The organism is Bradyrhizobium sp. UFLA06-06, from assembly GCF_054820065.1.
In genome coordinates this window covers 1-113626 of the sequence record NZ_JADFUD010000020.1, presented here as the reverse complement: position 1 = coordinate 113626, position 113626 = coordinate 1, and the positions used below count along the sequence as shown (strand labels likewise).

At 64.0% G+C, this 113626-nt stretch carries 111 protein-coding genes, 2 tRNA genes and 3 pseudogenes (1 of these 116 cut by a window edge); 37 read left to right on the top strand and 79 right to left on the bottom strand.

Features of this window, described 5'->3' with window-relative positions; genetic code table 11:
- Both IF803_RS19045 and IF803_RS19040 read right to left on the bottom strand, forming a co-directional pair.
- On the bottom strand, window positions 1-97 hold the 5' portion of the coding sequence (locus IF803_RS19045; protein ID WP_461193088.1) for an alpha/beta hydrolase. Its footprint begins 845 nt before the window's first position; only the first 97 of its 942 coding nucleotides appear in the window; it begins with the start codon at window positions 95-97; its stop codon lies beyond the left edge, outside the window.
- 389 nt (window positions 98-486) lie between these two features.
- Window positions 487-1410 carry a division plane positioning ATPase MipZ gene (locus tag IF803_RS19040; RefSeq protein WP_016842850.1) on the bottom strand — a complete coding sequence of 308 codons (924 nt, stop codon included), beginning with the start codon at window positions 1408-1410 and terminating at the stop codon, window positions 487-489.
- A gap of 293 nt (window positions 1411-1703) precedes the next feature.
- Here IF803_RS19040 and panC point away from each other — a divergent pair, with 293 nt between their 5' ends.
- Both panC and IF803_RS19030 read left to right on the top strand, forming a co-directional pair.
- Window positions 1704-2555, top strand: a complete 852-nt coding sequence (gene panC / locus IF803_RS19035; RefSeq protein ID WP_461193087.1) for a pantoate--beta-alanine ligase — start codon at window positions 1704-1706, stop codon at window positions 2553-2555.
- Window positions 2556-2676: 121 nt separating this feature from the next.
- A complete protein-coding gene (locus IF803_RS19030; RefSeq protein WP_461193086.1) occupies window positions 2677-3429 on the top strand; it encodes a hypothetical protein in 753 nt (250 codons plus the stop codon).
- Window positions 3430-3448: 19 nt separating this feature from the next.
- Here the strand turns inward: IF803_RS19030 and IF803_RS19025 are convergent, their stop codons facing one another.
- The 5 genes from IF803_RS19025 to IF803_RS19005 all read right to left on the bottom strand — a co-directional run bounded on the left by IF803_RS19025 (window position 3449) and on the right by IF803_RS19005 (window position 6788).
- Window positions 3449-3889 (bottom strand): DUF1489 family protein, encoded by a 441-nt coding sequence (locus IF803_RS19025; protein ID WP_028336418.1) that lies wholly within the window; start codon window positions 3887-3889, stop codon window positions 3449-3451.
- A gap of 138 nt (window positions 3890-4027) precedes the next feature.
- Window positions 4028-4972 carry a hypothetical protein gene (locus IF803_RS19020; RefSeq protein ID WP_411782979.1) on the bottom strand — a complete coding sequence of 315 codons (945 nt, stop codon included), beginning with the start codon at window positions 4970-4972 and terminating at the stop codon, window positions 4028-4030.
- Window positions 4973-5125: 153 nt separating this feature from the next.
- Window positions 5126-5329, bottom strand: coding sequence for a hypothetical protein (locus tag IF803_RS19015; RefSeq protein ID WP_018272021.1), 204 nt, complete (start codon window positions 5327-5329; stop codon window positions 5126-5128).
- A 217-nt stretch (window positions 5330-5546) separates the two neighbouring features.
- Window positions 5547-5915: a YidB family protein gene (locus tag IF803_RS19010; protein WP_028343362.1), complete on the bottom strand. Its 369-nt coding sequence runs from the start codon at window positions 5913-5915 to the stop codon at window positions 5547-5549.
- Between the two features lie 219 nt (window positions 5916-6134).
- Window positions 6135-6788, bottom strand: a complete 654-nt coding sequence (locus tag IF803_RS19005) for a glutathione S-transferase family protein (protein ID WP_028343363.1) — start codon at window positions 6786-6788, stop codon at window positions 6135-6137.
- A gap of 119 nt (window positions 6789-6907) precedes the next feature.
- Between IF803_RS19005 and IF803_RS19000 the strand changes: the two genes are divergently transcribed.
- Window positions 6908-7585, top strand: coding sequence for a DUF599 domain-containing protein (locus IF803_RS19000; protein ID WP_304495688.1), 678 nt, complete (start codon window positions 6908-6910; stop codon window positions 7583-7585).
- A gap of 12 nt (window positions 7586-7597) precedes the next feature.
- Here the strand turns inward: IF803_RS19000 and IF803_RS18995 are convergent, their stop codons facing one another.
- From IF803_RS18995 to psrA, 14 genes are all read right to left on the bottom strand, one after another.
- On the bottom strand, window positions 7598-8506 hold the full coding sequence (locus IF803_RS18995) for a hypothetical protein (protein ID WP_028343365.1): 909 nt from the start codon (window positions 8504-8506) through the stop codon (window positions 7598-7600).
- 188 nt (window positions 8507-8694) lie between these two features.
- Window positions 8695-9480 carry an aldo/keto reductase gene (locus tag IF803_RS18990; RefSeq protein WP_461193085.1) on the bottom strand — a complete coding sequence of 262 codons (786 nt, stop codon included), beginning with the start codon at window positions 9478-9480 and terminating at the stop codon, window positions 8695-8697.
- A 72-nt stretch (window positions 9481-9552) separates the two neighbouring features.
- Complete coding sequence (locus IF803_RS18985) at window positions 9553-10884, bottom strand: cytochrome-c peroxidase (protein ID WP_461193084.1); 1332 nt, start codon at window positions 10882-10884, stop codon at window positions 9553-9555.
- 274 nt (window positions 10885-11158) lie between these two features.
- Window positions 11159-12805 (bottom strand): phospholipase C, encoded by a 1647-nt coding sequence (locus tag IF803_RS18980; RefSeq protein WP_461193103.1) that lies wholly within the window; start codon window positions 12803-12805, stop codon window positions 11159-11161.
- 471 nt (window positions 12806-13276) lie between these two features.
- Window positions 13277-14161 carry an alpha/beta fold hydrolase gene (locus IF803_RS18975; RefSeq protein WP_461193083.1) on the bottom strand — a complete coding sequence of 295 codons (885 nt, stop codon included), beginning with the start codon at window positions 14159-14161 and terminating at the stop codon, window positions 13277-13279.
- Between the two features lie 45 nt (window positions 14162-14206).
- Window positions 14207-15619, bottom strand: coding sequence for a dihydropyrimidinase (gene hydA / locus IF803_RS18970; RefSeq protein WP_196238218.1), 1413 nt, complete (start codon window positions 15617-15619; stop codon window positions 14207-14209).
- Window positions 15619-16383 (bottom strand): aspartate/glutamate racemase family protein, encoded by a 765-nt coding sequence (locus tag IF803_RS18965; protein WP_461193082.1) that lies wholly within the window; start codon window positions 16381-16383, stop codon window positions 15619-15621. The genes hydA and IF803_RS18965 overlap by 1 nt, the downstream gene beginning before the upstream one ends.
- The gene (locus tag IF803_RS18960; protein WP_051448071.1) at window positions 16380-17138 is read right to left on the bottom strand and encodes a GntR family transcriptional regulator; all 759 of its coding nucleotides are present in this window, start codon (window positions 17136-17138) and stop codon (window positions 16380-16382) included. Before IF803_RS18960 ends, IF803_RS18965 begins: the two co-directional genes overlap by 4 nt.
- A 63-nt stretch (window positions 17139-17201) precedes the next feature.
- A complete protein-coding gene (locus tag IF803_RS18955) occupies window positions 17202-17978 on the bottom strand; it encodes a maleate cis-trans isomerase family protein (protein ID WP_461193081.1) in 777 nt (258 codons plus the stop codon).
- 53 nt (window positions 17979-18031) lie between these two features.
- Complete coding sequence (locus IF803_RS18950; RefSeq protein WP_461193080.1) at window positions 18032-19336, bottom strand: MFS transporter; 1305 nt, start codon at window positions 19334-19336, stop codon at window positions 18032-18034.
- Between the two features lie 375 nt (window positions 19337-19711).
- A complete protein-coding gene (locus tag IF803_RS18945) occupies window positions 19712-21028 on the bottom strand; it encodes an MFS transporter (protein ID WP_080686905.1) in 1317 nt (438 codons plus the stop codon).
- Window positions 21029-21112: 84 nt separating this feature from the next.
- Window positions 21113-22561 (bottom strand): phosphonoacetaldehyde dehydrogenase, encoded by a 1449-nt coding sequence (gene phnY, locus IF803_RS18940; protein ID WP_461193079.1) that lies wholly within the window; start codon window positions 22559-22561, stop codon window positions 21113-21115.
- Window positions 22562-22587: 26 nt separating this feature from the next.
- The gene (phnA, locus tag IF803_RS18935; RefSeq protein ID WP_461193102.1) at window positions 22588-23835 is read right to left on the bottom strand and encodes a phosphonoacetate hydrolase; all 1248 of its coding nucleotides are present in this window, start codon (window positions 23833-23835) and stop codon (window positions 22588-22590) included.
- 25 nt (window positions 23836-23860) lie between these two features.
- Window positions 23861-24991, bottom strand: a complete 1131-nt coding sequence (gene psrA, locus IF803_RS18930) for an iron-containing alcohol dehydrogenase PsrA (RefSeq protein WP_461193078.1) — start codon at window positions 24989-24991, stop codon at window positions 23861-23863.
- Window positions 24992-25071: 80 nt separating this feature from the next.
- Here psrA and IF803_RS18925 point away from each other — a divergent pair, with 80 nt between their 5' ends.
- Window positions 25072-25980 carry a LysR substrate-binding domain-containing protein gene (locus IF803_RS18925; protein ID WP_461193101.1) on the top strand — a complete coding sequence of 303 codons (909 nt, stop codon included), beginning with the start codon at window positions 25072-25074 and terminating at the stop codon, window positions 25978-25980.
- 21 nt (window positions 25981-26001) lie between these two features.
- On the opposite strand, the gene IF803_RS18920 is transcribed toward IF803_RS18925, so the two are convergent.
- The 4 genes and pseudogenes from IF803_RS18920 to IF803_RS18905 form a co-directional block, all read right to left on the bottom strand.
- Complete coding sequence (locus IF803_RS18920) at window positions 26002-27174, bottom strand: MFS transporter (protein WP_461193077.1); 1173 nt, start codon at window positions 27172-27174, stop codon at window positions 26002-26004.
- Window positions 27174-27407 (bottom strand): annotated as a pseudogene (locus IF803_RS18915) (FAD-dependent oxidoreductase); the annotation flags it as partial. The gene IF803_RS18920 and the pseudogene IF803_RS18915, both read right to left, overlap by 1 nt.
- On the bottom strand, window positions 27346-27663 hold the full coding sequence (locus tag IF803_RS18910; protein ID WP_461193100.1) for an ArsR/SmtB family transcription factor: 318 nt from the start codon (window positions 27661-27663) through the stop codon (window positions 27346-27348). The pseudogene IF803_RS18915 and the gene IF803_RS18910, both read right to left, overlap by 62 nt.
- Before the next feature lie 7 nt (window positions 27664-27670).
- Window positions 27671-27952, bottom strand: coding sequence for a hypothetical protein (locus tag IF803_RS18905; RefSeq protein ID WP_304500458.1), 282 nt, complete (start codon window positions 27950-27952; stop codon window positions 27671-27673).
- On the opposite strand from IF803_RS18905, the gene IF803_RS18900 reads away from it, so the two are divergent.
- The 4 genes from IF803_RS18900 to arsC are packed head-to-tail and all read left to right on the top strand — an operon-like array spanning window position 27851 to window position 30143.
- Window positions 27851-28159: an ArsR/SmtB family transcription factor gene (locus tag IF803_RS18900; RefSeq protein WP_304500324.1), complete on the top strand. Its 309-nt coding sequence runs from the start codon at window positions 27851-27853 to the stop codon at window positions 28157-28159. The two genes, IF803_RS18905 and IF803_RS18900, sit on opposite strands and share 102 nt — an antisense overlap.
- The gene (locus tag IF803_RS18895; RefSeq protein WP_461193076.1) at window positions 28152-28679 is read left to right on the top strand and encodes an arsenate reductase ArsC; all 528 of its coding nucleotides are present in this window, start codon (window positions 28152-28154) and stop codon (window positions 28677-28679) included. Before IF803_RS18900 ends, IF803_RS18895 begins: the two co-directional genes overlap by 8 nt.
- Window positions 28680-28683: 4 nt before the next feature.
- Window positions 28684-29745 carry an ACR3 family arsenite efflux transporter gene (arsB, locus tag IF803_RS18890; RefSeq protein ID WP_461193075.1) on the top strand — a complete coding sequence of 354 codons (1062 nt, stop codon included), beginning with the start codon at window positions 28684-28686 and terminating at the stop codon, window positions 29743-29745.
- Window positions 29742-30143 (top strand): arsenate reductase (glutaredoxin), encoded by a 402-nt coding sequence (gene arsC, locus IF803_RS18885; protein ID WP_411782993.1) that lies wholly within the window; start codon window positions 29742-29744, stop codon window positions 30141-30143. The genes arsB and arsC overlap by 4 nt, the downstream gene beginning before the upstream one ends.
- 734 nt (window positions 30144-30877) lie before the next feature.
- Here the strand turns inward: arsC and IF803_RS18880 are convergent.
- Both IF803_RS18880 and mgtE read right to left on the bottom strand, forming a co-directional pair.
- Window positions 30878-31198, bottom strand: a complete 321-nt coding sequence (locus tag IF803_RS18880) for a helix-turn-helix domain-containing protein (protein ID WP_028343385.1) — start codon at window positions 31196-31198, stop codon at window positions 30878-30880.
- A 126-nt stretch (window positions 31199-31324) separates the two neighbouring features.
- Entirely contained in the window at window positions 31325-32746 is a 1422-nt protein-coding gene (mgtE, locus tag IF803_RS18875) for a magnesium transporter (RefSeq protein ID WP_461193074.1), read from the bottom strand.
- Window positions 32747-32830: 84 nt separating this feature from the next.
- Here mgtE and IF803_RS18870 point away from each other — a divergent pair, with 84 nt between their 5' ends.
- Together IF803_RS18870 and IF803_RS18865 are read left to right on the top strand one after the other, a co-directional pair.
- Window positions 32831-33646 (top strand): polysaccharide deacetylase family protein, encoded by an 816-nt coding sequence (locus IF803_RS18870; protein ID WP_304495706.1) that lies wholly within the window; start codon window positions 32831-32833, stop codon window positions 33644-33646.
- 96 nt (window positions 33647-33742) lie between these two features.
- Window positions 33743-35113, top strand: coding sequence for a polysaccharide deacetylase family protein (locus IF803_RS18865; RefSeq protein ID WP_461193073.1), 1371 nt, complete (start codon window positions 33743-33745; stop codon window positions 35111-35113).
- A gap of 6 nt (window positions 35114-35119) precedes the next feature.
- On the opposite strand, the gene IF803_RS18860 is transcribed toward IF803_RS18865, so the two are convergent.
- From IF803_RS18860 to IF803_RS18830, 7 genes are all read right to left on the bottom strand, one after another.
- Window positions 35120-36238 carry an IS630 family transposase gene (locus tag IF803_RS18860; protein ID WP_461193072.1) on the bottom strand — a complete coding sequence of 373 codons (1119 nt, stop codon included), beginning with the start codon at window positions 36236-36238 and terminating at the stop codon, window positions 35120-35122.
- A 124-nt stretch (window positions 36239-36362) separates the two neighbouring features.
- Window positions 36363-36581 carry a hypothetical protein gene (locus tag IF803_RS18855; RefSeq protein WP_461193071.1) on the bottom strand — a complete coding sequence of 73 codons (219 nt, stop codon included), beginning with the start codon at window positions 36579-36581 and terminating at the stop codon, window positions 36363-36365.
- Between the two features lie 182 nt (window positions 36582-36763).
- Entirely contained in the window at window positions 36764-38692 is a 1929-nt protein-coding gene (locus IF803_RS18850; protein WP_028339171.1) for a hypothetical protein, read from the bottom strand.
- 170 nt (window positions 38693-38862) lie between these two features.
- Complete coding sequence (locus IF803_RS18845) at window positions 38863-39798, bottom strand: lysylphosphatidylglycerol synthase domain-containing protein (RefSeq protein WP_028339172.1); 936 nt, start codon at window positions 39796-39798, stop codon at window positions 38863-38865.
- Window positions 39799-39901: 103 nt separating this feature from the next.
- The gene (locus tag IF803_RS18840; RefSeq protein ID WP_461193070.1) at window positions 39902-41101 is read right to left on the bottom strand and encodes a hypothetical protein; all 1200 of its coding nucleotides are present in this window, start codon (window positions 41099-41101) and stop codon (window positions 39902-39904) included.
- Between the two features lie 69 nt (window positions 41102-41170).
- Window positions 41171-42148 carry a polysaccharide deacetylase family protein gene (locus IF803_RS18835; RefSeq protein ID WP_461193069.1) on the bottom strand — a complete coding sequence of 326 codons (978 nt, stop codon included), beginning with the start codon at window positions 42146-42148 and terminating at the stop codon, window positions 41171-41173.
- Between the two features lie 29 nt (window positions 42149-42177).
- Complete coding sequence (locus IF803_RS18830) at window positions 42178-42975, bottom strand: class I SAM-dependent methyltransferase (RefSeq protein WP_051447737.1); 798 nt, start codon at window positions 42973-42975, stop codon at window positions 42178-42180.
- 335 nt (window positions 42976-43310) lie between these two features.
- Between IF803_RS18830 and IF803_RS18825 the strand changes: the two genes are divergently transcribed.
- The 3 genes from IF803_RS18825 to IF803_RS18815 are packed head-to-tail and all read left to right on the top strand — an operon-like array spanning window position 43311 to window position 47340.
- The gene (locus IF803_RS18825; protein ID WP_028339176.1) at window positions 43311-44261 is read left to right on the top strand and encodes a glycosyltransferase family 2 protein; all 951 of its coding nucleotides are present in this window, start codon (window positions 43311-43313) and stop codon (window positions 44259-44261) included.
- Window positions 44262-44285: 24 nt separating this feature from the next.
- Complete coding sequence (locus IF803_RS18820) at window positions 44286-46316, top strand: hypothetical protein (RefSeq protein ID WP_461193068.1); 2031 nt, start codon at window positions 44286-44288, stop codon at window positions 46314-46316.
- Window positions 46300-47340, top strand: a complete 1041-nt coding sequence (locus tag IF803_RS18815) for a DUF354 domain-containing protein (RefSeq protein ID WP_461193067.1) — start codon at window positions 46300-46302, stop codon at window positions 47338-47340. Before IF803_RS18820 ends, IF803_RS18815 begins: the two co-directional genes overlap by 17 nt.
- Window positions 47341-48210: 870 nt before the next feature.
- On the opposite strand, the pseudogene IF803_RS18810 reads toward IF803_RS18815, so the two are convergent.
- The 4 genes and pseudogenes from IF803_RS18810 to IF803_RS18795 form a co-directional block, all read right to left on the bottom strand.
- Window positions 48211-49043: pseudogene (locus tag IF803_RS18810) on the bottom strand (DUF5996 family protein).
- A 177-nt stretch (window positions 49044-49220) separates the two neighbouring features.
- Window positions 49221-49430 (bottom strand): hypothetical protein, encoded by a 210-nt coding sequence (locus IF803_RS18805; RefSeq protein WP_028339178.1) that lies wholly within the window; start codon window positions 49428-49430, stop codon window positions 49221-49223.
- Between the two features lie 303 nt (window positions 49431-49733).
- Window positions 49734-49925 carry a hypothetical protein gene (locus IF803_RS18800; protein WP_304495714.1) on the bottom strand — a complete coding sequence of 64 codons (192 nt, stop codon included), beginning with the start codon at window positions 49923-49925 and terminating at the stop codon, window positions 49734-49736.
- 134 nt (window positions 49926-50059) lie between these two features.
- Window positions 50060-50956 (bottom strand): bestrophin family protein, encoded by an 897-nt coding sequence (locus IF803_RS18795; RefSeq protein ID WP_461193066.1) that lies wholly within the window; start codon window positions 50954-50956, stop codon window positions 50060-50062.
- A gap of 355 nt (window positions 50957-51311) precedes the next feature.
- Here IF803_RS18795 and IF803_RS18790 point away from each other — a divergent pair, with 355 nt between their 5' ends.
- From IF803_RS18790 to IF803_RS18775, 4 genes are read left to right on the top strand one after another with little or no spacing between them, the layout of a single operon-like run.
- Entirely contained in the window at window positions 51312-53576 is a 2265-nt protein-coding gene (locus IF803_RS18790) for an FdhF/YdeP family oxidoreductase (RefSeq protein WP_461193065.1), read from the top strand.
- Between the two features lie 53 nt (window positions 53577-53629).
- Entirely contained in the window at window positions 53630-55042 is a 1413-nt protein-coding gene (locus IF803_RS18785) for a cytochrome ubiquinol oxidase subunit I (RefSeq protein WP_461193064.1), read from the top strand.
- A 5-nt stretch (window positions 55043-55047) separates the two neighbouring features.
- Window positions 55048-56052: a cytochrome d ubiquinol oxidase subunit II gene (cydB, locus tag IF803_RS18780; protein WP_461193063.1), complete on the top strand. Its 1005-nt coding sequence runs from the start codon at window positions 55048-55050 to the stop codon at window positions 56050-56052.
- Complete coding sequence (locus IF803_RS18775) at window positions 56052-56168, top strand: DUF2474 domain-containing protein (RefSeq protein WP_461193062.1); 117 nt, start codon at window positions 56052-56054, stop codon at window positions 56166-56168. The genes cydB and IF803_RS18775 overlap by 1 nt, the downstream gene beginning before the upstream one ends.
- Before the next feature lie 37 nt (window positions 56169-56205).
- Here the strand turns inward: IF803_RS18775 and IF803_RS18770 are convergent, their stop codons facing one another.
- From IF803_RS18770 to IF803_RS18660, 23 genes are all read right to left on the bottom strand, one after another.
- A complete protein-coding gene (locus IF803_RS18770) occupies window positions 56206-57027 on the bottom strand; it encodes a family 1 encapsulin nanocompartment shell protein (RefSeq protein WP_461193061.1) in 822 nt (273 codons plus the stop codon).
- The gene (locus IF803_RS18765; RefSeq protein WP_461193099.1) at window positions 57024-58079 is read right to left on the bottom strand and encodes a Dyp-type peroxidase; all 1056 of its coding nucleotides are present in this window, start codon (window positions 58077-58079) and stop codon (window positions 57024-57026) included. The genes IF803_RS18770 and IF803_RS18765 overlap by 4 nt, the downstream gene beginning before the upstream one ends.
- A gap of 32 nt (window positions 58080-58111) precedes the next feature.
- Window positions 58112-58306 (bottom strand): hypothetical protein, encoded by a 195-nt coding sequence (locus IF803_RS18760; RefSeq protein WP_028339186.1) that lies wholly within the window; start codon window positions 58304-58306, stop codon window positions 58112-58114.
- Window positions 58307-58409: 103 nt separating this feature from the next.
- On the bottom strand, window positions 58410-58664 hold the full coding sequence (locus IF803_RS18755) for a DUF2171 domain-containing protein (protein ID WP_304500325.1): 255 nt from the start codon (window positions 58662-58664) through the stop codon (window positions 58410-58412).
- Window positions 58665-58723: 59 nt separating this feature from the next.
- A complete protein-coding gene (locus tag IF803_RS18750; RefSeq protein WP_028339188.1) occupies window positions 58724-58951 on the bottom strand; it encodes a DUF2171 domain-containing protein in 228 nt (75 codons plus the stop codon).
- Between the two features lie 99 nt (window positions 58952-59050).
- Window positions 59051-61663: an ATP-dependent chaperone ClpB gene (gene clpB, locus IF803_RS18745; protein ID WP_461193060.1), complete on the bottom strand. Its 2613-nt coding sequence runs from the start codon at window positions 61661-61663 to the stop codon at window positions 59051-59053.
- A gap of 50 nt (window positions 61664-61713) precedes the next feature.
- Window positions 61714-62127 carry a thioesterase family protein gene (locus tag IF803_RS18740; RefSeq protein WP_028339190.1) on the bottom strand — a complete coding sequence of 138 codons (414 nt, stop codon included), beginning with the start codon at window positions 62125-62127 and terminating at the stop codon, window positions 61714-61716.
- Window positions 62128-62130: 3 nt separating this feature from the next.
- Window positions 62131-62727, bottom strand: a complete 597-nt coding sequence (locus IF803_RS18735) for a superoxide dismutase (RefSeq protein WP_028339191.1) — start codon at window positions 62725-62727, stop codon at window positions 62131-62133.
- 338 nt (window positions 62728-63065) lie between these two features.
- Window positions 63066-63458 carry a hypothetical protein gene (locus IF803_RS18730; RefSeq protein WP_028339192.1) on the bottom strand — a complete coding sequence of 131 codons (393 nt, stop codon included), beginning with the start codon at window positions 63456-63458 and terminating at the stop codon, window positions 63066-63068.
- A 92-nt stretch (window positions 63459-63550) separates the two neighbouring features.
- The gene (locus IF803_RS18725; RefSeq protein ID WP_035631049.1) at window positions 63551-63745 is read right to left on the bottom strand and encodes a hypothetical protein; all 195 of its coding nucleotides are present in this window, start codon (window positions 63743-63745) and stop codon (window positions 63551-63553) included.
- A 317-nt stretch (window positions 63746-64062) separates the two neighbouring features.
- Window positions 64063-66066: a sensor histidine kinase gene (locus IF803_RS18720; RefSeq protein ID WP_461193059.1), complete on the bottom strand. Its 2004-nt coding sequence runs from the start codon at window positions 66064-66066 to the stop codon at window positions 64063-64065.
- Window positions 66067-66077: 11 nt separating this feature from the next.
- Window positions 66078-67466 carry a sigma-54-dependent transcriptional regulator gene (locus IF803_RS18715; RefSeq protein WP_461193098.1) on the bottom strand — a complete coding sequence of 463 codons (1389 nt, stop codon included), beginning with the start codon at window positions 67464-67466 and terminating at the stop codon, window positions 66078-66080.
- A gap of 137 nt (window positions 67467-67603) precedes the next feature.
- Window positions 67604-67885, bottom strand: coding sequence for a chaperone modulator CbpM (locus IF803_RS18710; protein ID WP_461193058.1), 282 nt, complete (start codon window positions 67883-67885; stop codon window positions 67604-67606).
- Entirely contained in the window at window positions 67882-68790 is a 909-nt protein-coding gene (locus tag IF803_RS18705) for a DnaJ C-terminal domain-containing protein (protein ID WP_461193057.1), read from the bottom strand. Before IF803_RS18705 ends, IF803_RS18710 begins: the two co-directional genes overlap by 4 nt.
- Before the next feature lie 89 nt (window positions 68791-68879).
- The gene (locus IF803_RS18700) at window positions 68880-69056 is read right to left on the bottom strand and encodes a hypothetical protein (RefSeq protein ID WP_461193056.1); all 177 of its coding nucleotides are present in this window, start codon (window positions 69054-69056) and stop codon (window positions 68880-68882) included.
- A gap of 90 nt (window positions 69057-69146) precedes the next feature.
- Window positions 69147-69599: a DUF992 domain-containing protein gene (locus IF803_RS18695; RefSeq protein ID WP_461193055.1), complete on the bottom strand. Its 453-nt coding sequence runs from the start codon at window positions 69597-69599 to the stop codon at window positions 69147-69149.
- 191 nt (window positions 69600-69790) lie between these two features.
- A complete protein-coding gene (dnaK, locus tag IF803_RS18690; protein ID WP_461193054.1) occupies window positions 69791-71686 on the bottom strand; it encodes a molecular chaperone DnaK in 1896 nt (631 codons plus the stop codon).
- 196 nt (window positions 71687-71882) lie between these two features.
- Window positions 71883-72479 carry an Hsp20/alpha crystallin family protein gene (locus IF803_RS18685; RefSeq protein WP_461193053.1) on the bottom strand — a complete coding sequence of 199 codons (597 nt, stop codon included), beginning with the start codon at window positions 72477-72479 and terminating at the stop codon, window positions 71883-71885.
- A 173-nt stretch (window positions 72480-72652) separates the two neighbouring features.
- Window positions 72653-73192: a nucleotide exchange factor GrpE gene (grpE, locus tag IF803_RS18680; protein ID WP_461193052.1), complete on the bottom strand. Its 540-nt coding sequence runs from the start codon at window positions 73190-73192 to the stop codon at window positions 72653-72655.
- Window positions 73193-73328: 136 nt separating this feature from the next.
- Window positions 73329-73892 carry an HdeD family acid-resistance protein gene (locus IF803_RS18675; protein WP_080686651.1) on the bottom strand — a complete coding sequence of 188 codons (564 nt, stop codon included), beginning with the start codon at window positions 73890-73892 and terminating at the stop codon, window positions 73329-73331.
- A 355-nt stretch (window positions 73893-74247) separates the two neighbouring features.
- Window positions 74248-74412, bottom strand: a complete 165-nt coding sequence (locus IF803_RS18670; protein WP_461193051.1) for a hypothetical protein — start codon at window positions 74410-74412, stop codon at window positions 74248-74250.
- 319 nt (window positions 74413-74731) lie between these two features.
- Window positions 74732-74816 (bottom strand) — tRNA-Leu (locus tag IF803_RS18665).
- A gap of 91 nt (window positions 74817-74907) precedes the next feature.
- Complete coding sequence (locus IF803_RS18660) at window positions 74908-75153, bottom strand: FliM/FliN family flagellar motor switch protein (protein WP_021080574.1); 246 nt, start codon at window positions 75151-75153, stop codon at window positions 74908-74910.
- A 60-nt stretch (window positions 75154-75213) separates the two neighbouring features.
- Here IF803_RS18660 and lipB point away from each other — a divergent pair, with 60 nt between their 5' ends.
- Window positions 75214-75942, top strand: a complete 729-nt coding sequence (lipB, locus tag IF803_RS18655; protein WP_461193050.1) for a lipoyl(octanoyl) transferase LipB — start codon at window positions 75214-75216, stop codon at window positions 75940-75942.
- Window positions 75943-75945: 3 nt separating this feature from the next.
- Here lipB and IF803_RS18650 read toward each other — a convergent pair whose 3' ends face one another.
- Entirely contained in the window at window positions 75946-76371 is a 426-nt protein-coding gene (locus IF803_RS18650; protein WP_461193049.1) for a tautomerase family protein, read from the bottom strand.
- 115 nt (window positions 76372-76486) lie between these two features.
- On the opposite strand from IF803_RS18650, the gene IF803_RS18645 reads away from it, so the two are divergent.
- Window positions 76487-77338 (top strand): LysR family transcriptional regulator, encoded by an 852-nt coding sequence (locus IF803_RS18645; RefSeq protein WP_461193048.1) that lies wholly within the window; start codon window positions 76487-76489, stop codon window positions 77336-77338.
- Between the two features lie 370 nt (window positions 77339-77708).
- On the opposite strand, the pseudogene IF803_RS18640 reads toward IF803_RS18645, so the two are convergent.
- From IF803_RS18640 to IF803_RS18630, 3 genes and pseudogenes are all read right to left on the bottom strand, one after another.
- A pseudogene (locus IF803_RS18640) lies at window positions 77709-79137 on the bottom strand (TIGR01777 family oxidoreductase).
- On the bottom strand, window positions 79134-79799 hold the full coding sequence (locus IF803_RS18635) for a DUF4166 domain-containing protein (protein WP_461193047.1): 666 nt from the start codon (window positions 79797-79799) through the stop codon (window positions 79134-79136). The pseudogene IF803_RS18640 and the gene IF803_RS18635 overlap by 4 nt, the downstream one beginning before the upstream one ends.
- Before the next feature lie 26 nt (window positions 79800-79825).
- Entirely contained in the window at window positions 79826-80383 is a 558-nt protein-coding gene (locus tag IF803_RS18630; protein ID WP_461193046.1) for a GbsR/MarR family transcriptional regulator, read from the bottom strand.
- A 233-nt stretch (window positions 80384-80616) separates the two neighbouring features.
- Here IF803_RS18630 and IF803_RS18625 point away from each other — a divergent pair, with 233 nt between their 5' ends.
- Window positions 80617-81429, top strand: a complete 813-nt coding sequence (locus IF803_RS18625; protein WP_461193045.1) for a class I SAM-dependent methyltransferase — start codon at window positions 80617-80619, stop codon at window positions 81427-81429.
- A 9-nt stretch (window positions 81430-81438) separates the two neighbouring features.
- Here IF803_RS18625 and IF803_RS18620 read toward each other — a convergent pair whose 3' ends face one another.
- From IF803_RS18620 to IF803_RS18605, 4 genes are all read right to left on the bottom strand, one after another.
- The gene (locus IF803_RS18620) at window positions 81439-81738 is read right to left on the bottom strand and encodes an acylphosphatase (RefSeq protein WP_461193044.1); all 300 of its coding nucleotides are present in this window, start codon (window positions 81736-81738) and stop codon (window positions 81439-81441) included.
- Complete coding sequence (locus IF803_RS18615; RefSeq protein ID WP_461193043.1) at window positions 81735-82601, bottom strand: isocitrate lyase/PEP mutase family protein; 867 nt, start codon at window positions 82599-82601, stop codon at window positions 81735-81737. The genes IF803_RS18620 and IF803_RS18615 overlap by 4 nt, the downstream gene beginning before the upstream one ends.
- 106 nt (window positions 82602-82707) lie before the next feature.
- Complete coding sequence (locus tag IF803_RS18610) at window positions 82708-84723, bottom strand: acetyl-CoA carboxylase biotin carboxylase subunit (protein ID WP_461193042.1); 2016 nt, start codon at window positions 84721-84723, stop codon at window positions 82708-82710.
- A gap of 191 nt (window positions 84724-84914) precedes the next feature.
- Complete coding sequence (locus IF803_RS18605; protein WP_016840474.1) at window positions 84915-85121, bottom strand: hypothetical protein; 207 nt, start codon at window positions 85119-85121, stop codon at window positions 84915-84917.
- Between the two features lie 342 nt (window positions 85122-85463).
- Here IF803_RS18605 and IF803_RS18600 point away from each other — a divergent pair, with 342 nt between their 5' ends.
- The gene (locus IF803_RS18600; protein WP_461193041.1) at window positions 85464-86243 is read left to right on the top strand and encodes a thermonuclease family protein; all 780 of its coding nucleotides are present in this window, start codon (window positions 85464-85466) and stop codon (window positions 86241-86243) included.
- A 174-nt stretch (window positions 86244-86417) separates the two neighbouring features.
- Window positions 86418-88886: a PAS domain-containing hybrid sensor histidine kinase/response regulator gene (locus tag IF803_RS18595; RefSeq protein WP_461193040.1), complete on the top strand. Its 2469-nt coding sequence runs from the start codon at window positions 86418-86420 to the stop codon at window positions 88884-88886.
- A 19-nt stretch (window positions 88887-88905) separates the two neighbouring features.
- Here the strand turns inward: IF803_RS18595 and IF803_RS18590 are convergent, their stop codons facing one another.
- The 4 genes from IF803_RS18590 to IF803_RS18575 all read right to left on the bottom strand — a co-directional run bounded on the left by IF803_RS18590 (window position 88906) and on the right by IF803_RS18575 (window position 93161).
- A complete protein-coding gene (locus tag IF803_RS18590; protein ID WP_038385833.1) occupies window positions 88906-89202 on the bottom strand; it encodes a septal ring lytic transglycosylase RlpA family protein in 297 nt (98 codons plus the stop codon).
- A 105-nt stretch (window positions 89203-89307) separates the two neighbouring features.
- Window positions 89308-89757: a PPC domain-containing DNA-binding protein gene (locus tag IF803_RS18585; RefSeq protein WP_461193039.1), complete on the bottom strand. Its 450-nt coding sequence runs from the start codon at window positions 89755-89757 to the stop codon at window positions 89308-89310.
- Between the two features lie 81 nt (window positions 89758-89838).
- The gene (locus IF803_RS18580) at window positions 89839-92541 is read right to left on the bottom strand and encodes a bifunctional diguanylate cyclase/phosphodiesterase (RefSeq protein WP_461193038.1); all 2703 of its coding nucleotides are present in this window, start codon (window positions 92539-92541) and stop codon (window positions 89839-89841) included.
- Between the two features lie 125 nt (window positions 92542-92666).
- Complete coding sequence (locus IF803_RS18575; RefSeq protein WP_411782819.1) at window positions 92667-93161, bottom strand: ArsI/CadI family heavy metal resistance metalloenzyme; 495 nt, start codon at window positions 93159-93161, stop codon at window positions 92667-92669.
- A gap of 94 nt (window positions 93162-93255) precedes the next feature.
- On the opposite strand from IF803_RS18575, the gene IF803_RS18570 reads away from it, so the two are divergent.
- From IF803_RS18570 to IF803_RS18550, 5 genes are all read left to right on the top strand, one after another.
- The gene (locus tag IF803_RS18570; RefSeq protein ID WP_411782818.1) at window positions 93256-93483 is read left to right on the top strand and encodes a hypothetical protein; all 228 of its coding nucleotides are present in this window, start codon (window positions 93256-93258) and stop codon (window positions 93481-93483) included.
- Between the two features lie 74 nt (window positions 93484-93557).
- Window positions 93558-93932: a hypothetical protein gene (locus tag IF803_RS18565; protein ID WP_028339219.1), complete on the top strand. Its 375-nt coding sequence runs from the start codon at window positions 93558-93560 to the stop codon at window positions 93930-93932.
- 113 nt (window positions 93933-94045) lie between these two features.
- Entirely contained in the window at window positions 94046-95266 is a 1221-nt protein-coding gene (locus IF803_RS18560) for an efflux RND transporter periplasmic adaptor subunit (protein ID WP_461193037.1), read from the top strand.
- Window positions 95259-98483 (top strand): efflux RND transporter permease subunit, encoded by a 3225-nt coding sequence (locus IF803_RS18555; protein WP_304495746.1) that lies wholly within the window; start codon window positions 95259-95261, stop codon window positions 98481-98483. Before IF803_RS18560 ends, IF803_RS18555 begins: the two co-directional genes overlap by 8 nt.
- Before the next feature lie 139 nt (window positions 98484-98622).
- Complete coding sequence (locus tag IF803_RS18550) at window positions 98623-100464, top strand: alkaline phosphatase family protein (RefSeq protein WP_461193036.1); 1842 nt, start codon at window positions 98623-98625, stop codon at window positions 100462-100464.
- 43 nt (window positions 100465-100507) lie between these two features.
- On the opposite strand, the gene IF803_RS18545 is transcribed toward IF803_RS18550, so the two are convergent.
- Complete coding sequence (locus IF803_RS18545) at window positions 100508-101089, bottom strand: hypothetical protein (protein WP_026192875.1); 582 nt, start codon at window positions 101087-101089, stop codon at window positions 100508-100510.
- Between the two features lie 387 nt (window positions 101090-101476).
- On the opposite strand from IF803_RS18545, the gene IF803_RS18540 reads away from it, so the two are divergent.
- Together IF803_RS18540 and IF803_RS18535 are read left to right on the top strand one after the other, a co-directional pair.
- Window positions 101477-102136: a peroxiredoxin gene (locus tag IF803_RS18540; RefSeq protein ID WP_016844449.1), complete on the top strand. Its 660-nt coding sequence runs from the start codon at window positions 101477-101479 to the stop codon at window positions 102134-102136.
- Between the two features lie 21 nt (window positions 102137-102157).
- Window positions 102158-103621, top strand: a complete 1464-nt coding sequence (locus IF803_RS18535) for a cryptochrome/photolyase family protein (protein WP_461193035.1) — start codon at window positions 102158-102160, stop codon at window positions 103619-103621.
- On the opposite strand, the gene IF803_RS18530 is transcribed toward IF803_RS18535, so the two are convergent.
- On the bottom strand, window positions 103618-104490 hold the full coding sequence (locus IF803_RS18530; protein WP_461193034.1) for a DMT family transporter: 873 nt from the start codon (window positions 104488-104490) through the stop codon (window positions 103618-103620). The two genes, IF803_RS18535 and IF803_RS18530, sit on opposite strands and share 4 nt — an antisense overlap.
- 541 nt (window positions 104491-105031) lie before the next feature.
- Between IF803_RS18530 and IF803_RS18525 the strand changes: the two genes are divergently transcribed.
- Window positions 105032-105859, top strand: coding sequence for a YkgJ family cysteine cluster protein (locus tag IF803_RS18525; RefSeq protein WP_461193033.1), 828 nt, complete (start codon window positions 105032-105034; stop codon window positions 105857-105859).
- A 29-nt stretch (window positions 105860-105888) separates the two neighbouring features.
- On the opposite strand, the gene IF803_RS18520 is transcribed toward IF803_RS18525, so the two are convergent.
- Both IF803_RS18520 and IF803_RS18515 read right to left on the bottom strand, forming a co-directional pair.
- Complete coding sequence (locus tag IF803_RS18520) at window positions 105889-106473, bottom strand: hypothetical protein (protein WP_461193032.1); 585 nt, start codon at window positions 106471-106473, stop codon at window positions 105889-105891.
- A complete protein-coding gene (locus IF803_RS18515; RefSeq protein WP_461193031.1) occupies window positions 106404-107354 on the bottom strand; it encodes an MFS transporter in 951 nt (316 codons plus the stop codon). Before IF803_RS18515 ends, IF803_RS18520 begins: the two co-directional genes overlap by 70 nt.
- A 114-nt stretch (window positions 107355-107468) precedes the next feature.
- Here IF803_RS18515 and IF803_RS18510 point away from each other — a divergent pair, with 114 nt between their 5' ends.
- The 4 genes from IF803_RS18510 (at window position 107469) to IF803_RS18495 (ending at window position 109217) form a co-directional block, all read left to right on the top strand.
- Window positions 107469-108290, top strand: coding sequence for an AraC family transcriptional regulator (locus IF803_RS18510; RefSeq protein ID WP_461193030.1), 822 nt, complete (start codon window positions 107469-107471; stop codon window positions 108288-108290).
- Between the two features lie 90 nt (window positions 108291-108380).
- Entirely contained in the window at window positions 108381-108608 is a 228-nt protein-coding gene (locus tag IF803_RS18505; RefSeq protein ID WP_028339229.1) for a hypothetical protein, read from the top strand.
- A 74-nt stretch (window positions 108609-108682) separates the two neighbouring features.
- Entirely contained in the window at window positions 108683-108901 is a 219-nt protein-coding gene (locus IF803_RS18500) for a hypothetical protein (RefSeq protein ID WP_253589996.1), read from the top strand.
- A 13-nt stretch (window positions 108902-108914) separates the two neighbouring features.
- Window positions 108915-109217: a hypothetical protein gene (locus IF803_RS18495; RefSeq protein ID WP_028339231.1), complete on the top strand. Its 303-nt coding sequence runs from the start codon at window positions 108915-108917 to the stop codon at window positions 109215-109217.
- Window positions 109218-109554: 337 nt separating this feature from the next.
- Here IF803_RS18495 and IF803_RS18490 read toward each other — a convergent pair whose 3' ends face one another.
- Entirely contained in the window at window positions 109555-109677 is a 123-nt protein-coding gene (locus IF803_RS18490) for a hypothetical protein (RefSeq protein ID WP_256438759.1), read from the bottom strand.
- A 218-nt stretch (window positions 109678-109895) separates the two neighbouring features.
- On the opposite strand from IF803_RS18490, the gene IF803_RS18485 reads away from it, so the two are divergent.
- Complete coding sequence (locus tag IF803_RS18485; RefSeq protein WP_304495754.1) at window positions 109896-112178, top strand: cation:proton antiporter domain-containing protein; 2283 nt, start codon at window positions 109896-109898, stop codon at window positions 112176-112178.
- Window positions 112179-112226: 48 nt separating this feature from the next.
- Here the strand turns inward: IF803_RS18485 and IF803_RS18480 are convergent, their stop codons facing one another.
- Window positions 112227-112673 carry a hypothetical protein gene (locus IF803_RS18480; RefSeq protein WP_304495755.1) on the bottom strand — a complete coding sequence of 149 codons (447 nt, stop codon included), beginning with the start codon at window positions 112671-112673 and terminating at the stop codon, window positions 112227-112229.
- Window positions 112674-112885: 212 nt separating this feature from the next.
- Here IF803_RS18480 and IF803_RS18475 point away from each other — a divergent pair, with 212 nt between their 5' ends.
- Together IF803_RS18475 and IF803_RS18470 are read left to right on the top strand one after the other, a co-directional pair.
- Entirely contained in the window at window positions 112886-113158 is a 273-nt protein-coding gene (locus tag IF803_RS18475; protein ID WP_304495756.1) for a hypothetical protein, read from the top strand.
- Between the two features lie 101 nt (window positions 113159-113259).
- Window positions 113260-113336 (top strand) — tRNA-Arg (locus tag IF803_RS18470).
- The last annotated feature ends 290 nt before the right edge of the window (window positions 113337-113626 follow it).

Sequence of the window (113626 nt, the reverse complement as noted above, 5' to 3'; positions counted from 1 at the left end):
TGAGAGTTTCGTGACGGATCGCCCACTTGCTCGCGGTGAAATAGGCCGCCGTGATCACCACGGAGAGAGAAAGCAGAACGAGAATTCCACGCTTCATGACGTCCTCGAGGTGCCCGCCTTTTCAGGGCTATTCTTGGCCGGAGACTCTTCGGCCTCCTTTTGAGAATATATGTCACAGCGCTGTGACAGGAAGTCTAAAAGTTGGGACTTCGCAGCACGTTCATTGTGCGGTGCACACAACCTTTGTGCATTCGCTTCTAGCGCCATGGCTCTGCGGCACGATAATACCTCAAGACCAGCCGACGGGAGCGAGAACGCGGCTGGCTTGGGAAAACCGGATCTGGCCAGCTTTGTTCCGGCATTTTGGCGACGGAGTGGCCGAAAACCCCGCAAGACTACCGCGCTTCGGCATCGTCTCGGAAGTGACGATCGTCACCTCCTGTACGGCCGCCGCCCTGGAACCTGCCCGAGGGGAGGCCTGACGGCCTAGCTGCCGATGATGTCGTCGACTTCCAGCGGCTTGTCGACCTGGCTGAACCATTCGGCCCGGTTGGCGGCTCGGCGGCGGCCGCGCTCGTCCAGCGGCAGCTTCAGCTGGCGGAGCAGGCTCATCACCTCCTCGCGGGCGGTCACGTGGCCGAGGCTCGGGCGGGTGCCGAGCGTCGCCTCGTCGATGTCGTCGAGCGCTGTCAGCCCGCGCGGGAAGAATTCGCGATAGACCACCCGCTCGGCAAAGCCGTCGACCGAACGGAACCCGAGCTGCAGCGACAGCTGCTTCAAGCCGTCGGCGACCAGCTGCTTGTTGCGCGAACCGAGCATCGACAGGCGGTTGCGCACCACGATCCAGTCGGTCGAGGCGCCGTCGAGCTGGCGGCGCTTGCGCCTGGTGTCGCGCACCATCTCCGCATAATGGCTCTCGCCGGTCACCGCGTAGGTCGCGGGATCGACGGTCCCGAGCACGTCGAAATCGAGGAAGCTGTCGTTGATCGGCGTCACCAGCGTGTCGGCCATCGAATGCGCGAGCCGCATCAGGTAGCTGTCGGCGCCCGGGGTATCGATGACGATGAAATCATAGGCGCGTTCCACCGCGCTCACCGCGGCCATGAACTGCTGGAATTCCGCGTTCTCGTTCTCCTCGATCTGCATCGTCTCGCCGTACTTGATGCAGTGGTGGGCGGGGAGTTCGAGGTCGAGCCCGGTGCGTCGCGCCCAGGCCTGGCGATTGCTGATGTAGCGGGTGAAGCTCTGCTGGCGGCAGTCGAGATCGATGCTGGCGACGCGCTGCCCGGCCTTCAGCAGCGCGACGGCGATATGCAGGGCGGTGGTCGACTTTCCCGATCCACCCTTCTCGTTGCCCAGCACGATGACATGTGCGGAGCCGGATTGACCCTGACGAGCCTGCACCAACATGATTCAAATCCCGTCAATGATCTTCAAAGCGCGCGCCGCTGCGGTCAAGTGAAATGCATCGCCGCGACAGGAAATCAATTGCGGCCGTGCTCAATGATGCGTCGATCAAGCAAGACTGCTGCGTCGATCGGCGGCACGGCAGCTGTGATCCACGCGCGTCCGGGATCGGGTAAGGCTTGTCGCGGCGGTTTGCCGATAGCGGTTCGGACTTGGTAAGCTGCGTCACCTGCCGAACGCCAGCCCGTCCCACCCAGATTCGTCCCCACCCGGATTGCCCCACGAGCCGAGACCAGATGCCGAGAAATCCCACCGTCGTCCGTACCGTCCCCGCCCTTCGTCGCGCTGTCGACGCCCTGCGCGCCAAGAAGGCGACCGTCGCGCTGGTCCCAACCATGGGAGCGCTCCATGACGGCCATGTGTCGCTGGTGCGCCTCGCCAAGCGCCGCGCCAAGCGGGTCGTCGTCTCGATCTTCGTCAACCCGACCCAGTTCGCGCCGACCGAAGATTTCGGCTCCTATCCGCGCACCTGGAAAGCCGACGTCGCCAAGCTCGCCGCCGAGGGCGTCGACCTGATCTGGCATCCCGAGGTGAAGGCGATGTACCCGGACGGCTTCGCCACCAGGATCGTGCCGGAGGGGCCGGCCACCGCCGGGCTCGAGGATCGCTTCCGGCCGCATTTCTTCGGCGGCGTCGCCACCGTGGTCGGCAAGCTATTCACCCAGGTCCGGCCCGACCTCGCGATCTTCGGCGAGAAGGACTTTCAGCAGCTCCGGGTCGTCACCCAGATGGCCGCGGACCTCGACCTCGGCGTCAAGGTGATCGGATCCAAAACGGTGCGCGAGCGCGACGGTCTCGCGATGTCGTCACGCAACGTCTACCTCTCCCCGGAGGAACGGCGCGCCGCCCCCGAGCTTCATCGGGTGATGAAGGAGACGGCCGGCCGCCTGCGCGCCGGCGAGGATACCACGACGGCAATGGCCGACGGCGTCGCGGCGATCACCAGGGCCGGCTTCGTGCTCGATTATCTCGAAGTGCGCCACGCCGCCTCCCTGGCGCCGATCGGCTCGCTGAAGGACGGCCCGATGCGGATGCTGGTGGCGGCAAAGCTCGGCAGCACGCGCCTGATCGACAACATCCCGGTCTGAAGCAGGATCCGGAAAGTGTGATGCGGTTCATGCGCAAACGAGGTGCGAGCCTGTAATGAGGGCTCGGCCTCATCTGCGCGGCCCGACGCGTGGATGATCGCGCCTTTCAGAGGCGATCGGAATGAGCGGTTATTTCAGGCAAGGCATTGCTTTCGGCATCGCGCTCATGGCCGCAGGCCTCGCGCAGGCGCAGACCCGGCCGCCGGTCGGCGGGGTCAATTCGGCGCCCGGCGCAATGATCTTCTATGTCGCGCATGGTGCGCCCGATGCCTGCGGCCCGGGCTGCGCGGACTGGATCGCCGCCGACGGCGCCGTGCAGTGGGACACCTACAAGCGCCTGCTGGCGATCCTCGACCGGCAGAACGGCCGCAAGCTGCCGGTGGTGATCAACATCAGGGGGAATTCCAACCTCAACGTCGCCTCCAGCCTCGGCCGCATCCTGCGCGATCGTGGCATCGATGCCGCGGTCGCAGCGACCGAGGTCGAGGCCTGCACCGGAAAATCCGAGGAGGAATGTTTCGCGCTCAAGCGGCCCGGCGGCCCGCTCGATGCGAAGGAGAAGCTGTCCGGCATTGCCTGCGATTTCGCCTGCCTGCTGGTGCTGTCGGGCGGCGTGCATCGCAGCCTGCCGGAGGGCAGCCGCGTGGTGCTGAGCGGCATGGCGATCCACAACCGGCTCGCGCCCAATGTCTCGGCCGAGCATCGCGAGAGCCTGACCTCGATCTTCACCGACCAGTTCCGACGCTATCTCGGCGAGATGGGGATCGATCACGAACTGCTCGACGTCGCCGTCAGCAATGCGGGCGGCGGCCGCTTTGTCGAGATCCCGGCCTCCGAATGGGGCCGGCTGCACCTCGTGACACAGCCGCAGTAGTTCGCGGCAGCCATCGTGCTCAGAGCAAGCCGAGGTCGCGCAACTCGCGGCGCATCGGCTCGGGCATCGATGCCACGCTGGCCGCGCTCGACTTGGTGAGATCGGCCGGCGCGGAGTCCGCGGTCAGGTAGCGCCAGCCCTGGAACGGCCGCATCGGCCGCGGCGAGACCGCGATCACCTTGGGCTGCATCACCAGCCGGCAGCGGCCGATACCGTCCTTGTCGCGGAACGGCTCAATGGCGATGATCTTCTCGCGCGCGGCGATCTCGCCGCGGATCACCCAATAGAGCGAGCCGCCGGCAAGGATCTCCTCCTCGCGCTTCGGCGTCATCCGCGTGATGTGGACGTGACGGAGCGGCAGGCCCTTTTTCTTCGCGGTCGCCATCCGTTCGGCAACCCAGCCCTTGAGTTCCTTGACGGAGTCGCAACCGACGGCGAGCTTGATGAGATGAAGCGGCATGTGCCGGATGTAGCGGCCGGCGCGCGCTTTGAAAAGGGAGCGCTCTCCGCGGCGGTGGATATCGGGATTAGAGCGTTTTTCGAGCGAAGCGAAGCCGGAACAGTGTAGTGACGGCGGCTCAAGCCGCCGTCATCACGCTCATTGTTCGTTCGCAGCCGCCGGTGCGCTGGCGGCGGCAGGAGGCGGCGCCGGAGCTGCCGGGGCCGGCGCGATCTGGACCGGGCGCTTCGCTGCCGGCGGCCGCTTCGGGGCCGCAGCGGGCGGCGCGGCGGCGGCGCGCGCGGCCGGTGCGGCCGCGGCCGGCTTCGCCGGCTCGGGCGTCATGATGCTGACCGGCGGCGTGTTCGCCGAGCTCGGAAACTCCGCATTGGTCGGCTTGCCGGTGGGCAATGACTGCGGCAGCGCCGCGACCAGGCCGGCGGCGGCCGACGCCTGGGCGCCAGCCGGCGCGTTCCAAGACCCCGCGTAGCGCGTGATCAGGTTCTCGTAGGTCCGCTCGTTCATGTTGGCGATGATCTGATGGTTGTCGCCGAGCGAGCGGAACGCGGGGCACGCGGTCGGCGTGCAGTGGTCACGCGCCATCAGCGCATAGGCCACCAGGCCGTAGCGGTCATGCTCGATGGCGCGGCGCAGCGCCTGCAACTCGGTGGTCGAATTGCGCTCGGCGGTCGCGAGATCGCCCAGCGCGGTCAGGCGCGAGACCTGCGCCGCCGCGTAGCTGACCGCCGCCGCGGCCGTATCCGATGAACCGAACAGCACCTTCTCGCAGGCGTTGAGAACGGCGTCGCCGGCGAGGTCGTCGACGCAGGCCAGCGCCGGCACCGTCTGGCTGGCCAGTTGCGCCGTCCGCGTCTCGGCCGGCGCCGCCTGCCCGCCCGGGCCGAAGCCGCGGATCGTCGCGGCGACCGCAACCGCGATCGACAGCAGCGTGATCACGGTCAGCGCGCCGTTGGCGACGGATTTCTCCGCACGCAGCAGCGTGACCAGAACGACGATCCCAAAGAACCCCGCCGCAGCCAGCGTCAGCCACATCGGGAAGGTCGGTGAGCGCCAGATCTGATCCAGCGAGGAAGCCCAATTCATGCGCGATGTCCCTCAACGCAGCGTAAGCACAATCGGCGACGGCGAACGCCGCCACCCCGACGTCCAACCTTCAGCACAATGGGTCTGCGAACAGGGCCTTTTCACGGCGGCGGTACGGAACCCGCCCCAGCCGCCGGCTTGCGCACAATTCCTTCAGGACAGCGCGAGCTGACTCTCCTTGGCCACCCGTTCGAAAGCTTCAGTCGAGCTCTTGATGCGATACTGGCAGTCGTCACCGTCGGTCGGCAGCAGCCGGATCACTTGATAGGTGCCGCTCGCGGCGGGGCGCGCCACGTTGCTGGCCGTGAAATAGACGGTCTCGCCAATCGAGTACTTATGCTTCAACGCCCTCTCCATTTTCTTAGAGATTGCTGGCTGAGCTGACAGTCCCGATAGCTCAGGCCGGCATTTTGAGAACCCTGCGGCAAGCTAGCACATCGCACCTCCCCAAATCCAGCAAGATTGGGGCATAGCGAAGGTGCGATTTTTGCAGGTTTTTCAGGGCGATAGGCAGCAATTTGCGTGCCAGCCGGAAATTGCACGCCGAGCTCGGCTGGAACCCGATTCCAGCCGCTCAGGCGGTGTGCGGCAGCTTGCCGCCCGGGCTCGCGCCGTCGACCGCAGCCGGAAGTTGCTGGGCGAGCACCTTGGACAGCTGGTCCACCGGAATGTTGAATTTGGCGGCGAGCTGCTTGACCGTGTCGCTGCCGAGCACCTGCTGGAGCTGCTCGGCCGTGATCGGCAGGTTCTGACCGGTACCGATCCAGGATTTGACCTGCTCGCCGAGCCCGGCCTGCTCGAGCTTGGCGACGATCGCGGACAAGCCGCCCTGCCCGCCATTGCCCAAGACCTCGCCGAGCACGACGGGGATCACCGCCGCGCCAAGCTGGCCAAGCATGCCTTTCAGCTCCGGCGAATTCTCCAGGGAATCGAGAATGCCCATTGTCTAAGTCCTTTCACGACTTGCAAAACCAGCCTTTCCGGATTCGACGCCTCCAACCCCGCGGCGTCAAGCCGCGATCTTTGCGACCGCTGTCACAATTCGGAAGCGCATCGAGCGTTTTCGAGCGAAGTGGATACCGGTTCGCGTGAAGAAAACGCGTCGAAACAAAAATCCGTAGCTTCGGTTCTGATTCAATCAGGACCGAAGCTCCAAGACCGGTCAGGCATCCTCGAATCGAGCGATCCGCAGCGTCTCGGCAATGCCGTCGCGGGTCCATTCGGCGAACGCCGGCAGCGCCATCATGGCATCGACATAGTGCTGCGCCTCGGCCTTCACCGGGATCGCATAGGTGCGGAAACGATGCACCACGGGCGCATACATCGCGTCCGCCGCAGAGAATGCGCCGAACAGGAACGGACCCTGCTTGCCGTAGCGCGCATGGCAGTCGGCCCAGATCTCCTGGATCCGCGCCACGTTGGCGCGCGCATCGTCGGAGAGCGCGACGGCGCGGATCGGCCGGTGCAGGTTCATGCCGCATTCGTTGCGCAGCGGCATGAAGCCGGAATGCATCTCCGCCGAGATGGCGCGGGCATGCGCGCGCGCGGCGCGATCCGCAGGCCAGAGCTTCGCCTCGGGAAATCTCTCGGCGAGATATTCGATGATCGCCAGCGAATCCCACACCCTGACGTCGCCATCGATCAGTGTCGGCACCTTGCCGGCCTTGCTGAACGAGAGAATGCGGTCCTTGTCGGTCTGGTCCGTGTAGAGCGGAATGAAGACCTCTTCGAACGGGATGTTGTTGGCGCGCAACGCCAGCCAGGGCCGCATCGACCATGACGAATAGTTCTTGTTGCCGATGACGAGCTTGAGCATGTCCGGGAATCCTGTTGCCACGGTAGTTTGCCATAGTGCATTGCACGCGTTCAACCTGTACATGACGCGGATGCGGCCCGGCGCGGACAGTCAGCCGCGCGCTCACGAAGGAAGGCAACATGACTGGCTATTGGACCGACATCCTGGCCGTCGGCTTCTTTGCGCTGGAATGGCTGGTCTATACCATCACGCTGGAGCATACCGCGTATGGGCGCGACAGCCTATCGGCGCGGATGCATGTCTATCGCGAGATCTGGGTGCGGAATCTGCTCAACCGCGACGCACGGATGGTCGACATGCAGATCATGGCCAGCTTGCAGAACGGCACCGCGTTCTTTGCCTCCACCAGTCTGATCGCGATCGGCGGCGGGCTGGCGCTGTTGCGCGCCACCAATGACGCGCTCGCCGTGCTCGGCGCGCTGCCGGTCAACCTCACGCCCTCGCCCGCTTTGTGGGAGGTCAAGTGCATCGGGCTGATCCTGATCTTCATCTACACCTTCTTCAAATTCGCCTGGGCCTATCGCCTGTTCAACTATGTGGCGATCCTGTTCGGCGCGATGCCGCCGGCCGAGCAGCGCGATACGCCGGAGGCGGAGGCCCACGTGATCCGCACCACGCGGCTGTTCGAGACGGCGGGCCGGCACTTCAACCGCGGCCAGCGCGCGTTCTTCTTCGCGCTCGGCTATCTCGGCTGGTTCGTCAGCCCCTGGGTGCTGTTCGTCACGACCGCCGCGGTCGTGATCGTGATCTGGCGCCGGCAGTTCGCCTCGAATGCCTGGCAGGCGATGGGAAGCTGAAGCGAACCTTGTCTACGACGCGAAATCGCGCGGGCTGAAGTCGAGGTCGAGCACCTTCCATTCGCCGTAGCGATCCCGCGGCAGCATCGCATAGGGCTGGCAGGCCTGCAGCGCCTCGGTCGCGCTCTTCAGCAGCAGCGGCCCCTTTTCCGAGGCGGTGGCCTCGATCAGCACCGGCTGCGCGGCGAGCTTGCCGTCGGGCTTCATGAGCACCCTGAGCTTGATCTTTACGTCGTCACCCGTGCTCAGCGTCGGCGGGAGTTTCAGGCAGGTCTTCAGATGACGGCGAAATTCGGCGACCACGCTCGAGCCGACGTCGGCCTGCTCGGTGGCGGCTGCGTCGAAATTGTCCTTGCCGGGTCCGGGGCCGGACGGCGCGCTGGCGGGCGGCTTCACGGAAATGTCGGGCGGCAGGCCGAGCATGACATTGTATTTGACCGAAAGATCCGGCTCGGGCTGCGCATAGGCAGGCGACGACGCTGCCGCCTGTTGCTGCGCCGTTGGCTGGGGCATCGGTGGCGTTTGCGGTGCCGGCGGCGCGGGCGGCGGCTCGGCCGCGGCACGTTGCGGCGCCGGGCTGGGTTTGGGCGCCGTCGGCGTCGCCTGCTTCTGCGGTGGTTGCTGTGGCGCGTTCTGCTGTGGCGCGGCCGCCTGCGCCGATGGTTCGGGCTTGGCTGAATCCACCGGCTTGTCGAGCGACGGCAACTGCAACTCGGGCGTCGGCGACGGGCTCGGTGCCGGTTCGGGCTTGGTCTCGACCTCGGACCTGGCGACCTCCTGCGGCGTCACGATCTCGACCGGCACCGTGTCAGCGGCGACGGGATCGAACTGATGGACCTCCGAATAAAGGAAAATCAGCGCGAGCAGCATCAGGTGCACGAACACCGACGCCATCAGATCCGCGTTTGGCCGAAACTTCATCCCACTCGATCACGTCAGCGATGTCTCTCCCCGCCGGCTATAATACCGGCCGGAACCCGCCTGCCTCAATCCCCATTCGGTCCAAAGCTGCAATCGGCCAGCGGGGCATTAGCATGATTGGGATCAGGACCCAGCCATTTTTCCGAGACTTGATTCTCAGGCAAAGACCCCGTGCGTCGCGGAGCCCATCATCGCGCGTCAGCGCTCCCGATCGCCGAGATATCGCGCATGTCGTCGACCGACAGCTCAAAATCAAAGATGTCGATGTTCTCCTGAAGGCGTTCGAGCTTCGAGGTGCGCGGGATCGCGGAAACATTCTGTTGCACCAGCCAGCGCAGGCAGACCTGGGCAGCGGTCTTGCGATAGCGGTCGCCGATCCGCGCCAGCGCGCGGTCGCCCTTGACCCGCCCTTTCGCGATCGGGCTGTAGGCAACGAACGCCATGCCGCGGCGTCGACAGGCCTCGATCACATCGGCCTGGTCCAGATAAGGATGGTACTCAACCTGGTCGCAGGCGAGCGGCTCGGGGCATGTCGCCACCGCCTCCTCGATCAGCGCCGCGTTGAAATTGGAGACGCCGATATGCCGCGCCAGGCCCGCCTGCCTGACTCGCGCCAGCGCGCCGAGCGTCTCGGCAAGCGGCACCTGCGGATTGGGCCAGTGCAGCAGCAACAGATCGACCTCGGTCAGGCGCAGCCGCGCCAGGCTCTCCTTGGCGGCGCGTTCGAGATCCTTCGCCATGAAATGCGTGGTCCAGACTTTGGTGGTCACGAACACGTCGTCGCGCTTGACGCCGGAGGCACGCAGCCCCTCGCCGACCTCGCGCTCATTGTCGTAGATCTCCGCGGTGTCGATGTGGCGATAGCCGAGCCGCAACGCCTGCTCGACGATGCGCGCGCAGATCCGCCCGCGCAGCTCCCATGTGCCGAGCCCGATTGCCGGGATCCTGGCACCGTTGCCTTCGACGACATTCATGCAGCCATTATGCGCGCATGACGAAGCGCTGCCAACTCACAGTGCGGTTCCGCGGTGGAACGTCGCGACGTCTCACCGCTCCGGCTGGTAACCGTCGGTCAACGTCTTCAGGAAGGCGATGATGTCGGCCTCATCCTGCGCCGTCATCGCGGGCGTGTCGCCGAGATGGCGCTCGAACGGCGGATCGCTGACGTCGACATTGCCGTGATACTTTTCGGGCAGGTCATCGTACTTGCGCACCGTGCCGTCGGCGCCGCGCGGAAAGACCTTCTCCGGATTGATATCGCGGAAGTTATAGAAGTCGAGCACCTGCTCGAGGCTGGTGAAGACGCCGCTGTGGAAGAACACGCGACGCGTCGCCGTGTTGCGCAAGGTCGGCGTCAGAAACATCCCGCAATATTGCGTCTGCTCGGCGATGTCGGTGCGGTACGGACCGCAAACCCCGAGATCGAAATGGTCGGGATCGCGGTTGCCGGCGAGCGCGGCGTTGCGCGGCGCGCCGAGTGCCTCGTATTGATGATCGGTGAACAGCGGCGGCAGACCATCCCGGGTCGGCTGCGACGTATGGCAGCCGCCGCAATTGGCCTTGTCCGGATCGTTGAATAATTGCAGGCCGCGCAACTCGCTCTCGCTCAGCCGCGCCTTGCCCTCCAGCCAGTAGTCGAACTTGCTGGTGTAGGGATGGAAGCTCTGCTCCTCTACCTGATAACGCGCGACGGCAAACATCGCCTCCGCGACCAGCAGCCGCGTGTTGTCGAAGACCTGGGCGCCGAACAGCTCGGCGAAGCGCGGCGCGTAGCTCGCCTGGCGCAGCTTCTGCGCCACGATTTCGATGCTGCCGCCGTCCATCTCGTTGGGATCGAGCAGCGGGAAGATCGCCTGGTCCTGCAGCGTATCGGCGCGGCCGTCCCAGAACAGGCCGCCCTGCGGCACGACGTTGACCGCCGACGCGGCAGTCCCGGTCGCAACTTTCCTGGCGCGCGCGGCCTGCTGGCCGAGCGCGGCCAGTTGCGCGAAATCGACGACATTGTCGTCCTCGTCCTTTTCCGGCCCGATGCTGAAATTCGGCTGCCGCTCGAGATAGGTCAGGCCCGGCACGGCGCGTGTCCCTTGCCGGGATTGCGCGGGCCCGCCGAGCATCACCGGTCCATCGTTAGGCGGGCCGTAGGCGTGGTCCGGACTGTGACAGGACGCGCATGACAATGCGCCCGACGAGGACAGCGACGCGTCGAAGAAGATCTTCTGACCGAGCAGCGCCATGGCGGACAGCGGGGCGACCGGCGGACGCCTGAGCTGCACCGGGTTCGGATTGGTCCCCGGAAGTCCCTGCGTCTCGACGGCCGCAACAGTCCCGGCCATGCACAGCAGACCGGCGCCGAGAAGCCACAAGCTGCGGCCATTCATGTCAGATCCAGTGTCGTTAAGCGTTTTCGCGCGAAGCGGATACCGGTTCGCGTGAATAAAACGCGTCAAAACGGGAAGCAGAGTGTCGGCGGCGGACTGGCTTCACCTCTCCCGCTTGCGGGGGAGGTCGCATCGCATCGAAGATGCGATGCGGGTGGGGGCTCTCTCCGCGACGTGACTCGTGGAGAGAGCCCCCACCCCAGCCCTCCCCCGCAAGCGGGAGAGGGAGCGCGCACCGCTTTCGCGTTGCCAATCAACCTAATCTCTTCATGCTTTAGTGGTGATGGTGATCATCCGGCGGGCTGACGATGACCGTGCCGGCGGTCGGATCGAGGAACAGCGTGTCCTGCCGGTACTCGTGGTCCTGGCCGTGGCCGCGCTCGAAGTCGAACATGTCGGCGATCGATTCGACGCCGTCGTCAAACGCGCCGCCGCCAAGACGCTGGCCGTGCAGCCAGTTGTCCTCGATGAAGCGCACCACGGACGCCTGCGAGATGCGGGTGTGGCTGACGTAGTTGCGCTTGGCGAAGGGCGAGATCACCAGGAACGGGACGCGCGTGCCGGGACCGCAGCGGCCGTTCACCGGCTGGCCGTTGAGGCCATTCGGCTGCGTCTGCTTGCCGATGCCGCGGCCGCACTGGCCGGGGCCGTTGACCTGGTCGGCGGTCGGGTCATACGAGGCGCTGATCGGCGCGAGGTACTGGTGATCGTACCAGCCGTCGGAGTCGTCATAGGTGATGATGACCGCGGTTTCGCCCCAATCCTTCTGCTTCTGCAGGAAGTTGATCAGCTCGACATTGCCGGCCTGCTCGTCGAGCGGATCGGAGTTGCCGGGATGACCGTCCTGGTAGGCCGGCATCTTGATGTAGGAGACGGCCGGGAAGTTGCCGGCCTTCACCGCGGCGTAGAAGTCCTCGAGATCGTAGGCGTGATTGGCCGGATCGAGCGTCTTGCCGCCGGGCACATAGGTGTGTCCGACCGCATTCACGGAGCTCGGCCGCGCATGGGTCGGGTTGGCCGTCGACTTGTAGTACTGGAACCAGGCGTGGTGCGGGATGTAGTCCACGACGGTGCCGTTGACGTTGCTCGAGAACGTGCTGCGGCCGCAATTGGTGGTGCCGTTGCTGTTCTTGAGTGTCAGGTCGAAGCCGCCCATGAAGCTGCCCCAGCTGATCTGCTCGGCATTGAGCAGGTCGCCGATGTTCTTGCTGGTCATCAGGACCTGGCTGGTCGTGCTCGAGCACGCGTCGTAGGCAGGATCGGTATCACCGATCAGCGTCAGGCCACCCTGGCCGTCGGCGATCGACGATGACGAGCCGATGATGTTCTGCGCACCGTTGGTCTGGCCGGCAACCACCTCGAGCGCGCCGGGCGTCGACGGACCAAAGGTGTCGGTCCAGTTGTTGTCGCTCATCGCGAAGTTCTGGGCGTAATTCCAGAACGCGGTGACGGTGTTGCCGTCGAAATAGCCCATCACCTGCCCGTTGGTGCCGAAGGCGCCGACGCCGCCGGCGGTGCCGCGACCGGTGAATTTCGGAAACAGGTCTTCCTTGCCGTTGTCGACCGCCTGCTGCTCGGGCGTGTAGGCGTGGTTCTGCGACTTGGTGTTGGCCTGGGTGCGGTCGAGGCGGAACGGATTGGTCGCGCCGGTGCCGTTGGCCGGGTTGGTGTTCGGGTTGTTGGTCAGCAGATTGGCGTTGGCGAGGTTGTTGACCTTCGGCGTATGCGGCTTCGCCGTGAACGGAATCGAGCCGGTCGGGTTGGTCGCAACCGGGTAGGTTGCGAAGTAGTGATCGAACGAGCGGTTCTCGTTGAAAATAACGACGAGATGCTTGATCGGCGTTTGGGTGTGGATGTCGTGCGGATGATGATCGTGGCCGTTATTGCCCTTGTTGTCGTCCTGAGCTGCGGCGCTGCACATCACCGCAGCGGCAGCAACCAGACAGACTCCGACCGTCGAAAGAAATTTGGCTTTCACCGTAGTGCCCCTTTTTATTTTTAAGGATTTATGACGTCGACCTGCGACAAGTTATCCACCACCGATGACAGCGCTGTGTCGATCGAATGAATGCGACGAACGATGATGCGCGCTCATGTCCGCATCGGTTGCAGCAGGCATCGAGGGACCAATCTTTGCGCGCATGACAGACGTCACGCCTCTGACGCGAGCGGCTATCTGTGGACGCGGTTTCGGTCGCAAGACATGGAATTGAACGGATTGCGTTGGAGATGACTGCAGCAGTCTGCAATCATGCGAACAGATTGTGCGCCGCCTGCTGTCGCGGCGTGCTCACACCCGAAAAAAATCCGCGCCTTCCGAGGATGTTGCTCGAAAAGCGCGGATGCTTGGCCTGGTGGCGGATGATGGCTGCGATTCAACTCGGCGTGAAGCCTACTCCTTCATTCCCGTAATCGAAGCGCTGACCGCCCGCGGATCGCGCTGCGGCCAGCGGCCGCCTTCGACCTGCGCCAGGAAATCGCCGACGATCCGGTTGTATTCGTCGGGCTCCTCGATGTTGATGGCGTGGCCGCAGTTCGGCATCACTGCGAGCGCGGCCGACGGGATGCTCTGCTTCATCAGGATGCCCGGCAACAGGCACGGCCAATCCTCGTCGCCGGTGATGATCAGTGTCGGCACATTGATGCGCTTCATCTCGTCGACCAGCGTGTAGAGCGAGGGACGCTCCTTCTGCACGCCCTGCTGGGTGTTGGCCGATCCCACCGCCGAATGTTCGGCCAGCATGGTCTTGAACTCGGCGTGGCCACGCGGGTCCTTGTTTTCATATTGCACGCGGGTCGGCCCGTAGGCATAGCGCTCGGCGAAGGCCGGCATGCCTTCCTTGCGGATCATGTTCGCGATCACGTCGGCTTCGGCGCGAAACGTCTCGCGCTTGTCGAGCTCGGCGCCGTAGCCGCAGCCGCCGATGCACAGCGACCGCGCCCGATCAGGGTGACACAATCCGAAATGCAGCGTCGCAAAGCCGCCCATCGACAGACCGACGATATGCGCCTTCGGCGCGCCGATGTGATCGAGCACGGCCAAAATATCGTCGGCGGCACGCGCCTGCGAATAGGACGAGACCTGTTCCGGCACATCCGACGGCGGAAAGCCGCGCGCATTGTAGGCGATGGTCCGGAAGCGCTTGCCGAAGTGCCGCATCTGCGGCTCGTAGCTGCGCAGGTCGCCGGCGAACTCATGAACCAGGATTACCGGATGCCCCGATCCGGTCTCCTCGAAATAGAGCCGCACTCCGTCGTCTGTCACAGCATAGGGCATGTTGATCTCCTGCCTTCTCTCTTTGCTTGTTACGGGATGGTCGCGTTACGGGATGGTCGCGGCCTTCGGCGGCTTGGCACGCGGCAGATAGGTGCCGTGGTCCTTGCCGCCGACGAGCGTACCGTTATCGACGACGACCTTGCCGCGCACCATGGTCAGCACCGGCCAGCCCGTGACCTCAAGCCCTTCATAGGGCGTGTAGTCCGCGCCGTCGTGGATCAGCTCGTGACGGATCGTCACCTTGCGCTTCGGGTCCCACAGCGCGATGTCGGCATCCGAGCCGACCGCGATGGTGCCCTTGCGCGGATAGAGGCCGTAGATTTTGGCGTGGTTGGTGGCGCTGAAGGCGACAAAGCTGTTGAGGTCGATCCGCCCCTTCACCACGCCTTCGGAGAAAAGGATCGGCAGCCGCGTCGCCACACCCGGGATTCCGTTCGGCACCCAGCGGAAGCTGGTGCGGCCCTTCGGCGCAAGCTTGCCTTGCGGGTCGTCGTAACGGAACGGGCAATGGTCCGACGAGAACACCGAGAACACCTTCTGCTGCAAACCTTCCCAGCAGGCCTGCTGGCTGGCGACGTCGCGCGGCGGCGGCGAGCAGACGTATTTTGCGCCTTCCATGTTGAGCTGATCGAGATCCTTTTCGGTCAGCATGAGGTACTGCGGACAGGTCTCGCCCATCACCCGCAAGCCCCGCTGCTGCGCGCGCCGGATTTCGTCCATCGCCTCGCGGTTCGAGACATGCACGATCATGATCGGCACGTCGACGAGCTCGGACAGCGAGATCGCGCGATGGGTGGCCTCGCGCTCAACCGGGATCGGCCGCGAGGTCGCATGGAAGCGCGGCGCGGTGTTGCCGGCGCGTTCGAGCCGGTCGGTCAGGAAGCGGATGGCGTCGAAATTCTCCGCATGCACCATCAGCATGGCGCCGGTCTCGCGCGCGACCGACATGGTTTCGAGCAGCTCGCGGTCCGAGAGCGCGAGGCCCTCATAAGTCATGAAGACTTTGAGCGAGGTGTAGCCGTCCTCGACCAGCGCCGGCAGTTCCTGCCCCAGCACATGCTCGGTCGGATCGGTGAGGATGAGATGGAAGGCGACGTCGACATGGCACTCGCCTTCGGCCAGCGAATGATAATGCTTCAGCGCCTCGCGCAGCGTCTGGCCCTTCTCCTGCAGGCAGAACGGCAGCACGGTGGTGTTGCCGCCGAACGCCGCCGAGCGCGTGCCGCTGGCAAAGCCGTCGGCCATCACGATGCCGTCGCCGGACGGCTGGGCGAAGTGGACGTGGCTGTCGATGCCACCGGGCAGCACCAGGCGGTCGGTGGCGTCGATGATCGTGGCCGCATCGCCGAGATCATGGCCGAGCGCCGTGATCTTGCCGTCGCGGATACCGACGTCGCAGGCGAAGGTGTCGGCAGCGGTCACCACGGTGCCGCCGCGGATGATGGTGTCGAAGGACATCAGTTTGTCCTCTCCTTCGGTGAGCGGTGTTCGATGATTGCGGCGAGTGGCTCGGCCAGCCCGCGCGTCGGCTTCGGATCGGGACGGCGGAAGGTGCCGGCCACCGCCTTGCGCGGCTTGAGCACGGCGAGCGTTTCCGCCTGCCGCACCGCCGCCGCGACCGGATCGACCACCGGCACCGGAATGCGGTCGCGGACTTTTGCCGCGAGTCCGGCAAGCGGCGCGCCCGACAGAATGACGACGTCGGCGTTGTCCTGCTCGACCGCGCGATTGGCGAGCGCGACCAGCAGTTCCTCCTTCTCGGCCTGCACCCCCGAGATCGACTGGAAACTACCGTCAAGCGTGCGGATGCCGGCGCAGCGCGAACTCAGCCCGTGCATGGCGACGCATTCCTCGTACCAGGGCGCCAGCGCGCCGGCGAAGGTGACGATCGCAAACCGGCGGCCGAGCATGCAGGCCGTGAGCATCGCGGCTTCGGCCAATCCCACGACGGGATAAGCGAACAACTCACGCGCGCCGAACAGGCCGGGATCGCCGAACGCCGCGATCACAGCGGCATCGACGCCTGGGCCGGCTTCGGCCAGCATCTCCAGCGCGATCGCGCCGCCGATCTGGGCCTCCGCGCGGGTCGCGATATAAGGCACGCCGCGCGCGGCAGTGACCGGCACGAGCTCGGTGCCGGCCGACGCCGCCCTGCTGCCGGCGGCATGAAGCAGATCCGTCACATCAGCCGTCGTGTTGGGATTGAGCAGCAGGATCTTCATGGCGCAACGTTCCTCGTCTTCCGGCCACGCGGTCTTGCCGGCGGCTCCGGTGCCGCGGCGTCGTCCGCCTTGTCGTTCATTGCCTTGGCATCCAGCGTCTCGGCGACGATCTCGCCGGTGCGGCGCACGTGGTGGGCCAGTATCTGCCCGGCCCGGGCCGCATTGCGCGCCTTCAGCGCGGACAAGATCTCCTGATGCTCGCGCACCGATTCATCCCAGCGGCCGAGCACCGACAGCGCGAAGAAGCGCGCGCGCTCGGCCCGCGCCAGCAGCGCCTCGTGTGTCGCCTTCAGCACCGCATTGCGGGCGAAGCCGACGATCGCCGAATGGATCTGCTGATTAACTTGAAAATAGTCGCGCAGCTCGCCGCGCCCGTGATGCCATTCGATCTTGTCCTGCAGCGCCGCGAGCCGTTCGAAGTCTTCCGGCTCCATGCGCAGCGCGGCGAGCTCGGCGGCGCAGCGTTCGATGCCGCTGACGGCCTCGAACAGTTCGGCGAGTTCGGCGCGGCGGAACGGCGCCACCACGGCGCTGTGGTTGAGCCGCAGCTCGACCAGGCCCTCGCTCGCCAATTGCTTGAGCGCCTCGCGCAGCGGCGTGCGCGAGATGCCGAGCGCATCGGACAGGTCCGCCTCCCCCAGCGACTGACCCGGCGCCAGCTCGCCGCGCACGATCATGGTGCGCAGCCGCGCCGCTGCCTGCTCGTGCAGCCCGACCCGCGGCACGCGTAGGCGCCGGCGTTGCAACGCGGTCATCGCGCGCTTCGGTTCCTTGGTACGTCTGGTCGCTTTGGCTTCAGTCACCACTTGCCTGCATTGTCATGATTGGAGATCGCGCCCTCCCACGTGGATCGCGGTAGCCGCGCGCAGTTCGGAGTTCGCGAACAGGCTGCCCCAGCCCTGCACGCGCGACGGATCGCAGCCGGCAGCTGTGAGGCACGCCCATAGCGTCACCGCAATCGAATCCAGCACCGGGACACCAAATCCGCGCTCCAGCCGCTCGGCCGCGCCGGCGCCGCGCATGTTGGTGCAGAGCACGACGGCGGCATCGCAGCCCTCGCGCACCACCTCCTCGATCAGCCGTGCGACCTCGGCCTCGCTGACCTCGGCAAAGGAGAAATTGTCCTGCAGCGACAGATGCCGCTCGGCAAAACAATGCAGCCCTTGCGAATTCCAGTTGGCGATGATCCGCTCCTGCACGTCCTTGCGATACGGCGTCACCAGCCCGATGCGGCTGGCGCCGATCCGCCGCAACAGGTCGCGATAGGCCAGCACCGTGGTGCAGGCCTTGATACCCGTTGCCGCCGTGATCTCCTCGCACAGGCTCTCGTCGCGGTCGAAGCCGAGCCAGCTTGCCGAGGTGCCGTTCCAGGCGATGACGTCGACCTTGGCATGGGCCAGCAACTCGGCCGCGCGAAGAATCTCGCTGGCGTCGAACTGGCGCAGCGCCTGCTCCGACAGCGCGATCTCGGTCACCTTGAAGCGCGAGAAATGTGCCGAGACGTCGTCGATCCCCGATAGCATCGCGCAGGTGATCGGCTCGAGCGCGGTATTCGACGACGGCGTCAGCATGCCGAGCCTGATAGGACGTGTCATTGGTGAGCCTCGTCAAGCGGCCGAACCCTTGGCGGATTCGGCCGCATCGATTTTTAGACCGGGAGCTTGCGGCTGTAATCGATCAGGGTCGAGCAGATCAACAGCGCAATGCCCGCGGCGGCGAAATACATCAGGGCCAGGAAGTAGGAGCCGGTGGCCTGCACGATGAAGCCGACGATCAGCGGCGTCGTGATGCCGGCGATGTTGCCGCCGAGATTCATGCAGCCGCCGAGGAAGCCGGACTTGCCGCGGCCCGCCAGCGCCGACGGGATCGCCCAGTACATGCCGCACCAGCGCAGGAAGAACAGCGTCGTCGACAGCAGCACCACGACCGCAACCGCGTTGGTGACGTAGGCGACGAGGAAGATCGAGACCGTCGCCATGATCGCCGCGATGCCGAACAGCGTGCGGAACACGGTGTTGGGCGACCCGCCCCGCTCCCGCCAGTTATCGCCGATCCAGCCGCCGACCAGCTCGCCGACGAAGCCTGCGAAGAAGATGATGAAGGACGCGCCGCCGAGCGCCTTGATGTCGAAGCCGTGCACCTTGAACAGATAGGTCGGCATCCAGGTCAGCAGCCCGTAGAACGTGGTGTTGAAGAACATCCAGCCGAGGCACATGCACCACACCGAGCGAAACCGGAAATACGCCATCCAGCTTGCGCCCGAAGACGGCGGCGTCGCCGCATCCTCGATCGCATGCGCCTCCTCGAGATAGCGCGCCTCGGCTTCATTGACCGACGGATGCTCGCGCGGCGCGTTGCGGATGTAGTACCAGGCCCACAGCCCGCACAGCATGGTGCCGACGCCGGCGATGACGAACGCGACGCGCCAGGAGCTGAACGCCGCCATCAGCCAGGCGATCACGATCGAGCCGAGCGCCGCACCGAGCGGCGCGCCGCCGTCCAGCAAGGTGGCGCCGCGGCCGCGCTCGGTCTGGGTCATCCAGATCGCGTTGAGCTTGCCGCCGGCCGGATAGATCGGCGCTTCCGACGCGCCGAGCCCGAGCCGGGTCAACAGCAGCAGCATCCAGCTGGTGGACAGCGCAGCCAGCGCCTGGAAGAAGCCCCAGAACAGCGTCGCGAGCGCGATCACGATGCGCGGCTTGAAGCGATCGGCGAGCATGCCGCCCGGCACCTGCATCAGCGCGTAGGTCCAGAAGAACGAACTCAGGATCAGGCCCTGCATCGCCGGATCGATATCGAACTCCTTGGCGATGACCGGCATCGCGACCGAGAGCGAGGCGCGATCGATATAGTTGATCGAGATCAGGAACAGCATCAGCAGGAAGATCTTCCAGCGCACGCCGCTCGGCTTTGCCGTATCTGCCATTGCGATGGTGGACACCTGATCGCTCATTGCTCGCTCCTCCCGACAGATTGCTTTGCCCTGGCGCGCCCCTCGTCCTTGAAGGTTGCTGGCCTCTCCTGCCCTGCGCGAAGTCTGCTTCAAGGCGGCCAAACCGACAAGCACATTTTGTATTCTGCATGCAATTTCTTACATAACATTGATATTACTTATTATTTAGTAGTTCATGCATTGATTTTGATCAGCCGGTGATGACGGATTGAGCGTGAGGTCATCCGCTCGGCCAGCCAATTTCAGGCAATTGGTCCCCGCGTTGCGGCTCCACCGATCGCACGCACAACGGCGTTCTGCTCGTTGCAAAAACAGTGGTCCGCGCTTCCCGTCGGAAGCGCGGACCTGTGGTGAGCCGCCGATAGGGATCGTTCGTCAGCGGCGGATGAAGGCCGCAACCACCGCGCTGGAGGTCGCGCAGACGGCGACCACCAGGAACACCAGCGAGGTCTGGTTATGCTTGTCCATGAAGTGGCCGATCATCGGCTCGCCGAGACCTGCGAACAGATAGGCGAAGAAGTTCATCACCCCGGTTGCGGTCCCTGCCCGCTTGTGGCCGACCAGATCCGGGCACAGCGCCCAGAACGAGGATTGCGGGCCGTAGGTGAAGAAGCCGCACAGGAACAGCACCGTCATCCCGAGAACGACATCCGAGGTCGGGATCGCGTACATGCACAGCGAGGTGACCGCGGCGAGCGCCATGTAGAGCACGATGGCGAGGTAGCGGCGCGAACCGAATACCTTGTCCGAGACCCAGCCATTGCTGAACGCGCCGACCGCCATGCCGACCGGCAGCGCGATGCTGATCCAGCGCGGATCGATCACCGAGGCGGCGCCGGCCTTGGCCCAGTTGCTGCCGAGGAAGTGCACCGGCACCCATACCAAGAGGCCGTAGCGCGCCGCGTTCTGGAAACCGATCGCGACGCCGGCGACCAAAAGGCGCCAGTTCGACAGCACCGCCTTGTAGCGCGCGAGCGAACCCTCATTGGCGTCGACCGCGGCTTCCGCCGCCGAGACCTCGTCGGCCTCGTCATGCGGCGAGGCAAAGCCCATGTCCTCGGGCTTCTCGCGCGCGATCAGATAGAACGCGATGCCGCCGAGCAGCAGCAGCACCACCGGGATGCGGAAAATCCAGCGCCAGTCGAGCTGGAAGTAGCCGACCACGACCAGCGAGGTGACGAACGACAGCACCGAGGCAAGCCCCGCCGCGAATGTATAGAGCCCGTAGACCGTGCCGCGCTCGTGGCGGCCCCACCAGTTCGACAGCAGCCGGCTGCCCGGCGCCCATCCCATCGACTGGAAATAGCCGTTGATGCCCCAGAACACGGTGAGGCTGACGATGCCGGTCGAGAGGCTGGTGGCCCAGTTCATGATGAAGGAGAGGATCGCGCCGGCGCTCATCACGCGGCGGCCGCCGAACTTGTCGCCGAGATTGCCGTTGATGGCCTGCCCGACCGCGTAGCACCAGAGCAGCGCCGCGCTGGCCCAGCCCAGCGCCTCCTTGGTGACGCCGAACTCGGCCTGGATGCCGGGAATGGCGAAGCCGAAGGTTTGCCGCCCGGTGTAGAAGAACAGATAACAGAACATCGCCGCGAACAGCATCCGCCACTGCGCGCGGCGGAACGATGTCGCAAGCTCCGGATTCTGGACTCCGACCGAGCCGACGCCCGACGGACTGAACGTGATCGACATTGAGGCCTCCCCTGATTGATTGGTGATTGCAGTCGGCCGCCGCGTTGTTCTTGTTGCGCGCGTGCGGCCCTCGTTTGGACGTCCCTATGCCGGCCAGGGCAGCGAATAGGTCTTGATGTTGGTGAAGCTCTTGATCGCCTCCTGCACGCCTTCCTTGTAGCCAAGGCCGGAGTCCTTGATCCCGCCGAACGGCGACATCTCGATCCGGTAACCCGGGACTTCCCAGACATTGACGGTGCCGACGTCGAGCTCATTGACGAACCGCGTAATGTAGTCGAGCCGGTTGGTGCAGACGCCGGACGACAAGCCGAACGCGGTCGCGTTCGAGATCCGGATCACGCTGTCGATGTCGTTGGGCACGCGGATGATCGGGATCACCGGGCCGAAGGTCTCCTGCATCACCAGCTCGCTGGTGTAGGGAATCCGGTCGACCACCGTCGGCGGATAGAGCGCGCCGTCGCGGTCGTTGCCGTGCAAGAGCTCGGCACCGTCGGCGACGGCGGCATTGACGCGGCGCTCGAATTCCTTCGCCGCGCCCTCGTGGATCACGGTGCCGACATCGACCGTCGGGTCCATCGGGTCGCCGCACTTCAGCTTGCGCGCCTTCTTCAGCACGAGCGCAGCGAAATCGTCGGCGACCGCCTCGACGCAGAGGATGCGCTTCACGGCCGTGCAGCGCTGGCCGGAATTCTTGGTGGCGCCGGTGACCGCGAGCTCGGCCGCCTTTTCGAGGTCGGCGTCCTCCATCACGATCAGGGGATCGTTGCCGCCGAGCTCGAGCACGACGCGCTTGTAGCCCGCCTTGCTGGCGATGTGCTTGCCGACCCTGACCGAGCCGGTGAAGGTCACGAGATCGGCGTCCGGATCGGTGATCATCGCATCGCCCATCGAATGCGGATTGCCGGTCACCACCGACAGCATCTCGGGCGGCAGCCCGGCCTCGTAGAGCACGTCGGCGAGCGCAAGCGCGGTCAGCGGCGTCAGCTCGGTCGGCTTCAGCACCACGCGGTTGTTGGTCGCGATCGCGGGGGCGATCTTGTGGCTCACCATGTTGAGCGGATGGTTGAACGGCGTGATCGCCGAGATCGCGCCGAGCAACGGCGTGCGCGTCGTGAATATCTTGCGCGCCTTGCCCTGCGGGCTGATGTCGCAGGAGAACGTCTCGCCGTCGTCCTGGATCGCAAGCTGGCCGGCAAAGGAATAGACGTCGTAGGCGCGGCCGGCTTCGTACAGCGAATCCTTCCAGCACAGACCGGACTCGGCGGTGATCAGCCGCGCGAATTCCTCCTTGCGGCCGGCCAGGATCTCGGCGGTGCGCAGCAGGATGCGCTGGCGCTCGTAGCGCGTCAGCTTCGGCTTGAAGGCGGCCGCCCTGGCAAAGGCACTGCGCACATGCTCCGGCCGCGCCGCCGGCACCGTGCCCACCACCTTGTTGGTGTAGGGATTGAAAACCTCGACATGCTCGTCGGTGTCGACGAGGCTGCCTGCGATCCGCATCTGCTCATGGCGAACGGCCGGGCTCTGGATGTTCATGGCACTGTCCTTGGGGTCCGATAGCGTCACTGGATGCGGTTGAGCGCGACGTCGAAGGCGTCGAAATTGCGCAGGGCATGGCCGGCCGGCAGCGCGATCCTGCGGTTGGCGATCAGCGGCACCCGCTCCTCGGTCAGCCCGCCATGCGAGCGCAGCGGCTCGGTCAGGCCCGACAGATCGTGACGCGACTCGCTGGTGCCGAGCACCTTGTGCCTGGTGGAGATCACGACAATGTCGCCGATCCGGTCCGGTGGCAGCTCGAACCTCGCGCAGGCCTCGTTGCGTGTCAGCGCGACCTCGATGCCTCCGGTCGCGCGCAGCCGCGACAGCAGCGTGTCGACGTCGGCGCCCTCCGGCGTGTAGATGGTCGCGAACGAGCCGAGCGAACCGTGATGGGCGACATAGGGATCGGTGATCGGCAGGATCACGCGTGCGGCGCCCGCACCCGTCCAGTCGTCCATGACGTCCTGGAGGTAGATCACGTCGGGCCTGCCGTCGGGCAAGAACTTGTCGTTCATGCCATGGTCGGCGGTCGCCACGATGTTGCAGCCGAGCGCATCGAGCTTCGCAAGATAGCCGTCGATCATCGCGTAGAAGTCGTTGGCAACCTTGGTGCCGAGCCCGACCTTGTGCTGGATGTAGTCGGTGGTCGACAGGTACATCAAATCGGGACGGTAGCGCTCGACCAGCTTGACGCCGGCCGCGAACACGAAGCGCGACAGATCCGCCGAATAGACCTCGGGCAGCGGCAGGCCGACGAAGTCGAGCACATCATCGATGCCGTTAGCGGCCTTGGTGGCCTGGTCGGCCTTCTCGGACGAGAACGCGATGGCGCGGCCGCTCGAATAGTCCAGACCGTACGCAAGCAGGGTGCGCAGCTTGTCCTTGGCGGTAACAGCGGCGACCTTGTAGCCGGCGTCATGGACACCGGCGAGGATGGTCGGTGCGCGCAGGAATTTCGGATCGTTCATCATGACTTCGGCGTTGTTCGCCGTGTCATAGAAGTAGTTGCCGGCGATGCCGTGCACCGCGGGCGGGCGCCCGGTGATGATCGAGAGGTTGTTCGGATTGGTAAAGCTCGGGATTACGCTGGCGGCATGAACATGCGCGCCGTCCTTCATGAAGCGCGCGAAGGTCGGCGCGACGCCGGCCTCGATCGCCTGCTCGATATAGCCGGGCTCCGAACCGTCGAGGCAGATCACGACGGTTGGCCGCGTCGGCGCGTCGTAACGGCGCCCGTTGACGGTGATTGTCTTGCGATTGTCTTGCATGATGCCTCTCCCTGTCACTGCGCCGTCGTCACGCGTTCACCGCGCTCGGCATCCGCAGCGTCTGCGCTGCCTCGATCAGCCGTTCCTTCGACCCTAAGAAGTTGCGGCCGCGCTCGCCTTCGAGCGAGTCCGCGATCAGCGCATGCCATTCCGCGCGCTCGATCCTGTAGGCGGCCGGATTGCAGGAGATGCCGAGCCGCGCCATGAAGTCCTCGAGATCGTCGGCCGCCCGCGCCAGGTCGGCGCCGAAGATCTGCTTCAAGCTGTCCTCGCAGAGCCCGCCCGCTCCGCGTACGCTACGCAGCACCATCGGCAGCGAGAACGAGCAGGCAATGCCGTGCTGCACGCCGTGCCGCAGCGTGATCGGATAGGACAGCGAATGCGCGATCGCGGTCTTGGTGTTGGAGAACGCCAGGCCGGCGAACAGCGCCGCCTGCGCCATGCGGCTGCGCAGCTCGAGATTGCCGAGGTCATTGGCGAGCTTCGGCAGCACGTCGAGGATGCTGCGTGCCGCTGCCACCGCGTGGTTGGCCGACACCGGGTTGTTGTTGACGTTCCAGATGCTCTCCAGCGCATGCGACAGCGCGTCGAGCCCGGTGCTGATGGTGAGCAGCTGCGGCTTGCCGAGCATCAGGCGCGGATCGATCACCGCATGGGTCGGATAGAGCGACGGACGCGCCAGCGAGTATTTCTTGCCGTTGGCCTCATCCCACACCGTGCCCCAGCAGGTCACCTCGCTGCCGGTGCCCGCGGTGGTCGGCACCGCGATGATCGGGATCGCCGCGAGGCGCTCGGCGCCCTGCTGCGTCTCCAGATAGGTCTTGACCGTCGCGAAGTCGCCGCCGGCGGCCGCGAACACCTTTGCGGAGTCGATCACCGAGCCGCCGCCAAGCGCGACGATCACCTCGGGCTGCCTCGCGAGCCCGGCAAAACGCGCGGTTTGCTCGGTGAGCAGGCGGTAGTCCGGATTGGGAGCGACGTCGCGGATGGTCAGGACCGACGGTCCCGCCGCGGCGCGCAGCCGCCGCTCGAGCTCGTCGAAGACCGGCTCGCCATAGGTCACGAGCGCATGGGCGCGCTTGCCGATCAGTCCCGGCAGCTTGTCGAAGCTGTCGGCGCCGAATTCGATCCTCACCGGGTTGGAATAAGTCCAGTCCATCCGCGCGTCCTCCGTTTGGCGCGAAGGTACGGCGCCGGCTGCTATTGACAAATTCATTCTACGGATGCGTTCTATTGATTATGTCAATAGTGTTCAGCCAGCTGCGCGCCTTCCATGCGGTCGCCACCCATGGCGGCTTCACCGCGGCCTCGCGTGTGCTCAATGTCGGTCAGCCGACGCTGACCATTCAGGTCAAGGAGCTGGAGGAGAGCTACGGCGTCGAGCTCTTGATCCGCAAGCCGCGCCACACCGAGCTCACCGAGGCCGGCGCCGCGCTGTTCGAGATCACCCGCGGCATCATGACGTTCTGCGACGAGGCGCACGACCTGTTGGCCGCGCACGGCAAGGCCACCAAGGGACACCTGCGGGTCGCGACCGTCGGGCCGTTCCATGCCACCGAAATCATCGCGGCGTTCAAGCGCGATCATCCGGAGGTGCAGATCTCGACCCTGCTCGGCAATTCCGAACGCACCTTCCGCCACATCGTCGACTTCGAAGCGGATGTGGCGATCCTGGCGGAGGTCCCGGAAGATCCGCGCGTCACCATGATCCCCTACCGCACCCACCGCGTGATCGTGTTCGTCAACCGCGACCATCCCTGGTTCAAGCGCAAGTCGGTGAGGCTGCGCGAGCTGGCCGACCAGCCGATCGTGCTGCGCGAGCGCGGCTCGACCACGCGGCGCGCGTTCGAGGCGACGATGCAGGCCGAGGGCATCAGGATCGAACCGGTGTTCGAGATCGAGAGCCGCGAGGGCGTGTGGAAGGCGGTCGAGCGCGGCCTCGGCATCAGCGTCGTCGCCGACTTCGAATTCGTGCCGCATCCCAATCTGCGCGCGCTGGAGATCAGCGACCGCACCATCAAGACCCAGTACAGCATCGCGCATCACAGCGGCCGCGGTCATTCCCCGATCATCAAGGCGTTCATCGACACTGTCCGGCGGATGAAGGGTCGTGATGCTACCGCGAGGGGGACACGGCGGTTGTCGTAGCCACGCCAGAGTCGATGTGGATTATTCTGCAGGCGCCGACGAAGGCGCGGATTTGGTTCGCGGCAGCATGGCCAGGGCGATCAGCGCCGACAGGCTGAGCCCCGCCGACACCACGACCACCGCTCGTCCCATCGGTTCGATCAGCAGTCCGAACGCCAGCGGCGCGACCGCCTGGCATATACGCGACGGCGCCCCGATCAATCCGAGCCGATAGGCATAGTTCTCCGATCCGAAGATCGCGAGCGGCAGCGTTCCCCGCGCGATCGTCAGGATGCCGTTGCCGGCACCGTGCAGAAGAGCAAAAGCGGCCGCAGCACCGCCTCCGAAGATGCCGATGACGCACGCCCCGATCGGATGGGTAAGGCAGGCAAGCCGTGTCGAGAGCAGCGGATGGAAGCGACTGAGAAAGCCCGCCTCGAGAATACGCGCGGCGACCTGCGCCGGACCGATCATCATGCCCGCGAACACGGCCTGTGCCGGCGTCGCCCCGAAGGCTTCCACGATCCGCGGCAGATGTGCCGCCATCGCGGACGTCACCGTCCAGGCGGCGGCGAAGGCGAATGAAAGCACCACCATGGTCCGATCAATCCGGATATGGGGCTTCACATGCAAAGCTTGGGATGAAGCCGCCCGTTCGGTGCGTGGCAGCAGTAGATTGAGTGGCAGTCCGATAACGAGATGGGCAATCGCCCAGGCATAGCAGGTCTCGCGCCAGCCGATCGTGGCGAGGCCCAGCGAACTCAGCGGCCAGCCGACCGTGCTGGCGAATCCCGCGATCAGCGTGATGCCCGTGATCGAGGCCCGCGCATCGTTGCCATAGATGCGTCCGAGCGTGCCGAACGCAGCGTCGTAGAGTCCGAGCCCCATGCCGATGCCGAGCAGCAGCCACGCCGCCGACATCGTCCACACCGATCCGGAGGCACCGAGCAAGGCGAGCCCCGCAGCGAGGACGACGTTCGAGGCGCAGAGCACCTGCCGCCCGCCGACGCGATCGATCTGCCGGCCGACGCGCGGACCAAGCAGCCCAGAGATCACCAACGATGCGGAAAATGCCGCAAAGAACCAATTGCTGGAAATTCCGAGATCGTGCGCGATCGGATCGGCGAGTATCGCGGGCAGATAGTAACTCGAACCCCAGGCAAGGGTCTGGGCCGTACCGAGCGCCGCAATGATCGTGAGTCGACTGCGGCCCATCAGGAGCAGCCACAACCGGCGCGACCTGCCGCTTTGGCAGATGCGTCGTCCGCGCAGCAGGCGTCGGCTCCAGCTGGGGCCGGGCCCCCGCAGCAGCCGCTCGCAGCGCCTCCGCCCTCGACGCCTCCACGTGTACAAACGCCGGTCTCGGGCAATTCGAGCTCCAAAAAATCAGGCGGCTGATTGCGCCGCGCCGCAGCCGGACTCCTCGATGCAGCATTCGGCGACGAGGAAATTCACCAGCGCCTGCATCGCATCGTACTCCGCGTGACAAACCAGCGTCGTGCCTTCGCGCTTCTGGGAGACAAGGCCTACCGAAACCAGCCCCTTCACGTGGTGCGACAGCGTGGACGCAGGAATCTTGAGCCGTTCCTGCAGGCGACCGACGGGCATGCCTGCATGGCCCGCACGGACGAGCGCTCGATAGATCTTGAGCCTCGTTGGATTGCCCAAGGCCTCAAGGCGCGCTGCTGCATCATCGATCTTCATGATCACATCATGCATCCACATCCCCACCGCCGTCAATCGATATTTCTAGAATGTTCGAAATATTCGGATGCGTCGGTCGCACCGAACGCAAAATCCGGTTGACTCCCGGCAACACTTCCATAAATCTGGATATATGGAAACTGAAGTAGCCGTTCTGGCCCTCGCAGCCCTTTCGCAGTCGACCCGTCTGGAAGCATTCCGGGCGCTCGTCAAACACGAACCCGAGGGATTGGCCGCGGGCGATCTCGCCCGTCTCCTGGAAGTGCCCCAGAACACCTTGTCGGCGCATTTGTCGATCCTCACCCGGGCCCGCCTCGTCAGCTCTCAGAGGCGGAGCCGATCAATCGTCTATCGCGCCAACCTGGAAGAATTTCGCAACGTCGCGGTGTTCCTGCTTCGTGATTGCTGCGACGGCCGGCCCGAGGTCTGCGCGCCGGTCGTCGAGAGCTTGCAACCGTGTTGCCCTCCGCCGCGAAAGGAGCGAAGCCGTGCCTGACCATCCGTACAACGTGCTGTTCCTCTGCACCGGTAATTCCGCGCGTTCGATCCTCGCAGAATCGATCCTGCGAAAAGATGGAGCCGGCCGCTTCAGAACCTTTTCTGCCGGGAGCTCTCCGAAGGGCGCGGTGCACCCGTTGGCGCTGCACACGCTCGAGAGCCTGAACTACCCGGTTGATGACATGCGCTCGAAGAGCTGGCTGGAATTCGCCGCTCCTGATGCGCTGGTGATGGATTTCGTCTTTACCGTCTGTGACAACGCCGCCGGCGAGGCCTGCCCGGTCTGGCCGGGTCAGCCGATGACTGCCCATTGGGGCATCGAAGACCCTGCCGAGGCCACCGGCACCGAGCTGGAAAAACAGGCGGCCTTCATGACTGCGTTCCGATACCTGAAGAACCGGATCGGCGTCTTCATCAACCTTCCACTGCGTAGCATCGACAAGCTCTCGCTGGGCACCAAGCTGCGCGAGATCGGGCGTTCCGAGGGCGCGACGTCCTCACGAAACGACGTGGCATGAAACAATGAACATCTTTGAAAAATACCTCACCCTTTGGGTAGCGCTCTGCATCGTGGCCGGCGTCGCACTTGGGCACATCATGCCCGGCTTCTTCGGCGCGGTCGCTTCCGCCGAGATCGCCAAGGTCAACCTGCCGGTCGCGATGCTCATCTGGCTGATGATCGTGCCGATGTTGCTCAAGATCGACTTCGGTTCGCTGGGCCGGGTTCGCGAGCATTGGCGGGGAGTCGGCGTCACGCTGTTTATCAACTGGGCCGTCAAGCCGTTCTCGATGGCGCTGCTGGGATCGTTCTTCATCGGCCACGTCTTTGCGCCCCTGCTCCCGCCCGGACAAATTTCCTCCTACATCGCAGGCCTGATCCTGCTCGCGGCTGCGCCCTGCACCGCGATGGTGTTCGTATGGTCCAACCTCTGCGAGGGCGAGCCTCACTACACGCTTAGCCAGGTCGCGCTGAATGATACGATCATGGTGTTCCTGTTCGCGCCGCTGGTAGGCCTTCTGTTGGGCGTGGCATCGATCACCGTTCCCTGGGGTACGTTGCTGCTTTCGGTCGTCCTGTACATCGTGGTGCCCGTCGTGATCGCTCAGGTCTGGCGGGGCGTGCTACTGCGCAGCGGCGGCGGAGCATTCGACCGCACGATGCGCCTGCTGCAGCCGATCTCGCTCGTCGCGTTGCTTGCGACCCTCGTTTTGCTGTTCGGATTTCAAGGCGAGCAGATCATCAGGCAGCCGACCGTCATCGCAATTCTGGCGGTGCCGATCCTGATCCAGGTCTACCTCAATGCGGGGCTGGCCTATTGGCTGAGCCGGCGTTTCGGCGTCGCCTGGTGCGTGGCTGCTCCTGCGGCCCTGATCGGCGCCAGCAACTTCTTTGAACTCGCGGTGGCCGCTGCCATCAGTCTGTTCGGCCTTGATTCCGGAGCCGCGCTGGCGACGGTCGTGGGCGTTCTCGTCGAGGTCCCCGTGATGCTCTCGGTGGTTCGCATCGTGAAGGCAACGAGAGGCTGGTATGAATCCGGAACTGGCGTCTCGGCACCGGCGTCAGCAATGGAGGCGCGTCAATGACCGTCACGATCTATCATAACCCGGATTGCGGCACCTCGCGCAACACGCTGGCGATGATCCGGCAAAGCGGCACTGAGCCTGTCGTCATCGAATATCTCAAGGCGCCGCCGTCGCGCGAGACACTCAAGGAGCTGATTACCGCGATGGGAATGCCCGTGCGCTCCCTGCTGCGCGAGAAGGGAACGCCTTACAAGGAGCTCGGCCTGGACCAGCCGAAATGGACGGACGAGGAGTTGCTCGATTTCATGCTGGCACATCCCATTCTCATCAACCGGCCGATCGTGGTGACGCCGAAAGGCGTGCAATTGTGCCGGCCATCGGAGGCCGTCATCGATCTTCTGGACTCACCGGTTGGACGGTTTGTGAAGGAAGACGGCGAAGTTGTAGCGGCGCGATGAGGGGCTGATGCGGCCGACGCAGCACCACTGCGTGCGACAATCGGCCCCGACGGGCAACTCAGCAAAACCTGTCAATCACCCCCCGCAAAAATATTTCGCTTTATCAGAAGAACAACTCAGTGTATAGATGCACCCGTCTCACCCGACAAGAGGGGCGCTGCGCATCGTCACGAGCGTTGCGGTGAGATGCGGTGGACGCGGCAAGCGCAACTGACGAGTGCGCATGACGCGGACGGCGAAATCGTGCAGGCCTGACGCCCTAGCGGCAGGTGTCTCTTCGCAGGACGTGAATGCGTCGTTGCGAAGACGGTGACAAAAAAGCCCAGTCTCGCCGGGGAGAGCACGTATAAGCCGTAACCCATCGCGCAGGGAAAGCCGGGTTGTTTCCGGTTACACCTGTGGTCCTACCCCCCGTGCTTTCTACCTTTTGCACGGGGCCCATGGGTGCGATCGGCACCCGGCTTTCCCTGCGCCCTCTGCTCAAGAGAGGGCGAAACGAAATCCAAAGCTCGGACAATTCATGTCGCGAGAATGCGGAAGTTTGACTCACAACGCGCGCAACAAACTCACTGTCGTCCCTGCGAAAGCAGGGACCCATAACCACAGATCGCCATTGTTGCGGGACGGTCGAACGGCGAGTCCCGTTCACAACACGGGCCGCAGAGTATGGGTCCCTGCTTTCGCAGGGACGACACCGAGATTGCAGCAATGATGGCGAAGTACGCCCTACCCGCTCAAGCCGCCGTCGGCTCGCTCGACAACGCGGCGAACACCGTCTCCGGCGAATGGGCGATCACGGCGAGCAGCGCGCGGGCAGGTCCGCGCGGCGCGCGCTTGCCCTGCTCCCAGTTGCGGATGGTTTCCACGGGCACGCCGAGCTTGGCGGCGAATTCGAGTTGGGTGAGCTGGGCCCGGCGGCGCAGATCGCGCACGGCCGGCTGCGCGGCGGCAGGCTGCATCGCCGCCTGATCGGGATGTGCGGGCACGAGCGGGATTTCCTGCCCGTCGCGCAATTCGACGATCCGTCCGTCCGCCTTGAGCCGCAACCGCTGCATGATGGCCCCCGTGATGGCCCCTTGGAGATAGCGGCATCATCGATGAAGCGCGTTAAGTTCGGATTAACGATAAGCGGCCCGGCGCGGCTCGCGCCCGAACCACGCGCCGCCCTGCCCGCGCGCGCGTTACTTGAGGCCGAACCACAGCGTGGCGATGCCGAGGAACGAGAAGAAGCCGACCACGTCGGTGACGGTCGTGACGAAAGTGCCGGAGGCGACCGCGGGATCGGCCCGCACCCGTTCCAGCACCATCGGGATCAGGATGCCGCCGAGCGCGCCGGCCACCAGATTGCAGATGATCGCAAGCCCGATCACGATGCCGAGGCCGGGGATCTTGAACCAGGCCACCGCGGCGACGCCGGTGATGACGGCAAAGGCGATGCCGTTGACGAGCCCGACCATGGTCTCGCGCAGCACCACGCGCATTGCGTTGTAGGAGCCGAGCTCGCGGGTGGCGAGCGCGCGCACCGCGACCGTCATGGTCTGGGTCGCGGCATTGCCGCCTTGGCTCGCCACGATCGGCGCCAGCACCGCGAGCGCCACCATCTTCTCGAGCTGGCCCTCAAACAGGCCGAGCACCGACGAGGCCAGGAACGCGGTGGCGAGATTGACCAAGAGCCAGTTGAAGCGGCCGCGGGCGATGGTCCACACCGTGTCGGACAGCTCTTCGTCGCTGGTGACGCCGCCGAGCGCCTTCAAGTCCTCGTCGGCCTCCTCCTCGATCACATCGACGACGTCGTCGATGGTGATCACGCCGACCAGCCGGTCGATGGTGTCGACCACGGGAGCTGCGACCAGATTGTACTTGCCGAACATCCGCGCGACCTCTTCCTGGTCCTCCAGCGCGGAAACCCGGCGACGGTCCTCGTCGATCAGGTCCTTGATCGCGATCGGGCGGCGCGTACGCAGCAGCACGTCGAGCGGCACGGCGCCGAGCAGGTGCTTGTCGGCATCGACCACATAGATTTCGTAGAAGCGATCCGGCAGGTCCGGCGTGTCGCGCATGTAGTCGATCGCCTGCCCGACATTCCAGTCCGGCGGCACCGCGATGAACTCGGTCTGCATCCGCCGGCCGGCGGAATTCTCCGGGTACAGCAGGCTGCGCTCGATGTCCTCGCGCTCGGCCGCCGGCAGCTTCTCCAGGATCTCTTCCTGGTCCTCCTCGTCGAGGCTCTCCAGCAGCTCGACGGCGTCGTCGGATTCCAGCTCCCGGACGCCCTCGGCAACCGTCTCCGGCTTGAGTTCCTCGAGGATCTCCTCGCGGACCGTCTCGTCGACCTCGTTGAGCGCCGAGAAGTCGAAATCGGTGCCGGCGAGCTCGACCAGGGTGACGCGGTCGTCCGGCTCCAGCGCCGCGATCAGGTCGCCGAGATCGGCCTCGTGCAGTTCCGCCACCACCTCGCACAGCAGCGGCCGGTCGGCGGCGTGGATGGCCCGGGTGATCGCCGCGACGAATTCGCCGCGGAGCTCGCCCTCCTCGTCCCGCATCGGCATCCGGGCCAGCGGGTCGGCCTCGGCGGGTTCGGCAGCGTCGAAATTCTCGGCCATGCCGTGTTTCGCCGGTTTGACAGGAGGGGAAAAACTGGTTGGATGAGTGCGGAACGGATTACCTAATCGGTGGGGCCCAGTGCAATGAGAAAGATGTCGAGCGCACCGCGACCGCTCCGGAGGGCTTTCGCGGCGCTGGTGGCGCTCGCGCCTGTTGCACTGTGCGGCTCGGCGCACGCCGCCGAATGCCAGCGCAAGGACGCGCTCGGCACCTCACGTGTGCTCGAGGTCGACCCTGCGACCTATCCGCGCGTTGGGCTGAAGAGCTTTCCGCAAACCCTGCCGCTCAGGGATGGCGAGGTCGTGCTGACCTTCGACGACGGACCGACGCCGGGGGTCACCGACAAGGTGCTGACGGCGCTGGCCGCCGAATGCGTGCAGGCAACCTTCTTCATGGTAGGCCGCAACGCGGCCGATCATCCCGATATGGTCCGCAAGATCGCGCGCCTCGGCCACTCCATCGGCTATCACAGCTGGGACCATCCGCATCTCAACAAGATGCCGACGGATCAGGCCGAGGCGAACATCAACCGGGGAATCGAAGCGGTCCAGACGGCCCTGCGCGGCACCGCAAGCACGGTCCCGAGCACGCCGTTCTTCCGGTTCCCCTATTTCGAGTCGACGCCCGCGCTGCTCGATCGCCTGGAAAAGCGCGGTATCGCGGTGTTCGGAGCCGATTTCTGGGCCAGCGATTGGAACAAGATGACCCCCGAGGAGGAACTCAAGCTGCTCACCGGGCGGCTCGAAGGCCACCGCAAGGGAATTATCCTGCTGCATGACCCGCAAATGCGGACAGCCGAGATGCTGCCCGCCTTCTTGAGGTACCTGCAGGAGCATAATTACCACGTCGTCCACATCGTCCCGCCGGCGATGAAAACCGTGTCCGACCGGACACATTGAACCCGGGACCCAAGGTGGATTACAGACCGTTAAGGCGGCATTCATCGCGCCGCACCTAAGGATTCGTCAGTGCGTTTGGAATGCGGCCGAGATTCGATGATTGCAAACGTCCTGGTGATGATCCGGAAGCGGTCGCGGACCGTGGTCCGCGCGGCGCTGCTGGGCTGCGGCTTGATGACGCCGTCCGCCGCCCTCGCCGCAGACTGCCCTAACCCCAACGCACTCGGCACCTCTCGGACCCTCGTCGTCGATCCCAAGGAGCATCCCCGGATCGGCACCATGCAGTATCCGGAGACCTTGCCGCTCGCCGATCACGAAGTGGTACTGACCTTCGACGACGGGCCGCTGCCGAAATACAGCAACCAGGTGCTGGCCATTCTTGCCAGCCAGTGCGTCAAGGCGACCTTCTTCACCATCGGCTCTCAGGCCCGGTTCAATCCAGAGGGCGTGCGCAAGCTGATCGCGGCCGGACATACCGTCGGCACGCACAGCCAGAACCATCCGCTGACGATGAACAAGATGCCGCTCGAGAAGGTGCGGCAGGAGGTCGACGACGGCATCGCCTCGACGCTCGCCGCGCTCAATGGCGACAAGAGCAAGCTCGCGCCGTTCTTTCGGATTCCCGGCCTGATGCGCGCCGAGATCCCGGAGGCCTATCTGGCGTCACAGGGCATCCAGGTCTGGAGCGCCGACTTCCCGGCGGACGACTGGCGCCACATCTCGCCGCAACGGGTCTATGACCTGGCGATCCAGCGGATCGAAGCCAAGCGCAAGGGCATCCTGCTGCTGCACGACATCCAGCCGCGCACCGTTGCGGCGCTGCCGCGCATCCTCAACACGTTGAAGGAGCGCGGCTACCGGATCGTTCATGTCGTGCCCGCAACGCCCGATCGCCCGGCGACGCCGACCCAGCCGCAGCAATGGTACCTGCATCCGCCGACCGAGACGGTGGCGACCACGCGCTGGCCCAGGATTCCGAACTTCGTCTTCACCGCGACGCGGACGCTGCCTGCCCCGGTGCTTGCCGACATGGATTGGCGCGATGCCGACATCCTCGACCACGCACAGCGCACCCGGGTCGCGATGCCCGTCCGCACGCTGTGGCCGCAGCCGCAGCTTGCGCGCTTCGCATCGGTCTCGACATTGCCTATCCCGGCGTCCGACGTGTTCCGCGTTCCCGAAGCACTCGACCTGACCCTGCTCGCAGCCCGATCGGCGGCCGATCGCCGCCTCGCGCGGCGCGCGACCGTTGGCGTATCGCGCGCGCAGGCGTTCTCCGCGCGCCAGGCCAGGCATCCGAAGCAGGCTGCGCATCAGGCGCCTGGCGCGGCGCACGGCAGAGCCCACGGCGCACCCTTGCATGTCGCGCCGCCCGCTGCCGACAATGCTTCAGTCCACGTCGCCAACAATGTGAAGAAGCGCACGCCGCGCGCCGAGGCGTCGGCTGGCAGGCGCGTGCCTGATTGACGGGATCTAGTGTCCTGAACCAGAAGTTCGCAACATCGCGTCGTGTTTTGGCGGGGCATTGTAGCGGCAGAAGCGCTCGATGGAAGCAAGGATGTTATCGGCGGATTTGGTCCATCGGAACGGTTTGGGATCGGCGTTGTGTCGTTCGATGAACGTGGCGATGTCCGCCCTGAGGGCGGTTACGCTGCGATAGACGCCGCGCCTGATCTTCTTATCGGTGAGGAGCGCGAAGAAGCGCTCGACTTGGTTGAGCCATGACGAACTGGTCGGGGTCAGGTGCACGTGCCAACGCGGCCGTTTGGCCAACCATCTCCGGATCATTGGGGTCTTGTGCGTGACGTAATTGTCCATGACGAGATGAACGTCGAGGTCGCGCGGTACGGCAGCCTCGATCTCGTCGAGGAACTTGCGGAACTCGGCGGTGCGGTGGCGCCCGTAGCACTTGCCAATGACCCGTCCGGTCGCAATATCGAGGGCAGCGAACAGCGATGTGGTGCCAAGCCTTTTGTAGTCGTGGCTCCTTCGGGCCGCCTGGCCGGGACGCATCGGCAACATCGGCTGGCTGCGGTCCAGCGCCTGGATTTGGGATTTCTCATCCACACACAGAACGATGGCGTGCTCCGGCGGTGAGACGTAGAGGCCCACGACATCGCGCACTTTGGCCACAAAGTTCGGATCGGTCGAGAGCTTGAACGTCTCCATCCGGTGCGGCTGGAGCCCGAAGGCCCGCCAGATGCGTTGTACCGTCGACACCGATAGGCCGCTGGTCTTCGCCATGTCGCGGGAGCTCCAATGAGTGGCGTTCTCAGGGCAACTCTCCAACGTCCTCACGATCACGGCTTCGATGCGGGCGTCGTCAATCGTGCGCGGCGCGCCGGAACGCGGCTCGTCGTGCAGCCCGGCCACACGCTGCTCCATAAAACGCCGCCGCCATTTGCCTACGGTCTGTCGGTCCAGCCCAAGCTTGGCCGCCACTTCCGTGTTCTGACCACCTTCCGCACAGGCCAGCACGATCCGGGCTCTCAGAGCCAGCGCCTGCGCCGTCTTCCGCCGCATCGTCAGCGACGTCAGTTCGGCCCACTCATCATCGCTCAATATCAGGGGGGCAAGTTGCTGGACAGCCATTGGAGACTCCGTCGCCGTTTGCCTCCATCCTTGGCACAGCGACGCGAATCTACTGCGAATCTATGATTGCGAACTTGTGACTCGGGACACTAGCTGGCCACGATCTTGGCGACGCAGAGCAGAATCACCAGCGCCAGGAAGAAGATGTCGATATAGGTTTGATCTCGCCGGCATGGCTGAGCACAGTGACATCGGCGACGATCTGCCTGCGCGAGGCGACAGCATTGGGCCCCTCGCCGGCCGCCGCGGCGAGCCGCCTCGTCTCACCCTCCAGGCGCTCGATGCGCTGGAAGAAATAGAACGAGCGCAGGCCGGAAAAGGCGTGCATCGCCGCATAGACCACGATCAGGATCGCGACCGTCGCGCTGCTCGTACTTCTCCAGAAGGTTCAGCGTGAAATAGACCAGCCCCAGAAACATGAAGTTGGAGACGACACGGTAGGCGTAGCTGGCAAAGATCATCGGGCGCTCCGGGTGGGGCAGGCTTGCGGCCGCGCGATCGCTCGCATTGCCAAAGTCGCTGCAGCTACGGCGCCGCCCGCACGTAGATGCGCCATGGCTCTACGCCATACATCTTGAAATTCGGCGAGGCCAGCGCCTCAAGAAGCGGCGCAGCAGGCCCGGCCATATCGACGTACAACCCGTCATAGAGAACAACAGTGCAGATATCGCGCTTGTCCAGTTCATGCAGCAGCTTTTCCTTGTCGCGCTCGACGAGAAGGTCACGCATGTATTTGCTGTAGAGTTGCAGAACCTGCCGCTGAGCGAGAAAATTGATGCCGGTATCCTCGGCCAATACCCGACACGTTGGTGGCAGGTTCGCCGTCAAAGCGTTCAACTGCTTGGCAACCCGTTGATAGCCGCTCGTTGAATAGTACGTCCATCGCTTGACGAGAATGCAGGTCGTGGCAACAGCCACACCGAGAATCGCCAACGACAATGCAGCTCGGGTCCAGGTTTCGCGGCGCTCGACGCTCGTTGACGTGGCGGTCAGCGCAACCGGAGCAACCGCTATTCCCCACGCGACGAACAGAGCCGCGAACATGTAAAACTGCATCGCGTAGCGTGCATTCAACACTGTCCAACTCGACAAATTGTAGTATCCGACGTCGAAGGCGCCCAACAGCAGAAGCATCTCGCTGAGAAACCACGCCCCAAACATGGCTCCGATCCGCCAGTCGATTGACTGGAGTGTAGAGCGATCTCGGGACGAAACCCGCTGCACGGCGTACCAGGCTATCGTCGCGAACAGGACGACAAGCGCCGCTGCGCTCGGCCATCCACCGTCCCTGGCAAAACTGATGAGGAGCCGGCTAGACAGGACGGCACCTTCTCCGATGCGTGCCGTATCTCGCGCTTCGATGCTGTGCGCATAAAGCGTACCGGCGGCGACCCGGGCTGCGTCAACGTTGTCGCCGGTCAGGGAGCCGCTCTTGTAATAGGCCATTGCGACGTGAAGGCCGCCCAGGCAATAGCCTGCAGCCACTGCGGCAGTCAGCAGCGCAATGCGCATCGGGGACTGCCCGAATGAAACGCTCAGAAGCGTCCAGGGCGCGACAATCAGTGGCACAAGGACAATGGATAGTGCATGGCCCTGCATCGCCCAACCGCCGAGCACGACGCCCAAAAGCGCAGCTCCGACGCTCGGGTGACGCGAACTGACTTGCCACTGCGCCACAAGAAACGTGCAAAGCAGTAGGAGCGCCGTTAGTCGGAATACGTCGCGGCCGCCGTCGATTGATCCGCTGTGGATGAGAGGGACCGCCAGAATCAAAAGCGGCAGAAGGATCGCGAGGCCACGCACCCGCGCCGCGCTGGCGAGAGTCACGCCCGCCGCAACATAGGTGATGATCGTCAGCTGGAATGCAACGCGCGGCACCATTTCGTCGCTCAAACCGGCCCCGCCGAGACCGGACCAAAGCAGGGCCGACGCATTGTAGGCAGGCCAGAGCAGGCCATGGGGGTCGCCGCGCAGAGTGCCGTCGGAAAGGCCTCCGATCCCGGAGGCATCGAAGAAGCTACGCTGCGAAAGAAGTTGCCGCGCTTCCGCAAGGTACTGCATTGCGTCGGAATTGCCGGTCACCTGGCCGGCATAGAACCAGAGCCGCGGCACGATAATGCAGGCCACCATCAATGTGGCTACGATCGAAGCCAGAACGACTGGATCGCGCAGGGCGTGGGGGCTCTTGGGACCGCGAGGCGTCGGTCCTTTCCAGGGCGCTACAAGCAACGCCAATCCAACGATGAATGGCGCGCTGGCGTGCCCTCCAAGGGCCAGCCCAGGTGCAACAAGCGTGAGCAGCAACAGTAGACATGCTGTGACAAAGCTGGTCGTTGCCACTCCGAAGGCAATACGCCCAAAGGGAGGAATCGGGAGGACGCTGTCAAAGACGTAGAAAAGTCTCGCCAAGCCCGAGGCTAGAACGAGCTGGCCGATCAGAAACAGAGTGCTCAAGCCATTGTCCCTTTGTCGTTCGGCCCATCGCGCAATTACGGTGCCCGGCATTCTGTTCGTGGTGCAAAGCGTGCCCTATCGGCGAAGCCGGAACTCGACGATGTTGTAGTCGCCCCGCGCACGGGCCGCTACCTAATCTTGGGGCGGTCGCGGCGCGTCAAGCAGTTGCCCTACGACCGTGAACGTGTTGCGATCAGTCCGGAGACGGCGAAACCAATCAGCAGCGGAAGAACCGTGCGCACGGTGCGGTGAATCAGAGCAAGCGCTGCAGCCGTCTCCGCCGAAGCTCCGGCCTGCTGCAACAGCAGCACGAACGTGACGTCACGCACCCCCAGTCCCAATGGCAGCAGGGAAACTGCCCCGGCCAGATAAGAAATAACGATCGCGTGCCCGATGGCCACAAGGGGAAGATCAGCACCCAAGGCCCGGCCGAGATACCAAATCGAAGCGACGTCGACCACATAGGTTGTCGCAAGCCACAACGTCGCGACAGCCAGCGCAAACGGCTTGATCCCGAACATTGCGTTTCGCAGATCGAAGACGAACCGACGGATCGGCCCGGAGGCCCGAAACAACGGGCCGAGTACCCACATCTTGTCCAACACCGCCGGACCAAGTCCCACCGCTGCGAGGCCAGCGATCAGCAATCCCGCGGCCGCGAGCGAAAGCGGCAGTGCGCGATCACCTGCCAATTCGCCCGGAATGACCAGGACCGCTCCCATCAAGAACAGCCAAAGAAGGCTTTCGATCGTCGTTTGAGCCGCGCCGACACTCACCGGGATATCCGCCAGCATCTTGTAGAACGCCAGGCGCGCCGGCACGCCGAGCTTCGGATCGCCGGCCAGGCTCACCGTGCCCGCTGCCAGCATGGCCATCATGACATCCATCAGGCTGGCTGGATACCGCATTCCCGCCAACAACGTCGCCGCGCCCGCCGCATGCAGCGCAATCATAACGATCGACGAAAGGCAGAGTACGAGTAACGTCTGAATCGAGATCGACCGAAGAGTGTGCCAATCGATGCGATCGACCAAATAGAACAGCGCCGCAGCACCAACAATGAAGGCCGCGCCCCAAAGCAACCGCTTGCGAGTAAGCAGACCCATCAGGCTCCGTGCCTCTCAATCGAGTTCGAGGCGCAAGAGAGGTCCCCGGCAAGCGAGGCGCCGCGTGGCAGTCCGGCTCGCAGCAAGTAGCGGGTGAGGATTTTCATCCACGCTCCGTGGCGGAAGAATTCGCCAGATATTTGCTGGTCGCCTTGTACATCGGTGCTTGCGTCCAGCGAATGAAGACGGCGTCGTTGTTGTTGCCGTTCTCGAACGCCTTGTAACGGAACTTGCCATCGCCGGCATAAAAGCGATCCATGGCAAAAGCCATGTGGCGCTTTGCCAGGCTTTTGTCCCCGTAGGCGAGCGCAGTCAGGATGCTCTGCGCGACATCGTGGGAATCGATTGGCCAGGTCTGCTCGGGACTCCAACGCGGTTTGTCGCCGTCGATCAATTGGGCCTGCATATAACCGCAACCACGCCCGATCGCATCCGCGATACGTTGGTCACCCATTGTCGCGTTGACTTCGATGAGCCCTTCGATGATGTAGCCCGTGTGCCGGCTATCGATGATCGTGTCGACGGGGTGATCGCGGAACGCCGGCGCATAGAACCAGGATCCATCCGGATTTTGATGGTGCACGGCGAACAAGGCCGCCCGCCCGGCAAGCGCGACGAGTTCGTCGCGATCAAGCACCCGTCCCGCCCGGGCCAGCAGGCCTGCGGCTGCAACACTGGCATTGATTATCAGACGCGTGTCGCCCGGACCAAAATAGACACAAGCGCCTTCGGGCAACTCGATCATGCCAGCCTCTTCCAGCATGAAACGTATGCCGGATTCGAGCAGCGCCAGCCCCCGGTCGCGGTCGAGCAGATGGATGGCATCGAGGAGACCGGTCAACACGATGGTGGACGTAATCGTGGTCGGCCAATGCTTCGGGTGCTTCCCCGTTCCTCCCCAGTTGAACGGCAAACCCCAAGCTGCATTGCGAGCCAGCGGGCTACGCGTGTCCTCAAGCAGGGTCAGCAACCTCGCCGCTCGTCGACGCGAGACCTTGCTGTCGGGTTGGCGAGCTTCACCCGCGAGGCTATCTCCGAGTGCTTGTGGCATGACAATGGCCGGGGCCGCCTGGAACAGGCGTTTCGGGATCAGCGCATGGTAAGGCTTGAGCGTTCGGCGGGCAAAGTGCATGAGCGGCCCGATGATAGGTCGACCGCCAACCTGGGAAATAATGTTGTCAAGCTGATAAGGATCATTGCCGGCATAGTCGTTCTGCTCGAGCCAGTTGCCGAGAGCATCGGACGCTGCGCGAACACGTTCGAGCAGATCCTGATCCGAAGCCGGAGCTTGACCGGTCATCATGCGTGGAGGCCTTCTACAAAAAAGCGCGCTGTAGCCATCTACTCTATCGTGTATGCAACAGGCTAGCCGCTACCGTTGCCCGACCAGAATCTTCAAGTGCCGTAGCCGCACTTTTCGCATCAGCCAACCGGTGAGTTCGACATTGCGAAACAGCAGATCGGAGCGAACGACTGGTGGCGATTGGCCTACCGCTTCCTTGCTTGGGACTGGATCGACGGCCCGAGCCGCACGCTCCAGCGTCGTAATCTCTCCGTCAAAGCGACCGACGCAGTCGGCCAGCAATTCATCGAGGACCGCGCAAGCGCGTTCGTCCGGCCGAAACCCGCGTTCGATATCTATCAACGAATAGGAATGCAAGAACAGCACGATAATTTGCTGACCGGACGCCAAGACGGCTTCGATCTGGCGGCGCAACTCGCCGGGACTGCACCAGTCCGGATCGAGCTTCTTCGTCAGCGACAGCAGGCGGGCCGGTCCGAGCGCAAGATCGCAGCGCGTCACGGTCACGGGAACTTCGAGTAGATCGCCATGCCGAACAACGGCGTTCGCGGTGAGCGGGGGATGATTGAGTCCGCAGTGCGGATAGCCGTAAAAAACACTCGAATCGATCTCGATGCCGTTTTGCTCCAGAGCAACGAGCGTATCGTAGTTGGCGCCGTAGCCGCCGGCGCGATGGCTGACAGGCGGTCGGCCTGTCCAGGCTTCAATCAGCGCCACCCCTTCGGAGATGAACCGACGCTGCTCGTTGAACGACAGCGTCTTCATCGTCTGCGCCATTCCGTATCCGCGCTTTCCCTCCGGAAAGGCCGGATGGGTGTGCAGGCCAACTTCATGGCCCCGCTCGGCGATCTCGCGCGTCACGCCGGCAACGAGCTCCTCGCTGACGGTCCGGCGGTTCTGGACATCGACAAAGAAGGTGCCGCGGCCGCCGTGTCGTTCGAGGATATCCATGATGCGCGGAGTCGCGTAATCGCGCCCAGCGTTACGGCCCCGATAGGTGTCGATCGGAGGCCGCGGCTCGAAGAAGTCCTCGACGTCTACGGTCACCACGAATTTCGGGCGCTGTCGTCCCGGGTTCATTTCACTGCCTGTGCAATCACAAGGTGGAAACGGGCGCGGCGTCCGAATGTCGGATGCTTTGCAAGCCAATGATCAATGCTCTGCGTGGCGTCGATGAAGCCCGACATGACCGGAAACAAGGGCGGCCAGATGTTCAGCGGAAATTCCGGCACGAAATCGGGAATGAGCCGCATTCCGGATATCTCTATCATCTTGAAGCGGCCCTGCAGCAGACGCTCGAGCTCTTCGCGAGAGAACAAGACGCGGTGATAGCTCGACGCCCCCTTCACGATGCGCTGCGCAAGCTTCGCGAGATAATATGGCGAGTAGTAAAGATAGCGCGCGAAACGTGCTGTCTCCTGGCTGTTTATGATCGTTGCGCAGAATGCACCGCCCGGCCGCAGCACTCGACGGATTTCATCGAGGGCAGCGTTCAGGTCGGGAAAATTGTTGGGGGCCGTGCACGATACGATCAGATCAAAGCTGTTGTCTGGAAACGGCAACGCCATCGCATCGCCAATACCGTAAGTTGCCGGGAGGTCACCATTCAGGGCCCGCGCATGGGCGATCATTTCGGGGCTGAAGTCCGCACCGTGCACGGTGAAATCTCCGCCCTGATCTCGCTTGCTTTGTGCAAGCCACCGCGTCAAACGTCCCTCGCCGCAGCCAAGGTCGAGGATATTTGTTGCCGCCGCGACGAGCGGGGCCATAGCCTCCCGCTCGAGCCTGTCGGTGTAAACCTGAATGGGGCGGGCTCTGAGCGCAGTGTAGTTTTTCGCCTGCAGGTTGTAGAAGCGGAGCGTTTCCTCGTTCATGGAGTGCGATCCGCGCCTGCCCGTCGAAGTTGATTTGGACGCATCTTATTGATCTTGCTAGATAATATGGCGCAACCCGCTTGAAGACGCGAATCCGCGGGCTTGGCCTGCTGCCCCTTCGCCGGCACCAAAGTCGAAAATGCAACAAATTCAGACACGAGAGCCAGAAAAATTGGAGCCGAGCGCGATCTCCGGACCGGCGCGCCGGTGGACAGCCTATTGACGAAACTGCAGATACCGCATTCAAGCAGGGTGGTTCAACCTGGAACAGAGGCTTAAGCAGGTTCCCCAACCGGCCTACGACTCACGAAGCCGCGCCGCGGCGGGAAATGCGCATGTATAAATCGAAGACTGTCGCGGTTGTGGTGCCTTGTTACAACGAGGAGAAACTGATCGGCCGCGTCATCGAGACCATGCCGGAGTTTGTCGACCATATTGTCTGCGTGGACGACCAGAGCCGCGACCGCACCGCCGAGATCGTCGAGCGCTATTCTGCCGCGCAGCCCGAACGCGTCATACTGATTCGACTGCCCAAAAATGAAGGTGTCGGCGGGGCGATCGCCGCCGGTTATCGCTGGGCGCGCGACCACGACATCGATGCGACGGCCGTTATGGCCGGCGACGCGCAAATGGATCCTGGCGATCTAAGCGCACTGCTTGAGCCCGTCATTGCCGATGAAACCGATTACGCCAAGGGAAACCGGCTCTTCACCGGAGAGGCGTGGAACCTGATTCCGCGCGTTCGCTACATCGGTAACGGATTGCTTTCGATGTTGACCAAGATCGCTTCGGGCTATTGGCACGTGGCGGACTCGCAGACCGGTTACACCGTGGCCAACCGGAAGGTGCTTAAGACGCTGAATCTGGACGACATCTACAAGCGGTACGGGATGCCGAACGACATGCTCGTGAAACTGAATATCTCTGATTTCAGGGTACGCGACATCCCGATCAAGCCGATCTACGGTATCGGCGAACAATCAGGCATCAAGCCAATTCGCCTCGTGCCGAGGCTGTCATTGTTGCTCGTGCGATTGTTTGCCTATCGTATGCTGCAGAAATATATCATCCGCGACTTTCATCCGTTGGTGCTGTTCTACTTTACGGGCGCCGTTTTGCTGTCGCTCGGAATGTTCGTCGGACTCTACGTTGTGATGCATCGGCTCTTCATTGGATTCGTGGCAGACAACACACCGCTTTTCACGACATTCCTTGTCTTGATGGGCTGGCAATCCGTCATGTTTGCCATGTGGCTTGACATGGAAATGAACAAGCACCTGAAATAGATCGAGCGACGGCGAGCGGTTACGATGTGCGGCATTTTCGGAGTGATTACGAGCCCGGGCGCGCTTGATCGCGAGATCGTGGAACGCGCCGTCTCTCGGTTGTTCCTCCTGTCGGAAACGCGCGGCAAGGAATCGTCCGGGCTCGCCATCGTTGGGCCGACCACCGTCACCTTTCGCAAGAGTGCGCAGCGTCCGCGCGATTTTCTCGCCTCGACGGACTTTGCTCCCTTCTTCAAGGGTGCTCTGGACACGCTCTACCAGTCCCGTGAGCCCATCGCTATCTTCGGACATTCGAGACTCGTCACGAACGGCACTCAAAACCTGCACGCGAACAACCAGCCGGTTCTTGCCGGCGGCATCCTGGGCGTTCACAACGGCATCATCGTCAATGACGAAGACCTGTGGCGAACCATAAACACGGCCGAGCGGAAGGCCGAGGTCGACACCGAAGTGATGCTCCAATTGCTCCGCCAGCATCTCGATCGGGGCGAATCCCTCGCCGACGCAATGCGCTCGACGTTCCGCAGGTTGCTTGGGACGGTTTCGACCGCGCTCGTGTCCGACGACCTCAATTGCACGGTCCTCGCAACGAACAACGGCTCTCTTTACGTGGCGCCGAGCGCGGCCGACGGCACGATCGTATTCGCCTCCGAGCGCTACATTCTGGAGGAATTCCTGACCACGCCAGGCTTGGCCTGGCCTGCGCGCCCGGACGCCATCCGACAGATCAAGGCTGGCAGCGCATTGCTGATCAAACTCGATACGCTGGTCAGCCACGAGATCGATCTCGGGGTCGACACCGAGGAGACGCCGGCGATCGCCCCGCGGCGGCGCGAGATCCGGGACGACACACCCGGCAAAGTCCGCAATGCCACGACCTTCAATTCGATGCCCGCAGTCAGGCTTGGCAACTTCTCGCGCTTCGAGATCGATCCGCAACCGATCAAGGCATTGCGTCGGTGCACCCGCTGTATTTTGCCGGAAACGGTCCCTTTCATCGCTTTCGATGCAAGCGGCGTCTGCAACTTCTGCCAAAGCCACCAACCGAAGACCTATCTGGGGCGTCCTGCCCTGGAGGCCGAAGCCAACAAGCTGAAGACACGCCGCAACGGCGCCTCCGCCGACTGCCTCATCACGCTGAGCGGAGGACGCGACAGCAGCTTTGGCCTGCACTATGCGGTGCGTGAGCTCGGCCTTAAACCGATCGCCTACACTTACGACTGGGGAATGATCACGGACCTGGCGCGCCGGAACCAGGCGCGGATGTGCGGGGCGCTCAAGGTCGAGCATATTCTCGTCTCGGCTGACATTGCCGAAAAGCGAGCAAACATTCGTCGCAACGTCTCTGCTTGGCTCAAGCGGCCGTCACTTGGAATGGTCCCCCTCTTCATGGCCGGCGACAAGCAGTATTTCTACTACGCCAATGACCTCGCGAAAAAGCTTCACCTTGAAGCTACGGTGCTTGCCTCCAATCCGCTGGAGAAAACACATTTCAAGGCCGGCTTTTGTGGTGTGCCGCCCACGCTTGGACACCGGCCGTCACAATTCGCGCAGCTTCAGATGGCGAGCTACTACGGCAGGGAATTCTTGCTCAACCCGCGCTACATCAACAAATCGCTTCTCGATACCGCCGGCGCCTTTTTCAGCTACTATTCGATCAAGCACGAATATCTCCGACTGTTCGACTACATTCCCTGGGTCGAGAGCGAAGTAAACGACACGCTGATCGATCAATACGACTGGGAGACCGCCAACGATACGCGCTCAACCTGGCGCATCGGAGATGGGACGGCTGCTTTCTATAACTACATTTATACGCGGGTCGCGGGCTTTAGCGAGAACGATACTTTCCGCTCGAACCAGATTCGAGAGGGCGTGCTCGATCGAGCGAGCGCACTTCGTCTCGTCGAAATGGAGAACATCCCGCGCTTCGAATCGATCGCGTGGTATTGCGGCGTAATCGGTCTCGATCCCACCGAGGTGCTGGAACGCATCGCTCAGATCCCAACGCTCTATCCCAGCAAAGTTCACAAGAGCGATGCACGTTCTCTTTGATATCGGCCATCCCGCGCACGTTCACCTTTTCCGAAACGTGGCGCAGCGCATGCAGGCGCGTGGCGACAAGATCACGGTCACGATCCGTGATCGCGGCATTATCGGTGGATTGCTCGATCATTACGGCCTGCCCTATACCGTCGCCTCGAAGCCGCGCCGGGGCCTTGTCGGCAGCGCCATCGAGCTCGCGATCCACAACTGGCAGGTTCTGAAAGCCGCGCTTCCAGACAGACCGGATTTCCTTGTCGGCACGTCTGTATCGGTTGCTCACGTCGGCCGCGTCATTGGCAGGCCCTCGATCGTCCTGAACGAAGACGACGCCGATTACGTGCCGCTGTTCGCGAAGATTACCTATCCTTTCGCAAATCGCATCGTCATACCGGCGGTCTTGCGGGACAAGAAGACCGCAAAGGTGCGAACTCACGACAGCTATCATGAGCTGGCCTACCTCCACCCGAACCATTTCAAGCCCGACCAGGACGTGGTCCGCCTGTTGGGAATAGAGCCTCGCGAGCCATACTTCATCATACGGCTGGTTTCGCTGACGGCTCATCACGACGCCGGCGAAAGCGGGCTTTCCGAGGCTCAGGTTCTTCGATTGATTGCGTTGCTCGAACCGCATGGCCGCGTCTTCATCAACGCGGAAAGCTCCATCGCTCCGCGCCTTCAGCCATACGCCCTGAAGGCTCCGCCCGAGACCATGCATGACCTTCTGGCTCACGCGAAGATACTGATCAGCGACAGCCAGACGATGACAATGGAGGCGGCTTTGCTCGGACGCCCCGCGATCCGCTGCAATAGCTTCGTCGGGCGCTGCTCCGTGATCGCTGAACTGGAACAGCGGTATCGGTTGGCCTGGGGCTTCAGGCCCCAGCAGTTCGAGGAACTGGTGACGCTTGTGTCGGGTATGGTCGCTGATCCAGCATTGGAAGCGACGATGGCGCAGCGACACGCACGGGTACTGGCCGAGAAGGTCGACCTCACCGACTGGCTGCTCAAGCAGTTTGATAATGGCTTTGCATGATGGCCGGTCGCGCGCGTCCAGGTCACGCGTCGAGGCCTAGCCTGGTCTCGCCGGAAGCGGCCGCTATCACCGAGGCCCCGCGATTCGATCGGCGCCTCCAACTGTCATCGACCAAGCCGAGAAGTTAGCAGCGCGACCTTGTAGGTCCGCACGCCCAGCCATTCGACAGCGCGTTGCCGGGGCCGGACGCGAACAGTGGCATTCCCGGGCGACATCCGGAAAAAGCTTAATGATTTCAGATTGGAACTTAGGTTTATGGCGCGCTCGGAGGTCGCACGAATTTGTTGTGATATCAATGAGTTACCAAGATTTTTCAAACCATAAGGTGCTTTTCGAACCTAAAAAGTTTCGTTCAGAAGGCGCCACGATGCCTCCCCCAAAAGGCCCTCCGCGCCTGCAAACCGGACCGAGGCTCCCCGGCTCGTACCGAGCATCCGGCTGATGATGGCTGTAGCGGACGCTCTTTGGCCGCCCGTGAGCGTCTGTTCAGGATCTCGCAACCAGCGACAAGTGCGTCGCGCAATGCCGAGCTCGATGCTGCTATCGCCCACTGGACGGCTTCGGTTGGCATCCTGGGGATCGGTGGCGATCATTACCCGCTGCCCTGGCAATACCTGAACGATACGGGCCTTGGTGGGTAACCGCGACAACCATTGTCGCGTTATGTTCGTGCTTTGCTGTCGTTTCGAACAGCTGGATACAGCGGAGAAGCAGTGCGGCGGAGAGAGTGTCAGTCAATCCCTGTTGAAAGATAAGGCATATTTGAGCGTCCTGGGCCAAAACCTACCAATTGAGCTATTGCCGAAGTCTGGCGTTTCGCCTCCAACACGCCGTCGTGATACAAAGCGGTTGTGGCCGCCAGGTCGCGTGTCATTCCGGCCGGCCGCCACCCAACAGCCCGGAATCCCACCCTGCAGCGGTTGCACCAGCGTGATAGGTGGATTCGAGGAAGGTCAGCAGGTCACTTTCGGGATCACCGGACTGGCGAAGGTCATCGTAGTCGAGAAGGAACTCGCCCATGCCGGCGTCCCAGCGGGCGGCGGCCGGACCGACCTTGGTGTTCTCGATGCCTTTCGGCTGCGGATATGTGAAGGAGTAGAACGCGGGCCTGGGATAGGAGGCATCGCCCGACCACCACCCCATCTCGATCAACTCCGCATCCATCGCATTGCGCCTGATGAAGCCAATATCTTGCGCGGGTGTGACGGGCTTGCCGTTGTAGAACACCGCGCGAATATCCAGCGTCCCCCACATCAGGCCTATCGGTTGCGTCTTGCCGGTGAACCGGCCCTGAAATTCGTGCATGACACGTTGCGTGCTGAGGAGGATGCGCCACCACGCATTGACCAGATCGCGATCGTACGGCCGCTGTTCCTTGTCCTCGTTGAACGGGATCGGATGGGACACTTCCTGCGGCAGGAGAGTGATTGAAGCGTCAATGCCGGCGTGGCGAAGCTGATCGAGCAGAGCATCCACGAGCGCGGCAACGGATGTCGGTCGCAGCGGCAATTGCCCCGAGCGCCCGAACTCGTGAGCCACTGCAGCTCGTGCGAGATGAAGTCCGCGCGGATCTCGTAAGCACCGCTGGCATAGCGGATCGGACCGGTGGTCAGCCCTCTCGCACTGAGCCACAACGGCACCTCGGCCCATTGCGCCTGAAACGGTTCGGCCAGCTTGAGTTTTCCGACCGCCTGCAACGTCATGTGGAGAAGAGTTCGCGTGGGCTCGAAGGCCGGGCTGGAAAGCGCCGGCCAGAAATCGGAGGTACGCTTGCCAGCAATCATGGCGCATCCTCACACACGGCACCTGGAGGCTTGGCAGCAGGATCGAGTCAGCGAACCTTCGCTGCCGTGCGCCCAGCTCCAATGCGCCCCTTCCAGTTAGCGGTTCGCGTCAAGGTTATCGCTTATGACCTTGTCGATCACGCCTTCATTGTGCTGGATGAACTCGTCCCGCGACATGCCGGAGGCCTGCCACAAGGATTGAAGGCCAGAGTCTCTGTGAAGCCATTCGCTTCGGGTCTGATGGTCGATCTTGTGCCGCCGCGCGTCCTGTGATCCGTGGGAGGCTTTGTCATGATCCTTGGACATTGAGGGTCCTCCTATGTCGCTATCAATGACGTTCAACGTCGCGCTCGACCGGATTGTTCGAACCAACAGGAGTTCCGATCCGCCCGAGCGTCGAAATTCCTGATGGCAAAGAATGCGCCAACTTGGGCGCGGAAACAATGTCAATGGCTTGGCAGCGCAACACCTGACGACGACGGACATTTTGTCCGCGCCGTGGAGGACAGGCTGTCCATCGACGATGCCTCACCTGTCTCGCGCAGGCTTCCGCGGAGCAGACACGTACGCGCGCTCCGCATCTCCGTCACGGATGGACTTTGCCCCAGCCTAATCGGCTTCGTCGAGAAGCGGCCGGGGCGCCTGAAAGCCATGCGCGTCCGCGAACCGAAGCGCCTCGACGATCATCGTCTTCATCGCCTCGGGTCCGTCATCGTGCGTGATCTCATACTCAAGGAGGAACGAGGCAAACGCATCTTCATCGATCTTGTCGAGCGCGTCAGCGAGTTCATTCATCGTCATAGGGCACCTCCTGGACCTCGATCCCACTCGGATAGCTCATTCCCTATATGCTCATGGCAACCTCCATATGAAGGTCGAGGCGTTGCGCTATCGAAGGGCATCTCGCAGCAACTTTCCTGGATCAAAGGTTCCGCCTACTTCAGCACATTGTCACGCGCCTCGATCGGCGCGGGAAGATCACGCTCTCCGAGCAGGAATAGAATCTCGCGCTCGATCATGCGCCGCATGGCGTCCAGTGGGAGAGCGTTAGGCTCCAGTCCGAACGGATCCTCGAGTTGATGGCCGAGCGCGTCGAGACCAAAGAAGGTGTATGCGACCAGCAGGACGGGCAGCAGCGTCCACCAGTCCAGCGATCCGGCCAGCGCGAACGGCAGCGTCACGCAAAAGATCAGAGCGGTCCGGTGCAGCAGCAGGGAATAGGCGAACGGCACGGGCGTCGACGCGATGCGTTCGCAGCCGCCCTGCACGTCGGAGAGCGCGCTCAGCTGCCCTTCGAGGACGGAATAATGGATCGGCTCGATCCGGTCCCGCTTCATCAGCGCCAGGCAATATGCTCCGATCTGGTTGAGCACGACATTGGTCGGGTTGGGCCCGCCTGACGCGGCGTCGATGTCGCGCCAATGTCCGATCGCCACCAGTTCGTCCTCGCCGCGCAAGCGGGCTGCCAGTCCGGCGCAGAAGCCGCACAGGCCGCGAAGCAGCACGCGCCGCTCCTCCTCATCAAGGGTGGAGGTCTGACGTGCGAACGAGCGGCAGGCGACGATCAGCTTGCCCCAGAGCTCCCGGCCTTCCCACCAGCGCTCATAGCAGGCGCTGTTCCGAAAGCTCATGAAGACCGACAGCGCGATGCCGATCAGTGTGAAGGGAACGGCGCTGATCCGCGCAAAAATGCCCGGATGCTCCATCGCGGCGAGCACCGCAAGGACGCTGATCAAGGCGATCGCAACCAGATGCGGCGCGATCCGCGGCAGGATCGAGCCGTTGACCGCAAACACGATGTCCCTGAAGCCGGGCTTGGAGCGCACAATCATGTCGACCTCCGCGGCGCGCTTAAGCCCTCCTCGAGATTACAGCTCGAGCCGGACGCCGCGCGCGTATCGTCACTGGTGACGACGAGCGCATTGGTCGCAATGATCAAGTTTGGACATCGCCGGAAGCAACCTTCCGACATGGACAATGGGTGGTTCACGCCGTCTCCCCGATTCAACGGCGCGTAATAAAGCAACCTCCGCGCCAATTCCGGAATGAAGTCCAGTCAGTCACTTAGAGCGCGATCGGCTCTCGATACCGGACATTTTGTCCACGCAAATGGACAAAATGTCCATAGAAATCAATATGATAGCATGATCTACTTCCGGCATCGCGGATGACTGGGGAGTGCTTGCAATGACCGACCACAAGCCTCGTTACAAGGCCTATCATCATCCTGCGGGCGGCTGGGGCGCGGCCGGCGCAACCGCCAAGGTGCTGCTCGAACAGAGCGTCGTCACCAAAGGATCTCGCGCGTTGCTCGCGATGAACCAGCCCGGCGGCTTCAAATGCCCGAGCTGCGCGTTCCCCGATCCTGACTGCAAGAAGACGCTGGAGTTCTGCGAGAACGGCGCCAAGGCGCTGGCGTTCGAAGCGACCAAGCGCAGGGTCACGCGAGAATTCTTCGCCACATACACGGTGTCCGAACTGATGGAGAAGTCGGACTACTGGCTCGAGATGCAGGGCCGGCTGACCGAGCCCATGCGCTATGATGCGGCTTCCGATCGCTATCTGCCATGCGAGTGGGACGAAGCCTTCACGATGATCGGAGATCATCTGCGCGCGCTGGAGAGCCCGCACCACGCCGAATTCTACACCTCGGGACGCACGCCGAACGAGGCCGCGTTTCTGTATTCGATCTTCGTCCGCGCGTTCGGCACCAACAATTTCCCCGACTGCTCGAACATGTGCCACGAGCCGACCAGCCGCGGCCTGCCGCCCTCGATCGGCGTCGGCAAGGGCACCGTGGTGATGGAGGATTTCGAGCACGCCGAAGCCATCTTCGTGATCGGGCAGAACACCGGCACCAATTCGCCGCGCATGATGACCAATCTGGTCGAGGCGCGAAAGCGCGGCGTGCCGATCGTGGCCGTCAATCCGATGCCGGAGCGCGCGCTGATCCGCTTCACCGAGCCGCAGGATGTCATCCAGATGGCGACCTTCGGATCGACCCCGATCGCCAGCGAGTTCGTCCACATCAAGATCGGCGGCGATCTCGCCCTGTTCAAGGGCATGATGAAGGTGATGTTCGAGCGCGAGGCGCAGGGCGAGAAAGTCCTCGATCACGACTTCATTCGCGCGCAGACCGTCGGATTTGATCTGGTCCGGAAGGATGTTCTGGCCCAGTCGTGGCCGGACATTGTCGAAATTTCTGGCATCGAGGAGGCACAGATCCGCCGTTGCGCCGAGATTTACATGCGCTCCCGGGCTACCATGATCTGCTACGGGATGGGACTGACCCAGCACCAGGAGGGATCGCGGCTGCTGCAGCAAGTCGTGAATCTGCTGCTGATCAAGGGCAATTTCGGCAAGCCCGGGGCCGGCATCTCGCCGATCCGCGGCCATTCCAACGTCCAGGGCGACCGCACCGTCGGCATCGACGAGAAGCCGACCGACGACTATCTCGACCGCGTGCGCGACGTGTTCGGCTTCGAGCCGCCGCGCGGACACGGCCACCACACGGTCGAGACCGTCGAGGCGATGCAGAACGGCACGGCCAAGGTCTTCATCGGCATGGGCGGCAACTTCGTCCGCGCGGTGCCCGATACCGAGCGATCGTATGCAGCGATGAGGAAGCTCGCCCTGACGGTCGGCATCAACACCAAGCTCAATCGCGGACATCTGGTCCACGGGCGCGATGCGCTGATCCTGCCGGTGGTCGCGCGGTCCGAGGCCATCCACACCCTGGCCGGCGAGCAGTTCGTCACGATCGAGGACTCGATGTCCACCGTCACGGCATCGCGCGGCGTGCTGGCGCCGGCAAGCGCCGATCTGCTCCCGGAGGTCGAGATCGTCTGCCGGATAGCGCGCGCGACGCTTCCCGACAGCACGATTCCGTGGGAGAGCTATATCGAAGACTACGGACTGATCCGCGATAAGATCGCGGACGTCTATCCCGAGATCTACAGCGACTTCTCGGAACGGATCAAACGACCGCAGGGCTTCCACCTCGACGTGCCACCGCGCCGGCTGGTCTGGCCGACCCCGAACGGCAAGGCCAATTTCCTCTTGATGCCCGGCCTCGAGGTCAACGCTCCGGTGTCCGATCCCGCGATGCTACGGTTGGCGACAGTCCGCTCGCACGACCAGTTCAACACCACGATCTACAGCTATAACGACCGCTATCGCGGCGTCTACAACGACCGGATGGTGCTGTTCATGAACGCCGATGACCGGGCGGCGCGAGGGCTCGCCTCTGGCGCACGGATCGCGCTCGAGACGATCAGCGATGACGGCGTGCGGCGCCGGGTCGATGGTCTCACGGTGCTGGACTATCCGATGCCACGCGGCGCGGTCGCGGGATACTATCCCGAGCTGAACCCGCTGCTGCCGCTCGAATACTACGACAAGATCAGCGGCACGCCCGCCGCCAAGTCGATTCCGGTTCGTGTCGTCGCCTAGCGGGCGGCGACTTCACAGCATCCGGAGAGCTTCGGTTTCATAGGGAGGCAACATTGCTTGGGCAACTCGACCCGGTAATCCTGGCGCGTGCGCAGTTCGCGTTCACCGTCTCCTTCCATTTCATCTTCCCGGCGTTCTCGATCGGGCTCGCAAGCTACCTCATGGTGCTGGAGGCGCTGTGGCTGAAGACGGGAGAAGGCGTCTACGCCAATCTCTACCGCTACTGGCTCAAGATTTTCGCGGTTACGTTCGGCATGGGCGTGGTGTCGGGGGTCGTGATGTCCTACCAGTTCGGCACCAACTGGTCGGTATTCTCGACCAAGGCGGGACCGATCATCGGTCCGCTGATGGCCTATGAGGTGCTGACGGCGTTCTTCCTGGAAGCCGGCTTCCTCGGCGTCATGCTGTTCGGCATCAGCAAGGTCGGCAAGGGCCTGCATTTCTTCGCGACCTGCATGGTGGCGCTCGGCACGCTGATCTCGGCGACCTGGATCATCGCGGTGAACAGCTGGATGCAGACGCCCGCAGGCTATGCGATCAACGCCAAGGGACAGTTCGTGCCGGCCGATTCCTGGCTGCCAATCATCTTTACCGCGAGTTTTCCGTTTCGCCTGGTCCATACCGTGATCGCGGCCTATCTCACCACCGCTTTCGTCGTCGGGGCCGTCGGCGCCTGGCATCTGCTCAGGGACCGCAGCAATCCGGGCGCGCGCAAGATGTTCTCGATGGCGATGTGGATGGCCGCGATCGTCGCGCCGATCCAGATCCTGGCCGGCGACGCCCATGGGCTCAACACGCTGGAGCATCAGCCGGCCAAGGTGCTGGCGATGGAGGGCGACTACCAGCCGAGCCCGAACGGCGCCCCGCTGATCCTGTTCGGCTTGCCGAGCAATGACGAGGCGCGCGTCCGTTACGAACTCTCGATACCGCACATCGGATCGCTGATCCTGAAGCATGATCCATATGCGCCGCTTCAGGGCCTGACCGACTTCCCGCGCGAGGACTGGCCGCCCGCGCATATCGTGTTCTGGTCGTTCCGGATCATGGTGGCGCTGGGATTTGCGATGCTCGGCGTTGGCCTCTGGAGCCTCTTCGCCCGCGCGCGCGGCAGGCTCTACGACTGGCGCTGGCTGCATCGCGTCGCGGTTGCGATGGGGCCGGCCGGCTTCATCGCCGTGATCGCCGGATGGGTCACGACCGAGGTCGGCCGCCAGCCCTTCACGGTGTACGGCCTGCTGCGCACCGCGGAATCGCATTCGCCGCTCGCTGCGCCCGCGGTCGCCGCCTCGCTCGTCGCCTTCGTGCTGGTCTATTTCAGCGCCTTCGGAGCCGGGACCTATTATCTGCTGCGGCTGATGGCCAAGCCGCCGGAGCGCAAGGAGCCGGAGCTGCCGAACCTGCCGCAGCGCGCGGCGGGCATCACCCCGGCGGCAGGTGTCGGGGCGCCGCTGACGGCCCGGGAGTGAACGCCATGATCAGCATCGACCTTACCATCTTCTGGGCGGCGGTCATCGGCTTCGCCGTGATGGCCTATGTCGTGATGGACGGCTTCGATCTCGGCATCGGCATCCTGTTCCCGAGTTTCGCGGTCGGCGACGAGCGCGATCAGGCGATGAACTCGATCGCGCCGGTGTGGGACGGCAACGAGACCTGGCTCGTGATGGGCGGCGGCGGACTGCTCGCAGCGTTTCCGCTGGCCTATGCCATCCTGCTTCCGGCGACCTATCCGCTGATGATCGCGATGCTGCTCGGCCTCGTGTTCCGCGGCGTCGCGTTCGAATTCCGCTGGCGGGATGCAGGCCACCGCGCGCTGTGGGACATGGCCTTCTCGCTGGGCTCGGTGGTCGCGGCGCTGGCCCAAGGCATCACGCTCGGCGCAATCCTGCAGGGCGTCCGGGTGGAGAACGACGCCTATGCCGGCGGCTGGCTCGACTGGCTGAGCCCATTTAGCCTGCTGACCGGGATTGCCGTCGTGATCGGCTATGCCCTGCTCGGCGCGACCTGGCTGATCTGGAAGACCGAAGGAACCAGCCAGCGCCATGCGCGCCGCCTCGCCTTCTGGCTCGGCTCCGGAACGCTCGTAGCGCTTGCGGCGGTGAGCGCGGCGACGCCGTTCCTGCATTACGACTACTGGCGGCGCTGGTTTGCGCTGCCCGGCGTGCTGCTCACGGCGCAGGTGCCGCTGCTGGTTGCGATCTGCGCGGCGACGCTGTTCTGGAGCCTCAGGCGCGGGTTCGAGCGGCTGCCTTTCGCGATGGCGCTCGCGCTGTTCCTGCTCGGCTTCCTCGGCCTCGGCATCAGCATCTATCCTTACATCGTCCCCCGCGCGATCACGATCTGGGATGCCGCCGCGCCGCCGGAGAGCCAATCCTTCATGCTGGTCGGCGCGCTGGTCATCGTCCCGGTCATCCTCGCCTATACGGGCTGGGCCTATTGGGTGTTCCGGGGCAAGGCCGGCGTTCACGGATATCATTAATGGAGAGCCAGCTTCCACTCTGGAAGCGGCTCGCCTGGATGGCCGCGATCTGGAGTGCGAGCGTCATCGCGCTCGGATTGGTCGCCGGCCTGATCCGCCTCGTCCTGACGGGCTGAAGCGCGATGAGATTGGTTTGAATCGTGGGATGAATGCCTATGATTTGGCAGCCGGCGCCTTCGCCGGCGCGAGCACCACAGACGCCTCGGTCGTCAGCACCCGGAAGGTGAAGCTCTCCTGGAAATACAGTTCGACCGTCGAGCTCGAATGGCTGAGATAGCCGATGGAGAAATCCTGGCCGATATCGAGCTCGAAATCTCCGCCCCGTGTCGTCAGCACGAATGCGCCTTCAATCGCCGGCGCCCAGAAGGTGCCGCCATCGACGATCCGCTCGATGTGGTGGAAGATCGGATAGCCATCGTCAGCTCCCCCACTCGCGGCCGTGTATGTGCTTGCCCCGAGCACCAGCGCGTACGGCCCATTGCAGCCGGCAAGCCGAAGCTGGCTGACGGCCTGCGCGACGACATCGGGGTAAGCCCTGACATTGGCCGGAAGCGGGATCGCAGCATTGCTGCTCGCCTCCGTGATGCCCTGAATGCCTGCCGCCGCATAACCCGCGAACACCGCGCGATCTTCGGCGAAGGCGATCTTGCGCGCCGCTTCCTTCACGGGCGACCAATCCGAATCGTTCGAGCCGCGATCGACATCGTCGATCTGCTGCCGCGACAGCTGAAAGGGGACGCGCAGCTCGACCAATGCCTTTGCCTCCCGCTGAACGGCCCGGATTTCGTCGCCGGGCGCATCGATTTGCCTGATATGCCCGGTGCCGATGGCGGCGAGCCCGGGCCCCTTCGGACCCGTGACATCCACGACCCTTCGGGCTGCCAGATGCCGCTTGAGTGTCCGCGACGCTTCCTGCTCGATTTGCGCCCAGGCCTCGTCGGAGATCGGCGCGAGGTGGCGGTAAAGATTACTCATTCTTTAGCCCCTTGCTTCAGAGAACCAATGCCGAGCGACCCATCATTGCCGGCCGGGCATGAGAGAGATTCATTGGTGGACGGCGTCGATGCGCCCGGTAGGTCGACGGCATCGGGCGCAGGTTCCGGCTCGACGTCGTCGAGGAAGCTTGCCGATGGCACGAAAAACAATGCGCCGGTCACGGCGTGGCTGAAATCCAGCAGCCTGTCATAGTTTCCGGGCGGCCGGCCCACGAACATGTTTTCGAGCATCTGCTCGATGCGGCGCGGCGATCGCGCGTATCCGATGAAGTAAGTGCCGAACTCGCCCTTTCCGAACTCGCCGAACGGCATGTTGTCGCGAACGATCTCCAGCTGATCGCCATCCTCGACAACCGTCGTCAGGACGTTGTGCGCATATGGCGCCTTCGCCGCGTCCAGTTGCTCGATATCCGAGAGCTTGTGCCGACCGATGATGTTTTCCTGTTGCTCGACCGGCACCGCATTCCAGCGCGCCAGATCATGGAGATACTTCTGCACGATGACGTAGCTTCCGCCGGCGAAGGGCGCATCCTCCTCGCCGATGACGGTTGCGCGTTCGGCGTCCGCGCCGACAGGGTTTTCCGTCCCATCGACAAAGCCCATCAGATCGCGGTCATCGAAATATTTGAAGCCGTGGACCTCGTCGACAACGGTCACGACGCTGCCGAGCCGCGGCATGATCTGCGCCGCGAGCTCGAAACACATATCCATGCGCGTGGACCGGATATGAAACAGAAGATCGCCCGGCGTCGAAACCGCGTGATGCACGCCGCGAACTTCCCGAAACGGGTGCAGATCCTTCGGTCGCGGGGCACCGAACAGCCGGTCCCAGATGCTGGAGCCGATGCCCATGACGCACGACAACCGCCCTTGCAGATCGCGGAAGCCGACGGCGCGCAACAGCGACGACAGGTCCGCGCAGAGACCGCGTACGGCGGCGTCGCTTTCCGGTCCGGAATTGACCGTCACGACCAGGAAGATGGCCGCCCGCGTGAGACGCGCGACGACCGGTTGCGGAACAGCAGACGGCACACCTTGCTCCTTTGGTGACCTCCGAGAGGTCTCTAGTCCATGTCCCGGAAAGCGTGGCCGTCGGCTTTCACGCCCACGATGACACTCGAGGGCACCAGGTCCTGGGCGCAGGTGCCGTCGAACACCCAATCACCCTTGTCTGCAAGGTCAGGGAGATTTGCGCCCTTGCGTACATACAGCCCGATCGCGGGCTTCTTCGCATTGATGTAGAGATCGTACTCTTCCATTTCATCAACCTTCCTGAAACACGAGGTCTATCGTCCGCCCGTTCTGGGAGTGCCAGATCGGACAGGCAGTCTCCCGCGTCCGCGCGAGCGACACGATTGCCGGTCACAGCTTGACCGGCCGCCCCGACTTCTCCTCCTCCAGCGTGACGGCAATATCGGCATTGGCGGAGAGGCGAACCTTGTCGCCCTCGACACCCGCCACAAAGCCCATTTCAACGTAGTGATGATGGCCTTCGTGATGGCCAAAGCTGTCGGACATCTTGAGCTTGATGCGATCGCCCTCGACGCGATCGACTGTGCCGACGTGAACGCCGTCCGCGCCGATGACTTCCATATTCTCCCTGATCGTGTTCGCCATGAGTTGGTTCTCCTGTCCAATTTCCGAATCGATTGACACGCCGCCCTGCGGCCACGCCATCAGTCCTCGAAAAGCCTGGCAATGTCGGCGTCGCAGCAAAGCCGAACCTTGTGGCCCTCGATGTTGTTCACCAGATCGAGGCCGATATAGTGGTGATGCTTCTCGTGCGAACCGCCGTCGTGCTTCTTCAGCTTGATCCGATCCGCTTCGACGCAGTCCACCGTGCCCAGATGATCGCCATCGAAGCCGATGACCTCCATGTTCTCCTTGATGTCGTCCTTCACCATGCTTTCCTCGTTCGATACGATCTCGGTTCCCGCTTCGGCCTGCCGACCGCCCGGCCAACGCGATGATGCCGCGCGCAGCCGCAGCCTCGGATCACGGCCTCAAATCATGACTTCATCGTCCTGGTCCGCGGTCGGCGCGGCCTTGCCGTTGAAGGTGAGGCCGTCCTTGCCCGCCGAGATCTTGACCTGCGAACCGTCGCGCACATCGCCTGCGAGCAACATCTCCGCCAGCGGATCCTGCAAATAGCGCTGGATGACACGCTTCAGCGGACGGGCCCCGTATGCCGGGTCCCATCCCTTGTTGGCCAGCCAGTCTCGCCCCTTGGCGTCGAGCGACAACTCGATCTTGCGATCGTCCAGCAGCCGTCGGAGCCGTGCAAACTGGATTTCGACGATCCGGCCCATCTCGTTCTTCTGGAGCCGGTGGAACAGAATGATGGCGTCGATCCGGTTGAGGAACTCGGGCCGGAAATGCGCCCGCACCATGGTCATGACCTGCTCCCGCACTGCGCTGGTCTTCTCGCCTTCGCCCTGGTTGACGAGCAGCTCCGCCCCGATGTTCGAGGTCATGATGATCAGCGTATTGCGGAAATCGACCGTACGGCCCTGGCCGTCGGTCAGGCGTCCGTCGTCGAGCACCTGCAGCAGGACGTTGAACACGTCGGGATGCGCCTTCTCGATCTCGTCGAACAGCACTACCTGATACGGCCGCCGACGCACCGCCTCGGTCAATACGCCGCCCTCGTCATAGCCGACATAGCCGGGCGGCGCGCCGATCAGCCGCGCGACCGAGTGCTTCTCCATGAACTCGGACATGTCGATCCGGACCATCGCCGTCTCGTCGTCGAACAGGAATTCGGCAAGGGCCTTGGCAAGCTCGGTCTTGCCGACGCCGGTCGGCCCGAGGAACATGAACGAGCCCATCGGACGATTGGGGTCCTGCAACCCAGCGCGCGCGCGGCGTACTGCCGTCGACACGGCCCGCACGGCTTCGGCCTGGCCGACGACGCGCTTGCCGAGCGCCTCCTCCATGTGGAGCAGCTTCTCCTTTTCGCCCTCCAGCATCTTGTCGACCGGAATCCCGGTCCAGCGCGACACCACCTGCGCGATATTGTCGGCGGTCACCGTTTCGCCGATCGACGTGCTCTCGCTGGCTTCGACCGCGGCAAGCTTCTTCTCGAGTTCGGGGATCCTGCCGTAGGCGAGCTCACCCGCCTTCTGGAATTCACCCTTGCGCTGTGCATTTGCGAGTTCCGTGCGAAGCCGTTCGAGCTCGCTCTTCATCTTCTGTGCGTCGGATAGCTTGCCCTTCTCGGCCTGCCATTTCGACGTCAGATCGGCCGACCTCTTCTCGAGATCGTGCAATTCCGTCTCCAGCGTCTGCAGGCGGCTCTTCGAGCCGGCATCGTTCTCCTTCTTCAGCGCCTCCTGCTCGATCTTCCGCCGGACGATCTCGCGATCGAGGTTGTCGAGCTCCTCGGGCTTGGAGTCGACCTGCATCTTCAGCCGCGCGGCCGCCTCGTCCACGAGGTCGATCGCCTTGTCCGGCAGAAAGCGGTCCGTGATGTAGCGGTTCGACAGCGTCGCCGCCGCGACCAGCGCCGAATCCGAGATGCGCACGCCATGGTGAAGCTCGTACTTCTCCTTGAGGCCGCGCAGAATCGAGATCGTGTCCTCGACCGTCGGCTCCGACACGAACACCGGCTGGAAACGGCGCGCCAATGCCGCGTCCTTCTCGACATGCTTGCGGTACTCATCGAGCGTGGTGGCGCCGATGCAGTGCAGCTCACCGCGGGCCAGGGCCGGCTTGAGCAGGTTGGAGGCGTCCATCGCGCCGTCGGTCTTGCCGGCGCCGATCAGCGTGTGCATCTCGTCGATGAACAGGATGATGCCGCCCTCGGCCGACGTCACCTCGCTGAGGACCGCCTTCAGCCGCTCCTCAAACTCGCCGCGATATTTCGCTCCGGCGATCAGCGCGCCAAGGTCGAGCGCCAGCAGCTTTTTGTCGCTCAGGCTCTCGGGCACGTCGCCATTGACGATACGCAGCGCCAGCCCCTCGACGATCGCGGTCTTGCCAACGCCGGGTTCGCCGATCAGCACCGGGTTGTTCTTGGTGCGGCGCGACAGCACCTGGATGGTGCGGCGGATCTCCTCGTCGCGACCGATCACCGGATCGAGCTTGCCGTCGCGCGCGGCCTGGGTCAGGTCGCGGGCGTACTTCTTCAGCGCGTCATAGGCGTTCTCCGCCGACGAGCTGTCGGCCGTGCGCCCCTTGCGCAGCGCATTGATCGCAGCTTCCAGATTTTGCGGCGTGACGCCGCCATCCCTGAGAAGCCCGGCCGCATCGCTGTTGCGGTCCGAAGCCAGGGCCTGAAGCAGCCGCTCGACCGTGACGAAGCTGTCTCCCGCCTTCTCCGCGGCCTGCTCCGCCGCGGTGAACACGCGGGCGGTCTCGGGCGCTAGATAGACCTGTCCCGCGCCGGCGCCCGATACTTTCGGGAGCTTGTTCAACGCCGCTTCGGTTGCCTTGAGGATCGCCCGGGAATTGCCGCCGGCGCGGTCGATCAGACCGCCCGCCAGACCTTCGCCGTCATCGAGCAGCACCTTGAGGATGTGAAGCGGCGTAAACTGCTGGTTGCCTTCCCGCGTCGCCAGCGATTGTGCCGACTGGATGAAACCTCTTGCGCGATCGGTATATTTTTCAACATTCATGGAATCACCTCACGCTGGCAATACCGGCGCATGCCGTCCTCGTTCCGATTTCATCGACCTGTCGGCGAATGCGCCCGTTTCGCCTCGAGGTGCTGTTCCAGTCGAGCGAGATCGATCACCATGCGCTCATGGGTGCCCCTGCCGATCTCTTCGATTTCGTCCTGCGCGGTCACCGCGAAGACCAGGCGCCGTCCATCGACGCCGGTGACTTCAGCCTCCGCGGTCACCCGTTGTCCCGCCGGCGTCGCGGCGATGTGCCGGACGTCGACGGCGATCCCAACCGCCGCCTCACCGGGTTCGAGATAACCCCGGATGGCGTTGAGCGCTGCGTTCTCCATCGCAAGGATCATCACCGGCGTCGCGAGAACCGGCGGTAGCGTCGGGTCCTTGAACTGGCTGGCCAGATGCTGCGGCCTCACGTCGAGCGTGAAGCGGCCCTTTGCGCCAAGAGACACCGGCTTCATGTTTCACACCGCCTTCTGGAACAGTTCCTCGACGTAGTCCCAGTTCACGAGGTGATCGAGAAACGCCTTGATGTAATCGGGCCGGCGGTTGCGATAGTCGAGATAGTACGAATGCTCCCAGACATCGCAGCCGAGAATCGGCTTGGCGCCGTGCACGAGCGGACTTTCGCCGTTCGCAGTTTTCATCACGACGATCTTGCCATCCTTCACCGCGAGCCAGCACCATCCCGAGCCGAACTGACCGACACCGGCCGCCACGAAGTCGTCCCGCATCTTCTCGATGGAGCCGATATCGGCGCTGATCCGCTTCTCGAGGCTGCCCGGCATCGCGCCGCCGCCCTTCGGCTTCATCCATTTCCAGAAATAGGTGTGGTTGAGATCCTGGCTTGCATTGTTGAAGAGCGGCGTGTTCTTGCCAAAGGAGCCGACGACGACCTCCTCGAGGCTCTTGCCTTCCCATTGCGTGCCCTTGATCAGCGTATTGACGGCGTTGACATAGGCCGCGTGATGCTTGTCGTGATGATATTCGAGCGTTTCCTTCGACATGTAGGGAATGAGCGCATCGTGGAGATAGGGTAGATCAGGAAGGGAAAACGACATGGGACTTCTCCGGCTCATGATCTGCTGTACGAGCGAACATCCGTGTTTGCGACATAGGCTCGATCGTTCATGCCGATAGTTGCGTATCGCGATCCGCCAAGCCGCGGTCGCGCTGACCCGACGGACACTTCCTCAGCAACCGACGTGCCAACTCGAGCCGCACGAAATATCAATGCGTTACAGAGCGACAAGCACATGCCATCGGACAATTTGTCGAAACGGCGCGAGACAAACTGTCCGAGATGGCAGCAGCCAGACGAGGCTCGAACAGACGTTCTTGCGACGGCACACGACGTGAGCGGAAGCAGCACACACGCATCAACACGTGGCCGGCCGTTCTACTTCCCTGACCCGTACATCAGCTCGAGTGCCGCAAGCGCAGTCAGGATATAGCCGCCATCATTGTCCATATCGTCGTCCGTGGAGAGATCGAATTCCCTCCACACGCCATCAAGATTGCCGGCCTTTCTTTCGTTGATGACCCGGGTCGCCACGTCACTGATGACGCCGAACTGTGCGAGGTCGTAATGCAGGCCGTCGTCATCGGAGAACAGACCGTGCTTGCGCAGGAACGCGGCCATCGGCATCGACGTTTCGCTGAGGTAGAACAGCAGGTCTCCCGCGTCCACGGGCCGGTCCGTCGCCTGGGGCACGAAGCCGACCTGCGTGATGAGCTGGGCGGCGCATGATTGAAGATCGGTCGTGAGCTGGCTCAGCGATACGACAGCCATTGCGATCTCCTCAGCTGTGAAAACGAATCCCCGATCGGCCCGGGCTCTATCGGTCCCCGCCTGATTGGATAGCGTCGCGCGGGCCCGAATTCCTATTTGACCCTGCGGCCATGGAAGAACCCGGCATTCGTCGTGTTCTCGCGAATATTGGCCGTCTCGCCCTGCTCCGCCGCGTTCTTCGCCTTTCCCTTCGGCTGCGGCCCGGCATTGCTGTCGGGTTCCGATCCGGTCCCCTTCGGGCTCCGGTTCGCAGGCGGGACAGGCGGCATCTTGTTGTGACGTGACATCGCGGCAACTCCCTTTGAAGACAACGGATCGCGATTCCGGCCGATATCGTGGGAGATCGAGCAACTGACGTGCCAAATCGAATCGGCAACGAAATCAGCCTCATAGCGTGGCAGTTCTCACCGGATAAAGACAATTTGTCAGGGCGAGGCCAGACAAACTGTCCGGCGAAATACGTTCGTTCGAATCCTCCTTGTCATGGACCAGCGCGCGACACAATTCGCGCCACGCCGCTTTCACGTGTCTAACGCTGCACCACGGCTAATCGTTGCACCGCGACGGCCTCGATCTCAAAGGTCGGGCGAGCCATCCCTCGCGATCAGCCAGAAGCTTCTCGCAGCCAGACGGAAAAGGTCGTGCCCTTTCCCAATTCGCTTTCGACCGAGATCCTACCACCTTGTCGGGTCACGAGCATCTGGCTAATTGATAGCCCGAGGCCGGTGCCTTCCCGCCTCTTGGTCGTAAAGAAGGGATCGAAGATCCGCTGCATGACATCGGGCGTCATGCCGGCGCCGGTGTCGCCGACCTCGATCACGACACCGCGACGCAGACCTTCCTGGCGATCGAAGGTCCGCAGCGTCAGCTGTCCGCCGTCCGGCATGGCGTGAATCGCGTTGACGATCAGATTGACCAGCACCTGCTGAAGCTCGGTCCTGTTCATCGAAATCGGGCGCGACGCGCGATACTCCTTGTCGACGGTGATCGTCGTTTTGTTCAGCAGGTGCTGCACCAGCGGCAGCGTATCGTTCACGATCTCGTCCGGCTGATACTGCTCGATGAAGCCGGCGTATTCCTGCGGCTTGGCGAACTGAAGCAGCCTGGTGACGATCTCGCTGATCCGTCGGAGCTGCTCGTCGATGAGCCGGAACTCGGTCTTCGCGGCGTCGACCTTACTCCCCATCAGGTCGCGGATGACTTCGAGATTGCCCTGCACCACGGCAATCGGATTGTTGATCTCATGCGCGATGCCGGCGGTGATTTCGCCGATCGCGGCGAGCTTTTCCGACATGATGAGCTGCTTCGTGGTCGCCTCCAGTTGCTGGTTGGCGAGTTGCAGCTTGCTGGTTCGCTCCTCGACGCGCTGATTGAGCTCCTCATTCCATTGTCGCAGCTGGGTATCGCGCTCGTGAAGCTGATCGAGGAGCCGATCGAGGTGGGTCGCAACCCGACCGATCTCGTCCTGATCGCCGGCATGCCCGGTTCGGGCGTCGAGCTCCCCCCGTTCGACCCGCGCAATCGTACCCGTCATGCTCTCGAGAGGACGGAAGATTGCCGCGGCCCACCTCAGAAACAAAGGAACGGTCGCGGCAACCGCGACCAGGAAAGCCACCGCGATCTCGAGCAGCGTCCGGCGCTTGGCTTCGGTGAAGGGCTTTTGAAGGAAGCCGGCATAGAGCATGCCCACGCGATGACCGTAGCTGTCGAGCAGCGGTTCATAGCCCGAGACATACCAGTCGTTGACGACGAATGCACTGTCGAACCAGCTGCCGCCGTCCTCAAGGACGGCCTTGCGGACTGCGGCCGACACCCGGGTGCCGATCGCACGTTGCGTCTCGAACAGCTGCACATTGGTGCTGATGCGGACATCGTCGAGAAACAGGGTGACGGTGCCACGGCTTTCGCGAGGCAGGCCGAGGCCGTGATAGATGAGATCATTGATCGTATCCACGAAGGCGAGATTCTGATTCAAGAGGATGCCGCCGACCAGCGCGGCTCGCCGACCGTCGGGCAGCATCAAGGGGTTGGCCGACTGCAGGACCAGGCCGCGCGTTTCCTCCGTCTTGGTCGTCGGAGCACTTCCGACTGTCGGAACGAGCTCGATTCGCGCCCGTCGCGCGAGATCAGGCGATATCGCCGAAAGCTCGGCCGCCTCGAAAACGTCGATGACGGTCCTTGCGCGCCCTTCGAGCGCGGTGCTGATGACCGGCCAGTTCCAGCGGACGGAGGCCGAAGCGAGCGGATAGTCGCTTGCCACGACCTGTCCGCCGTCGGCGACGATATAGAGGAAGTCAAAACCGCGGGCTTGCGCAGTTTCCCCGAGAAGCGCCGCAAGATCGCCGTCATGACCAACCTGCTTGTGCAGGGTCTGCTGAAACCGCGCGGAGCTGGTGACGAAAGCCAATTGGTCTTCCGTGTTCTCCATAATGCGGGCGAGATATTGATGCGCGATGGTCAGGTCATCATGGACCTTCGAGATCAGCGCTTCGTCGAACTTGGCGTTCCAGCGATAGATGCTGATCCCCAGCAGCAGCGGCAGGATCGCGAGCATCGGCACGAGAGCGATCGCCAGCAATCGATAGCGAACCGAGCGCCGATTGCTCATCGAGCGAACAGCTATACTTTCCAGCTTGCGCATTTGCGGTCGACCGTCTTACGCGAGATGCCGAGTCGCCGCGCAGTTTCGTCGCGATCTCCGCCTGTCTCACGAAGGATAGCCAGGATGTGGCGTCGCTCCACCTGGGCAAGACTCTCCCCGCCGCTGTCGCCATGATCGAGGGCCCTCTCGAAATCCTCCGGGAAGGTGCCGAGGATGATGGTCCGCTCGATCAGATTGCGCAGCTCGCGGATGTTCCCGGGCCATTCATAGTGCGTCAGGGCCGTGCGCACACGCTCGCCCATGGGCACGGCAGGCATGCCTAGCTGCTGGGAGATATCGCGCATGAATATCGCGGCGAGCTCGAGCACGTCTTCGCCGCGGTTGCGGAGCGGTGGCATGCCGATTTGCATCACATTCATTCGGAAGTAGAGATCGGCGCGGAAGCTGCCGGCCTCGACCCGGCCTGGCAGATCGGCATTGGTGGCAAAGACGAAGCGGGCATCGAACGGGACCTCCCGTTCCGCACCGACGGGACGGACCCGGCGATCCTCGAGAACGCGCAGCAGCTTGCTTTGAAGCGTGTACGGCAGTTCGCCGATCTCATCGAGAAACACGGTCCCGCCCTGCGCGTGCATGAACAGGCCCTCGCGCGCCCTTCCCGCGCCCGTGAACGCTCCCTTGAGATGACCGAACAGTTCGCTCTCGATCATATCGGCTGGAATCGCGCCGCAATTGATCGGCACGAACAGCTTGTCGGCGCGATTGGAGAGCGAATGCAGCGAGCGGGCAGCAACCTCCTTGCCGGTGCCTGACTCGCCGGTGAACAACACTGGCGTCGGCAACGGCGCAACGCGCGCGACGATATCGCGCACCTGCTGGATTGCGCTCGACTGACCGAGCAGCTTGTTACGCAGGAACATTTCGTGCGAAGCGGACGCCAATTCATGACGCAGTACGTAATTCTCTCGCTGCAGCCGCGTTCGATCCAGGCATCGCGCCACGGCGTTGAGCAACTGATTGGAGCGGAAGGGCTTGATGACGAAATCGACAACGCCGGCCCGCAAGGCCACGATGGCGGTATCGAGGTCGGCGTAGGCCGTCATCAAGATCACGTCGGCGAAGAAGCCGATCGCGCGTTGCTCGGCCAGCCAGTCAAGGCCGGCTTTCCCGGGCATGACGTTGTCGAGGATGACCACATCGAAATGCCGGCTGTCGAGCTTGCGCGACGCCTCCTTGGCATCGGCCGCCTCCTCGATCAGCTTGCAGCGCGGTCGCAGAATCTTGACGAGAAAATTGCGGATACCGGGCTCATCATCGATGACCAGTATCGACGCCTGCGAGAGCCAGGGGCCGAACTCCGGGCTGCCGACGGGTTCGACAACTTCCTGGGTTGATTCCTCCGACATTCGGCCCTTCTCCTGACGTCGCCTGCACCCTAACAGGGCCGGCCCGAGAACTACAACATCGCCGCGCAGGGCTCGTTTGAACGCGATCGCACGCAGGCGGCGGCCCGTATTCCGACTGCTGGGCCTCACGGCGAGGACTAGGTCGCGTCTCCGCTGACCTCATCATGCAGCCGCGCAAGCACCCGCCGCATGCCATGCAGCTGGTCGACGAGATGAAGCACCACATCGATGCCTTCGTCGTTGACGCCCATGCCAGCCGCGAGATCCTGAATGAAGCGCGCGCGGGCGACGTCGCCCTCGGTGAATGTCATCCCGGCGACGGTCCGCTCAGGGATCAGCCATTCCTGCTCGAGCCAGGATTCCAGGGTCTGTACCCGGACACCGGACGCGATCAGAAACTCCTGCCTGTTCATGATCATGATGCACCGCCTTCGCGCGGGTTGAATTCCTTGCCCTTGCCCCATCCTGATACGAATGCCTCGAGCTCCGGGTCCGGCGAATTCGGCAGGACGATCTTCAGCTTCACGAGCTCATCGCCGCTGCCGCCGCCGTGACGCGGCGCCCCCTTTCCGCGCAGGCGAAGCGTTGTCCCGGTATTCGATCCCTTCGGGACCGACATGGTCACTTCGCCGGTCGGCGTCGGGACGCGCACCCGCCCGCCCAGGACGGCTTCGGACAGCGAGATCGGAAATTCCAGCGAGATGTTGTCGCCGTCGCGCGTGAAGCGCCGGTCGGGCAGGACTTCCACATCGATCAGCGCATCGCCGGGCCCGCCCTTGCCGGTGCCGGGCGCACCCTTGCCCTTCAGACGCAGGACCTGGCCGTCGACCAGCCCGGGCGGGATCTTGACGTCCAATGTCCCGCCGTCCGGCAAGGATATGCGCTTGTTGCCACCCGTGATCGAATCGACAAAATCGATCGCGAACCGATAATGCAAATCTGCGCCGCGACGATTCGCGCGTGCCCGCTGACTGCGCTTGAGAAGCTCGGCGAAGGGATCCTCGCCGTCCATGAAATCGGCGAAGCCGGCACCGCTGCTGTACGGATGGCCGTCGTCCGCGCCAGCGAAATCCCGGTAGTAATGATGCTGCGGCTGCTCCGCACCCGACCCGTCGATCTCGCCATTGTCAAACCGCTTGCGCTTCTCAGCATCGCCAAGCAGATCATAGGCGCCCGCAACTTCCTTGAACTTCTCTTCGGCCTTCTTGTCGCCGGGGTTGAGATCCGGATGAAGCTTCTTCGCCAGCTTGCGATACGCCTTCTGAATGTCGGCGGCTGAAGCCGATGACGAGACGCCGAGCACATCGTATGGATTGGTCGCCACGTCAGCTCTCCTGGCATCGGCAACAAGACATCAGGCTCCCGTGACCGAGGCACTTGCGAGGCGCGACGCCGTTCGACGGCAGGTTGAAGCTATTCGACATGGCCCGGGTCCACATATCTCGGATAGTTCTTGGCCTGCTGCGGCGTCATCCGCGCCGGGTCCGGCGCGCCCGGCACCCCCCGCGGGCCGAGCTTGGCCCGCGCGATGTCATCCTCCGTCAAACGCGGCTTACCGTCGTCAAGCTGTCCAATGCCTCCGTAATCCATTGCCTTGGTTGCTCCCTGATCCTGCGAGGGGCCCGGTGGCCGGGCTTCGATTCAGGAGACCGAACGGATCATCAGCACACCGCTCCCGCGTCATCGCCCCGGTTGCAGGGTGAGGCTCTCGACCCCGGCGGCAATGATCACGCCGGTGGTGGCCTGAACACTGATCGGCTGCAGGGCGATGCTGTTGTTCGAACCACCGAGCAGCACGTTTCCGCCCACCCCAACCACGGCCGCTGCCATGGCGTCGACCCCGACATAGGTGCCGGCAAGGTCGCCGCGACCGGGCTGCACCACGGGCGCGAACACGTTCCAGGCCAGCGCAGTGTTCTCCGTGAAGCCGATATCGAGGCCGAACTTCTGCATTGTCGCAACGTAGTAGTCCTCCGGCAGTCCGTTGATCCGCAGGATACATCGAAGGTTGACCACGGCTCCGACCAGGAACCCGACGGTCGCGCCACCGAGACATTCGAGCACGCCAACTTGTACCTTCTGTGCCGGTGCCGGTTGCTGCGCGTGACCGGGCGACACGAGCGCGCTCAACATTGCGGCGACGATGGCGATTGAAAGACTCCGGTGACGACGCATAAAGAACCCCCTTGTGAGTTGAAAGACGATGCCTGTTGGGCATCACGGACAGAGTTTGAGTGAACCGGTAGAAGGGTCCGGGCAACGCACGTCGCCCGGACCAAGTGGTATGATTTCCCGCGCTTGCCGGGACGGGCTCGGCGGCCGCGCTACATCGACTTTTTCTCGTCGTCACCGATCTCGGTAAATTCGGCATCGACGACGTTGTCATCCCGGCCCGGGCCCGCGCCGGGCGCCCCATGCGGCGCGGCATGGATGGCCTCACCCAGCTTCATCACGTTCTGCTGGAGCACGCTCGCCTTGCCGGTAATCGCAGCCGCGTCGTCGCCTTTCAGCGCCTCGCGCAGATCCGACATGGCGTTCTCGACCGCGCGACGGTCCGTGTCGGAAAGCTTCGAGCCGTGCTCGACGACCGTCTTTTCCGCCGAATGCAGCAGCGCCTCCGCGGTGTTCTTCGCCTCGACGGCTTCCTTGCGCTTCTTGTCCTCGACCGCGTGCGCCTCGGCCTCCTTGATCATGCGATCGATGTCGGCTTCGGACAGGCCGCCGGACGCCTGGATCTGAATGCGCTGCTCCTTGCCGGTCGCCTTGTCCTTTGCCGAGACATTGACGATGCCGTTGGCATCGATGTCGAAGGTGACCTCGATCTGCGGCACACCGCGCGGCGCCGGGGCAATGCCCATCAGGTCGAACTGCCCGAGCAACTTGTTGTCGGCGGCCATTTCGCGCTCGCCCTGGAAAACGCGAATGGTCACCGCGTTCTGATTGTCTTCCGCCGTCGAGAACACCTGGCTCTTCTTCGCCGGAACGGTGGTGTTTCGCTCGATCAGGCGCGTAAACACGCCGCCCAGGGTCTCGAGGCCGAGCGACAGCGGCGTGACGTCCAGCAGGAGAACGTCCTTGACGTCACCTTGCAGCACGCCGGCCTGGATCGCCGCGCCGATCGCAACGACCTCGTCGGGGTTGACGCCCTTGTGCGGCTCCTTGCCGAAGATCTTCTGCACGATCTCCTGGATCTTCGGCATCCGGGTCATTCCGCCGACCAGGACGACCTCGTCGATGTCCTGGGCCTTGAGCCCGGCGTCCTTGAGCGCATTGAGGCAGGGCTCGATGGTCCGTTGCACGAGATCGTCGACCAGGGATTCGAACTTCGCGCGGGTCAGCTTGACCTGAAGGTGCTTGGGACCGGTTGCGTCGGCCGTGATGAACGGCAGGTTGATCTCGGTCTGCGTCGTGGTCGAGAGCTCGATCTTGGCCTTCTCCGCTGCCTCCTTGAGCCGCTGAAGGGCGAGATTGTCCTTGCGCAGGTCGATGCCCTGCTCCTTCTGGAACTCGTCGGCCAGGTAGTTCACCAGCCGCATGTCGAAGTCCTCACCGCCGAGGAAAGTGTCCCCGTTGGTGGCCTTAACCTCGAACACGCCATCGCCGATGTCGAGAATGGAGATATCGAACGTTCCGCCGCCGAGATCGTAGACCGCGATCTTGCTCTGCTTCTTCTTCTCCAGACCATAAGCGAGCGCTGCGGCCGTCGGCTCGTTGATGATGCGCAGCACCTCCAGGCCTGCGATCTTGCCGGCATCCTTGGTCGCCTGCCGCTGCGCGTCGTTGAAATAGGCGGGGACGGTGATGACCGCCTGCGTGATCTTCTCACCAAGGTTAGCCTCGGCGGTCTCCTTCATCTTCTGCAGGATGAACGCCGATATCTGCGACGGCGAATAGGACTTCCCGCCGGCCTCGACCCAGGCATCGCCGTTCGAAGCCTTGATGATCGTGTAGGGAACGAGCTTCTTGTCCTTCTCGACCATCGGATCGTCATAGCGACGGCCGATCAGGCGCTTCACCGCGAAGATGGTGTTGGTGGGATTTGTCACGGCCTGGCGGCGCGCGGGCTGACCCACAAGGCGCTCACCGTCGCTCGTGAACGCCACGACCGACGGTGTTGTGCGCATTCCCTCGGCATTCTCAATGATGCGCGGGTTCTTGCCGTCCATGACGGCAACGCAGGAGTTCGTCGTTCCGAGATCAATACCGATTACTTTTCCCACTGTCGCACCCTCCTGTTTCGCTTGTTTCTCTTCGCTGTCGTTCACCGAACCGGTGTAGAATGCTTCCCTGACCACCAGGTCGGCGTGTCGAAGCTATCGGCGTCCAATGCGTGTGCGTGTCGTTCGTCGATATGGGCGGCGCAACGGCCAGCAAGGCCTGGCGCAGACCTGTTCGATCTCCAGCACGATGTACGTCTCATGACGCCTTCGGCTTCGGATTGGCATTGTACGCCTCTTCCGGTGCGGCCGCTCCGGCTTTGTTCTGGTCCGGCGCCGTCGGCGCGCCGCCCTGGGCGGCAACTTGAACGGGTATTCTGCGGGCGCGTTCCTTGTCCCTGTTGATCGGCAATGCCACAGTCAGAACTCCATTGTCGAAGTCGGCCTTCATCTTGTCTGTGTCGACCGAATAAGGCAGGCGCAACGTGCGGAGCAATGTGCCGTGGGAGCGCTCGAGGATGTGGAAGCTCTCCTTGTCGTCCGCCCTGTCCAGCGTCTTCTCCGCGCGAATGGTGAGGATGTCATCGACGAGCGTAACGTCGATGTCCTCCGCCCTCACACCGGGAAGGTCGGCACTGATCCGCATTTCACCGTCGGTCTCGCTCACATTGATGCTGGGCATGAAGGGACCCTGCCGATCGCCACTGAGATGCGATTGGCGATGAAGATGACCATGCAGGAAGACCTCGCCGAACAGACGATTGATCTCGTGATGGAGCGAATGGAAGGGAGCTTCGATATCACGCTGAATCGGATTGCCCGATCGAACAGGTGCGGTGGAATTCGGCGCCATCATTCTCTCCCTGTGCGACGACGGGCTCTTCCTTTCGAAACTCGGGCTCTTCATTGCAACAGGCATGCCATCCCCGACAGCCAACGGTAACAACGACTTAGAAGTGCATCGATCGCGACGGCGGACATTTTGTCTCGGCTGCACGGGACAAGTTGTCGATGAAGCGGGATGGCATTTCATGCTCCGCTCGCGATGCCGACCTTCGCGGGACGCAATGCGCGGGCGCCGATCGCGTAACCCGGTTGCAGAACCTTCATCACAGTGCCGCGCGGCACGGACGGATCCGGCACCTCGAACAACGCCTCGTGGAAATTGGGATCGAACCGTTCGCCGACGGGATCGAGCTTCGTGATGCCGTGCTTTTCCAGCACGCGCAGCAACTCCTTCTCGGTGAGGCCGACACCTTCGACCAGCGTCTTCAGCGCCCCCTCCCGCTCCCGGACACTATCGGGAATGCTGGCAATGGCACGCTCCAGGTTATCGGCCACGTGGAGTATGTCGCCGGCAAATTTCGTGATCGCGTACTGACGCATGTTGTCGAGATCGCGCTCGGCGCGGCGACGCGTGTTCTCGACCTCGGCCAATGCGCGCAGCAAGCGGTCCTTGAGCTCGGCATTCTCAGCGAGGAGCTGGGTGCGATCCTCCGACGAACGATCGCTTGCTACGGCTCTCCCGAAATCCGCAGCGTCCCCGGGGTCAGGCAGGGCATCGCTCACGGTTGGCAGCGTGTGAGCCGAACTTGCCGGGCCGTGTCCATGCGGATCGTCGTCGGGTGGCCATTTTCGCTCCGTCATCTAGTCCTCCCTCGCAAGCGGACAGCGTTTCCCTGTCCTGTTCACCTAGTGGAGCCCGCTAGGCCGCGCGAAACCGCAGGCCGAGACCGACCAGCGCGCAGCCCTGAAAAACGAGATCGATCGCCAGAACTAGACCGAGCAACCACAGACTGTTGACCGGCCAGCCAAGCAGGAAAACCAGCCCAGCGATCGCGGTGACGACACCCGAGGCAACGATCCAGCCCCAGCCGTGGTCGGTTCGCGTCTGGAATCCGAGCCAGAGGCGGGCGATGCCCGCCGCAAGCGTGAGCAGCGCCAGCATCAGCGTCAGAAACACCGAGGCAAGCAGCGGATTCATCGATGTCACGACGCCAGCGGCCGCGTAGAGGACGCCACTGATCATCCACCACAGGAAGCCGCCCCAGTTCTTCACGCGGAACGCCTGCACGATCTGCATGGCGCCCGCTACGATCATTCCCGCGCTCACGTAGAAGACCGTCACGATGGTAGCCAGCAGCAGGTTGCCGGCCGCGACAGCGCCCAGGACAATGAAAAGGAGCCCGAGGCCGACGAACCAGCCCCACTTGGCGTGCACGTCCGCAAATGCGCGAGACAGCATGGACGTATGATTGGTGGTTGTCATCGGAGCCTCCGGAATTCGAACCGGCGAGCTCGCTTCAGCCGTGTGCAACCGGCACTCCGGCGTGAAGGCGCCACAGCACACTCGCCACCGCACACCAGAGCAACAGGCATGCCAATCAGGAAACCACGTTATGTCAGACGCTTGGTGGTTCGACCGCATGCAAGAAGGACAATTTGTCCGCGCGCCACCGGACAGAATGTCGAGGGAACGCCGCCGCTGGGGAAGCGCATGCGCTGCCTCCCGATGACGAAGAGCGGCGATGGCTTGGTCATCGGCAGCCTAGGGGCATGTGCAGCCATCCCGGCACTTGGCCAAGCTGAAGAGAGGTCGGCTACCCCCGAAAACGTCTCAACGGTCAGTCTTTCGAGGGCTTCGGCTGAGTTTCGCTCACAGGATCGGAGGCTGGAAAAGTCTCTTCGAGGCCTTCTTCGAGCCGGGTCATTTTCATATCCGCCTCGATCGCTTTCTTGGGGTCTACCGCGAGCTTATCGACGGGGGCGGGATCGAATTTTTTCTTCATGGACAGAGACCAGCGTGACCGGAATTGCACCTGATGCGCACCCCACCCTGCGCATGTCAATCCGGGAAGACCGCGTCGCGCTCCCGATCGAGAGACGGCCCCGCCGATTCCTACGCTGTGCTGCACTACAGCACTCTCGTGAGGAAGTAGTGGTTTTCCTTCGCTGGACCTTGGCTCAAAAAAACGGATGCGACGACAAGGATAGCGCTTGCCAGATCAAAACTGGAGATTGGCGACAAGTAACTACGAATTTTGCCGGGTAACAATGTGGGAGCAGGCCATTGCGAAAACCTTATTCGTATCAATGGCTTATTGCCTATGGTGCGCTCGGAGGGACTCGAACCCCCACGGTGTTACCCACTGCCACCTCAAGGCAGCGCGTCTACCAATTCCGCCACGAGCGCTAGGATGCCGGATGGAACCCTAAGGCGCCGCCGCATCGACGGGGCCATGTAACAAATCATGCATGCAGGGACAAGGCGATTAATGCGGGAATTAACTGCGAACGCCGGGAGATTTCGGCAGCATTTGCTTGACCTCGACCGCAATCCGGTTGCGGTCGACCAGGACCACCCCGCTGGCCACCGGCAGGTTGTTGGCGAGGATCTTGACCTCGTCGGCCTCGGTGGCATCCAGTTCGATGATGGCGCCGCGGGATAGCCGCATGACCTGGTGAATCGGCATCGTGGTGGTGCCAAGGACCACCATGAGGTCAACGCTGACTTTATCGAGGGTGGGCACTTCTGAACCGCCGAACGGGAACTAGATTGTGGGTTCACCTGACCACGTTAGGGTTAGCTAATGGTTAACGACCGCCAAAGCCTCGATTTGACGACCTTTGCGCGCCCTTCGGGCGGCGAAGCGGTCGAATGGCGGATTTCGGACCGCGCGGTGCCCTACCCCGATTCGCTCGCCGCAATGGACGACCGGGTGACGAAGATCGCGGCGGGCTCGGCCCGCGAACTGGTGTGGCTGCTGGAGCACCCGCCGCTCTATACCTCCGGCACCAGTGGCAAGGCCGACGATTTGCTCGCGCCGCGCTTTCCGACCTTCCAGAGCGGCCGCGGCGGCCAGGTCACCTATCACGGCCCGGGCCAGCGCGTCGCCTATGTGATGCTCGACCTCAAGCGGCGCCGGCCCGACGTGCGCGCCTATGTCGCTTCGCTGGAAGAATGGATCATCCGCACGCTGGCCGCCTTCAACGTCCGCGGCGAGCGCCGCGAGGACCGCGTCGGGGTCTGGGTGCGGCGCCCGGACAAGGGCGAGGGCCATGAGGACAAGATCGCCGCGATCGGCGTGCGGCTGCGCCGCTGGGTCTCGTTCCACGGCATCGCGATCAATGTCGAGCCCGACCTCTCCCACTTCCAGGCCATCGTGCCCTGCGGCGTGGTCGATCCGCGCTACGGCGTCACCTCGCTGGTCGATCTCGGGCTGCCGGTCACGATGGCCGATGTCGACATCGCGCTCCGGCAGGCCTTTTCCGAGGTGTTCGACGACACCGCAGCGCGCCTGCCGGAAGCGACGTCATAGGCTTCACGCCGCCTTCTGCGGCGCGACCTCGAGCTTGCCGGCGATGTAGCGGCGCTCCTGGGTGAGGCCGCCGAAGCCGTAGGCGTCGCCCTTCACCTCGTCGACATGGGCGTAGCTCTCGGTATGCAGCGGCCCGAGCAATTCGCCCATCCGCTTGAACAGCGCCGCGAGATAGGTCGCCTTCTCGTCCTTGGTGTTGGTGCCCTCGGTGACGTGGATGTCGAGCCAGTAGCTCGCGAGCCCTTGCTCGGCGAGCGACTTGCCGCCGGCGAACCAGTCGGCCGCGTCGGCGGACTTCACGATGATGGCGGTCACGTTGGGATCCTTGTGCAGAATCCGTGCGGTCAGGTCCGACACGGCGGCGGCGATGTCGGACTTCAGCGACGGCCTCTCGCGCGAGGTCGCGTAGGTGACGGTGATGATCGGCATGATCGGTCTCCTTGAATTCGGTTGGCGCGGGTCAATCGCGCCTCCTCTAGCTAGACCTTCGCGCATCATCTTGATATCTTATCTATATGAATAGCAATGATAACGATCATTGATCATGACCGCCACGCTCGATATCGACACCGTGCAGGCCTTCCTTCTGGTCGCCGAGCTGCAAGGCTTCACCCGCGCCGCCGAGGCGCTTGGCACCACGCAAGCGGCGATGAAGTTGCAGCGGCTCGAAACGGTGCTCGGCAAGCGGCTGGTCGAGCGCTCGCCGCGCGCGGTGCGGCTGACCGCCGACGGCGCGGCCTTCCTGCAGCACGCCCGCGCGCTGATCGAGGTGCATGATCGCGCGCTGGCCGGCGAGACACCGGCGCGCCAGCAGCTCACGCTCGGGATCAGTGATCACGCCGCGGGCCCGGAGCTGGTGCCGCTGCTGGAGCGGCTGCACGCGATGGCCTCCCAGCTTGCCCTCTCCGTGACCATCGGCTTCTCGCGCGAAATGCTCGATGCCTACGATGGCGGCGAGCTCGACGCCGTGATCGTGCGCCAGGAAGGCAGCCGGCGCGGCGGCGAGAAACTGACCGAGGACGAATTCGGCTGGTTCGCCGCCAAACGCTTCGTCTGGCCGCGCGGCGATGCGCTGCCGCTGGCAACGCTGGCGCCGCCCTGCGGCGTGCGCGCCCTCGCTGTGCGCGCGCTCGACAAGGCCGCTATCGCCTGGACCGAAAGCTTCGTCGGCGGCGGCGTCACCGCGGTGGTGGCGGCCGCGCTTGCAGGGCTTGCCGTTGCGCCCCTGGTCCGCCGCATCGCGCCGCCACGCCTGGTCGATATCGGCCCTGCCCACAAGCTACCGCGGCTCGGCACGTCGAAGGTGATGCTGCATTCGAAAGTCGGCGATCCCACCAAGCTCGCGGCACTCAGGACGCTGGCTGCGACGTTTCGGAGCGTGGCGTCTGCGGCATAGGTTGAACATCGTAGCGGTTCACATCGAGTCTTCGCCTATCGCCAGTTCGCACATGACGAACCAGTAGGTCAGGCCGGCGACAAACCCGGCCACGACGAACAGGCAAACCAGCCCAGATGTCCAGACAGCCGGGGATCGTAGAAGGACAGTGATGCTCAACGCGCCGATCGCAGCGCCAGCGCAGGCGAAAAATCCCGCGGCTCGGATATGGAACTGTCTCTTATACACATCTGACGCTGCCGACGAACGATGTGTATAAGAGACAGTCAGAATGGTCTGACCGACGGCGGAAATCACCGCGGTCGCAGCGCCACAGCCCGCAAGCCAACCTCCGAATGCACGGGAACAGGTGCTGCACATCCAGGCCTCCTCACAAGATCGCATCGAACGCGCTGCGCAAGGTTTCGTGCCGGAACACAAAGCCGTTGCTCAGCGCCTTGTTCGGCAGCACGCGCTGGCCGCCGAGCAAGAGCTCGTCGGCGAAGTCGCCGCCAACGGCACGGAGCAGCGCCGCCGGCACGCGGAAGATCGCCGGCCGGTGCAGACGGCGTCCGAGCTCCTCGGTGAATTTCGTGTTGGTCACCGGGATCGGCGCGGTCGCGTTGACAGGACCGGACAGCTCAGGTCTCGCAATCACATGCGCGATCAGGCGCACGAGGTCGTCGCGCTCGATCCACGACATCCACTGCTTGCCCGAGCCGAGCGGGCCGCCGAGCCCGAACTCGAACGGCGTCAGCATCCGCGTGATGAAGCCGCCATCGGTGCCGACCACGAGACCGATCCGCAAATATGCCACGCGCACGCCGTGATCCGCGGCCGGCTTCGCCGCATTCTCCCAGGCCTCGCACAATTCGTGACTGAAGCAGGCGTGGGATTTCGCCGACTCCGTCAGCACCTGGTCCTGCCAGAGTCCGTACCAGCCGATCGCGGAGCCGCTCACGAGTACCGACGGCTTGCGTTCGAGGCGCGCGATCAGCTTGATCACGTCAGACGTCATGTCGATCCGTGAGGCGATGATCTTGCGGCGCTTGGCCTCGGTCCACAGGCCGTTGCCGATCGGCTCGCCCGCGAGATTGACGATGGCGTCGATCCCGGAGTCGGCGGGCAATTGGTCGAGGCTCGTGATCAGCGTCACCGGCGGCGACAGCATGTCGGCCTTTGCAGGATTGCGGATCAACGCAATCACCTGATGGCCGGATGCGGTGAGGCTCGCGACCAGGCGGCTGCCGATGAAGCCGGTCGCGCCGGTGACGAGCACGGTCTGCCGCGCCGGCAATTTCTCGACCAGCGTCGCGGCCGGCCGTCCGTCCGAGGCGTCTGGCGGCGGCAAAGTCGCGCGCGCCGAACAGCGCGGCGCCGAAGGCCGCAGCCGTCGCGAACAGACTTAACGGACCCGCATAGGCCGGCGCGACGGCGGTCGGCAGCATCGTCCAGCCGATCAGGACCGGCACCAGCAGCACGAGGATGGCGCCGTAATTGATCGCCAGCAGCGTGTGATTGATCCGCTCGCTCGGCGGCAGCTTTCGGCTCAGATCCTCCTCGACGAAATCCATCAAGGTGATGACGACCTCGACGACGAGCACGGCCATGATGGCGATCGCAAGAATGCCGTGCACCTCCAGCCAGCCGAGCACGAGGAACAGCAGCGCATAGAGCATGTTGCGCACGCTGTGCAGCTGGAGCTCGTGGCGCTGCGAGGGACGCCAGGCCAGCCCCTCGGTGAATTCGTGGTGATAGAACGTATCGAATGCGCCCATCGCAATCTGGATGGCGACGAGCGTCCAAAGCAGCGGCGTCATGGCGTGGCCTCCCTGAACACAGCGGACTGACGGATCAGCCGGCCGAAACGCGGGTGGATGATCTCCAGCGTGAAGCGGAAGTCGCCGCAGCCGAGATCGGAATGGGTTACTGTGAGATCGCCGGGCGTGAGCCATTCGGGCAGCGGCATCCGAAACGGGCCGAGCTGCAGCGAATAGCCGACGCTGCGAAACACCAGCGCCTCGTGCTCGACCGCGATCCGCAGCGCCATGCTGACGCCGAAGCCGACATACTCCTCGAGCCCGGTCGATCCTGCAAAACGCTTGGCGGAATGAATCACCTGCGGGAAGCCGTCGCGGCGCGCGCTGATGCGGGTCCAGACCTGGCCGCCGCTTGCGGCGTCCTCGGTGACGGTGACAATCATCGGTACGCGCGTTTCGGTGCCGGTCGGGAACGGTCCGCCGATCAGCCGCGCGGCCTGCGCCAGCCACCAGCCGGCGCGGCTGCTCAAGGCCTCTTCGACCTCGCCGACATAGACGACGGTGTTGCCGTCTTCAAACCGTTTCGAGAAGCGCCGCCAGATCGCAACCGGCAGGCGGCCCCAATCCTCGTCCGACAGCAATGCGCGGAAGCGACGGTCGTCGAGCAGCTTTGTATCGGAAGTCGGCGCTGTCTTTAAGGTGGATATCCTTGCTGACGCCATCGCACACTCCCGTTGCACCGCCGCCTTTATTTGGCCCTGCTCGTGGGCAGGAAACTCACGATCTTCTCGCCGAGCTTGATCAGCGCGACCAGGCGCGGCCGCGGCACGTTCAGCATCTGCGTGTACCAGCGGTCGACCAGCTCGGTGAATGTCAGCATCTCTTTCAGCCGCTTGCTCGCGAGCGGGCTGATGGCCGGATCGTCGGCCGCGTCGGAGACGCAGGCGCGCAGCGCTGCGAGCGCGGGATCGATCTCGCGCTCCTTGCGTCCCGCCGCGATCCTGGCCGCGACCTCCCAGATGTCGGTCTCGGCCTCGAAGTGGTCGCGGCGGTCGCCAAGGATCGGCACCCGCCGGATCAATCCCCAGGACAACAGCTCCTTGATCGAGTTGGAGACGTTGGAGCGCGCCATGCCGAGGGTGTCGGCGATGTCCTCCGCCGTCATCGGCGCTTCGGCGAGGTAGAGCAACCCGTGGATCTGGCTGACCGAGCGGTTGACGCCCCATTCGTCGCCCATGTCGCCCCAATGCAGGATGAAGCGCTCGACGACGGCAGGAAGTTTTTTCTTGGCGGATATTTCTGTCATAACAGAAATATCAGACCGTTCGGAGCAGAAGTCAAGGCTGGCCATGCGGTCCACGAAGGCGACGAGACATGGCAGATCTCCTGACCTATCCGGACGCCCCGGCAAATGCCGTTCGTCACAGGTGAGGAGTTTTCCTTTGTGGCCCCCCAGCTCTTCGTCCAAGCTGATCCGGGTGGATGATTTTTGGGCCATGCACCGGGTCGCCCGCGTCACGGCCGCAATGGAGATTGCGCATGCCAGCGTCCGACAAGGAGTTCGTTGGATCCATTCCAGAGCTTTACGACCGATTCCTCGTGCCGATGATTTTCGAACCTTACGCACGCGATCTGGCGCAACGCGTCAAGGCTCTTGGCCCGCGCGACCTGCTTGAGACGGCAACCGGCACCGGCGCCGTCACCCGCGCGCTGGCGTCCGCGCTCGGCAGCGACACCAGGATCGTCGCGACCGACCTGAATGAACCGATGCTCGAACGAGCGAAGTCACAGATGCCGAGCGGGACCGCAATCACCTGGCGGCAGGCCGATGCGCTGAACCTGCCGTTCGACAATGCGAGCTTCGACGTCGTCGCCTGCCAATTCGGCGCGATGTTCTTCCCCGACAAACTGAAGGGTTATTCGGAGGCGCGCCGTGTGCTGAAGCCGGGCGGCCGTTTCCTGTTCAGCATGTGGGGTCGCATTGAAGACAACGAGTTCGCCGACGTGGTGACCCAGGCATTGGCGGAGGTCTTTCCGGCCGATCCGCCGCGCTTCCTGGCGCGCACGCCTTATGGCCACTACGCGGCCGATCCGATCCGGGCCGACCTTGCAGCCGCGGGCTTCAGCAAGATCGAGATCGACGACGTCCGGCTGCAAAGCCGGGCGAATGCGCCGCATGATCCTGCGATCGGCTTTTGCCAGGGATCACCGCTCCGCGGCGAGATCGAGGCGCGCGGCGGTATCGGCCTTGAGGCTGCGACCGAGCACGCCGCATCGGCGCTCGCGCGCCGCTTCGGCAGCGGCGCGATCGAAGGCCGGATTCAGGCGCTGGTGATCTCGGCGGTCGCGTAACGACGCGCTTCAGACCGTCGGCAGGACCGAGAACCGCTCCCCTGCCCGGCGCTGGTTCAAAAGATCGGAGTTGCCTGGTGCGGCGTGCACGGCAGCGACGCGCGCCGAGAACGGACCGCGGTTGCATGCCGCAATCATGTCAGTGACGACGTCGTCGGGGCCGGCAAACACCGCCTCGACGCTGCCGTCGCGGCGATTGCGGACCCAACCTTCGAGGCCGCGTGCGTTTGCCTGCTCGTCGACCCAGGCGCGATATCCGACGCCCTGGACGTGACCGCTAATGGTGACGTGGCGGATCACGCCGCTCATTTCTTCAGACCGAGGAACTCGCCGCTGCGCGCCTTGGTCTCCGCCTCGCGCATGACGCGACCGGTCAGTTCGGACGAAGCGATGCCCTTCAGGTTCTTCGGCGAGGTGCCTTCGCGCAGCGCCTTCAGCGTCTCGTAGACGGCCAGGGTCGCGGCCGCGAATGGCGCGTGGCCCTGCAGCGCGATCCTGACGCGCTGGCTTGCCAGATAGTCGAGCGCGGTCATCTCCTCCGGCGCGCCGCCGAGCACGATCGGCAGCGTCGTCGCGGCCGAGAGCGCCTCCAACTCGCCGCGCGATTTGATGCCGGTGAAGAACAAGCCATCGACGCCGACCGCCTCATAGGCCCTGGCGCGAGCGATCGCATCGTCGAGACTGGTGATCGAGACGGCACCGGTCCGGCCCAGGATGACGAGCGACGGATCGCTGCGGCCGTCAAGCGCGGCCTTCATCTTGCCGACACCTTCTTCCAGCGAGATCAGCTGGGTCTTGGTCTGACCGAACGCCTGCGGCAGCAGCGTGTCCTCGATGGTGAGGCCGGCCGCGCCGGCGGCCTCCACCTCCTGAACCGTGCGACGGACATTGAGCGCGTTGCCGTAACCGTGGTCGGCATCGACGAGCACCGGCAGCGTCGACGCACGCGACATGCGGCGTATCTGCTCGGCGAATTCGGTCAGCGTGATCAGCGCGATATCGGGATCGCCGAGCACGGCGAGCGAGGCCACCGAGCCGCCGAACATGCCGAGCTCGAAGCCGAGATCGTCAGCAATCCGGATCGAGGTCGCGTCATAGACCGAGCCCGGGCGGATGCAGGTTGATCCGCTGAGAATCGATCGCAGTGCTTCGCGGCGTTTGCGGAAGGCCATGATGTGTCTCCATCCACGTCATTGCGAGGAGCGAAGCGACGAAGCAATCCATCTCTCATAATATGAGGCTAGATGGATTGCTTCGCTGGCGCTCGCAATGACGGTGCTAAGCGAACTCCAGGATCAGCGCGTCGACCGCAAGCGTGGCGCCGGCGGCGGCGTGGATCTTCTTGACCGTGCCGTCACGCTCGGCGCGCAGCACGTTCTGCATCTTCATGGCCTCGACCACCGCCAGGGTCTCGCCGGCCTTGACCTCCTGCCCCTCGGTCACCGCGATCGACACCACGAGACCGGGCATCGGGCACAGCAACTTCTTGCCGGTGTCGGCGGCCGAGACCACCGGCATCAGCCGGGCCGAGGTCGCCTCGGTCTCGGTGAAGACATAGACCGGGACCTCAAAGCCCTGATGCGCGAGGCGGAAGCCGTTGTTGATCGCCCGCACCTGCACGGCGACAAAATTGCCGTCGACGGTGCCCTGCCAGACCGGCTCGCCCGGCGCCCAGTTCGACACCAGATTGTGCGGATTGCCGGGCAGCCCGTCGGTGCCGATGAAGCGCACTGCAATCGCGTCATCCTCGCGCGCGACGTCGAGCGCGATCTCGGCGTGGTCGAGCCACACCGCGCGGCGGCGCTCGCGCAACACCACGCGGCCGCCCATCTGGCCGGAGATCTGCCGCTTGCGCTCGCCCAGCACGTGGTCGATCGCGGCGCCGACCGCGGCCAGCCGCCGCGCGATCTCGCCCTCGGGCGCGCGCGCCGAAAATCCCTTGGGGAACTCTTCCGCGATGAAGCCGGTCGAGAGCCGGCCCTCGCGCCAGCGCGGATGGTTCATCAAGGCCGACAGGAACGGAATGTTGTGCCGGATGCCGTCGACATAGAATGCGTCGAGCGCGGTCGCCTGCGCCTCGATCGCGGCCGCGCGCGACGGCGCGTGGGTGACGAGCTTGGCGATCATCGGATCGTAATGGATCGAGATCTCGCCGCCCTCCTGCACGCCGGTATCATTGCGGATCGTGATGCCGTCATGGCTGGCCTCGGTCGGCGGACGGTATTTCACCAGCCGCCCGATCGACGGCAGGAAGTTGCGGAACGGATCCTCGGCATAGACGCGGGATTCCACCGCCCAGCCGGTCAGCGTCACGTCCTTCTGCGCGATCGCGAGCTTCTCGCCGGCGGCGACGCGGATCATCTGCTCGACGAGGTCGATGCCGGTGATCAGCTCGGTGACGGGATGCTCGACCTGGAGGCGGGTGTTCATCTCCAGGAAGTAGAAGCTCTTGTCCTGGCCGGCGACGAATTCCACGGTTCCGGCCGAATCGTAGTTCACCGCCTTGGCCAGCGCGACCGCCTGCTCGCCCATCTTGCGGCGGGTGGTCTCGTCGAGCAGCGGCGACGGCGCCTCCTCGATGACCTTCTGGTTGCGGCGCTGGATCGAGCACTCGCGCTCACCGAGATAGATCACGTTGCCATGCTTGTCGCCGAGCACCTGGATCTCGATGTGCCGGGGATCGACGATGAACTTCTCGATGAAGACGCGGTCGTCGCCGAACGACGATTTCGCCTCTGCCTTGGCGAGGTTGAAGCCTTCGGCGACCTCCGCCTTCGAATGCGCGATGCGCATGCCCTTGCCGCCGCCGCCGGCGGAGGCCTTGATCATCACGGGGTAGCCGATCTCGTCGGCGATCTGGACGGCGTGCTTGTCGTCCTCGATGACGCCGAGATGACCCGGCACGGTCGAGACCTTGGCCTTCGCGGCGGCCTTCTTGGATTCGATCTTGTCGCCCATCGCGGCGATGGCGCCGGGGTTCGGGCCGATGAAGACGATGCCGGCGGCTTCCAGCGCGCGCGGAAACGCCTCGCGCTCGGACAGGAAGCCGTAGCCGGGATGCACCGCCGGCGCGCCGGTCTTGCGGCAGGCCTCGACGATCTTGTCGATCAGAAGATAGCTCTCGGCCGCGGCCGGCGGTCCGATCAACACGGCCTCATTGGCCATCTCGACATGCAGCGCATCGCGGTCGGCCTCGGAATAGACGGCGACCGTCTCAATCCCCATACGGCGCGCAGTCTTGATGACCCGGCAGGCGATCTCGCCGCGGTTGGCGATCAGGATTTTCTTGAACATGCTCTTCTTGCTTGGGCTTCTTAGGACTTGGGCTTTGGCAGGATTCCTCCCCGCGCAATCTGGCACGGGCGATTGGGCGTAACCACTCCGTGGTACAGCAAATTGCCCCGGAGGCAACGGTCTAATGCACGCCCTGCCCGATGCTTGGCCAAATCCTCGGCCAAATCCTCGGCGGTAGCCTGAGGGGTATTTCAGCCCGAATAGGTCTTGAAGCGGCCACGCGAATGCGCCTTCGCGACGGCTTTCATCAGTTCGCTGACCTCGTTCTCCAGGAATTCATTGGCCACGATCAGCGCCCGGATAGTGGCGCGCAGATTCCCGCCGCAGGCGGAAATGGCCTGATCGACAGCGGCTTCCAGCCCGTCATCGTCGTCAGATTCGGGCCGTGCAGACATCATGGGGCATCCGGGATTCAGGTGGCGCATCATGTTCCTATTTTGTTCTCATCAAGTCAATCGGATCTTTGATCGGACGCGGTTCTTCTGGGCCGCCTTTCTCTTCCGCCGCCAGCGTGCGAGGCACTACAGAGTCCAGATGTCGGTGACGATTTCGGCGAGGACGTTGATGACGAAACTCCGCCATGCGCATCCCCTCAATGGCCATGTCTGGCCGTTCTACGTCGCGGAATGCCTATCGGGACGTGACGGTGCGCACGCCCCTATTCGCGAACGGTCCTTGGTTGGATCGTACCGGCTTGTGCTAGAAGTTTGGCTGCCCGCCAAAGATCTGAAGTTGAGAAAATGCGGTTTCGAAATCCGGTCGCCACGACGCTTCTCCTGACCTGCCTGTCTGCAATCCCTGGCCTGCCCGCGACCGCCGGCCCCGCGGCGTCAGCGATCATCAAGGACGCCGGCACAGTTCAGCTCGGCAACACAACCTATCGGCTCGACGGCATCGACACGCCGGCGGTCGATCAGCTCTGCATCGACGAGCACGCCGACGTCTGGACCTGCGGGATCGAGGCGCGCGACCAGCTCACCAGGCTGATCGGCGGCAAGCAGGTTCACTGCGACGATATCGGCGTCGATCCGACCTTCAAGAAGCGCCGCCTCGGCGTCTGCAAGATCGAGGGCGACCCGACCAGCCTCAGCCAGGTGCTGGTCCAGAAGGGCTATGCTCTCAATGTCGAAAACTCGGCCACTGGCCGATTCAAGCCGGATGAAGCCACCGCCAAGGACAATCGTGCCGGGCTCTGGAGGGGCTGCTTCGTGGCGCCGCGCGACTTTCGTACGGCCAGGAAGGACGGCGCCCTGCTCGGCAACGCCTGCCCCGCCGACCGCGACCAGCAGATCCGCACCGCGCTCTTCCCCGATGACCTGCCGATGCCGGCAAGCTGCAACATCAAGGGCAAGTACGCCGTGCGTGCCCGCGTCACCGGCAATGTCGGCATCTACCACCTGCAGGCGTGCCGCAGTTACCCGGGCCTCGGCAATCCGGATCGCTGGTTCTGCTCCGAGGAGGATGCACAGGCGGCCGGGTTCCGCCGGGCCTATAATTGCCGCCCGCCCAAAGCCAAGTGAAGAGCTCGTGGATTGCATCGTCATTCCGGGGCGCGAAGCGAACCCGGAATCTCGAGATTCCGGGTTCGACGCTTCGCATCGCCCCGGAATGACTCAGCCTAACGATCGCCGTAAATCAAGCTGGCAAAACCGCCGCGTCCTGTGTGAGACTGCACCGAGAGGTTGCCGGCGCGTATGACCCCATCCGATCCCGCTGATGTGCTTCCCGAAGCTGCGGCAGCCGAACGGCTGCGGCAGCATCTTGAGGAGATCGCGCGCGAACGTGATCGCGCCCATCGCGAGCTCCAGGAGCGCGAGGCGGAGCTGGCGCGGATCCAGCGCATCGCGCGGGTCGGCGGACTCGAGATCGATTTCCGCGACGGCGTGCGCAACCGCCGCTCTCCCGAATATCTCCTGGTGCATGGGCTGCCGCCCGAAGAGATCAACGAGACCTATGAGAACTGGGTCGCGCGCATCCACCCCGAGGATCGCGAGCGCACGGTCCGGCACCTGTTCGGCGTGCTCAAGGCGGGCGGCGAAGACTACACGGCCGAATACCGCATCGTCCGCCCGAACGACGGCGAGAGCCGCTGGATCCGCGTCGTCGCAAAGATCGAGCGCGACCGCAGCGGCCGTGCGTTGCGGCTGGTCGGCGCCGATCTCGACGTCACCGATCAGATGCTGGCGCAGGAGACCTTGCGGGAAAGCGAAGAGCGCTTCCGCCTGATCGCCGACAGCGCGCCGGTGCCGATCTGGGTGACCAAGCTCGACCGCACCCGCTCCTTTGCCAACCAGGCCTATCTCGACTTCCTTGGACTGCCGTTCGAGGAAGCGATTGTGTTCGACTGGCGCAAGGCGCTGCATCCGGATGACCTGCCGCAAATTTTGCAGGAGCAGATCACCGGCGAGCTGTCGCTGAAGCCATTCGTGCTCGAGGCCCGCTATCGGAATGCCGCGGGCGATTGGCGCTGGCTGCGCTCGGAATCGCAGCCGCGCTGGGACCCGAACGGCAAGCATATCGGCTTCATCGGCGTCGCCCACGATATCACGGCGGCCAAGGAAGCCGAGATCGAGCTTCGCAAGCTCAACGAGTCGCTGGAGCGACGCATCCTGGAGCGCACCGCGCAGCTCGAATCCCGCGAAGCGCAGACGCGCGCGATCCTGGAAACCAGCCATCAATACCAGATGCTGCTCAACCGTGATGGCGGCCTGCTCTACAGCAACCAGACGGCGCTGGCCGGCATCTGTACCGATGCCGCCGACGTCGTCGGCAAGCCGTTCTGGGACACGCCGTGGTTCGCCGCGACGGAGGGCATGCCACGCGTGATCCAGAATGCCTTCGCGACCGTGATGCGCGGCGAGGAAGTCAAGATCGAGATGCAGTTGCGCCTGCCGATCGGCGAACGTTATTTCGATTTCGCGATGCGGCCGCTGCAGGACCAGCACGGCACCATCGTCGGCGCCGTGCCGGAGGCCGTCGACATCACCGAACGGCGCCGCGGCGAGGAAGCCCTGCGGCAATCGCAGAAGATGGAAGCGGTCGGCCAGCTCACCGGCGGCGTCGCGCATGATTTCAACAACCTGCTCACCATCATTCGCTCCGCGACCGACTTCCTGCGCCGCCGCGAGCTGCCGGATGACCGGCGCCGCCGCTATATCGACGCGATCTCCGAGACCGTGGAGCGGGCCTCCAAGCTCACCGCGCAGCTATTGGCATTTGCGCGCAGGCAACCGCTCAATCCGGAAGTGTTCAATGTCGGGACGCAGGTCGACAGCGTGACGCAGCTGATCCGGCCGCTGGTCGGCGCGCGGATTCACATCGAGGTCAGGATCGAGGATCCCGACTGCTTTGCGATCGCCGACATCGGCCAGTTCGAGACCGCACTGCTCAATCTCGCGGTCAACGCCCGCGATGCCATGAGCGGCGAAGGCCAGCTGACGATCGGCGTCCGGAAGGTCAAGAATATCCCTGCCCTGCGCGCCCAGGCCTCGCGCAGCGGCGATTTCGTCACGGTCTCGATCCAGGACACCGGCACCGGTATCTCGCCGGAAAATCTCGACGCGATCTTCGAACCGTTCTTCACGACCAAGGAGGTCGGCAAGGGAACGGGTCTCGGATTGAGCCAGGCCTTCGGCTTCGTCAAGCAATCCGACGGCGACATCGAGGTCATCTCTACGCCCGGGCACGGTGCGACCTTCACCATCTATCTGCCGCACGCGATGCGCCCGGCGGACGCCAAGGTCGCTGCCAGCGCCGGCACCGAGCAGGCTTCGATCGGCCGCGGCTATCGCGTCCTCGTGGTGGAGGACAACGACGATGTCGGCCAGTTCTCCACCGAGCTGCTCGAGGATCTCGGCTATTCGGTCAAGCGCGCGGCCAATGCCAATGCCGCGCTCTCGATCCTCTCGGAGAACGAGTTCGCCGCCGACCTCGTGTTCTCCGACGTGATCATGCCGGGCATGAACGGCGTCGAGCTCGCCGGAATCATCCGCGATCGCTTTCCCGGCCTGCCCGTGGTGCTGACCAGCGGCTACAGCAACGTGCTCGCCGAGAATGCGCACAGCGGCTTCGAGCTGATCCAGAAGCCCTATTCGGTCGAGGCACTGTCACGGACGCTCCGCAAGGCGATCGCCGAACAGCGGGCGACCGCTTCCAAGCCCTGATCCCGCCGCCGCCCGCGCCCTACTGGATCACGACATGCGCGACGCCGAGCTGAAGGATGCCGAGCGCGCGGGCCGCGGTGGTCGAAACATCGATGATCCGCCCACGAACGAACGGACCGCGGTCATTGACGCGGCACCGGATCGATTTTCCCAGATAGGAGACGGTGATCATGCTGCCGAATGGCCGCTTGCGATGCGCGCAGGTCATCTCGCCACTCTTGCCGATGCCACGATAATAGGACGCAAGGCCACTCTCTGCGTTTGCCATGCACGAGGCAAACAGCAGCATGGCCGCGGACGTTGCTGCGGTTTTCATCGATCGCCTGCCGGTCGAGCCCCGCAAGGGAACGCGGTTCCACGGCTTCGGTTCCGCGCCCCGGCGTCGGTATGTCGATTTCTAGGAACTTTTCGACGGAAAGCGTCAGGCGGTCGCGGCGGGATCGATCAGGGCGATGCCGAGCTCGGGCCGCTTCCGCCGGCGAAGCCTGGCGGGGGCTTCCGTGACCACAACCTCCAGCGTCGGGCGGACGATGCCGGCAAGCAGATGGCCGCCGCGGGTCGATCCGTCCGACAGTCCGAGCACGATATGCATGTGCAGGCTGGCCTTGCCGTCGTCGCCGGTCGCGATGTCGCCGAGCGCGCACAGCACCTCGCACTGTTCGTCGATCTCGATCTTCCGATAGCTCTTGGATGCGAAATCGAACCAGCCGACCGTGGCCCGCTCGAACGCGCCGATCGCGCTGAGCGATGCCGCCGTCACCTTGGCATCATTGGCGAACTTCGTCAGCGCGCCGAACGCTTCCTCGCCGCTATCGAGCACGACGACGTGAACCTGCGCGCTGGGCGCATCGGACACGAGCTTGCTCTTCATGGACCGCCTCGCCTCTCAAGAGCTTCCACTCCCAATCGGAGACGGCGACGATTGTTCCTGACGGACCGAATCGGCAGCCGCTCAGGCGGCGACGCTATCGGCCGCGAGCAGCGTCCGCAGGTCCCGCGCAGGAACCGGCCTGCTGAACAGGTAGCCCTGCATCTGCGTGCAGCCGAGCATCTGCACGGTGTCGCGCTGCTGGTCGGTCTCGACGCCCTCGGCTGTGGTGATCATGTTGCGGTCGGCTGCGATCGAAACCACGGCGCGGATGATCGAGGCCGAGCCGCTGTTGCGGGTCACTTCCTTGACGAAGCTGCGGTCGATCTTGATCTTGTCGAACGGGAAGCGCTGCAGGTATTGCAGCGACGAGTATCCGGTGCCGAAATCGTCGAGCGCGATGTGGACACCGAGCGCGCGGAGCTGGCCGAGCGTGACCAGCGCCGCATCGTCGTCGGCGATCAGCACCGCCTCGGTGATCTCGAGCTCGAGCCGGCGCGGATCGAGCCCGCTCTCGGCAAGCGCATGCGCAACCTTCAGCGCCAGCGTCTCCGACTTGAACTGGATCGGCGAGACGTTGACCGCGACGCGCACATGCGCCGGCCAGGCTGCCGCCTCGATGCAGGCGGTGCGCAGCACCCACTGCCCGATCTCCTCGATCAGCCCGGTCTCCTCGGCAACCGGTATGAACTCCGCCGGCGAGATCATGCCGCGCACGGGATGCCGCCAGCGCAGCAACGCTTCGCAGCCGGTCACCTCGTCGCTGCGCAAGTCGACCAGCGGCTGGTAGTGCAGCTCGAAGCCGCCCTCGGCCAGCGCGGTGCGTAAATCGGCCTCCAGCGCGCGGCGCAGATTGGCTTGCGCCTCCATCGCCGGATCGAAGAAGCGATGGGTCCTTCGGCCCGCCGCCTTGGCGGCGTACATCGCAAGGTCGGCACATTTGAGCAGGCGGAACAGGTCGGAGCCGTGGCGCGGGGCGATCGCAATGCCGATGCTGGCGTCGCTCGACAAATGATGGCCGAGGCAGTCGAACGGCGTGCGCAGCGACTGATAGATGCGTGCGACCAGGTCGCTGACGTCGTCGTCCGAGGTGATGTCGTGCTGGACGATCGCGAACTCGTCGCCGCCGAGCCGCGCGATGAAGTCGTTCGATCCGACCGCCAGACGCAGCTTCTCGGCGACGCGCCGCAGGAACTCATCGCCGATCAGATGGCCCAGCGTATCGTTGATCCGCTTGAACTCGTCGATATCGATGTAATGGATGGCGAACTCGCGCGTGGCGGCCTCGAGCAGCAGCCCTTCCGCATGGCGCTGGAACAGCGTCCGGTTCGGCAGATTGGTCAGCGCGTCGTAGTGCGCGAGATACTCGATCCGCGCCTGCGCACGCCGTCCATCGGTGACGTCCTCGAGCGTGGTGGCCCAGCCGCCGTCGGGCGCACGCTTGTAGATCAGGCGGATGCTGCGACCGTCCGGCGTCATGATCACGGAGTCCCGGACCTCGTCACCCCTCGGGTTTGTGAAGCGGGCGCAGTACTCATCGACGTCGCCGACGAACGAGCCGATCGCCTGGCGATGCAGGATCAGGTCGCGCAGATGACAGCCCGGCCTCGCGACATCAGGCGAAAGGCCGAACATGTCGATATATTGCTGGTTGCAGATCACGAGCCGCGCGGAGGCATCGAACAGCAGCAACCCCTGCGTCATGGTGTTGATCGCGGTGTCGAGGTGCTGGCTCTTCTCGGACAGCCGGCGGCTTGCCGCATCGTGCTGCCGCTGCAGCTGGCGGACGATCAGAAAGACCGCGAAGCTGATGATTAGCACCGCCAGCACGGCTGCGCAGAATTGGAGTTTGGTCTGGGCGCGCCAGTCCTCCAGCGCGCTTGATGTTTTCGTGGTGGCGAGGATCAGGATTGGAAAATGCGACAGCGATCTGACCGCACCGACGTTCTCTTCGCCTGAAGCACCAACGAACCGTCCCGACGTGTTGCCGCCAAAGCTGATGACCTTTTGGAACACCGGCAGGTTGATGATGTTGCGGCCGATCACGCCGGCATCCTGCGGATAGCGTGCGATGATGGTGCCGTCGCGGTGGATCATCGAAATCACGGTGTCGCCGCTCAGTGCCAGCGAGGCCACGAAATCCTCGAAATGGCTCGGCTCGACGCCGCGGCTTGCGAAGCCGATGATCTCGCCGTTGCGCCCGGTGATCTTGCGCGCAAAGATCGTGGTCCAGTTGCCGCTCACCTTGCTCATTGCGGGCTCGACGATCACAGGCGAGGTCGGGCGTCCCGAGGTGAACTCCTGGAAATAGCGCCGGTCCGCGACGCTGATATCGGGCACCGGCCACATCTCGGATGAGTTGATCAGCCATCCCTTGGCGTTGAACAGATTGAGCCCGCCGACATGCGGCAGCGCCGCCAGCCGCGTGCGCAGCATCTCGTGCGCGCTCAAGAGCGACATGTTCTTTTCGAACTGATCGGCGGTCTCGACCTGCTCGGCCCGCAGATAATTCACGATGTCGTCGTGGACATGCTGGAGGTCGGTAAGCTGCTGGTCGAAATGCCGCGACAGCAGCAGCGCGGTGTTGTTGAGCTCGCGCTCGGACATCTCCAGCGCGCGCTCGCGAAACTGCAGCGCGAGATAGCCGGTGCCAAGCGTGATGGCGAGCACCAGCAGCGCGGCACTCAGGACGAGCCACTGGATGGCGCCCATCCTGCTGGCGCGCAACACACCTTTGATCGACAGCCGCCGGTATTCCGGCACGCTGCTCGTTGAGACAACCGACATTTTCCTGCCCCTGTGGATGCCCTTGTACGGGAACACAACCCAAGGGGTGGTTAGGAAAATCAGTTATCGGACGGTTAAGGCCAGCGTGGACTCGCGCGCAACCGGCCCCCCCGGCCGCTCCATGCTCACGAGCTGCAGCAAGCCGATGCCCCAGGCGGCGCGGCCTGGGGCTGTGGGGCGCAACACGCGCTCTGTTTGTCTTCCTGCTTCTCGTGCGCGACACGCGCGGTCCGCTCGCCGGTGCCGTCGCCATAGACGATGCTCTCACCGGTCGTATGGAACGTCTCCCAGGCGATCCCCGCGGGATCGTCGATCCACGACTTCTCGGACTTGGCATAGCAGCACACCGTCTGGCCCTGCTCGATGACCTCGCCGCCGGCCTTGCGCAGCCGTCCATACACTTCGCCGAGCTCCTCCGCGCTCTCGACCTGAATGCCGAGATGGTCGAGGCCCGGTTCGCGGCCGCGGGTCGAGATCGCGAAGTTGACGCGGGGATCGTCGAGCATCCATTTGGCATAATCGGATTTCACGACCGTCGGCTCGGCCCCGAACAGCGCCGAGTAGAAGCCGACCGATTGCGGGATGTCCTTGACGGCGACGTGAACATGCATGCGCTTCATGGTGCAGTCCCTTTAGGGCGGCGACGCTGGCTGGATATTCCATCCCAAGCATGCTCAGATATCAACAGCGTTACAACAGGAGTTCTGCTGCGGAATGGATGCGCTGACGCTGTTCGGGTTATTCGCCGTGACCATGATGCTCGTCTGCTATGCGGCCGAAGATCGCAGCCCCTGGTTCATCCTGGCCTTCGCTGTCTCCTGCGCGCTCGGCTCGGCCTACGGTTTCCTGCAGGGCGCCTGGCCGTTCGGCCTCGTCGAAGCGATCTGGGCGGTCGTCGCGGCGCGCCGATGGTTGATGCGCCGAACCGCAAACCGCGCGTAACGTTATAGTATCCACGGCCAATCTGTCGCGGACCCGAACTTGAATGCGCGCGGGCACGGCGCTAAGTAGGCCCCATGGACGCTTCGCGCACCATGATTCAGTCTTCTCCTCACGCAACGGGATCGCGCCGCTGGCGCAGCCTGCTTGCGGGACTGATTTCGCTCGCGCTGGTGCTGTCGTTCTTCCACGGCTGGACCTCCGACGGCGATGCCGACGCGGCTGCCGGCTTCTCGATCGCACAGTCGATCAACGACGCCAGCGCCGGCGGCAAGGCTCCGGCGCATCCGGCCTCGCCTCACGGCGACCATTGCCTGACGCACGTCGCGTCCGTGGCTCCGCAGGAGACCGCGTTCCCGATCGCCTATGCGCCGCATAGCTATGGCCACAGCAGCACTGAGCTGCCCGCTTCGGCCGACCGCCTCTCTCCCTTCAAGCCACCCCGCGCCTGATCCGGTCGACATGACCGGCCGTGCGCTGCTGCCATTCGGCGGCGCGCACGCTTCCGCACAGATCGATGTCGCGACAGCGCAGGGCCATAGGCCTGCGCTGTGGAGAGGCGCATATGAAACGGGTTGTTCTATTTTTCGCCGGCATGGCCGCCGGCATTGCACTGGTCGTTGTGGCGGCCGGATGGATCGGCTGGCCGGTCAGGTTCTCGGCTGCGACGCAGGAGACTGCGACCACAGACACAAAGACCGAGGCCCGGTACGAGGCCCCCGGACATATCGAGCTGAGCGAAGACCAGGTTCGCGAAGCCGGCATCACGTTCGCGCAAGCCAGCGGCGGCATGCTGAAGCGGCATTTCCTCGCGCCGGGATCGCTGATCCCCGATGCGGATCACATCGGCCGGGTCTCGGTGCGCGTGCTTGCGACGGTCACGGAACTGCGCAAGCGCCTCGGCGATGTCGTCGAGAAGGGCGAGATCGTCGCCGCGATCGAAAGCCGCGAGGTGGCCGACGCCAAGAGCGAATACCTCGCCGCGCGGCTCACCAACGATCTGCAGCAGACTCTCTACGCGCGGCAGAAGACGCTGGTCGAGACCCGCATCGTGTCGGAGAACGAGTTCCTGCGGACGCGGCTGACCGCGAATGATGCCCAGATCAAGCTCGACGGCGCCCGGCAGAAGCTGTTTGCGCTGGGCCTCTCGGAGAGCGAGATTGCCGATCTGCCGAACCAGCCCCCGGAAAGCCTGCGGACGCAGTTCTTGCGCGCGCCGATCAGCGGCCGGGTGTCCGAACGGCGTGTCGACCTCGGCGGATTGATCGGGCGCGAGGGCCAGGAGAGCGAGCTCTATGTCATCGTCAATCTCGATGACATCTGGGTCGACCTCGCGGTCTCCCCCGAAGACATCGGCGCGGTTCGCGAAGGCGTTTCGGTGAAAATCCGCGCCATCGGCACCGAGGATGAAGCCAATGCCGGCGTGATCTTCGTCAGCCCCCTGCTCGACCGCGAGACCCGCAACGCGCGTGTGATCGCGACCATGCCCAACAAGGACCACCGCTGGAAGCCGGGCACCTTCGTCACCGCGGAGGTCCCGCTGTCGGGTGCGCCGTCGACCGTGATCGTCTCGAAGAAGGCGCTTCAAACCATCAAGGGAACGCCAACCTTGTTCGTGCGCGATGCCGACGGCTTCGAGGCGAGATCGGTGCGGACCGGCCGCGAGGACGACGACGATATCGAGATCGTTGCCGGCCTGTCAGCCGGCGAGACCATCGCGGTGCAGAACACCTTCACGCTGAAGGCGGAGTTCGAGAAGGACGAGGCGGAGCACGACCATGATTGAGCGCATCATTGGTCTTGCGATCCAGCGGCGCTGGGTGGTCGTCACATTGGCGGCGATCCTGATGTTCCTCGGCGGCCTTGCGCTGTCCAGGCTGCCGATCGACGCGGTGCCCGACATCACCAACAAGCAGGTCCAGATCAACACCGTGGCCCCGGCGCTGTCGCCGGCGGAAATCGAGAAGCAGATCACCTTCCCGATCGAGACGGCCCTGGCCGGCGCGCCGGGTCTCGAGAGCACGCGCTCGCTCTCCCGCAACGGCTTCTCGCAGATCACGGCGGTGTTCAGCGAGGCCACCGACATCTATTTCGCCCGCCAGCAGGTCGGCGAGCGCCTGACCGAAGTCCGCGCGCGCCTGCCGCAAGGCATCGAGCCGCGGATCGGCCCGACCTCGACCGGCCTTGGCGAAATCTACATGTGGACCGTCCATTATTCCGGGCAGAAGGTGCAGGCCGACGGCGCGCCGGGCCTGCAAAGCGACGGCCGCTTCCTGACGGCGGACGGCCAGATGCTGCAGAGCGAGGTCGAGAAGGACGCTTATCTGCGCACCGTACAGGACTGGATCATCAAGCCGCAGATCAAGATGGTGCCTGGCGTCGCCGGCGTCGACACGATCGGCGGATACCTCAAGCAGTATCAAGTGCATCCCGATGCGGCGAAGCTGATCGCGCTCGGCCTCACCTTTGCCGACGTTGCCAAGGCGATCGAGACCAACAATGTCAGCCGCGGTGCGCGCTACATCGAGCGCAACGGCGAAGGCTTCGTCGTGCGCTCCGGCGGCCGGCTCGAGAACATCGACGAACTCGGCGCCGTCGTCGTCACCACCCGCGGCGGCGTCCCGGTCCGGATCCGCGACCTCGCGACGCTTTCGATCGGCGGCGAGACGCGCACCGGCAGCGCCAGCGAGAACGGCCGCGAGGTCGTGGTCGGCACGGCCCTGATGCTGATCGGCGCCAACAGCCGCACGGTGTCGGCCGCGGTCGACGCCAAACTGCGGACAATCATGCCGTCCTTGCCGGCCGGCATCGAGGTCAAGACGGTGCTGGATCGCACTCAGCTGGTCGATGCGACGATCGGCACCGTGGCGCGCAACCTCAGTGAAGGCGCACTGCTCGTGATCGCCGTGCTGTTCGTGCTGCTCGGCAATTTCCGCGCGGCATTGATCACGGCGCTGGTGATCCCGGTCGCGATGCTGATGACGGCGATCGGCATGTGGCAGGGCCGGATCAGCGCCAATCTGATGAGCCTCGGCGCGCTGGATTTCGGCCTGATCGTCGACGGCGCCGTGATCATCACCGAGAACAGTCTGCGTCACCTCGCCGAGAAGCAGCATGCGCTTGGCCGCGTGCTGACGCGCGACGAACGGCTGGCGACGGTGCGGGCGTCCGCCGTGGAAATGGTCCAGCCGAGCCTCTATGGCCAGGCCATCATCCTCCTGGTCTATGTGCCGCTGCTGACCTTCACCGGCGTCGAAGGCAAGATGTTCGAGCCGATGGCGCTGACCGTGATCCTCGCGCTCGCCGCCGCCTTCGTGCTGTCGCTGACACTGGTTCCGGCGCTGATCGCGATCGGCATCACCGGTCGCGTGCAGGAGCAGGAAAACCGACTCGTTGCGGCGCTGAAGCGCTGCTACAGCCCGCTGCTCCGGCGCGCGGTTGCAACGCCTATCCCGGTCATCGCGGTGGCGGTCGTGCTGTTCGCCACCGCCCTGTTCGGGTTCTTCCGCCTCGGCCAGGAGTTCATCCCCTCGCTCGACGAGAAGAACATCGCCATGCACGCGCTCAGGATTCCGAGTACGGCGCTGTCGCAGTCGCAGGCGATGCAGCTGTCGGTCGAGAAGACCGTCAGCCGCTTTCCGCAGGTGTCATTCGTCTTCTCCAAGACCGGCACCGCGGAGGTGGCGAGCGATCCGATGCCGCCGAACGCGTCCGACACCTTCATCATCCTGAAGCCGCGCGAGCAGTGGCCGGATCCATCGCTGACCAAGGAGCAACTGATCGAGGACATCTCGAAGGCGGTCGGCCGGCTGCCCGGCAACGTCTATGAATTCACCCAGCCGATCCAGATGCGCTTCAACGAACTGCTCGCCGGCGTTCGCGGCGATATCGCGGTCAAGGTGTTCGGTGACGAGTTCGGGCCGATGCAGAAAGCCGCTAACCAGATTGCTGCCGCGCTGCGCAGCGTGCGCGGCGCGACCGACGTCAAGGTCGAACAGGCTGGCGGCCTGCCCGTGCTCGAGATCAAGGTCGACAAGGCTGCGATCGCCCGGCGCGGCCTCAGCGTCTCGGCCGTGCAGGACGTGATCGGCGCCGCGGTCGGCGGTCAGGATGCCGGCGTCGTCTACGAGGGCGATCGCAGCTTCGACATCGTGGTGCGATTGCCGGAGAGCGTGCGCTCCGATCTCGAGGCGTTGAGCAATTTGCCGGTCGCGTTGCCGAAGGCGACGCCGAGTTCGCCGGTGCAGAGCTTGCCGCTCAACCGCGTCGCCCAGTTTTCCTTCACCGAGGGGCCGAACCAGATCAGCCGCGAGAACGGCAAGCGCCGCATCGTGGTGACAGCCAATGTTCGCGGCCGCGATCTCGGCTCGGTGGTCGAGGAAGCCCAGGCAAGAGTCGCGCAATCCGTGCAGCTGCCGCCGGGTTATTGGATGACTTGGGGCGGCCAGTCGGAAAATCTCGCCGCAGCGCGCCAGCGCCTGGCCGTCGTGGTGCCGGCCTGTTTTGCGATGATCTTCCTGTTGCTGCTGGCGGCGATGGGCTCGGCCCGCGACGCGCTGCTGGTGTTCAGCGCGGTGCCGCTGGCGCTCACCGGCGGCATCGCCGCACTTTGGCTGCGCGGCATGCCGTTCTCGATCTCGGCGGCGGTCGGCTTCATCGCACTGTCGGGCGTTGCGGTGCTGAACGGGCTCGTGATGCTGAGCTTCGTCCGGCAGTTGCGCGAACGCGGCGTGCCGATGCGGGAAGCCATCGAGCAAGGCGCCCTCACCCGCTTCCGCCCCGTGGTGATGACCGCGTTGGTGGCCTCGCTCGGCTTCGTGCCGATGGCGTTCGCCACCGGCACCGGCGCCGAGGTGCAGAAGCCGCTCGCCACCGTCGTGATCGGCGGCCTGATCAGCGCGACCCTGCTGACGCTTGCCGTGCTGCCGGCGCTCTATGCCCGGTACGGGCATGCCGGCAGCGCTGCGCGCAATGAGAGAACGGCGGTTCAACCTGCGGAATGACGGTGTGCTGACCGGCAATCCGCGGGAAAAATCCGGCCGTTACAGCGCCGAACAAGCGCTGTAACATTTCTGTCATGTGGCAAAACTAAACGAAGGCTGCGGCGGGCTGCCGCGGGGCTTCATCAGGGGGAATAACACTATGCGTCGTGCCATTACCTTACTGTCCGCGAGCATGATCGCGCTTTCGGCGGGCGCCGCCTCGGCGCAGAACGCCAAGCCCCGCAACCTCATCCTGTTCGTCCCCGACGGCCTGCGCGGCGGCATCGTGACGCCGGAGACGACGCCGGCCATGGCCGAGATCCGCGACAAGGGCGTCAACTTCAAGAATTCGCACTCGCTGTTCCCGACCTTCACGATGGCGAACAGCTCGGCGCTGTCGACCGGCCACTACCTCGGCGACACCGGCACCTTCTCCAACACGATCTACACCGGCTACACCTCGGTGCCCGCCGGCGACACCGTGGTCCCCTTCATCGAGAACGACGCGGTGCTCGCCGACGTCGACGATCACTTCAACGGCGACTACCTCAACGAGGAGACGCTGCTGAAGATGGCCCGCGGCCAGGGTTTCAGCACCGCCGCCATCGGCAAGGTCGGCCCGACCCTGCTGTTCGACCACACCGATCGCGGCAAGAACACGATCGTGGTCGACGATTCCACCGGCGGCAAGACCGGCGTGCCGCTCTCCGACGAGATGAAGGAAGCCCTGACCAAGGCCGGCCTGCCGCTCGCGACCCCGAGCCGCGGCGACAACGCCAAGGCCGGCGACGCCAAGACGCCCGGCACCACCGTCGCCAACGTCGCCCAGCAGGCCTACATGGCCGACGTCGCGACCAAGGTCGTGCTGCCGATGTTCAAGGCGCGCAACAAGCCGTTCGTGCTGGTGTTCTGGTCGCGCGATCCGGACGGCAGCCAGCACAACACCGGCGACAGCCTCAACACCATCACCCCCGGCATCAACGGCCCGACCTCGATGGCCGGCATCAGGAACGCCGACAACAATCTCGCGCAGCTGCGCAAGGCGCTCGACGAGCTCGGGCTTTCCGCCGACACCAACATCATGATCTCCTCCGACCACGGCTTCTCGACCATCTCGAAGGAGAGCAAGACCAGCCCCTCGGCCAAGATCGCCTATAGCGACACGCCGAAGGATTTCCTGCCGATGGGCTTTCTGGCGATCGACCTCGCCAGGGCGCTGGACCTGCCGCTGTTCGACCCCAACGACAAGAACGCGAAGGTCGCCGACAATGCCCACCCGAAGGCCGGCAACGGCGTGCTCGGCCAGGATCCGGCCAAGCCTGACGTCGTGATCGCGACCAATGGCGGCTCGGATCTGATCTATCTGCCGAACCGCGACAAGAAGCTCGCCGACCGCGTCATCAAGGCGCTGCTCGAGCAGGACTATGTCAGCGGCCTGTTTGTCGACGACAAGCTCGGCACCTTCCCCGGCACGCTGCCGATGTCGAACCTCAATCTGAAGGGCAAGGCGGTGACGCCGAACCCATCGATCGTGGTCAATTTCCGCTCCTGGTCGAGCGGCTGCGAGATCCCGACCAACTGCTCGGTGCAGATCGCCGACACCGTGCTGCGCCAGGGCCAGGGCATGCATGGCAGCTTCAGCCGTGGCGACACCTTCAACTTCACCGCGGCGATCGGCCCCGACTTCAAGGCGGGCTATGTCGATCCGCTGCCGGTCAGCAACGCCGATGTCGGCATGACCGCGGCCCAGCTGCTCGGCCTGCGCGCGCCGAACAATGGCGGCCTGATCGGCCGGGTGATGTCGGAGGCGCTGCCGAACGGCATCGTGCCGAAGATGGCCGAGGGCACCATCATGTCGAAGAAGGCGTCGGCCAACGGCCTGCGCACCGTGCTGAAATTCCAGCGCGTGCTCTCGACCCGCTATTTCGACGTCGCCGGGTTTCCGGGGCGGACGCTCGGGCTCGAGGAAACCGGCGGCAAACAGAAAACGGCGGGGAAGTGATCCCCGCCGCTCTACTCGAATTCCAGTCACGCGGGATGATGGTTTACATCATCCCGATGTCGAACACGTTGGGGAGCTGCGCCGCGAGCGGCAGCGCAGTCGCGCCGACCAGCGTCGCCACCATCGCCGCCAGCGCGCGGCCGGTGCGGCGCTGACCGCGCATCTGGCCCGCGATCCACTCCAGGACCTTCGTGTCCATCTTGGCGCCCTGCCTCGGCGCCCAGCGATCGATCTCGGTGTCTGGCGACAGCGCCACTGTGCGCGGCGGCACCGGCAGGCCGGACTCGGAGGCGGCATGATGGGCGATCGCCTTGGCGAGCAGATCGTCGAACCGGCCGCCATCGCTGCGCTCGGCAGCGGCCTCGTTGATCGCGAACAGCGCCTCGATCTCGGCGCGGCTGACCGGCTGATGCTCGACCGCGGCCGCCGTCAGGATGCGCGCGCACCAGGCAGCGTCATCGGCATCGAGTGACCGGGAAAAATGGATGCGGCCCTTGGTGGTCGGGCCTTCGCCGGTGATCACGCCGTCGCGCACGATGGTGAGCGCATGGGCGGCAGTCTTGCGGCAGGACGGATGCAACGCACCGCTGAGCGGCTCAGCGGTCTTGGTACTTGGGGTAGACATTGTGGGAGCTTTCAATTCCTATCTCAGGCCAGCTTTTCCATGCGGGCGTAAACGAGTGGTTAATGGTTCGGAACTTGCGTTCCGAGATTTTTAGATGGTTGCTATTTGGTCGATTTAAACGTCGTCACGGTTCAGTCCTATAGCAGCCGGGGCCGGCGTGATGACGGCGATAAGCGGCATTATCTGGGCATTTCCAAGCCTTTGTGCCGCAGCTGATATTTCGCCGCAGGGATCCGGATCAAAACAAGTTGCTTGGAATTCCACCCTCAAGGAGAAATGTTTCACTTTTTTCAGAACCCGTTCACTTAAGCCTTATCCCGTCCTATACTGGAACAGACAGCCTCAAATACAAATTCAACTGTGACTTCAAAGAGATGAGGTAAAATCATGACACTTCCGATTGGCGCGACCGCACCGGACTTCGAAGCCCAGACCACTGAGGGCAAGATCAAGTTCCACGACTGGATCGGCAACAGCTGGACCCTGCTGTTCTCCCATCCGAAGGACTTCACCCCGGTCTGCACGACCGAGCTCGGCGCGCTCGCCAAGCTGAAACCGGAATTCGACAAGCGCGGCATCAAGCTGATCGGCCTTTCGGTCGATCCCGCGGATCGCCACGCCAAATGGGCCGAGGATATCCTGGAGACGCAGGGGGCGGCCCCGAACTATCCGCTGATCGCCGACACCGACTTCAACGTCTCCAAGCTCTATGAGATGCTGCCTGCCTCGACGTCCGGCGACCCCCTCACCCGCACGCCGGCGGACAACCAAACGGTCCGCAACGTCTTCATCATCGGCCCCGACAAGAAGATTAAGCTGGTGCTGGTCTATCCGATGACCACGGGTCGGAACTTCCAGGAGATCCTGCGCGTCATCGACTCGCTGCAACTCACCGCCAAGCACCGCGTCGCCACCCCTGCCGACTGGAAGCAGGGCGAGGACGTGATCATCGCAGGCTCGGTCAGCAACGACGAGGCCAAGACGATCTATCCGCAGGGCTGGAAAGAACCGAAGCCCTACATCCGCATCGTGCCGCAGCCGAAGTAACGGCCGGCACGCAGCGTCCGGGTGGCCCGCGCACAGCCTGTTATCGTCTGGTTTCGTGACGATCTGCGGCTGTCGGATCACCCGGCCCTCTACGAAGCAGCCAGCCGCGGCGCACCCGTGGTTGGTCTCTATGTCCGCGACGACGAAAGCCGTGCCCTGAAACCTCCAGCCGCACGCTCCCTTGGGGGCGCGACGCGCTGGTGGCTGGCGCAATCGCTGCGTGCACTCGGCAAGAGCCTCAAGGCGATCGGCGGCACGCTGGTGCTGCGCACCGGACCGGCCGCCTCCGTGATCGCCACACTGGCGCGCGAAATCAACGCGGGCGCCGTGTTCTGGAACGACATCGCGCAGGCACCGCATCAGGCGATTGCCGCAGACCTCGAATCCGCGCTCGCAACTGACGGCATCGCTTGGCGGATTTTTCCCGGCGACCTGCTCGTCGATCCCAAGGCGATCCGCAACAAGGACAACCGGGCCTTGCGCGTGTTCACGCCGTTCTGGCGGCGCGTCCAAGGCCTCGGCGATCCGCCAAAGCCGTTGCCGGCGCCGAAGAAGCTTACATCCATCCGCGGCATCGCGAGCGACCCCCTCGGCGATTGGAAGCTCGAGCCTGACCGGCCGGATTGGGCCGGCGGCCTGCGCGAGACCTGGACACCCGGTGAAGTCGCGGCGCAGGCGCGGCTGAAGCGATTCCTCGATGAGCGGATCAGCGGCTACGCCGGCGACCGCGACCGGCCCGACCGCGACGGCACCTCGCGCCTGTCGCCGCATCTGCGCTTCGGCGAGATCAGCCCGCGGCAGGTCTGGCATGCGGCACGCTTCGCCGCCGCCGAAGACTCGCGCCTTGCCGGCGACATCGACAAGTTCCTCAGCGAGCTCGGCTGGCGCGAATTCTGCCGCCATCTGCTGTTCGACATCCCCGACCTGGCGCAGCGCAACCTGCAGGAGCACTTCAATGCCTTCCCGTGGAAGCGCGACGCCCGCGCGCTGAAGGCCTGGCAGCGCGGACTCACCGGCTATCCGATCGTCGATGCCGGTATGCGCGAGCTCTGGCACAGCGGCGTGATGCACAACCGGGTGCGGATGGTGGCGGCCTCGTTCCTGGTCAAGCACCTCCTGATCGACTGGCGCGCCGGCGAACATTGGTTCTGGGATACGCTGGTCGATGCCGATGCCGGCTCCAATCCGGCGAACTGGCAATGGGTCGCGGGCTGCGGCGCCGACGCTGCGCCCTATTTCCGTGTCTTCAATCCGGTCCTGCAGGGCGAGAAATTCGATCCCGACGGCGGCTATGTCAGGCGCTGGGTGCCGGAGCTCGCGCAGCTCTCCAACGACCTGATCCACCAGCCCTGGTCAGCAACACCGATCGAGCTGGCGAGCGCCGGCATCGAACTCGGCAAGACCTACCCGCCGCCGATCGTCGATCACAAAGAGGCCCGCGAACGCGCGCTCGCGGCCTATGCCAAGATCCGCGGCAAGAATTAAGCGCGGCGATTGACCAGCAGCACCGCCGCGGCGCAGGCGGCCATGCCGGCAATGGCGACATGATCCAGTCGCTCGTCGAACAGGATGTAGGCCATCAGCGCGGTCACCGCCGGCACCAGATAGAACAGGCTCGCGACCGAGGTCGCGGCGTGGTGACGGATCAGCCAGTACAACAGCCCGATCGAGCCGATCGACAGTGCGAACACCAGCCAGGCCAGCGCCAGCACGAACTCGCCGGTCCAATGCACGACATTGGTCTCGAACACAAAGGCGCCGATGCCGAAGAAGATCGTCACCGCGATGTACTGCACCAGATTGCCGGCGCGCCAGTCGATCCGGTTGCAATAGCGCCGTTGATAGAGCGTGCCCAAGGTGATGCTGATCAGCGAGACGCCGGAGGCGAGCCAGCCCCACCCCGCCTCGCCCGTCATCGGCCGGTTGTGCAGGATCAAGACGACGCCGGCGAGGCCGAGCACCAGCCCGCCCCATTGCAGCGGCGTGACGCGCTCGCCCAGCCAGCGGTTGGCAATGGTCGAGGTCAGGATCGGCTGCAGGCCCGGGATCAAGGCCGACAGCCCGGCCGGAACCGAATGCGCGATCGCAATCGCGGTGCCGCCGAGATAGAAGCCGTGCACCAGGATGCCGGCGACCGCGCTGTGGAAGATGCCTGTCCGGTCCGGCCAGTTCGGCCGCGCGATCGCGGCGATGACCGCCATCACCACAACCACGAACGTCATCCGGATCGCCAGATAGGTCAGCGGCTCCGCATTGTTGATGACGTATTTGGTGCCGATGAATCCGGTGCTCCACAGCACGACAAAGATCGCCGGCGCCAGACGAGCGGCAGTTTCCTCGAAGCTCTTGTTCATTGCAGGCCGTCATTGCCTGAAGATGAGGCAGCCAGCAATCGCGAATTTAACGAGGGTGGCGGGCGAGCCCGCGGCTGTAAGCAGGTGGCGCCTCACCCACAGTGTCGTCCCTGCGAAAGCAGGGACCCATACTCCGCGGCGGATGTTGTGAAAGGGACTCGTCGTTCCAGCGGCCTTCAACGATAACCATCGGTGGTTATGGGTCCCTGCTTTCGCAGGGACGACACTGAACGTGTTGCACGGTCTGCTAGCCACACATTCGCATTCTCGCGACATTGCCGATGACACGAGACCACTCTGACCTTGCAGACGCTCGCGGACCCAACGCCTGTCGCTGCAATCACAACTATTTGTCCTCGGGGATGCCATGCGCGTTTGTCGGATGCGGCATCTCGTCCTCGCGGATACGCTCTCCGAGCAATGTCGCAGCCATCCGTCGCGGCGCGTTCCGGACAACACAAGGATTTGCCGTCGCCGAATACCGGCGGCCAAAAACACTGCACAAGAAGAGCCGGCCACGAGCCGGACAAGAAGAAAAACAATGGATGAAGTGGCGTTGGTCGTCGTTCGGGCGGTCGAGAGCGGCGCGACGACGACGAAAGATATTATCGGCGTGACCAGATTGTCGCGCCTCAAGGTCGAGCGTGCACTGAGCACGTTGGAGAAGCAGAAGCTGCTCCTCCGCGAACGACAAGGGTCGTGGGCCCTCGGCTTTCCCGTGGCTCCGACGGTCAGGCAGTGTGGATCATGCACCCTCTGCTGCAAGGTGCTTGAGGTGACCGATCTCCGCAAGCCGATGAATACGGTCTGCAACCACATCCTGGCGGGCGGCGGATGCGAGATCTACCACGAGCGTCCCCGGCAGTGCCGGTCATTCAGCTGTGCCTGGCTGCAAGGCCACCTCGATGACGATTGGTTTCCCGAGACCGCGGGCATGGTGCCGCATTTCGGGCTCGACGCGCTGAATGTGCAGGTTGACCTCGATGATCCCGACCGCTGGCGCGAGGAACCCTATTTCAGCAAGCTGTGCGAACTTTCGTTGAAGGGCCTCAGGGTAAGTGAAGGGCGGCCGTATGCCACCCTCGTCATCGTCGGTCAGGACCGCTACCTGCTGCTCGGGCGGACCATCGTGCCCGATCCAACGCTGTTCGGCACCGCCTTCGTGCCGATTACGTTCGATACCTTCCGCTACTGGAAGGCAACATCGCTTGAGCATCTGCAGCGGTTGAACGATCGGGTCATGGAGATCCAGCGCATCCAGCAGGAGTTCGGCCATTGCGCCATCCCTGACGACGACGATCCCTCCCCGCCTTACCGGCCGGCTCTTCTCCAACGGTCGAAGGAACTGGGCGTGATACGCACGACGTGACGACAGCCGGACACAGGCAGGTCAGTTCGTCATCTGAGGTGATACTTCCTGCCGTTGGTGTTCGGGTCGGTATTGTCGCTGGTCGAGAACATCAAGGCCGGACCGAAGTAATTCCAGGTGTCCCGGTAAAATGCGAATCGGCCGGCGCCCTTGTCGATGATCTCTTGCTGGGCGGTGTTCGCGGGGCCGAGCAGCCGGTCGTCTTCGTACAATCGGGCAGTCTCGAGCGTGCCATCCACATATTTGACGGGGATGAGATACGCATATCCCTTGTAAAGACGGAAGGCACCACGCAACAGGTTCCTGTCGATCGGACTCGGAGGAACCAGAAAAAGGAATGCACTCGACGCCAAGGCAAAAAGCGTCGACCCGATCACGATGCGCGTGCTGGCAGATGTCCTCAACGACACTTTTCCCTTGGCTCTTGCTTGCGAGGCTTCCCGCCTTCTGTAGCGCGGGCCTGCAGTGCAGACAACCGACCGGCCGCCGCCACGCCTTGTCGCGAGCCGGATCTGGCTCGCGATATTTCCGCATCGATCGACAATCAGATTGTCGCCGCGCGGCCGGCTGATCCGCCCAGGACTGCCATCAGCACCGTCGCGACGGCGCAGCATGCGAGCGCGACCTCCCAGCCTCCGGTCGCATCATGGGCCAGTCCGGCAAGCGGCGGGCCCGCAGCGGCGAGCGAGTAGCCGAGGCACTGCGCCATGCCCGACAGCGCGGCCGCCTGGTGGCTGTGCGAGGTTCGCAGGCTGACGAATGTCAATCCGAGGATGAAGGCTGCGCCCGCCCCGAAGCCGAACAGCGCGACCCACAGCATTGCGAGCGCCGGAAACTGCCACAATCCCAGCAGCGAGACGCAGGTCGCAAGCGACACGGCAATCGCAATGCCGCGCTGGTCCTTCATGCGCCGGACCATCGGCCCGAGGATCAGGCCGGGGACCGCGGTGGCCAATTGCAGCACACCGTGCAGCGTACCCGCCGTCGCCGCCGGGTAACCTGCCTGCACGAGGATGGCGGGCAACCATCCGACGATGATGTAGAACACCAGCGAGGTCAGGCCGAGGAAGCCGGTCACCTGCCAGGCGAGCAGCGAGTGCCAGATGCGCCCGCGATGCGGCGAAGAGGCCGGCTCGACCGTCGGGGCCGCGTGCGTCCCCAGCTGGGGTGCCCAGGCCATCAGCGCCCAGACCGGACCGGACGAGCGCAGCGCGATCCCGCCCGCGATGACAAGCAACGCACCGAACAGCGACCGCTCGATGCCCCATTTGCGCCCGAGCACGGCTGCAACCGGTGAGATCGCCGCGAATGCCAGCAAGGGCAGCGTCGTCAGGATCCCGGCCTCCGCCGCGCTGATCCCGCTGGTCTCACCGATCATGCCGAGCATCGGCGCCACGCCGGTAATGGGCGCGCGAAGCGTCGAGGCGATCAGCAGGATCCCCGTCAACAACAGCCCCTGCCCGCCCAGCGTGCGCATCGGCGCAATCATCGTCATCGCATGCTCCTGGCCATTTGCATCGCCAGGCTATCGACTTGGCTGCCGGAAGAATTTACATATCTGTGCCATCGATCGCTAAATTCGGTCACTCGACGGGTTTCCGGCTCCGTTATGGGCTTTCAACTTCGCTATCCTTGGCCGGACCTTGATCCGGATGACGTCGCGGCGGCGGCCATCGCCGTGCGCCTCGACGTCACCGAAAACAAGGCCGAGGCGGCCGAGCACGCGCACCGGAAGGGAGAGCTCGTCTTTGCGCTCGGCGGCGGCGTGATGTGCCGCGTTCCGAACGGGTTGTGGATGGTGCCCCCGCATTGCGGCGTCTGGCTTCCCGGCGGCACGCGCCACACCAATATCGCAACCGCCAATGCGCGGATCTTTTTCGTCTTCATCGAGCCCGGTGCCGCCGACCTGCCCGACCGCTGCTGCACATTGTCGATCTCGCCGTTGCTGCGCGAGCTGATCATCGAGCTTTCCGACCGCATGCAGCACGACGGCGGCAGCGAGACGCTCGTTGCGCAATTGCTGCTGAGCGAATTGCCGCGCATGCCGCTGCAGCAGCTGCATCTGCCGATCTCGCCCGAGCCACGCTTGCGACGGATCGCGGCAGCGCTCGCCGATGATCCGGCCGATCGCCGCACGATGGCCGAATGGGCCGAACGCGTGGCGCTGAGCGAGAGCAGTCTGGCGCGTCTCATCCTGAGAGAAACCGGCCTGACATTCGGGCGCTGGCGCCAGCAACTGCATTTGATCGTCGCATTGCGCGAGCTCTCCGCCGGCGCGAGCGTACAGCAGGTCTCGTCCGCACTGGGCTATGAGTCCGTCACAGCCTTCATCACCATGTTCAAGAAGGCGCTCGGCAAGCCACCGGCGAAATATCTCAGCGATATCATGCAAGGTAGCGGCTCGGCCTTTGCGGCTGGCGCGCGAATTTAGGAACACCAGTCAGCAACGGACGTTTTCGACATATCGGGCGAACGACAGGCGAGCCGCCTGCGCCGGGCCGCCAATGCTTGAGGATGCCAGATGCCCTACGCGCTGTTCGATCGCGACAAACAAATCGACAAGGCTTTTCCGACGGAGAAGCAGGCGTGGGAACATGCACTGGTCTCCGGGCTGGTCTTCGATGTTCCGGTCGCGGATGAGGCTCCGGGCCAGGTGCTGCCAGCCGGCTATCACATGAAGCAAATTCCCGGCGACAGCGAAGTCTGCGAGCCGGCGCCCGAATGGAAATTGCCGAACGAAATTTCGTGATCGGCACACCGATTGCGATCGCGACGTTGCGCGATAAGTAACGCCGAACCAGACCAACAATTCAGGATGAGCGCATGGCCGAAACCGGCAAGATTTTTCACGTTCGCTGCGTCGACAACACGTTGCAGCGGGACACGCTCTCGCTCGGGCGCGTCTACGAGGTGACAAGGGATATCGAACGTGACGGCTATTACGAGCTCAGCGGATTGGGCCGCTTCAGCCGGTCCAGATTCGAGGTCGTCGAGCCGAACGACGACACGGCCGAAGTCCGGCGGACGTCTCGATCAAAATAGACAGGAGAGCGCGATGCCCAGAGGCGACAAGTCGAGCTACACCGACAAGCAGAAGCGGCAGGCCGAGCACATCGAGGAAGGCTACGAGCAGCGCGGCATTTCGAGCAGCGAAGCCGAGCGGCGCGCATGGGCGACCGTCAACAAGGAGACCCACGGCGGCAAGAAGAGCGGCTCCGGCCGCGGCACGCGCGAGGATCACTCGCCGTCGCGCAAGGGCGGCAAGCTCGGCGGCAAGGCGGCCGCGAGCCGCCCCGCGGCGGAGCGGTCGCGCTCGGCCAAGAAGGCCGCGCGGACCCGCAAGCGCCGGGCAGCCTGATCCGCACTGGCATCATTTCGCCGGCAGGAAGACAATACCGGAAGGCAATACCGGGCGCTTTGAGGCGGCGCCTCGCAAATGCGTGATCGGGCGCCACCATTGGTTGCCTTCATTTGGGCACCTATCGGGAACAGGCTGTCGGGCCAGGAAGCAAGGCGGCCACCGCAGGGGGTGCCTGCAATTGACGTATCGGTCCCATAGCAGCTGGCAGGACGTGGATCTGCGCAATCTCGTCCGCGTCATATCGGCCTGCACCCTCGGGCTTTGGGCATTTGCGGCCGGCCTCCTGATCGGGACCTTCCTGCTTTGATGGATCGGCGCGGCACGCGCCGCCTGCCTATCCGCCGCTCAGGTGATGCGCGGCGACGAACAGGACGAGCGCGCTAAGCACCAATGCCGATGTGGCGCCGGCAACGCTACGCGCGAGTTCAGCCTTCGAAAGATTGGATCTGGTTGCCATCGCAGCCTCCCGTTCGCGCGAGCTGAGCCGCAGCCGCTTCGGCGGCCAGGCTCGCTCATGGAGACATTCGCATCACCAGGATGAACGCATCATGAGCGAAACGAACCGCCGGTGCCTCCGTTCCAAAATCTGACCCAGTGGATCACTTTCGGAACCCGGGCGTTGACCGCATGCGGCAAGCGGACCGGGCCGCGCCGGAATTGGAAATCGGAGATGCCATGGTGATCCGCTGGGGGCGGCTTCAACCGGCAATTTGGGCGACCGTCATCCTGCTCGTGAGTATCACGGCAGCCGACGCCGAGGGCGACAAGGCGAGCAGGCCATCCGAGTTCATTCTGCTCGCCCAGATCGCGCTCCTGATCGCGGTCGGGCGCGGCCTCGGCGAATTGATGCAGCGGATCGGCCAGCCCTCCGTGATCGGCGAACTGCTCGGCGGCCTGCTGCTCGGACCATCGCTGTTCGGCTGGCTGTGGCCGTCGGCGCATAGCGTGATCTTTCCGCCATCCGGCGAGCAGAAGGCGCTGATCGACGGCATTGCGCAGTTCGGCATCCTGCTCCTGTTGCTGCTGACGGGCATGGACACCGACCTCAAGCTGGTGCGCAAGGTCGGCCGCGCCGCGACCACGATCTCGGTGGCGGGCATCGCGGTGCCGTTTGTCTGCGGCTTCGTGCTCGGCGAATTCCTCCCCGACGGCCTGCTGCCGCATCCAGAAGCGCGGCTGATCGCATCGCTGTTTCTCGGCACGGCGCTGTCGATCTCCTCGGTGAAGATCGTGGCCGTCGTGGTGCGCGAAATGAACTTCATGCGCCGCAATGTCGGCCAGATCATCGTCGCCAGCGCGATCATCGACGACACCCTCGGCTGGATCATCATCGCCGTCATCTTCAGCCTCGCCTCGCGCGGCAGCCTCGACCTGCTCTCGGTCGCGCAGGCGCTGTTCGGCACACTGGCCTTCCTCGCGGTCAGCTTCACGATCGGCCGGCGGCTGGTGTTCCGGCTGATCCGCTGGGCCAACGACCATCTGGTCTCTTCGGCGGCGGTGATCACCGTGATCCTGATGTTGATGTGCGGGATGGCGATGATCACGCACCTGATCGGCGTGCACACCGTGCTCGGCGCCTTCATCGCCGGCGTGCTGGTCGGGGAATCCCCGATCCTGACCCGGCGGATCGACGAGCGGCTGCGCGGGCTGATCTCGAGCCTGTTCATGCCGGTGTTCTTCGGGCTCGCCGGCCTCAGCGCTGACCTCACGGTGCTGAAAGATCCGTCGGTGCTGGGGCTGACCGCGGCGCTGGTCCTGATCGCGAGCATCGGCAAGTTCGGCGGCGCCTTTGTCGGCGGCGCGCTGGGCGGGCTGACTCGGCCGGAATCCTATGCGCTGGCGAGCGGCATGAATGCACGCGGCTCGACCGAGGTGATCATCGCCACCATCGGCCTGTCGATGGGGATGTTGAGCCAGACCATGTACTCGATGATCGTGGCCATGGCGATCCTGACCACGATGGCGATGCCGCCGATGCTGCGCAGCGCGCTGGCGCGGCTGCCGCTCGGCAAGGACGAAAAGGAGCGGCTGGAGCGCGAGGAATATGAGCAGCGCGGCTTCGTCGCCAATCTCGAGCGGCTGCTGCTCGCGGTCGATGAAAGCAGCAATGCGACATTCGCCGCGCATCTCGCCGGCCAGCTCGCCGGCGGGCGCGGTCTGCCGATCACGGTGCTGCATGTCGGCGCCAACGCCAAGCTGCAGGAGCAGAACCGCGCCGATGCAGAGAGCCCCGAGGCGGCGGTCATCAACGCCGCCAAGGCGAGCGCCGAAGCCGATGCGGGCGGCGGCGGCGGCAATGTCGACGTCATCAGCCGCGCCCGCGAGGAGACGGCGGCGGAGGCGATCGCCGAGGAAGCCAGAAAGGGCTTCGACCTGCTGGTGGTCGGCATGGACGCGGTTGCCGGCCCCGATGGCGGCTTCGACAGGCGGCTCGACGACCTCACCTCCGGCTTCGACGGCCCGCTGGCGATCGCGGCCGCCAAGGGCGTGCACGAGAAGGAGCCGACGGCGAATGCGCGGAAGATCCTGGTGCCGGTTTCGGGCAGCAACGTCTCGCGGCGCGGCGCCGAGGTCGCGATCGCGCTGGCGCGCCTCTCGAGCGAGCCGCTGCAGGTGGTTTACGTCTCGACCACGCGCGACAAGGGCGCCCGCCGTACCAGCCCCAGCATGTCGCTGGCGCATGAGGAAGCGATCCTGAAGGACATCGCGGCGACCGCGGCGCGCTATGACATCAACGTGACGACGCGGCTACGCACCAATACTGCACCTGAGGTCGCGATCCTGCAGGAGATCGCGTCAAGCCGGGCCGACCTTGTCGTGATCGGCGTCGACCGCATCCAGGGCGACAGCCTGAATTTCGGCAGCATCGCCGCGGCCGTGCTCGGCAAGTCGAAGGCGTCCGTCCTGCTGGTGTCGGACGGCGACGTCAGGCCCAAGACCTGGGACCCCAAGACTTGAAACAAACATCTGAGCAAGGAAGTTCGGGGCGCGCGAGAGCGTCCGCGTCTACCACTCTTCCGGACAGGGATCGACGATCTTCCAGAGATCGACCCCGTTCTTGATCTTCTTCATCTCGGTGGTGAGCCCGCCATTGCGGCGGATCCACTCCTTCACCGTATCGGGGTAGTAGGACATCAGGTCGGAGGTGCCCTCGAGGCTGGTGACCTTGATGCCGAAGGTGAAGGCCTTGTCGTAATAGGCCTGGTGGAAGCCGATGCTGGCCCGCGGCGTGACGCAGATCTTGTTCAGCGGCACGATGCCGAACACCAGCGTGCAGGCCGAGTTGCAGATGCCGTCGATCACGACGCGCTCGCGGCGCTCGCGGATCTGCTTGTACTTGGCCTTGTACTCCTCGACATAGCCGCCATGGTCGCGCGTGATGTGCAGCACCGCCCGCGCGGGCGTCGCGGCCAGAACCGAGAGCAGCAAGGCGACAAGGGGCGTGATGCGCATGGATCGTTCGAAACCGCGGGAAAGGCCGGGCCCGGGCGGACCTGACCGCAAGACTCTGGCCGGACTGTGTTGGCAATCCGTTAAGCATCCGCAAAAAGGCAAAATTTGGCGCGCTGTGGCTGATTTCCCGCAGCTTTTGGCCCCGATTCCGGGTTAAATGGGCGTTGGGGCGGCCCAGAATGCCGATTCCCGTAAATGCCCGGAGGCCGTCCATGACCAAGACCAAGCTTTTCGCCGCCCTCGCTCTGGCCGTGATGGCCCTGACCCCGGCGGTCGCGGCCGACCTCACGGCCCATCCGCGCCACCACCGGCATCACCACCACGCGCATTCGGGCCTGCCCTACCACATCAGCTATCTGCACAATTACGGCCCCGGCCCGACTGCCGGCAGCTTCGCCTATTACGACGGCCCCGCGCGCAACAAGTGCTATCAGAGCGCGGCCGCCTATATCGGCCAGGACCACCGCCGGCATCCCTGCTTCTGACGGCTTCAAGGAGAGGGCCGGCGGAACGCGCCGGCACTGCCGGATGCCGCGCTCCGTGGCTGCTGGCCCTCCCCGCCCAAGTCTGATAATCGACCCGCAACGCGCTCGTAGCTCAGCTGGATAGAGCATCGGATTTCGATTCCGAGGGTCGGGAGTTCGAATCTCTCCGAGCGCGCCAACGATTTTACCGATAGATCAATAATTTAAGCCGCGCTCATTTCGTTCTGAATGATCGTTTTCGTGTTGCGAGCCAGCTCAACTCGCTCTGAACAAAATCAACGCGTTACCAACCACTGCAAATCGTTCCGCGCAACACGGGCGCAACACGGCGGTTCATCCTCCGTTCGCGTTTTGCCTAGGCGCCGGGCGCAACTGAACCGACCTCGTTCTGGCTAAAGCGTGATGGCATTAAGTTCGATAGCCTGAATTTTTGAGGTAGTTGGCACATTCCTCGGAGGTGAAGGCGTC

Coding starts and splice junctions, on each gene's coding strand:
- IF803_RS19040 (WP_016842850.1), bottom strand. CDS start 1,410: ATGTTGGTGCAGGCTCGTCAGGGTCAATCCGGCTCCGCACATGTCATC.
- panC (WP_461193087.1), top strand. CDS start 1,704: ATGCCGAGAAATCCCACCGTCGTCCGTACCGTCCCCGCCCTTCGTCGC.
- IF803_RS19030 (WP_461193086.1), top strand. CDS start 2,677: ATGAGCGGTTATTTCAGGCAAGGCATTGCTTTCGGCATCGCGCTCATG.
- IF803_RS19025 (WP_028336418.1), bottom strand. CDS start 3,889: ATGCCGCTTCATCTCATCAAGCTCGCCGTCGGTTGCGACTCCGTCAAG.
- IF803_RS19020 (WP_411782979.1), bottom strand. CDS start 4,972: ATGAATTGGGCTTCCTCGCTGGATCAGATCTGGCGCTCACCGACCTTC.
- IF803_RS19015 (WP_018272021.1), bottom strand. CDS start 5,329: ATGGAGAGGGCGTTGAAGCATAAGTACTCGATTGGCGAGACCGTCTAT.
- IF803_RS19010 (WP_028343362.1), bottom strand. CDS start 5,915: ATGGGCATTCTCGATTCCCTGGAGAATTCGCCGGAGCTGAAAGGCATG.
- IF803_RS19005 (WP_028343363.1), bottom strand. CDS start 6,788: ATGCTCAAGCTCGTCATCGGCAACAAGAACTATTCGTCATGGTCGATG.
- IF803_RS19000 (WP_304495688.1), top strand. CDS start 6,908: ATGACTGGCTATTGGACCGACATCCTGGCCGTCGGCTTCTTTGCGCTG.
- IF803_RS18995 (WP_028343365.1), bottom strand. CDS start 8,506: ATGAAGTTTCGGCCAAACGCGGATCTGATGGCGTCGGTGTTCGTGCAC.
- IF803_RS18990 (WP_461193085.1), bottom strand. CDS start 9,480: ATGAATGTCGTCGAAGGCAACGGTGCCAGGATCCCGGCAATCGGGCTC.
- IF803_RS18985 (WP_461193084.1), bottom strand. CDS start 10,884: ATGAATGGCCGCAGCTTGTGGCTTCTCGGCGCCGGTCTGCTGTGCATG.
- IF803_RS18980 (WP_461193103.1), bottom strand. CDS start 12,805: ATGTGCAGCGCCGCAGCTCAGGACGACAACAAGGGCAATAACGGCCAC.
- IF803_RS18975 (WP_461193083.1), bottom strand. CDS start 14,161: ATGCCCTATGCTGTGACAGACGACGGAGTGCGGCTCTATTTCGAGGAG.
- hydA (WP_196238218.1), bottom strand. CDS start 15,619: ATGTCCTTCGACACCATCATCCGCGGCGGCACCGTGGTGACCGCTGCC.
- IF803_RS18965 (WP_461193082.1), bottom strand. CDS start 16,383: ATGAAGATCCTGCTGCTCAATCCCAACACGACGGCTGATGTGACGGAT.
- IF803_RS18960 (WP_051448071.1), bottom strand. CDS start 17,138: ATGACCGCGTTGCAACGCCGGCGCCTACGCGTGCCGCGGGTCGGGCTG.
- IF803_RS18955 (WP_461193081.1), bottom strand. CDS start 17,978: ATGACACGTCCTATCAGGCTCGGCATGCTGACGCCGTCGTCGAATACC.
- IF803_RS18950 (WP_461193080.1), bottom strand. CDS start 19,336: ATGAGCGATCAGGTGTCCACCATCGCAATGGCAGATACGGCAAAGCCG.
- IF803_RS18945 (WP_080686905.1), bottom strand. CDS start 21,028: ATGTCGATCACGTTCAGTCCGTCGGGCGTCGGCTCGGTCGGAGTCCAG.
- phnY (WP_461193079.1), bottom strand. CDS start 22,561: ATGAACATCCAGAGCCCGGCCGTTCGCCATGAGCAGATGCGGATCGCA.
- psrA (WP_461193078.1), bottom strand. CDS start 24,991: ATGGACTGGACTTATTCCAACCCGGTGAGGATCGAATTCGGCGCCGAC.
- IF803_RS18925 (WP_461193101.1), top strand. CDS start 25,072: ATGTCAATAGTGTTCAGCCAGCTGCGCGCCTTCCATGCGGTCGCCACC.
- IF803_RS18920 (WP_461193077.1), bottom strand. CDS start 27,174: ATGGGCCGCAGTCGACTCACGATCATTGCGGCGCTCGGTACGGCCCAG.
- IF803_RS18910 (WP_461193100.1), bottom strand. CDS start 27,663: ATGAAGATCGATGATGCAGCAGCGCGCCTTGAGGCCTTGGGCAATCCA.
- IF803_RS18905 (WP_304500458.1), bottom strand. CDS start 27,952: ATGCGCCGACAAGGTGTTCTGGGGCACTTCCAGGAGACGGGCGAGATC.
- arsB (WP_461193075.1), top strand. CDS start 28,684: ATGAACATCTTTGAAAAATACCTCACCCTTTGGGTAGCGCTCTGCATC.
- arsC (WP_411782993.1), top strand. CDS start 29,742: ATGACCGTCACGATCTATCATAACCCGGATTGCGGCACCTCGCGCAAC.
- IF803_RS18880 (WP_028343385.1), bottom strand. CDS start 31,198: ATGCAGCGGTTGCGGCTCAAGGCGGACGGACGGATCGTCGAATTGCGC.
- mgtE (WP_461193074.1), bottom strand. CDS start 32,746: ATGGCCGAGAATTTCGACGCTGCCGAACCCGCCGAGGCCGACCCGCTG.
- IF803_RS18870 (WP_304495706.1), top strand. CDS start 32,831: ATGAGAAAGATGTCGAGCGCACCGCGACCGCTCCGGAGGGCTTTCGCG.
- IF803_RS18865 (WP_461193073.1), top strand. CDS start 33,743: ATGATTGCAAACGTCCTGGTGATGATCCGGAAGCGGTCGCGGACCGTG.
- IF803_RS18860 (WP_461193072.1), bottom strand. CDS start 36,238: ATGGCTGTCCAGCAACTTGCCCCCCTGATATTGAGCGATGATGAGTGG.
- IF803_RS18845 (WP_028339172.1), bottom strand. CDS start 39,798: ATGGGTCTGCTTACTCGCAAGCGGTTGCTTTGGGGCGCGGCCTTCATT.
- IF803_RS18840 (WP_461193070.1), bottom strand. CDS start 41,101: ATGATGACCGGTCAAGCTCCGGCTTCGGATCAGGATCTGCTCGAACGT.
- IF803_RS18830 (WP_051447737.1), bottom strand. CDS start 42,975: ATGAACGAGGAAACGCTCCGCTTCTACAACCTGCAGGCGAAAAACTAC.
- IF803_RS18825 (WP_028339176.1), top strand. CDS start 43,311: ATGTATAAATCGAAGACTGTCGCGGTTGTGGTGCCTTGTTACAACGAG.
- IF803_RS18820 (WP_461193068.1), top strand. CDS start 44,286: ATGTGCGGCATTTTCGGAGTGATTACGAGCCCGGGCGCGCTTGATCGC.
- IF803_RS18815 (WP_461193067.1), top strand. CDS start 46,300: ATGCACGTTCTCTTTGATATCGGCCATCCCGCGCACGTTCACCTTTTC.
- IF803_RS18805 (WP_028339178.1), bottom strand. CDS start 49,430: ATGTCCAAGGATCATGACAAAGCCTCCCACGGATCACAGGACGCGCGG.
- IF803_RS18800 (WP_304495714.1), bottom strand. CDS start 49,925: ATGACGATGAATGAACTCGCTGACGCGCTCGACAAGATCGATGAAGAT.
- IF803_RS18795 (WP_461193066.1), bottom strand. CDS start 50,956: ATGATTGTGCGCTCCAAGCCCGGCTTCAGGGACATCGTGTTTGCGGTC.
- IF803_RS18790 (WP_461193065.1), top strand. CDS start 51,312: ATGACCGACCACAAGCCTCGTTACAAGGCCTATCATCATCCTGCGGGC.
- cydB (WP_461193063.1), top strand. CDS start 55,048: ATGATCAGCATCGACCTTACCATCTTCTGGGCGGCGGTCATCGGCTTC.
- IF803_RS18775 (WP_461193062.1), top strand. CDS start 56,052: ATGGAGAGCCAGCTTCCACTCTGGAAGCGGCTCGCCTGGATGGCCGCG.
- IF803_RS18770 (WP_461193061.1), bottom strand. CDS start 57,027: ATGAGTAATCTTTACCGCCACCTCGCGCCGATCTCCGACGAGGCCTGG.
- IF803_RS18760 (WP_028339186.1), bottom strand. CDS start 58,306: ATGGAAGAGTACGATCTCTACATCAATGCGAAGAAGCCCGCGATCGGG.
- IF803_RS18755 (WP_304500325.1), bottom strand. CDS start 58,664: ATGGCGAACACGATCAGGGAGAATATGGAAGTCATCGGCGCGGACGGC.
- IF803_RS18750 (WP_028339188.1), bottom strand. CDS start 58,951: ATGGTGAAGGACGACATCAAGGAGAACATGGAGGTCATCGGCTTCGAT.
- clpB (WP_461193060.1), bottom strand. CDS start 61,663: ATGAATGTTGAAAAATATACCGATCGCGCAAGAGGTTTCATCCAGTCG.
- IF803_RS18740 (WP_028339190.1), bottom strand. CDS start 62,127: ATGAAGCCGGTGTCTCTTGGCGCAAAGGGCCGCTTCACGCTCGACGTG.
- IF803_RS18735 (WP_028339191.1), bottom strand. CDS start 62,727: ATGTCGTTTTCCCTTCCTGATCTACCCTATCTCCACGATGCGCTCATT.
- IF803_RS18730 (WP_028339192.1), bottom strand. CDS start 63,458: ATGGCTGTCGTATCGCTGAGCCAGCTCACGACCGATCTTCAATCATGC.
- IF803_RS18725 (WP_035631049.1), bottom strand. CDS start 63,745: ATGTCACGTCACAACAAGATGCCGCCTGTCCCGCCTGCGAACCGGAGC.
- IF803_RS18720 (WP_461193059.1), bottom strand. CDS start 66,066: ATGAGCAATCGGCGCTCGGTTCGCTATCGATTGCTGGCGATCGCTCTC.
- IF803_RS18715 (WP_461193098.1), bottom strand. CDS start 67,466: ATGTCGGAGGAATCAACCCAGGAAGTTGTCGAACCCGTCGGCAGCCCG.
- IF803_RS18710 (WP_461193058.1), bottom strand. CDS start 67,885: ATGATCATGAACAGGCAGGAGTTTCTGATCGCGTCCGGTGTCCGGGTA.
- IF803_RS18700 (WP_461193056.1), bottom strand. CDS start 69,056: ATGGATTACGGAGGCATTGGACAGCTTGACGACGGTAAGCCGCGTTTG.
- IF803_RS18695 (WP_461193055.1), bottom strand. CDS start 69,599: ATGTTGAGCGCGCTCGTGTCGCCCGGTCACGCGCAGCAACCGGCACCG.
- IF803_RS18685 (WP_461193053.1), bottom strand. CDS start 72,479: ATGATGGCGCCGAATTCCACCGCACCTGTTCGATCGGGCAATCCGATT.
- IF803_RS18675 (WP_080686651.1), bottom strand. CDS start 73,892: ATGACAACCACCAATCATACGTCCATGCTGTCTCGCGCATTTGCGGAC.
- IF803_RS18670 (WP_461193051.1), bottom strand. CDS start 74,412: ATGAAGAAAAAATTCGATCCCGCCCCCGTCGATAAGCTCGCGGTAGAC.
- lipB (WP_461193050.1), top strand. CDS start 75,214: ATGGTTAACGACCGCCAAAGCCTCGATTTGACGACCTTTGCGCGCCCT.
- IF803_RS18650 (WP_461193049.1), bottom strand. CDS start 76,371: ATGCCGATCATCACCGTCACCTACGCGACCTCGCGCGAGAGGCCGTCG.
- IF803_RS18645 (WP_461193048.1), top strand. CDS start 76,487: ATGACCGCCACGCTCGATATCGACACCGTGCAGGCCTTCCTTCTGGTC.
- IF803_RS18635 (WP_461193047.1), bottom strand. CDS start 79,799: ATGGCGTCAGCAAGGATATCCACCTTAAAGACAGCGCCGACTTCCGAT.
- IF803_RS18630 (WP_461193046.1), bottom strand. CDS start 80,383: ATGACAGAAATATCCGCCAAGAAAAAACTTCCTGCCGTCGTCGAGCGC.
- IF803_RS18625 (WP_461193045.1), top strand. CDS start 80,617: ATGCCAGCGTCCGACAAGGAGTTCGTTGGATCCATTCCAGAGCTTTAC.
- IF803_RS18620 (WP_461193044.1), bottom strand. CDS start 81,738: ATGAGCGGCGTGATCCGCCACGTCACCATTAGCGGTCACGTCCAGGGC.
- IF803_RS18615 (WP_461193043.1), bottom strand. CDS start 82,601: ATGGCCTTCCGCAAACGCCGCGAAGCACTGCGATCGATTCTCAGCGGA.
- IF803_RS18610 (WP_461193042.1), bottom strand. CDS start 84,723: ATGTTCAAGAAAATCCTGATCGCCAACCGCGGCGAGATCGCCTGCCGG.
- IF803_RS18605 (WP_016840474.1), bottom strand. CDS start 85,121: ATGATGTCTGCACGGCCCGAATCTGACGACGATGACGGGCTGGAAGCC.
- IF803_RS18600 (WP_461193041.1), top strand. CDS start 85,464: ATGCGGTTTCGAAATCCGGTCGCCACGACGCTTCTCCTGACCTGCCTG.
- IF803_RS18595 (WP_461193040.1), top strand. CDS start 86,418: ATGACCCCATCCGATCCCGCTGATGTGCTTCCCGAAGCTGCGGCAGCC.
- IF803_RS18590 (WP_038385833.1), bottom strand. CDS start 89,202: ATGAAAACCGCAGCAACGTCCGCGGCCATGCTGCTGTTTGCCTCGTGC.
- IF803_RS18585 (WP_461193039.1), bottom strand. CDS start 89,757: ATGAAGAGCAAGCTCGTGTCCGATGCGCCCAGCGCGCAGGTTCACGTC.
- IF803_RS18580 (WP_461193038.1), bottom strand. CDS start 92,541: ATGTCGGTTGTCTCAACGAGCAGCGTGCCGGAATACCGGCGGCTGTCG.
- IF803_RS18575 (WP_411782819.1), bottom strand. CDS start 93,161: ATGAAGCGCATGCATGTTCACGTCGCCGTCAAGGACATCCCGCAATCG.
- IF803_RS18570 (WP_411782818.1), top strand. CDS start 93,256: ATGGATGCGCTGACGCTGTTCGGGTTATTCGCCGTGACCATGATGCTC.
- IF803_RS18565 (WP_028339219.1), top strand. CDS start 93,558: ATGGACGCTTCGCGCACCATGATTCAGTCTTCTCCTCACGCAACGGGA.
- IF803_RS18560 (WP_461193037.1), top strand. CDS start 94,046: ATGAAACGGGTTGTTCTATTTTTCGCCGGCATGGCCGCCGGCATTGCA.
- IF803_RS18555 (WP_304495746.1), top strand. CDS start 95,259: ATGATTGAGCGCATCATTGGTCTTGCGATCCAGCGGCGCTGGGTGGTC.
- IF803_RS18550 (WP_461193036.1), top strand. CDS start 98,623: ATGCGTCGTGCCATTACCTTACTGTCCGCGAGCATGATCGCGCTTTCG.
- IF803_RS18545 (WP_026192875.1), bottom strand. CDS start 101,089: ATGTCTACCCCAAGTACCAAGACCGCTGAGCCGCTCAGCGGTGCGTTG.
- IF803_RS18540 (WP_016844449.1), top strand. CDS start 101,477: ATGACACTTCCGATTGGCGCGACCGCACCGGACTTCGAAGCCCAGACC.
- IF803_RS18530 (WP_461193034.1), bottom strand. CDS start 104,490: ATGAACAAGAGCTTCGAGGAAACTGCCGCTCGTCTGGCGCCGGCGATC.
- IF803_RS18525 (WP_461193033.1), top strand. CDS start 105,032: ATGGATGAAGTGGCGTTGGTCGTCGTTCGGGCGGTCGAGAGCGGCGCG.
- IF803_RS18520 (WP_461193032.1), bottom strand. CDS start 106,473: ATGCTGCGCCGTCGCGACGGTGCTGATGGCAGTCCTGGGCGGATCAGC.
- IF803_RS18515 (WP_461193031.1), bottom strand. CDS start 107,354: ATGACGATGATTGCGCCGATGCGCACGCTGGGCGGGCAGGGGCTGTTG.
- IF803_RS18510 (WP_461193030.1), top strand. CDS start 107,469: ATGGGCTTTCAACTTCGCTATCCTTGGCCGGACCTTGATCCGGATGAC.
- IF803_RS18505 (WP_028339229.1), top strand. CDS start 108,381: ATGCCCTACGCGCTGTTCGATCGCGACAAACAAATCGACAAGGCTTTT.
- IF803_RS18500 (WP_253589996.1), top strand. CDS start 108,683: ATGGCCGAAACCGGCAAGATTTTTCACGTTCGCTGCGTCGACAACACG.
- IF803_RS18495 (WP_028339231.1), top strand. CDS start 108,915: ATGCCCAGAGGCGACAAGTCGAGCTACACCGACAAGCAGAAGCGGCAG.
- IF803_RS18490 (WP_256438759.1), bottom strand. CDS start 109,677: ATGGCAACCAGATCCAATCTTTCGAAGGCTGAACTCGCGCGTAGCGTT.
- IF803_RS18485 (WP_304495754.1), top strand. CDS start 109,896: ATGGTGATCCGCTGGGGGCGGCTTCAACCGGCAATTTGGGCGACCGTC.
- IF803_RS18480 (WP_304495755.1), bottom strand. CDS start 112,673: ATGCGCATCACGCCCCTTGTCGCCTTGCTGCTCTCGGTTCTGGCCGCG.
- IF803_RS18475 (WP_304495756.1), top strand. CDS start 112,886: ATGACCAAGACCAAGCTTTTCGCCGCCCTCGCTCTGGCCGTGATGGCC.